This is a genomic window from Campylobacter sp. CFSAN093233 (assembly GCF_011068165.1).
Taxonomy (GTDB): domain Bacteria; phylum Campylobacterota; class Campylobacteria; order Campylobacterales; family Campylobacteraceae; genus Campylobacter_D; species Campylobacter_D jejuni.
The window spans coordinates 1-88807 of sequence record NZ_JAAMWY010000003.1 but is presented as its reverse complement, the minus strand read 5'-3'; the positions used below and the strand labels follow the sequence as shown (position 1 = coordinate 88807).

General features: G+C 29.8%; 96 protein-coding genes, 1 tRNA gene and 3 pseudogenes. 38 read left to right on the top strand and 62 right to left on the bottom strand.

Annotated elements, in window-relative coordinates; genetic code table 11:
- Nucleotides 1-145: 145 nt before the first annotated feature.
- Entirely contained in the window at nucleotides 146-1927 is a 1782-nt protein-coding gene (locus FBF15_RS02045; RefSeq protein ID WP_002924327.1) for a PhoX family phosphatase, read from the top strand.
- A 37-nt stretch (nucleotides 1928-1964) separates the two neighbouring features.
- On the opposite strand, the gene trxB is transcribed toward FBF15_RS02045, so the two are convergent.
- From trxB to mqnP, 19 genes are all read right to left on the bottom strand, one after another.
- A complete protein-coding gene (gene trxB / locus FBF15_RS02040) occupies nucleotides 1965-2903 on the bottom strand; it encodes a thioredoxin-disulfide reductase (protein WP_002851648.1) in 939 nt (312 codons plus the stop codon).
- A 133-nt stretch (nucleotides 2904-3036) separates the two neighbouring features.
- A complete protein-coding gene (gene trxA / locus FBF15_RS02035) occupies nucleotides 3037-3351 on the bottom strand; it encodes a thioredoxin (protein ID WP_002778629.1) in 315 nt (104 codons plus the stop codon).
- A gap of 56 nt (nucleotides 3352-3407) precedes the next feature.
- Nucleotides 3408-3746: a YraN family protein gene (locus FBF15_RS02030; RefSeq protein WP_002854371.1), complete on the bottom strand. Its 339-nt coding sequence runs from the start codon at nucleotides 3744-3746 to the stop codon at nucleotides 3408-3410.
- A complete protein-coding gene (locus FBF15_RS02025; protein WP_052804018.1) occupies nucleotides 3746-4993 on the bottom strand; it encodes a homoserine dehydrogenase in 1248 nt (415 codons plus the stop codon). Before FBF15_RS02025 ends, FBF15_RS02030 begins: the two co-directional genes overlap by 1 nt.
- Before the next feature lie 3 nt (nucleotides 4994-4996).
- Nucleotides 4997-6199 carry an LL-diaminopimelate aminotransferase gene (locus FBF15_RS02020; protein ID WP_002869755.1) on the bottom strand — a complete coding sequence of 401 codons (1203 nt, stop codon included), beginning with the start codon at nucleotides 6197-6199 and terminating at the stop codon, nucleotides 4997-4999.
- Nucleotides 6200-6210: 11 nt separating this feature from the next.
- Nucleotides 6211-7017, bottom strand: coding sequence for a hypothetical protein (locus FBF15_RS02015; protein ID WP_002873411.1), 807 nt, complete (start codon nucleotides 7015-7017; stop codon nucleotides 6211-6213).
- Nucleotides 7011-7949, bottom strand: a complete 939-nt coding sequence (locus FBF15_RS02010; protein WP_002854357.1) for a membrane protein — start codon at nucleotides 7947-7949, stop codon at nucleotides 7011-7013. The genes FBF15_RS02015 and FBF15_RS02010 overlap by 7 nt, the downstream gene beginning before the upstream one ends.
- Nucleotides 7942-8625 carry a 23S rRNA (guanosine(2251)-2'-O)-methyltransferase RlmB gene (gene rlmB / locus FBF15_RS02005; RefSeq protein WP_002869758.1) on the bottom strand — a complete coding sequence of 228 codons (684 nt, stop codon included), beginning with the start codon at nucleotides 8623-8625 and terminating at the stop codon, nucleotides 7942-7944. Before rlmB ends, FBF15_RS02010 begins: the two co-directional genes overlap by 8 nt.
- 13 nt (nucleotides 8626-8638) lie before the next feature.
- On the bottom strand, nucleotides 8639-9463 hold the full coding sequence (gene rsmI / locus FBF15_RS02000; RefSeq protein ID WP_002869759.1) for a 16S rRNA (cytidine(1402)-2'-O)-methyltransferase: 825 nt from the start codon (nucleotides 9461-9463) through the stop codon (nucleotides 8639-8641).
- Between the two features lie 2 nt (nucleotides 9464-9465).
- Nucleotides 9466-9666, bottom strand: a complete 201-nt coding sequence (gene rpmE / locus FBF15_RS01995) for a 50S ribosomal protein L31 (protein WP_002851603.1) — start codon at nucleotides 9664-9666, stop codon at nucleotides 9466-9468.
- A 78-nt stretch (nucleotides 9667-9744) separates the two neighbouring features.
- Nucleotides 9745-10401 carry a 16S rRNA (uracil(1498)-N(3))-methyltransferase gene (locus tag FBF15_RS01990; RefSeq protein WP_002851903.1) on the bottom strand — a complete coding sequence of 219 codons (657 nt, stop codon included), beginning with the start codon at nucleotides 10399-10401 and terminating at the stop codon, nucleotides 9745-9747.
- A gap of 1 nt (nucleotide 10402) precedes the next feature.
- Complete coding sequence (locus tag FBF15_RS01985) at nucleotides 10403-10810, bottom strand: membrane protein (protein ID WP_002851635.1); 408 nt, start codon at nucleotides 10808-10810, stop codon at nucleotides 10403-10405.
- Entirely contained in the window at nucleotides 10810-11235 is a 426-nt protein-coding gene (locus tag FBF15_RS01980; protein ID WP_002867930.1) for a cytochrome c, read from the bottom strand. Before FBF15_RS01980 ends, FBF15_RS01985 begins: the two co-directional genes overlap by 1 nt.
- Nucleotides 11235-11816 (bottom strand): 6-carboxytetrahydropterin synthase, encoded by a 582-nt coding sequence (locus FBF15_RS01975; RefSeq protein WP_002851757.1) that lies wholly within the window; start codon nucleotides 11814-11816, stop codon nucleotides 11235-11237. The genes FBF15_RS01980 and FBF15_RS01975 overlap by 1 nt, the downstream gene beginning before the upstream one ends.
- Entirely contained in the window at nucleotides 11813-12556 is a 744-nt protein-coding gene (locus tag FBF15_RS01970; protein WP_038816901.1) for a 7-carboxy-7-deazaguanine synthase QueE, read from the bottom strand. The genes FBF15_RS01975 and FBF15_RS01970 overlap by 4 nt, the downstream gene beginning before the upstream one ends.
- A gap of 2 nt (nucleotides 12557-12558) precedes the next feature.
- Complete coding sequence (gene moaA / locus FBF15_RS01965; protein ID WP_002909592.1) at nucleotides 12559-13521, bottom strand: GTP 3',8-cyclase MoaA; 963 nt, start codon at nucleotides 13519-13521, stop codon at nucleotides 12559-12561.
- A 12-nt stretch (nucleotides 13522-13533) separates the two neighbouring features.
- A complete protein-coding gene (locus FBF15_RS01960) occupies nucleotides 13534-14049 on the bottom strand; it encodes a hypothetical protein (protein WP_002851715.1) in 516 nt (171 codons plus the stop codon).
- The gene (locus FBF15_RS01955) at nucleotides 14046-14543 is read right to left on the bottom strand and encodes a hypothetical protein (RefSeq protein WP_002851641.1); all 498 of its coding nucleotides are present in this window, start codon (nucleotides 14541-14543) and stop codon (nucleotides 14046-14048) included. The genes FBF15_RS01960 and FBF15_RS01955 overlap by 4 nt, the downstream gene beginning before the upstream one ends.
- Nucleotides 14534-15418, bottom strand: coding sequence for a menaquinone biosynthesis prenyltransferase MqnP (gene mqnP / locus FBF15_RS01950; RefSeq protein WP_002859371.1), 885 nt, complete (start codon nucleotides 15416-15418; stop codon nucleotides 14534-14536). Before mqnP ends, FBF15_RS01955 begins: the two co-directional genes overlap by 10 nt.
- A 70-nt stretch (nucleotides 15419-15488) precedes the next feature.
- Between mqnP and miaA the strand changes: the two genes are divergently transcribed.
- On the top strand, nucleotides 15489-16358 hold the full coding sequence (miaA, locus tag FBF15_RS01945; protein ID WP_038813992.1) for a tRNA (adenosine(37)-N6)-dimethylallyltransferase MiaA: 870 nt from the start codon (nucleotides 15489-15491) through the stop codon (nucleotides 16356-16358).
- Here the strand turns inward: miaA and FBF15_RS01940 are convergent.
- A complete protein-coding gene (locus FBF15_RS01940; RefSeq protein WP_002867928.1) occupies nucleotides 16344-16907 on the bottom strand; it encodes a manganese efflux pump MntP family protein in 564 nt (187 codons plus the stop codon). The genes miaA and FBF15_RS01940 overlap by 15 nt on opposite strands.
- A 147-nt stretch (nucleotides 16908-17054) precedes the next feature.
- On the opposite strand from FBF15_RS01940, the gene FBF15_RS01935 reads away from it, so the two are divergent.
- Nucleotides 17055-17129, top strand: a tRNA-Glu gene (locus tag FBF15_RS01935).
- A gap of 135 nt (nucleotides 17130-17264) precedes the next feature.
- On the opposite strand, the gene FBF15_RS01930 is transcribed toward FBF15_RS01935, so the two are convergent.
- The gene (locus FBF15_RS01930) at nucleotides 17265-17447 is read right to left on the bottom strand and encodes a hypothetical protein (protein WP_002888234.1); all 183 of its coding nucleotides are present in this window, start codon (nucleotides 17445-17447) and stop codon (nucleotides 17265-17267) included.
- A gap of 267 nt (nucleotides 17448-17714) precedes the next feature.
- On the opposite strand from FBF15_RS01930, the gene sodB reads away from it, so the two are divergent.
- Nucleotides 17715-18377 carry a superoxide dismutase [Fe] gene (gene sodB, locus FBF15_RS01925; RefSeq protein WP_002909587.1) on the top strand — a complete coding sequence of 221 codons (663 nt, stop codon included), beginning with the start codon at nucleotides 17715-17717 and terminating at the stop codon, nucleotides 18375-18377.
- A 27-nt stretch (nucleotides 18378-18404) separates the two neighbouring features.
- On the opposite strand, the gene FBF15_RS01920 is transcribed toward sodB, so the two are convergent.
- Genes FBF15_RS01920 through FBF15_RS01900 form a run of 5 tightly spaced genes read right to left on the bottom strand, consistent with a single transcriptional unit; the run spans nucleotide 18405 to nucleotide 23285 of the window.
- Complete coding sequence (locus tag FBF15_RS01920; RefSeq protein WP_038814101.1) at nucleotides 18405-19610, bottom strand: saccharopine dehydrogenase family protein; 1206 nt, start codon at nucleotides 19608-19610, stop codon at nucleotides 18405-18407.
- Between the two features lie 35 nt (nucleotides 19611-19645).
- A complete protein-coding gene (locus tag FBF15_RS01915; RefSeq protein ID WP_072227273.1) occupies nucleotides 19646-20554 on the bottom strand; it encodes an ABC transporter ATP-binding protein in 909 nt (302 codons plus the stop codon).
- Nucleotides 20538-22154: an iron ABC transporter permease gene (locus FBF15_RS01910; protein WP_052773711.1), complete on the bottom strand. Its 1617-nt coding sequence runs from the start codon at nucleotides 22152-22154 to the stop codon at nucleotides 20538-20540. Before FBF15_RS01910 ends, FBF15_RS01915 begins: the two co-directional genes overlap by 17 nt.
- Nucleotides 22154-23158 (bottom strand): Fe(3+) ABC transporter substrate-binding protein, encoded by a 1005-nt coding sequence (locus FBF15_RS01905; RefSeq protein WP_052773712.1) that lies wholly within the window; start codon nucleotides 23156-23158, stop codon nucleotides 22154-22156. The genes FBF15_RS01910 and FBF15_RS01905 overlap by 1 nt, the downstream gene beginning before the upstream one ends.
- A gap of 10 nt (nucleotides 23159-23168) precedes the next feature.
- Nucleotides 23169-23285 (bottom strand): hypothetical protein, encoded by a 117-nt coding sequence (locus FBF15_RS01900; protein ID WP_002860993.1) that lies wholly within the window; start codon nucleotides 23283-23285, stop codon nucleotides 23169-23171.
- A 222-nt stretch (nucleotides 23286-23507) separates the two neighbouring features.
- Between FBF15_RS01900 and FBF15_RS01895 the strand changes: the two genes are divergently transcribed.
- The 7 genes from FBF15_RS01895 (at nucleotide 23508) to FBF15_RS01865 (ending at nucleotide 31249) form a co-directional block, all read left to right on the top strand.
- The gene (locus FBF15_RS01895) at nucleotides 23508-24359 is read left to right on the top strand and encodes a ChaN family lipoprotein (protein ID WP_038816574.1); all 852 of its coding nucleotides are present in this window, start codon (nucleotides 23508-23510) and stop codon (nucleotides 24357-24359) included.
- Nucleotides 24356-26623: a TonB-dependent receptor gene (locus tag FBF15_RS01890; RefSeq protein ID WP_038816573.1), complete on the top strand. Its 2268-nt coding sequence runs from the start codon at nucleotides 24356-24358 to the stop codon at nucleotides 26621-26623. Before FBF15_RS01895 ends, FBF15_RS01890 begins: the two co-directional genes overlap by 4 nt.
- A gap of 11 nt (nucleotides 26624-26634) precedes the next feature.
- Nucleotides 26635-27396, top strand: coding sequence for a MotA/TolQ/ExbB proton channel family protein (locus tag FBF15_RS01885; RefSeq protein WP_074485617.1), 762 nt, complete (start codon nucleotides 26635-26637; stop codon nucleotides 27394-27396).
- Nucleotides 27383-27793: a biopolymer transporter ExbD gene (locus FBF15_RS01880; protein WP_002851714.1), complete on the top strand. Its 411-nt coding sequence runs from the start codon at nucleotides 27383-27385 to the stop codon at nucleotides 27791-27793. Before FBF15_RS01885 ends, FBF15_RS01880 begins: the two co-directional genes overlap by 14 nt.
- Nucleotide 27794: 1 nt before the next feature.
- On the top strand, nucleotides 27795-28541 hold the full coding sequence (locus FBF15_RS01875; RefSeq protein WP_038813922.1) for an energy transducer TonB: 747 nt from the start codon (nucleotides 27795-27797) through the stop codon (nucleotides 28539-28541).
- Nucleotides 28542-28586: 45 nt separating this feature from the next.
- Nucleotides 28587-29792, top strand: a complete 1206-nt coding sequence (locus FBF15_RS01870; RefSeq protein WP_071616380.1) for a putative transporter — start codon at nucleotides 28587-28589, stop codon at nucleotides 29790-29792.
- Between the two features lie 98 nt (nucleotides 29793-29890).
- On the top strand, nucleotides 29891-31249 hold the full coding sequence (locus FBF15_RS01865; RefSeq protein ID WP_002869507.1) for a hemolysin family protein: 1359 nt from the start codon (nucleotides 29891-29893) through the stop codon (nucleotides 31247-31249).
- A 13-nt stretch (nucleotides 31250-31262) separates the two neighbouring features.
- On the opposite strand, the gene FBF15_RS01860 is transcribed toward FBF15_RS01865, so the two are convergent.
- The 10 genes from FBF15_RS01860 to tig all read right to left on the bottom strand — a co-directional run bounded on the left by FBF15_RS01860 (nucleotide 31263) and on the right by tig (nucleotide 40044).
- The gene (locus FBF15_RS01860) at nucleotides 31263-32447 is read right to left on the bottom strand and encodes a metallophosphoesterase (RefSeq protein ID WP_038813923.1); all 1185 of its coding nucleotides are present in this window, start codon (nucleotides 32445-32447) and stop codon (nucleotides 31263-31265) included.
- Between the two features lie 9 nt (nucleotides 32448-32456).
- Nucleotides 32457-32666 carry an alkylphosphonate utilization protein gene (locus tag FBF15_RS01855; protein WP_002851709.1) on the bottom strand — a complete coding sequence of 70 codons (210 nt, stop codon included), beginning with the start codon at nucleotides 32664-32666 and terminating at the stop codon, nucleotides 32457-32459.
- Nucleotides 32659-33378 carry a TerC family protein gene (locus FBF15_RS01850; RefSeq protein WP_002851673.1) on the bottom strand — a complete coding sequence of 240 codons (720 nt, stop codon included), beginning with the start codon at nucleotides 33376-33378 and terminating at the stop codon, nucleotides 32659-32661. Before FBF15_RS01850 ends, FBF15_RS01855 begins: the two co-directional genes overlap by 8 nt.
- A 71-nt stretch (nucleotides 33379-33449) precedes the next feature.
- Complete coding sequence (purN, locus tag FBF15_RS01845) at nucleotides 33450-34016, bottom strand: phosphoribosylglycinamide formyltransferase (protein ID WP_165434540.1); 567 nt, start codon at nucleotides 34014-34016, stop codon at nucleotides 33450-33452.
- Nucleotides 34007-35377 carry a bifunctional ADP-dependent NAD(P)H-hydrate dehydratase/NAD(P)H-hydrate epimerase gene (locus FBF15_RS01840; RefSeq protein ID WP_004307574.1) on the bottom strand — a complete coding sequence of 457 codons (1371 nt, stop codon included), beginning with the start codon at nucleotides 35375-35377 and terminating at the stop codon, nucleotides 34007-34009. Before FBF15_RS01840 ends, purN begins: the two co-directional genes overlap by 10 nt.
- Nucleotides 35361-36059 carry an NYN domain-containing protein gene (locus FBF15_RS01835; RefSeq protein ID WP_002826913.1) on the bottom strand — a complete coding sequence of 233 codons (699 nt, stop codon included), beginning with the start codon at nucleotides 36057-36059 and terminating at the stop codon, nucleotides 35361-35363. The genes FBF15_RS01840 and FBF15_RS01835 overlap by 17 nt, the downstream gene beginning before the upstream one ends.
- A 1-nt stretch (nucleotide 36060) precedes the next feature.
- On the bottom strand, nucleotides 36061-37566 hold the full coding sequence (locus FBF15_RS01830) for a YifB family Mg chelatase-like AAA ATPase (RefSeq protein ID WP_165434539.1): 1506 nt from the start codon (nucleotides 37564-37566) through the stop codon (nucleotides 36061-36063).
- Nucleotides 37563-38090, bottom strand: coding sequence for a peptide deformylase (def, locus tag FBF15_RS01825; RefSeq protein ID WP_002917788.1), 528 nt, complete (start codon nucleotides 38088-38090; stop codon nucleotides 37563-37565). Before def ends, FBF15_RS01830 begins: the two co-directional genes overlap by 4 nt.
- A gap of 35 nt (nucleotides 38091-38125) precedes the next feature.
- Entirely contained in the window at nucleotides 38126-38710 is a 585-nt protein-coding gene (clpP, locus tag FBF15_RS01820; protein ID WP_002806309.1) for an ATP-dependent Clp endopeptidase proteolytic subunit ClpP, read from the bottom strand.
- A complete protein-coding gene (gene tig / locus FBF15_RS01815; RefSeq protein ID WP_002851938.1) occupies nucleotides 38710-40044 on the bottom strand; it encodes a trigger factor in 1335 nt (444 codons plus the stop codon). The genes clpP and tig overlap by 1 nt, the downstream gene beginning before the upstream one ends.
- A gap of 143 nt (nucleotides 40045-40187) precedes the next feature.
- Between tig and folE the strand changes: the two genes are divergently transcribed.
- Nucleotides 40188-40760, top strand: a complete 573-nt coding sequence (folE, locus tag FBF15_RS01810) for a GTP cyclohydrolase I FolE (RefSeq protein ID WP_002826917.1) — start codon at nucleotides 40188-40190, stop codon at nucleotides 40758-40760.
- Entirely contained in the window at nucleotides 40760-42145 is a 1386-nt protein-coding gene (gene fliI / locus FBF15_RS01805; RefSeq protein WP_002900770.1) for a flagellar protein export ATPase FliI, read from the top strand. The genes folE and fliI overlap by 1 nt, the downstream gene beginning before the upstream one ends.
- Before the next feature lie 2 nt (nucleotides 42146-42147).
- Here the strand turns inward: fliI and purF are convergent, their stop codons facing one another.
- The 7 genes from purF to FBF15_RS01770 all read right to left on the bottom strand — a co-directional run bounded on the left by purF (nucleotide 42148) and on the right by FBF15_RS01770 (nucleotide 48064).
- Nucleotides 42148-43485: an amidophosphoribosyltransferase gene (gene purF / locus FBF15_RS01800; protein WP_002857257.1), complete on the bottom strand. Its 1338-nt coding sequence runs from the start codon at nucleotides 43483-43485 to the stop codon at nucleotides 42148-42150.
- Nucleotide 43486: 1 nt separating this feature from the next.
- A complete protein-coding gene (gene dapB, locus FBF15_RS01795) occupies nucleotides 43487-44215 on the bottom strand; it encodes a 4-hydroxy-tetrahydrodipicolinate reductase (protein ID WP_002860637.1) in 729 nt (242 codons plus the stop codon).
- 62 nt (nucleotides 44216-44277) lie between these two features.
- On the bottom strand, nucleotides 44278-45459 hold the full coding sequence (locus tag FBF15_RS01790; protein WP_002860636.1) for an AAA family ATPase: 1182 nt from the start codon (nucleotides 45457-45459) through the stop codon (nucleotides 44278-44280).
- Nucleotides 45459-46586, bottom strand: coding sequence for a hypothetical protein (locus FBF15_RS01785; protein ID WP_002869065.1), 1128 nt, complete (start codon nucleotides 46584-46586; stop codon nucleotides 45459-45461). Before FBF15_RS01785 ends, FBF15_RS01790 begins: the two co-directional genes overlap by 1 nt.
- Nucleotides 46587-46720: 134 nt before the next feature.
- Nucleotides 46721-47068 carry a hypothetical protein gene (locus tag FBF15_RS01780; RefSeq protein ID WP_002867117.1) on the bottom strand — a complete coding sequence of 116 codons (348 nt, stop codon included), beginning with the start codon at nucleotides 47066-47068 and terminating at the stop codon, nucleotides 46721-46723.
- A gap of 98 nt (nucleotides 47069-47166) precedes the next feature.
- Nucleotides 47167-47739, bottom strand: coding sequence for a YiiX/YebB-like N1pC/P60 family cysteine hydrolase (locus FBF15_RS01775; RefSeq protein WP_002825721.1), 573 nt, complete (start codon nucleotides 47737-47739; stop codon nucleotides 47167-47169).
- Between the two features lies 1 nt (nucleotide 47740).
- Nucleotides 47741-48064, bottom strand: coding sequence for a DUF4878 domain-containing protein (locus tag FBF15_RS01770; protein ID WP_002854421.1), 324 nt, complete (start codon nucleotides 48062-48064; stop codon nucleotides 47741-47743).
- Nucleotides 48065-48307: 243 nt separating this feature from the next.
- On the opposite strand from FBF15_RS01770, the gene FBF15_RS01765 reads away from it, so the two are divergent.
- The 11 genes and pseudogenes from FBF15_RS01765 to FBF15_RS01685 all read left to right on the top strand — a co-directional run bounded on the left by FBF15_RS01765 (nucleotide 48308) and on the right by FBF15_RS01685 (nucleotide 63402).
- The gene (locus tag FBF15_RS01765; protein WP_002854418.1) at nucleotides 48308-49654 is read left to right on the top strand and encodes an SLC13 family permease; all 1347 of its coding nucleotides are present in this window, start codon (nucleotides 48308-48310) and stop codon (nucleotides 49652-49654) included.
- 182 nt (nucleotides 49655-49836) lie between these two features.
- Complete coding sequence (locus tag FBF15_RS01760; protein ID WP_087696188.1) at nucleotides 49837-51834, top strand: oligopeptide transporter, OPT family; 1998 nt, start codon at nucleotides 49837-49839, stop codon at nucleotides 51832-51834.
- Nucleotides 51835-51907: 73 nt separating this feature from the next.
- Nucleotides 51908-52711: an undecaprenyl-diphosphate phosphatase gene (locus FBF15_RS01755; RefSeq protein ID WP_032592228.1), complete on the top strand. Its 804-nt coding sequence runs from the start codon at nucleotides 51908-51910 to the stop codon at nucleotides 52709-52711.
- Nucleotides 52712-52842: 131 nt separating this feature from the next.
- Nucleotides 52843-54651, top strand: a complete 1809-nt coding sequence (gene thrS, locus FBF15_RS01750) for a threonine--tRNA ligase (protein WP_002898796.1) — start codon at nucleotides 52843-52845, stop codon at nucleotides 54649-54651.
- Nucleotides 54648-55166 carry a translation initiation factor IF-3 gene (gene infC, locus FBF15_RS01745; RefSeq protein ID WP_002851726.1) on the top strand — a complete coding sequence of 173 codons (519 nt, stop codon included), beginning with the start codon at nucleotides 54648-54650 and terminating at the stop codon, nucleotides 55164-55166. The genes thrS and infC overlap by 4 nt, the downstream gene beginning before the upstream one ends.
- A 38-nt stretch (nucleotides 55167-55204) precedes the next feature.
- Complete coding sequence (locus tag FBF15_RS01740) at nucleotides 55205-56296, top strand: DNA adenine methylase (RefSeq protein WP_002874903.1); 1092 nt, start codon at nucleotides 55205-55207, stop codon at nucleotides 56294-56296.
- Between the two features lie 41 nt (nucleotides 56297-56337).
- Nucleotides 56338-59790, top strand: a pseudogene (locus FBF15_RS09405) (S6 family peptidase).
- Between the two features lie 87 nt (nucleotides 59791-59877).
- Nucleotides 59878-60906, top strand: coding sequence for an N-acetyl-gamma-glutamyl-phosphate reductase (argC, locus tag FBF15_RS01700; protein ID WP_002872933.1), 1029 nt, complete (start codon nucleotides 59878-59880; stop codon nucleotides 60904-60906).
- A 9-nt stretch (nucleotides 60907-60915) separates the two neighbouring features.
- Nucleotides 60916-61362, top strand: a complete 447-nt coding sequence (locus FBF15_RS01695) for an N-acetyltransferase (RefSeq protein WP_002860626.1) — start codon at nucleotides 60916-60918, stop codon at nucleotides 61360-61362.
- A 3-nt stretch (nucleotides 61363-61365) separates the two neighbouring features.
- Complete coding sequence (gene argB, locus FBF15_RS01690) at nucleotides 61366-62211, top strand: acetylglutamate kinase (RefSeq protein ID WP_074485626.1); 846 nt, start codon at nucleotides 61366-61368, stop codon at nucleotides 62209-62211.
- Nucleotides 62212-62214: 3 nt separating this feature from the next.
- A complete protein-coding gene (locus tag FBF15_RS01685; RefSeq protein ID WP_074485628.1) occupies nucleotides 62215-63402 on the top strand; it encodes an aspartate aminotransferase family protein in 1188 nt (395 codons plus the stop codon).
- An 18-nt stretch (nucleotides 63403-63420) separates the two neighbouring features.
- Here the strand turns inward: FBF15_RS01685 and FBF15_RS01680 are convergent, their stop codons facing one another.
- Nucleotides 63421-64050 carry a protein-L-isoaspartate(D-aspartate) O-methyltransferase gene (locus FBF15_RS01680; RefSeq protein WP_002851780.1) on the bottom strand — a complete coding sequence of 210 codons (630 nt, stop codon included), beginning with the start codon at nucleotides 64048-64050 and terminating at the stop codon, nucleotides 63421-63423.
- A gap of 88 nt (nucleotides 64051-64138) precedes the next feature.
- Here FBF15_RS01680 and FBF15_RS01675 point away from each other — a divergent pair, with 88 nt between their 5' ends.
- Nucleotides 64139-64687, top strand: a complete 549-nt coding sequence (locus FBF15_RS01675) for a gamma carbonic anhydrase family protein (protein ID WP_002872936.1) — start codon at nucleotides 64139-64141, stop codon at nucleotides 64685-64687.
- On the opposite strand, the gene FBF15_RS01670 is transcribed toward FBF15_RS01675, so the two are convergent.
- The 7 genes from FBF15_RS01670 to FBF15_RS01640 all read right to left on the bottom strand — a co-directional run bounded on the left by FBF15_RS01670 (nucleotide 64656) and on the right by FBF15_RS01640 (nucleotide 69817).
- On the bottom strand, nucleotides 64656-66029 hold the full coding sequence (locus tag FBF15_RS01670; protein ID WP_165434538.1) for a nicotinate phosphoribosyltransferase: 1374 nt from the start codon (nucleotides 66027-66029) through the stop codon (nucleotides 64656-64658). The genes FBF15_RS01675 and FBF15_RS01670 overlap by 32 nt on opposite strands.
- The gene (locus FBF15_RS01665) at nucleotides 66016-67038 is read right to left on the bottom strand and encodes a ribonucleotide-diphosphate reductase subunit beta (RefSeq protein WP_002851758.1); all 1023 of its coding nucleotides are present in this window, start codon (nucleotides 67036-67038) and stop codon (nucleotides 66016-66018) included. Before FBF15_RS01665 ends, FBF15_RS01670 begins: the two co-directional genes overlap by 14 nt.
- Before the next feature lie 13 nt (nucleotides 67039-67051).
- Entirely contained in the window at nucleotides 67052-67462 is a 411-nt protein-coding gene (locus FBF15_RS01660) for an RDD family protein (protein ID WP_002872938.1), read from the bottom strand.
- Nucleotides 67463-68071 (bottom strand): orotate phosphoribosyltransferase, encoded by a 609-nt coding sequence (gene pyrE, locus FBF15_RS01655; RefSeq protein WP_002857434.1) that lies wholly within the window; start codon nucleotides 68069-68071, stop codon nucleotides 67463-67465.
- Nucleotides 68072-68073: 2 nt separating this feature from the next.
- Entirely contained in the window at nucleotides 68074-68637 is a 564-nt protein-coding gene (gene frr, locus FBF15_RS01650) for a ribosome recycling factor (protein ID WP_079254734.1), read from the bottom strand.
- Between the two features lie 9 nt (nucleotides 68638-68646).
- Complete coding sequence (secG, locus tag FBF15_RS01645) at nucleotides 68647-69018, bottom strand: preprotein translocase subunit SecG (RefSeq protein ID WP_002882283.1); 372 nt, start codon at nucleotides 69016-69018, stop codon at nucleotides 68647-68649.
- 103 nt (nucleotides 69019-69121) lie between these two features.
- The gene (locus tag FBF15_RS01640) at nucleotides 69122-69817 is read right to left on the bottom strand and encodes a Bax inhibitor-1/YccA family protein (RefSeq protein ID WP_002882284.1); all 696 of its coding nucleotides are present in this window, start codon (nucleotides 69815-69817) and stop codon (nucleotides 69122-69124) included.
- Between the two features lie 160 nt (nucleotides 69818-69977).
- Here FBF15_RS01640 and FBF15_RS01635 point away from each other — a divergent pair, with 160 nt between their 5' ends.
- Entirely contained in the window at nucleotides 69978-70613 is a 636-nt protein-coding gene (locus FBF15_RS01635) for a carbonic anhydrase (RefSeq protein ID WP_002859401.1), read from the top strand.
- Nucleotides 70610-72493, top strand: coding sequence for a mechanosensitive ion channel family protein (locus FBF15_RS01630; RefSeq protein WP_002859402.1), 1884 nt, complete (start codon nucleotides 70610-70612; stop codon nucleotides 72491-72493). The genes FBF15_RS01635 and FBF15_RS01630 overlap by 4 nt, the downstream gene beginning before the upstream one ends.
- Nucleotides 72494-72515: 22 nt before the next feature.
- Here the strand turns inward: FBF15_RS01630 and FBF15_RS01625 are convergent, their stop codons facing one another.
- The 4 genes from FBF15_RS01625 to FBF15_RS01610 all read right to left on the bottom strand — a co-directional run bounded on the left by FBF15_RS01625 (nucleotide 72516) and on the right by FBF15_RS01610 (nucleotide 76560).
- The gene (locus tag FBF15_RS01625; RefSeq protein WP_002840050.1) at nucleotides 72516-73487 is read right to left on the bottom strand and encodes an iron-sulfur cluster assembly scaffold protein NifU; all 972 of its coding nucleotides are present in this window, start codon (nucleotides 73485-73487) and stop codon (nucleotides 72516-72518) included.
- Nucleotides 73488-73496: 9 nt separating this feature from the next.
- Nucleotides 73497-74678 (bottom strand): NifS family cysteine desulfurase, encoded by a 1182-nt coding sequence (locus FBF15_RS01620; RefSeq protein ID WP_002869262.1) that lies wholly within the window; start codon nucleotides 74676-74678, stop codon nucleotides 73497-73499.
- A gap of 177 nt (nucleotides 74679-74855) precedes the next feature.
- Nucleotides 74856-75257, bottom strand: a complete 402-nt coding sequence (locus FBF15_RS01615; RefSeq protein WP_002854195.1) for a bacteriohemerythrin — start codon at nucleotides 75255-75257, stop codon at nucleotides 74856-74858.
- 136 nt (nucleotides 75258-75393) lie between these two features.
- Nucleotides 75394-76560, bottom strand: coding sequence for a hypothetical protein (locus FBF15_RS01610; RefSeq protein WP_002860616.1), 1167 nt, complete (start codon nucleotides 76558-76560; stop codon nucleotides 75394-75396).
- Nucleotides 76561-76718: 158 nt separating this feature from the next.
- Here FBF15_RS01610 and rpmI point away from each other — a divergent pair, with 158 nt between their 5' ends.
- Together rpmI and rplT are read left to right on the top strand one after the other, a co-directional pair.
- On the top strand, nucleotides 76719-76910 hold the full coding sequence (gene rpmI, locus FBF15_RS01605) for a 50S ribosomal protein L35 (RefSeq protein WP_002777995.1): 192 nt from the start codon (nucleotides 76719-76721) through the stop codon (nucleotides 76908-76910).
- Nucleotides 76911-77003: 93 nt separating this feature from the next.
- Nucleotides 77004-77357, top strand: coding sequence for a 50S ribosomal protein L20 (gene rplT, locus FBF15_RS01600; protein WP_002851731.1), 354 nt, complete (start codon nucleotides 77004-77006; stop codon nucleotides 77355-77357).
- A 200-nt stretch (nucleotides 77358-77557) separates the two neighbouring features.
- Here rplT and FBF15_RS09400 read toward each other — a convergent pair whose 3' ends face one another.
- Nucleotides 77558-77950 carry an FIST C-terminal domain-containing protein gene (locus FBF15_RS09400; RefSeq protein WP_002860615.1) on the bottom strand — a complete coding sequence of 131 codons (393 nt, stop codon included), beginning with the start codon at nucleotides 77948-77950 and terminating at the stop codon, nucleotides 77558-77560.
- Nucleotides 77926-78491, bottom strand: a pseudogene (locus FBF15_RS09395) (FIST N-terminal domain-containing protein). The gene FBF15_RS09400 and the pseudogene FBF15_RS09395 overlap by 25 nt, the downstream one beginning before the upstream one ends.
- Nucleotides 78492-78973: 482 nt before the next feature.
- On the opposite strand from FBF15_RS09395, the gene cheP reads away from it, so the two are divergent.
- Nucleotides 78974-79831: a cheVAW transcriptional regulator CheP gene (gene cheP, locus FBF15_RS01590; RefSeq protein WP_002898818.1), complete on the top strand. Its 858-nt coding sequence runs from the start codon at nucleotides 78974-78976 to the stop codon at nucleotides 79829-79831.
- 27 nt (nucleotides 79832-79858) lie between these two features.
- Nucleotides 79859-80338, top strand: a complete 480-nt coding sequence (gene cheQ, locus FBF15_RS01585; protein ID WP_002854628.1) for a cheVAW transcriptional regulator CheQ — start codon at nucleotides 79859-79861, stop codon at nucleotides 80336-80338.
- Here the strand turns inward: cheQ and FBF15_RS01580 are convergent.
- Complete coding sequence (locus FBF15_RS01580) at nucleotides 80307-81617, bottom strand: MFS transporter (RefSeq protein ID WP_052773713.1); 1311 nt, start codon at nucleotides 81615-81617, stop codon at nucleotides 80307-80309. The two genes, cheQ and FBF15_RS01580, sit on opposite strands and share 32 nt — an antisense overlap.
- On the bottom strand, nucleotides 81601-81777 hold the full coding sequence (locus FBF15_RS01575; protein ID WP_002865818.1) for a highly acidic protein: 177 nt from the start codon (nucleotides 81775-81777) through the stop codon (nucleotides 81601-81603). The genes FBF15_RS01580 and FBF15_RS01575 overlap by 17 nt, the downstream gene beginning before the upstream one ends.
- A gap of 92 nt (nucleotides 81778-81869) precedes the next feature.
- On the opposite strand from FBF15_RS01575, the gene moaC reads away from it, so the two are divergent.
- Genes moaC through FBF15_RS01560 form a run of 3 tightly spaced genes read left to right on the top strand, consistent with a single transcriptional unit; the run spans nucleotide 81870 to nucleotide 83734 of the window.
- On the top strand, nucleotides 81870-82343 hold the full coding sequence (gene moaC / locus FBF15_RS01570; protein ID WP_002900009.1) for a cyclic pyranopterin monophosphate synthase MoaC: 474 nt from the start codon (nucleotides 81870-81872) through the stop codon (nucleotides 82341-82343).
- On the top strand, nucleotides 82321-82584 hold the full coding sequence (locus FBF15_RS01565) for a DUF493 family protein (RefSeq protein WP_002867797.1): 264 nt from the start codon (nucleotides 82321-82323) through the stop codon (nucleotides 82582-82584). The genes moaC and FBF15_RS01565 overlap by 23 nt, the downstream gene beginning before the upstream one ends.
- On the top strand, nucleotides 82574-83734 hold the full coding sequence (locus FBF15_RS01560; RefSeq protein ID WP_002859413.1) for a hypothetical protein: 1161 nt from the start codon (nucleotides 82574-82576) through the stop codon (nucleotides 83732-83734). Before FBF15_RS01565 ends, FBF15_RS01560 begins: the two co-directional genes overlap by 11 nt.
- Before the next feature lie 18 nt (nucleotides 83735-83752).
- On the opposite strand, the gene FBF15_RS01555 is transcribed toward FBF15_RS01560, so the two are convergent.
- On the bottom strand, nucleotides 83753-84511 hold the full coding sequence (locus FBF15_RS01555) for an exodeoxyribonuclease III (protein ID WP_002867799.1): 759 nt from the start codon (nucleotides 84509-84511) through the stop codon (nucleotides 83753-83755).
- 117 nt (nucleotides 84512-84628) lie between these two features.
- Here FBF15_RS01555 and eptC point away from each other — a divergent pair, with 117 nt between their 5' ends.
- Genes eptC through pyrC form a run of 4 tightly spaced genes read left to right on the top strand, consistent with a single transcriptional unit; the run spans nucleotide 84629 to nucleotide 87760 of the window.
- A complete protein-coding gene (eptC, locus tag FBF15_RS01550) occupies nucleotides 84629-86167 on the top strand; it encodes a lipid A/FlgG phosphoethanolamine transferase EptC (RefSeq protein ID WP_002900011.1) in 1539 nt (512 codons plus the stop codon).
- Complete coding sequence (locus FBF15_RS01545) at nucleotides 86164-86520, top strand: diacylglycerol kinase (protein ID WP_002859416.1); 357 nt, start codon at nucleotides 86164-86166, stop codon at nucleotides 86518-86520. Before eptC ends, FBF15_RS01545 begins: the two co-directional genes overlap by 4 nt.
- On the top strand, nucleotides 86517-86744 hold the full coding sequence (locus FBF15_RS01540; RefSeq protein WP_002870142.1) for a replication/maintenance protein RepL: 228 nt from the start codon (nucleotides 86517-86519) through the stop codon (nucleotides 86742-86744). Before FBF15_RS01545 ends, FBF15_RS01540 begins: the two co-directional genes overlap by 4 nt.
- An 8-nt stretch (nucleotides 86745-86752) precedes the next feature.
- A complete protein-coding gene (gene pyrC / locus FBF15_RS01535) occupies nucleotides 86753-87760 on the top strand; it encodes a dihydroorotase (protein ID WP_002873617.1) in 1008 nt (335 codons plus the stop codon).
- A 31-nt stretch (nucleotides 87761-87791) separates the two neighbouring features.
- Here the strand turns inward: pyrC and FBF15_RS01530 are convergent.
- A pseudogene (locus tag FBF15_RS01530) lies at nucleotides 87792-88006 on the bottom strand (hypothetical protein).
- 55 nt (nucleotides 88007-88061) lie between these two features.
- On the bottom strand, nucleotides 88062-88778 hold the full coding sequence (locus tag FBF15_RS01525) for a class I SAM-dependent methyltransferase (protein WP_002900013.1): 717 nt from the start codon (nucleotides 88776-88778) through the stop codon (nucleotides 88062-88064).
- Between the last annotated feature and the right edge of the window lie 29 nt (nucleotides 88779-88807).

The window sequence follows — 88807 nt, the reverse complement described above, 5'->3', positions numbered from 1 at the left end:
AAAGGTTTTAATTAATCATTTATACCTAGTAAAAAACTAGGTATAAATTTTTCCTTCAATTTAAATTTTTCATCAAAGTTTCTAAAAAGTTTCCAAATATTTTTATACTTCCATTGTTTTAAATTTCAATATGGGGTAAAAACAAATGGAAAGAAGATTGTTTTTAAAAGGTTCAGCTTTAGGTTCTATGGTGGCTTTTTTTGCAAGTTCAAATTTAAGTGCTGTTATGCTTAAGGATAAGGATTTGTTAGGTTTTAAAGCTGTTAGTGCAAGCACACAAGATAAAGTTATAGTACCGCAAGGTTATGAAGCAAAGGTTTTAATTTCTTGGGGTGATCCACTTTTTAGTAAAGCAAAACCTTATGATGAAAATAAAATCATCGATATGAATGCAATTAAAAATGCTCATTTGGTTTTTGGAGATAACGATGATGGTATGAGTTTTTTTCCACTTTCAAAAAACAGAGGAATTTTAGCCGTTAATAATGAATATATAAATCCTGAAATCATGTTTAATCATCATGGTAAAAATTTAAGCAAAGAAGATATTTTATATGAGCAAGCCAGTGTGGGTGTGAGTATCTTAGAAATCGAAAAAAAGGGTGATGATTGGACTGTGGTTTTAGACTCTAAGTATAATCGCAGAATCGATGCAAACACTAAAATGCAAGTAAGTGGAGCAGCTAAAAAAGAAGTTTTAAAAAATGAAAAATTTGTTCATGGAACTTTTGCAAATTGTGCAAATGGACAAACACCTTGGGGAACTTATATCACCTGTGAAGAAAATTTTGACGATTTTTTTGGAAGTTCAGATGAAAATCTAGAATTTAATGACGCCTTTAAGCGCTATGGATTTAACAAAACTAGTCTTTATGGATGGGAAAAATTTGATGAAAGATTCGATTTAGCTAAAAATATCAATGAAGCCAATCGTTTTGGTTGGATAGTGGAAATCAATCCTTTTGATGCAAAAAGCACACCTGTTAAAAGAACTTCTTTAGGGCGTTTTAAACATGAAAACGCAGAAATTATCGTAGAAAAAGATGGTTCTGTTATAGTTTATATGGGTGATGATGAGATGAATGAATTTATTTATAAATTTGTTAGCAAACATAAATACAAAAAAGGTGCTGATACAAGTAAAATTTTAGATGAAGGTATTTTGTATGTAGGACAGTTTAATGGCAAGGTGGGAGATTTTAAAGGACAGGGAAAATGGATAGCTTTAGAATATGGCAAAAACAGCTTAGATGAAAAAAATGGTTTTAAGTCTCAAGCTCAAGTACTCATCAATACGCGTCTTGCTGCAAGCATTGTAGGTGCAACTCCTATGGATAGATGTGAATGGATAGCAAGCCATAAACAAAGTGGTTCTAAAGAGGTATTTGCAACACTAACGAACAATAAAAATCGCCAAGAACCTAATGCAGCAAATCCAAGGACTAAAAATGTTTATGGACAAATTTTAAAATGGATGCCAAAAAATTCTCATAAAGACGATGATTTTACTTGGGAAATTTTTGCTCTTGCTGGAAATCCTGATAACCAACAAGGCTTATATAAAGGCTCAAATAATATTACAAGTGAAAATAAATTCAATTCTCCTGATGGACTTAAATTTGATAGAGATGGAAGACTTTGGATACAAACAGATGGATCTTATTCTAATAAAGATGAATACGAAGGTATGGGAAATAACTGCATGCTAGCAGCAAATCCAAAAACAGGGGAAATCAGACGCTTTTTAACAGGGCCTATTGCTTGTGAATTAACAGGGATTGCTTTTAGTGAGGATTATACTACAATGTTTGTAGGCATACAACATCCAGGAGAAGGTTTGAAAGGTAGTACTTTTCCTTATGGAAAAACACCAAGATCGAGTGTAATAATGATAAGAAAACTTGATGGTGGAGTGATAGGAAGCTAAATAAAAATAAAGTTGCTTTTAGCAACTTTATAAAATCTTAATGCAAGCTTTCTATATAAGCCATAGCACTTAATGCAGCTACAGCTCCATCACCTGCAGCACAAATAACTTGCTTAGGCGCATCTTTTCTAAGGTCCCCTGCGGCAAAAAGTCCAGCAACGCTAGTTTGCATTTTAAGATCAACACTTACTTGCCCACCTTCTTCCATATTGCATAAAAACTTACTATCGTCTTGTTTTAAAATTTCATTTCTTACGTTAAGACCAACAAAAGTAAAAATTCCTGGAACATTTAAATCTCTAATACTACCATCTTTTAATTTTACTTTTACTCCAGCAACACCCATTTTATCGCCATATACTTCATCTACACTTGCGCTAGTAATGAGTTCTATTTTTTCGTTTTTCTTAACTTTTTCTACTGTAGATGGAGCTGCTCTAAACTCATCTCTGCGGTGGATAAGATAAATCTTAGAACAAATATTTGCTAGATATAAAGCTTCTTCTAAAGCCGTATCTCCACCACCTAAAACTGCAACTTCTTTATTTTTATAAAAAAATCCATCACAAGTTGCACAAGTGCTTACACCTTTTCCAAAAAATTCATCTTCGCCCTTAAAACCTGCTTTTTTTGGAGCTGAGCCTGTACAAACTATCACAGCTTTAGCAAGTTCTGTTTTACCACCTTCTAATTTGATGGTAAAACTTCCATCACTATTTTTTAAAATTTGTTCTACTCCAACCATTTCATGTTTTAAACCAAAACGCATGCATTGTTCACTCCAAGGAGCCATAAAAGAAATTCCATCCATAACTTGGGCTACACCTGGATAATTTTCTATCTCAGAACTTGAGGTAATTTGTCCACCAGGCATACCTTTTTCAAACATTACTACATTTTTAAGTCCACCTCTAGTTGCATAAAGTCCGGCACTAAGTCCAGCAGGACCTCCACCTATGATTGCTACATCTAACATTTATATTTCCTTTATATTGAATTTTATTATTAATAATGATATAAAAATTATTCTTAATAGTAGTTAATAAAAATTATTATTTAGTATAAATTTGAAATTTTTAAGAAGAAGGCTAGTTATACTAGCCTTTAGTTTATAGTAAAGAGTTTAATTTATCGCTAATTGCTTGTTTAGATTGTGCACCAACTAGTTGATCTACAACTTCACCATTTTTAAAGAAAATAAGCGTAGGAATAGAGCGAACACCAAATTCAGCTGCTAAATCACCTTGTTCATCTGTATTTACTTTGCAAATTTTAGCTTTACCATCGAAGTCATTTGCAAGTTCATCAATAACTGGAGCAAGCATTCTACAAGGTCCGCACCATGGAGCCCAAAAATCAACTAAAGCTACACCTTCTTTTGCTTGAGCAAAATTATCACTTGTTAATTCAATATATTTTCCCATAATTTTTCCTTTCTTTAATTTTTGTCTAATTGTATTTTATTTTTTTAAATATCAGCTTAAAAACTTATATTTTCGCAAAATTGTATCACATCATTTTTAATGCAAATCAGATCAATCTGAAAATCCGATGAAATTCCATTTTTAAGATGATAAAATTCTATAGTTTTTAAAATTTTTTCAAGTTTTTTTCTATCCAAACGCTCGGAAACTTCATAATCATCTTGAGTAAATTTAACCTCTATAAAATGTAAAATTTCATCTTTTTTGGCTATTATATCGATTTCTCCAAATTTAGAATAGAAATTTCTTTTTAAAATTTCAAAGCCCTGTTTTTTTAAAAATTTACAAGCCTTATCTTCACCTAAAATTCCATCTAAATAAGCTTTTAAACCCATTATTCTATACGCATCATAAAAGGTTTGGTTTTTATAAAATCTTGTTTGCGTAAAATTTCAAGCAAATTTTGTATGCTTTTTTCATAAGTTAAATGCGTAGTAAAAAACAAAGTACTGTAATTTTCATCATTTTTTTTAGGTTTTTGTAAGAAACTATCGATAGAAATATTATTTTCACTCATCAATTGTGTGATTTTAGATAAAACCCCTATTTTATCTTCAACTTTCACCCTTAAATAATATTTTGTATAAATTTCATCTTTGCTTAAAAGCTCGTATTCTAAAGTGTTCACAAAACCAAGCATTGGTGCTTTTACCTGATCTCTTGCTATATCCATAAGATCTGAAATCACAGCACTTGCAGTGGCCTCTCCTCCTGCTCCTGCTCCATAATACAAACTTTCACCCAACAAATCTCCATTAATGCTTATAGCATTCATCACTCCATCAACTTTTGCAAGCATTTTTTCTTTATCTATCATAGTAGGATGCACCCTTAATTCTACTTTATTTTCACGCACCTTAGCTATACCTAAAAGTTTTATGGTAAATTCAAACTCATTAGCAAAATACATATCTTCAGGTGCAATTTCACTAATACCCTCGATCAAAATATCTTCAGGTTTAGCTTTAAGATTATAAGCGATACTTGATAAAACAAGCAGTTTATGTGCTGCATCTCGCCCTTCTATGTCAAAAGTTGGATCAGCCTCTGCATAACCTAAATTTTGAGCTATTTGCAAAGCTTGTTTAAAACTCATATTTTTTTGACTCATAGAACTTAAAATATAATTACTCGTACCATTTAAAATCCCTTTTATAGCCAAAATATTATTTGCACTTAAACCTTCTTTTAAAACCTTGATAATAGGAATTCCTCCAGCCACACTTGCTTCATAACCAAAAGCTAAATTTTTAGCCAAATTTTCAAGTTCATAACGATGATAAGCAAGCATAGCTTTATTTGCAGTAACAACAGCTTTTTTCTTTTTTAAAATTTCACTCACTATTTTAAAAGCTTCATCCACCCCACCCATTAATTCTACAAAAACATCTACATCAGCATTTAAAATTTCTGCAACGCTATGAGTAATTGGAATTAAAGCATTTTTTTTAGGACTTCTAGCAAGAGCGATCACAGGAGTTATGCTTTGCCCACATCTTGCACGAATAAGTTTATCATTTTCTAAAAGAAATTTAACCACCGCACTTCCAACAGTGCCATAACCAAGAATCGCTACTTTCATAACTTATTCTTTTAAATATTTTTTGATATTGCGTGCAGCTTGGCGTATGCGATTTTCATTTTCAATTAAAGCAATTCTTACATACTCATCACCTGCTTCGCCAAAACCTACCCCAGGACTTACTGCAACACTGGCACGCTGTAAAAGTTGCTTTGAAAATTCTAAACTTTTTAAATGTCTTTTGCTTTCAGGGAGTTTTGCCCAAACAAACATACTTGCTCTTGGTTTTTGAAGTTTCCAGCCTGCATTTTCAAAAGCTTCAAGTAAAATGTGCATTCTTTTATCATAAGTTGCACGGATTTCATCCACACAAGTTTGATCTCCATCTAAAGCTATGGTAGCTGCTACTTGAATAGGTGTGTACATACCATAATCAAACCAAGATTTTATTTTTTTAAGCGCACTGACTAAGCGTTTATTTCCTACTACAAAACCCACACGCCAGCCTGCCATATTGTAAGATTTTGAAAGAGTGTAAGTTTCTACCGCTACATCTTTTGCGCCTTCAATTTCCAAAATAGAAGGAGTTTTATAGTCATCATAAGTTAAATCTGCATAAGCAATATCTGAAATAATATAAAATCTTTCTTTTTTTGCCGTTGTTATCAATCTTTCATAAAAACTTTTCTCACAAGTTACTGTTGTTGGATTATGCGGGAAATTAACAACGATATATTTTGGACGCGGGATGCTTTCATTTAAAGTTTTATGTAAATTTTCAAAAAATTGATTTTCATCAAGCTCAAATTTTTCATTATAAGCTAAAGGCATTTTTGCTACATTACCTCCTGCTATAATAAAAGCTTGAGTATGTATAGGATAAGCAGGAGTTGGCACAATAGCAACATCTCCAGGATTTATAATCGCTCTTGCAAGATTTACAAAACCCTCTTTTGAACCCATGGTAGCTACAACTTCATTTTCAGGATCTAAATTGACATTATATTTTCTTTTATACCAATTACAAATTGCTAAGCGAAGTTTATAAATCCCCATGGATGTAGAATATCCCGAGGTTTTATCTTTGTTAGCACTTTCACAAAGTTTATCTATAATGTGTTGTGGAGTTTTACCATCAGGATTTCCCATTGAAAAGTCGATGATGTCCTCTCCAGCACGTCTTGCTGCCATTTTTATCGCATTTACCTCTGCGAAAACATAATTTGGAAGTCTTTCTATGGTATTAAAACGGATTTCATCAAACATTTCTTAATCCTTTATTTTTTAAGTGTGATTTTTAAACCCCTGCGTATATTATCTAAACTATACATATCGCTTACAATAGCATATATAGCACCATTTGGAATAAGTTCTGAAAAATGATTATTTTTATTTTCGCTTTTTACTGCTTTAATTAGATTCAGATTTTTATCTAAAAAGAAGATTTTAGGAAACCAATTGTCTAAATCATTTGCATCAATAATCAAATTTGTAGCATTTTTTAAATCAAGCACATAGTCTTTAAGGGGTTTTTCTAATGATTTTGGAGTATTTAAATTAACATTTGTATTGGTTTTTAATACAGCATTGGAAAAATTTAAATCATATTCATAGTCATATGCTCCAATGCGCTTAATATTATCTATATAGACAGAATTTTCTTTTAAGAGATTGTAAAGCGTTCCAGGATCTAAAACATATTGAGATTCTACTTGTATGGTATAGTCAATATTTCCTTCTCTTAAAATCAAATCTGTAGGGATAAAATATATATATCCGGCATCTGTTAAAACATCGGATAAAATTTTAAAAAACATAACTTCATCAGCTTTTGCTTTAAAATTTAGTTTTAGACTTTGAGGATTTGATAGTGTTAAGGCAATTAAAGAATTGGTTTTTAATATTTGAGATATTTTTGCAATATCACAATTTCCATTATTATCTATGTAAGAATTATTTGAGAATAATAATTCTAGTTGAGAATTTTTACTAGGATTGTTTACTAAATTTTTTGCTAATTCAAGACTTGAGATTGCAAAAGATATATTAACCCAAAAAGTAAGAATAATAATTTTTTTTACCATTCTTTACCTTTATTTAATTTTACAAATTCAGCAGCTGAAATACTGGTAATTTTTCCATCTTTAATCAAGAAACGTTTTGAAATTCCTACAGGAAATTTTTGTTCTTTATTTTCTTGATCAAACATTGTTAAAGCTGCAGCCCCTGTTAAAATTAACTGATCTTTATCTAAAGAAATATTAAAATCTTTTTCTTTAACAAAGCTTGTTTTTTTAAGGCTTTTTAAATCTATCAAACCTATCCAAATCTTGGTAGAGGTTTTAAAATGTGCTTCTTTTAAAGAATCAGTTTTTAGTGTATTTGTGTCTTCTTGGATTTGGGTATTTTTTTCTTCATCGAGTAGAGTTGTGTTATTTTCACTGATATTATTTTCTATGCTTATGTTTTTATCATTTTCTTGTAATGAGGTGTTTTGGCTTGGTAAAACGCTCTCTGTTTGATTTGTTTCTTGTGCTTTATTGTTGTCTATAACAACAACATTGTTTCCACTTAAAGATTTTAAATTTTCTTGTGCTTGTCCTATTATGTCTATAACCGTTGCACTAGTATTATTTTGTTCATCTTTGAAAAAAGTTTTAAGTGTATCAAAATAATAAATTCCACTTCCTATAATCACTAAAACAATAAGAACAATCAAAAAAGGCCAAGCGTTAGAGGATTTTTGACTATAAGCATCTAGTTTTGGGGTTATCATTTTTGATTTTGTTTGTGGAGTAGGATTGTTTTCGTTAAGATAAGCTTCATACTCTTCGTTAAAATCACTAAAGTCGAGTTCGTATTCTCTGCTTAAAATTTTAACAAAACCTTTAACATTAAAACGACTTAAAACAGCAAAATTCTTTTCTACTAAAGCTTCAAGAAAATCAAGTTCAATTTGCGTTTTTGCTGCAACTTCTTTTAAATTTAATTCTTGTATTTTTTTCCAATTAAGCATTTAACATCCTATCACAAAGTATTGCAAAAGCAGCGCTGACATTAAGACTATCAAAATTATTTTTCATCGCAATGCCCACACATTCATCGCACTTTTTTATAATTTTAGAGCTTAAACCAAAACCCTCACTACCCAAAACTAAAACTTTTTTACCATTGCTTATTTTTACACTGTGAATTTCTTTTCCCGAGCCATCACTCGCATAAAAATAAAAACCTACTTGTTTTAGTTCATTTATTACACTTAAAGCATCGTTGCTTATCACAATAGGTAAATCAAGAGCCGCTCCGCTGCTTGTGCGAATTACTCCTTCCATGGCTAATTTTTCACCAATAAAAATTAAAGCCCCAACCCCTAAAGCATAAGCTGTACGCGTGATAGCCCCTATATTTCCTACATCGCTAATTCCATAAAGCATAACAATAAAATCATTTTTTTTGATCTCATTTAAATTCGCAAAAGAACTTTCTTTAATATCTAGCAAAAAACCTTGATGATTTCCACCTTTCGCATAAGCTTGAGCAGTTTTAAAATCAAGTTTTTTGATTTTAAAACCAGATTTTGCGATTTTGGAAAAAGTAATTTTATCACATTCTTTTGCTAAATAAAGCTCATTGATACAGTCTTTATGATATTCTAAAATATAAAAAAATATTTGCTTCCCATAAACTATCATATTAAAATTTTACCTAATCTTGACTTAAAAGCAGTTTTTGATAAATTTCTTTTGCATTTTTTCCATTGATCTTTGATAATAATTTTGCTTTTGCTTTTAAAGACAGCTCTAAATCCATAATATCTTTTTCACAAAGAGTATTTTGCAAAAAATTTTGCTCTTTTGATTGCAGTACTACAACCCATTCACCGTTTAAATTAGACTTTTTTAAAATTTCAGAAAGCTCTTTAGCATTGCCTTTAAATTTTTTTTCAAATTTTTTACTGATTTCTTTAATCAAAAAAATTTCTCTTTGGCTGTCTAGAATCATAATCTGTTCTACTAAAGATAAAATACGCTTGGGGGATTCGTAAATAATACTTGGATAAGGAAAGTTTAAAATTTTTTCTATATCTTTTTGTCTTTCTTTGCCTTTATTTGCTAAAAAACCAATAAAGATAAATTCTTTTTGACAAAATGCTGAGCTTACAAGAGCAACTAAGGCTGCATTTGCACCTGGTAAAATTTCATAGGTGATATTATTTTCTTGTGCAAATTCTACCAAAGCCTTGCCAGGATCACTAATCCCTGGCATTCCTGCATCGCTTAAATAAGCTACATTTTTTTCAAATATCTTTAAATCAATACTTGCTAAAACTTCTTTTTCATTATGGGAGTGTAAGGCTATAAATTTAGAAATATGTATATCAGTGTGAAATTTGGTATTTAATAACGAAATCAAAGACTTACTTACTCTTGTATCTTCGCAAAACACAAGATCGCAAGTCTTTAAAAGTTCTAAGGCTCTAAAAGAAATATCGCTTAAATTTCCTATGGGAGTAGGAATAAAATAAAGCATAATTATTGCATTGCGTATTTTTTCTTAAATTTCTCTACACGACCTGCAGCATCTACAATTTTTTCACTGCCTGTAAAAAAAGGATGGCAATTTGAACAAATATCTACTCTTAATTCTGCTTTGTTTGACTTTGTTGTAAAAGTATTTCCACAAGCACAACTTACTTTGCATTCTACATATTCTGGGTGAATTTCTTTTTTCATTAGTTTTCCTTAAAAATTAAAACAATAAGCCGTGATTATAAATTATTTAACATAAAAAAGAGATTAATTTAAGAAAAGTTAAAGCAAAATTTTTGAAGCTATAGCTATAATAGCTGTTTGACTTTTTAGAATATTAGAGCTTTTAAGAGAGATTTTCCGGTTAAACAATAATCTCTCATCATTGTTAAATCCACCTTCAGGACCTATAAAATATAATTCTTTTTCATCGAAATGACTTTGTTGTTCTCCTTGAAAATCAACCATAATTGCATTTGGAAATTTTTGAACAAATTCTTGAGTGCTTTGGTGGATAATTAAATCCATTTTAGTATTTCTACCGCATTGTTCACAAGAAGAAATAATGATTTTTTCAAATCTTTCTAAATCGATTTTAAAATTTCTTTGTGAAAAATTTGTAAAAACCAAATGTAACTTTTTTACTCCAAGTTCATTTAAGAAAGGTAGAGTTTTTTCTAAAATTTTAATATCTATAATGGCTAAGGCTAAGTTTAATTCACTTTGTTTTATATTTTGTGATTTTTTGTTTAAAAATTTTAAAGTGCAAGAATTTCTTGTTAAATTTGTGATTGTATAGTTGTAAAGAAAATTATCTTGTAAATTTCTAAGATTTAGCTCCGAATTTTCCTTTACTCTTCTTACTTTTAAATGGTTAAAGTTTTCACCTTGAAGTTGTATAAACTCTTCTCCAGCTTGCTTGTTATACAAAAATTGCATTTTATAGATATCTTTCTATTAAAAAAGGCAAAAACAATAAAAAAATTTCAAAAGGTAAAATCAAACAACTAATCCATCTAAAAGTGGCATATTTTCTAAATCTTCTTGCTTTTTTAAAACAAACAAAGTGAAAAATTGCTAAGGCAAAAATTAAGATCCAAGAAAAAATCATTACCCAGATATTGACATTCATTTGAAATTGTTTCATTGCTGATAACAAACAACCTGTAAAAATAATCAAAGCTAAAAATAAATAATAAATTGGTAAAAATAATCGTATTCTGCGAATAAAAATGAATTCGGTTTTAAAATTTCCTTGTGTTAGTATAAGATAAAAAAGCATTAAAAAACCGCTCGCATAAAGACTATAAAGATGTAAAGCTAAAAAGAATTCGTAACTTTGATCCATTATTTTCCTTTGTTTATAAAATCAGCTAAATTTTGAATTTGTTCATCACTTAAAAAACTATGGTTTTTATCTTTTATCGTTTTTATTTTTTGTATAAAAATTTTATTGCTCAAGGTTTTAATGGCCGTGCTGTTTTTAGGTTTTAATTCCCCTTTTTCTCCATGACAAGTGGCGCATTTTTGTTTATATAAAGAGTTGATAATACTAGGATTGACTTCATGTTCATCATCTGAACTTTGTGCTTCATCATCTACAGGTAAAGGCAGGTTGGAGTCACTTAATTCTGTTTTTTCATCGTTTTGTTCTATTTGGACTACTTCTTGATCTGTATTTTGAGTCTTAGAAATATTTTTTTCATCATTAGAACAGGCAGATAAAACTAATAAAAAAAAACTTAAGGCAATTAAAATTTTAGCTTTTTGCATTAAATCTCCTTTGGATTTATAAAAATTTCTTCATTTTTTAATTTGTTATAAAAATCTATATCATTCCATTCTACTTTAATGCCATTGGAAAATTCTATGTCTTGAAGTGAAATTTTTGGCATTAGCTCACTATAGGCATCTTCTCTAAAACCTTGTGCATAGCCTGTTCTTGTTTCATGAACAATGATACTTTGTAAAGTCACTCCTTGTTCTCCATTTACCATTTTTGTTTGTTTTAATAAAGCATCTATAAGTATGAAAAATACACGACAAAAATTTTCAGCACTTACATTAACAGGCAGGCAAATCCAACGACTTGAATATTTTTTCATTTCTTCTAAATATTTTGCGTCATCATATTTAAAAAGAGTGATAGCATGATCAAAACTATCAATAATTTGGCGTATATAGGTTTTTAAAAGTCCAAAATCATAGACCATTCCAGCATTATCTAAATATTTGCTTTCAAGTAAAACTTCAACTTTGTAAGAATGTCCATGAATGCTACTTTTGCAACGCTTAGAAGAACAAAATCTAACAATGTGTGCGTTTTCAAATTCAAATAATTTTCTTATAATCATACACCCTCTTTATCGTTCCAAAGACGAATATGAATTCTATCAGAATAATTATAACCATTCTTAATACAAAATTCAGCAATTTTTTGAGCATTTTTTTTAAGGTTTTGCTCATTTTCACCCATAGGCATACAAAAAATTTGATTTGGAGCTTCTTTTAGAATTTCATTGATTTCTAAAAATGAATTATCAAGAGTATTGGCATCTAAAACAAATTTATAAAAACTATCTTTTGCGTAATTTTTAAATGCTTTTAAAGCTTTAAAATTTAATCGTTTATCTTTTTTTATCCCACTATTTTGGAGTTTAACGCTTAAAGCAAAAATACATTCTTTGTAAAAAGGATATCTATCAAAATCAATTTCTATGCTTCCATTGCTTTCAAAGTGTATTTCGAATTTATTTTTTAATAACATTTGGATAAATTCTATAAATTCAGGATTTTCATAATGGATTAATGGTTCTCCACCTGTGATAACAACTATAGGATTAAGGTCTTGTTTTAATTTTATCACTCTTTTTAAAAGTTCATTAGCATTTAAAGTTTCATAACTTTCTTTAAAATCTTTTGTGAAAACAGCTCTTATCGTGTCACATCCAATGAGAGTTTTATCGTTTTTTGATATTTTTACATTAAAACCTAAACAGTTGAAATTACAACCAGCAAAACGCATAAAAATAGCTAATTTTCCATTATATTTACCTTCTCCTTGAATGCTTAAGAAACTTTCAACAAGTTGCAAAATTAACCTCCAGTTTGATAAAAAGCACGAGATGAGGTTTCATTATCAACAACACTCCATTTATTTTTTTCTGGTTTATTTCTTAATACTTCTTGTAATATTTCTACAGCGGCTTTAATATCACCTTTTCGAACCGCTTCTTTTATGCTTAATGCTTCATCAAAATAAAGACAAGGTATTAACAAGCCTTCAGCACTTAAGCGTATGCGATTGCAAGAATCGCAAAATTCATGGCTATGAGGATCTATAATTCCAAATTCATAATCATCTGCCTTGTAAATACTCACAGGTGCTTTTTCATCTTTTTTTATAAGTTGAATTTGATATTTTTGACTCAAAATTTGTATAATTTCATCTCTTTTTAATCCTTGTAATTTACCATAAGCATGAGTATTTTCCATAAATTCTATAAAGCGAATTTGAGCTTTTTTTGATTTTGCAAATTCCAAAAGAGATATCAGTTCATCATCGTTTAAATTTTTAAGAGCTACAGTATTAAGTTTTACTTTCAAATCTAGATTTAAAACTTCATCAATTCCAGATAAAACACTATCTAATATATCTTTTTGCGCAAGAGTTTTTGCTTTTTTGTGATCTAGGGTATCAAGTGAAATATTAAGTCGTTTAAGTCCAGCATTTTTTAGGTCTTTAGCAAAGTCTTTTAGTAAAAATCCATTTGTAGTTATAGCAAGGTCAATATCGCTTTTATAATCGTTAATCATTTTTATAAAAATACTTAAATCTTTTCTTAATAAAGGTTCCCCACCTGTTATACGGATTTTTTCAATTCCTTCGTCTATAGCTGCTTTAACAAATAAAAAAAGTTCTTCGAAGCTTAATAAATTTTCTTTTGGCTGATAATCGAAAGGAATTTTTGGCATACAATAAAGGCAGCGAAAGTTACATCTTTGTGTAACTGAAATTCTAAGATAATTTATCTTTCTACCGAATTGATCTATAAGCATTTATTTTCCATTCTATTTTATTAATTTCTTAAATTTTAAGACAAGTTCTACATTTCCAGTGCCAATGCGTAAATCTTTAGCGATTTGTTCTATGCTTTTTCCTTCTTTGAAAAGATTTTCTATTTTTTGTTCTTCTGTATCGTAATTTGGTGTAAGTTTAGCCATGCTTTGTGCTTTTTGTTCCAAATTTAAAAGACGATTTTGTTGTTCATTTTGAAAATCTTCTATGATATGTTCCATAGTTTTTAGTGTTCTTAAAACAGGAGTGATTTTTGAACTGATTTGTTTATCAAGTTCAATCATAATTTCTTCTTTTAAAAGAGAGGTTTTATAGTCTTCATCCTCTTCGCTATCATCTTTAACTCCTAATTCTTTACGAAAATAATGAAGTTCTTTGGTAATATCTTCTATCACATTTTGAAGTTTTGCTATTTTTGCATTATTTTCTCTTTCTTTGATATTCATGTAGGCTAGCATTGCAATTAAAAGCACAATTATAAAAACTAAATAAAGTACATCATCACTCATTCTTGGCCTTTCTTATTTCTTATCATATTTCTTTGGATTTCAACAACAAAAGCATCAAAAGCCATTTTGTCTTCAGGCTTAATTTTGATAATTTTTGCCAATGTTTGACTTTGAGCTTTGATAAAAATAGCTATTTTTTGATTATTTAAATCAAATCTTAAATAATATTCTTTATCTTCTTCTAAAATAGTATCCAAAAAATTTAGATACTCAAAATTTAAAGATTCTATTACCCCTTTTTGCTTAAGTGGTATAAGTTCTTTATTTTTATCTAAAGAATTTTCAAGCCTTAAAATATCTTCTTTTAGACTTAAAAGAAGATCAAAAATAATTTTTTCACCCTCGTCAAAATCAATGCGTAAAGCAAGTTTTTTCCATTTTAAAATTTGAGAAATTGCTCCAAGTTTTAGGTATTCTCCAAGAAAACGGTTATTTTCTATTTCACAACATTCTAAATGAGCTTCAAATCCTGCTTTAAAAAGTGCTAATTCCATAATAAATCAATCCAAATAAAAATAAAAAAGATAATACTTAAATAACCATTTAGAGTAAAAAATGCTCTATCAATATGAGCAAAATTCTTGTGAACAATTTTATGTTCCAAGGCTAAAATAATACCGCTTATAATTACCCCAATAAGTGCTATTTTTCCAAGTGCTACACCCCAAACTTCCCACACAAAAAGAAGCCAAAATAATACCGCTAAAATATGGCAAAAAGCTGATATAAATAAAGTAGCCTTTGAACCAAATTTAGCAGGAATAGAGTGAAGTCCTATTTTTTTATCATACTCCATATCTTGTAAAGAATAAAGCAGATCAAACCCAGCTGTCCAAAAAGTTACACCTAAACATAAAATAACGCTATAAATGTGAATTTCACCCATAATTATAACACTTCCTGCAATAGGCGCAAGTCCTAAACAAAATCCTAAAACTAAATGTGCTAAAGAACTAAAGCGCTTAAAAGCTGAATAAATAGCCAATACCAAAAGCACAGGAAAAGACAAATAAAAGGCCAAAGTATTAATAAAATAAGAACATGATATAAAAATAAGTGCATTAATAATGATAAAAATCCATACGCTTTTTCTACCTATTTTTCCACTGACATTAGGGCGATTTGCACAACGAGGATTATCCTTATCTATATCTTCATCCATTAAACGATTTGTAGCCATGGCAAAATTTCTTGCACTTACCGCACAAATAATGCCTAAAATCAACGCCTTAAAACCAAACCAAGCAGTGTCATTTGCAAGTTTTGATGCTACAATCATAGAGGAAAATAAAAAAGGCAAAGCAAAAATAGAATGCTTAAATACTACAAGTTCTAAAATATCTTTAAATTTTATCCAGAATGTGTTCATTTTTCTACTTTAAAATATTTTTTGCTATGATTTTACTAAAATTTTTATAAATTTTAGGATAAATATTAAAATGTTTTTTGAAATAGCATTAATAGGAACAACCGCGAGTGGAAAAACATACATAGCCAATACTTTAGCAAGAGAATTTAATGCTGTTGTTTTAAGTCTTGATAGTCTTTGTGTTTATAAAGAGATTAATATAGCAAGTGCCAAGCCTTCACAAGATGATCTTGCGAGTATAAAATACTTTGGGGTAAATTTATTGAGCGTGAATGAACATTTTAATGTTGAGTTATTCATAAGAGAATATCAAAAAGCAAAAGAATTTGCTTTAGCTAGAAATTTACCTCTAATTATAGTAGGTGGAACTGGATTTTATTTAAAAACTATGATAGATGGTTTAAGTGAAAAAACCTTAGAGTCAAAGAGTTCTTTAAATAACGATGAAATTTATGCTCTTTTATTAAATATTGATCCAAACTATAAAATAGAAAAAAATGATACTTATAGATTAAAAAAATGGCTGGGTATTTATGAACAAACAAGAGAAATTCCTAGTGAATTTTTAAAAAGAACACAAAAAACTGGGGTGCTTAAAGATATAGAAATTTATGAGCTTGCGTGGGATAAAGAAATTTTAAAAAAACGTATTCAAACTAGAACAAAAGAAATGCTTGATAATGGACTTTTAGATGAAGCAAAAATTCTTTTTTCTAAATTTGATTATAAACTTAAAGCATTAAATTCTATAGGTTTGAAAGAGTGTAAAGAATATTTAGATGGAGAAATTTCCTTTAAAGAGCTTGAAAATTTAATCACGATACATACTACACAACTTGCCAAAAGACAAAGAACTTTTAATAAAAAATTTCAAAGTAAAGCCTTGGAATTTGATAAAGCTTTAGCTACTTTAAGAATGAAATTTTCAATCGAAAAATAAATGTTCTATTAGAATTTTTACTCCTAGTATAATTAAAACCAATCCGCCTAAAAGTTCAGCTTTATTTTTAAGATAAATTCCAAATTTATTCCCTATTTTTAGAGCAATGATACATAAAATGAAGGTGATAATACCTATTAAAAATATAGCTAATAATAGATTTATATTTAAAAATGCAAAACTCACACCAACTGCTAGTGCATCGATACTCGTAGCAATTGCTAAAGCTAGCATGGTTTTAAAGCCAAATTGATTGGCATTACTATCGCAATTTTCATTTTCCAATGACTCTTTGATCATTTTTAATCCTATTAAAGAAAGTAAAATAAAAGCTATCCAATGATCAATACTCGCAATAAAAGATGCAAAAGTTATGCCTATAAAATAACCAATAGTTGGCATCAAAGCTTGAAATCCACCAAAATAAATTCCAACAATAAGATAATGTTTTAAATGTAGTTTTTTAACACTAAAACCTTTGCATAGTGATACAGCAAAAGCATCCATTCCTAAAGCACAGGATAAAAAAATAAGACTATAAAAATCCATAATAAATCCTAAAATTTTATAAAAAATTGAAGATGAAATTATAATTAAACAAAGATAAAAATCACATAATTTTGATATATTTAATTAAATTTTAAGAAATAAATATATATAATTCAATTTCATTTTTATTTTTTACTCCTTAAAAGTGGCCCATTCGTCTAGCGGTTAGGACATCGCCCTTTCACGGCGGTAACACGAGTTCGAGTCTCGTATGGGTCACCACTTTTTAATTTTTCTTTTAAAATAACAATTTTTTCATTTTTTCTATTGAAATTTAATAAATATTAATAATTTATTTTGTAGAATACGAATAGCTTTTGATATAAGTCTATTATAGACTTATATCAAGGCTGGGCATTATTGAGCTGGTGTTTGCTCTTTTGTTTTTTTGTGAGTTTTAGCTTCATGTTTTTTATCAGCTTTAGCTTTTGAATGATGAGCTTTTGTATGTGTTTGATTTACATCGCTTGGAGTATCAGCTGCAAAAACATTAGCTGCGAAAGCACCTAGTAATGCTGAGATTAGTACAACTTTTTTCATATTTTCCTCCTTATGAATAATTTTTAGTTGCAAATTAATTGTAATTATTAAAAATCAACAAATAGATATTTTTTGTAAAAATATTTCAAAAAAATATAATTTTTTATATATATTTAAATTATTATTAAAATATATTATAAATGTATCTTATTTTATTTAGGTTAAATAAATAGAAATTTTACCCACTAAGCTTTTAAGATATTTTTACTCTTTTTAATATTATTATGGTAATATTTTCAATATCAAACTAAAAATAAAGGAGAAATTATGTTTGAATTAAGAAAATTACCTTATGATACCAATGCTTTTGGTGATTTTTTGAGTGCTGAAACTTTTAGCTATCATCATGGAAAACATCACAATACTTATGTTACAAATCTAAATAATCTTATTAAAGATACTGAATTTGCAGGTAAAGATCTTGTAAGTATTATCAAAACTTCAAATGGGGGCGTATTTAATAACGCAGCTCAAGTTTATAATCATGATTTTTATTTTGATTGCATTAAGCCAAGTACAGGCTGTGGCTGTGGCGGTTCATGTCAAAGTATAGATGCTAATTTACAAGTGGCACTAGAAAAAGAATTTGGATCTTTAGAAAATTTCAAAGCTGAATTCATCAAAGGTGCTACAGGAGTTTTTGGTTCAGGATGGTTTTGGTTAGTTTATAATACTAAAAATCAAAAACTAGAATTTGTAGGTACTTCAAACGCAGCTACACCAATTACTGAAGATAAAGTTCCTTTACTTGTTGTAGATGTTTGGGAACATGCTTATTATGTAGATCATCGTAATGCACGCCCTGCTTATTTAGAAAAATTCTATGCTCATATTAACTGGGAATTTGTTGCAAAAGCTTACGAATGGGCTTTAAAAGAAGGCATGGGATCAGTTAGCTTTTATGCAAATGAACTTCACCCTGTAAAATAATTTAAAGGCATCAAAACGATGCCTTTTTTACTCTCCTAAGCTTGGAGTCATTTCGATAATCTTCCAAGGAAGTCCTTGAGAATTCAGCTCTTCCATAAAAGGCTTAGCGTCAAATTCTTCCATATTAAACACGCCTTTTCCTTGCCAAATTCCTTTAGCGATTAATTTCGTACCTATCATAGCAGGAACACCTGTAGTATAGCTCACAGCTTGCGCGCCAGTTTCTTTGTAACATTCTTCATGATTGCAAACATTATAAATATAAACTTGTTTGTCTTTTCCATCTTTTTTACCACGAATCACACAACCTATATTGGTATAACCTTTAGTGCGTGGTCCTAAACTTGCAGGATCAGGAAGCAAGGTTTTTAAAAATTCTATAGGAATGATTTCTTTACCTTGGTGTATCACAGGTTTAATCCCTAGCATTCCAACATTTTCAAGACATTTCATGTGAGTTAAATAACTTTGTCCAAAAGTCATAAAAAAGCGTATTTTTTTTAAACCTTTGATATTTTTTACCAAGCTTTCAAGTTCTTCATGATAAAGCAAATAGCTATCTTTCACTCCTACTTCTGGATAATCCCACTCCATTTTTATTTCCATAGGCTGCGTTTCTATCCACTTGCCATTTTCCCAATAACGCCCTTTAGCAGAAACCTCACGCAGATTGATTTCAGGGTTAAAATTCGTCGCAAAAGCATAGCCATGATCACCTGCATTGCAATCTAAAATATCTATATAAGAAATTTCATCAAATAAATTTTGCTGTGCATAAGCACAAAAAACATTAGTTACACCAGGATCAAATCCACTTCCTAAAAGTCCTAAAATTCCTGCTTGTTTAAACTTATCATTTCTCGCCCATTGCTCTTTGTATTCAAATTTAGCTAAATCAGGATGTTCATAATTTGCCGTATCTATATAATCAATCCCTGCTTTTATACAAGCATCCATTAAACTCAAATCTTGATAAGGCAAAGCAACATTGAGTAAAATTTGCGCTCCTGTTTTCTTGATAAGTTCTACAACCGCATTGCTATCATCAGCATCAATTTGCGCTGTTTCAATTTGAACCCCTAAACGCTCTTTGATAAAAGTAGCGATTTCATCACATTTGCTTTTTGTTCTACTAGCTAAAGTGATTTTGCTAAAAGTATCAGAATTCATTGCGCATTTTACAGTAGCCACACGACTTACTCCACCTGCGCCTATGATTAAAAGATTTTTCATGAAATTTGTCCTTAAAAGATTTTTAGGAATTTTAACTAAAAATTGATAATATCAAAATTTATTTTTTCTTCTAAGTTATAATTTGAGCTTAATAACATAAAAAATTCTATATTTTTATATCTTAACTTAAGTCTATAAAAAGCCCCTAAAAATTCTTTTTGTAAAATTTTAGCCTCAAAGCGATTTCCTATTTTAAGTTCTGCATAACCAAAAATATAATTTTTTGAAGCTATCCAAGCAAAAAATTCATCTTCTAAATCAAGTTTTTCTTCTATGATATTTAAATCAGGTAAAATTTGCGCACTTTTAAAATCGGGCTTAAAATAAAGCTCTTTAGGATTTGCATGAGCTAAAATTTTTCCTTTTTCTAAAAAAGCGATTTGATCAGACATACAATAAGCATCTTCAATATCATGAGTTACCATAATAGCCGTAATGCCTTGATTTTCTATCATTTTTTTCAATTCTCTTCTTAAATCCTGTTTTAAATTTTGATCCAAATTAGAAAAAGGTTCATCTAAAAGCAAAAGCTGACATCCTCTTGCTATAGCTCTAGCAAAAGCCACTCTTTGCGCTTGCCCTCCTGAAATTTCATCGATTTTTTTATATCTTAAATCTTCAATTTCAAAAGTTTTAAGCAAATGATTTAAAATTTGATTTTTATCTTTTTTATCGTAAAGTGCAAAAAGTATGTTTTTCTCAACATTTAAATGAGGAAATAAAGCATAATTTTGAAACATCAAAGCCACTTCACCTTTGCAAGAAAACAAATCATAAGAACTAGCTTGTTCAAGCTTAGCAATAATCCTTAAAAGCGTGCTTTTTCCACTTCCACTACCTCCTAAAATGCTTAAAAATTCTCCTTCTTTGACATGAAGATTGATATTTTCTAAAGCTTGTATTTTTTCAAAATTTTTAGATAAATTTTTAATTTCTAACATCATCTTTCCTTGTGATTTTATCCATCCAAACAACAACCATTAAAGAAAGAAAAACGATAAACAAGGAAGGCAAAGCTGCATCATAAATTCTTTCATCACTTGCAAACCAGAAAGCTTTAACACTTAAAGTTTCAAAGCCAAAAGGCGCTAAAATTCTACTTAAAGGAAGTTCTTTAATCGTATCAATAAAAACAATAATAAAAGCCAAAAATAAAAAATGTTTCATTAAAGGTGTGTGAATTTTAAAAAATAAAATAAAATAACTCGCTCTTAAATTTAAACTTGCCTCATCAATATTTAGATGAATTTTACTATATCCTCCTTCTAAAGAATAAATTGCACTCGCTAAAAAACGAATTATATAAGCAAAAACAAGAACAAGTAAAGAATTTCCCAATAAACTCATGTGAAAAAATTTATCCAAAAATACAAAAAGCACTATAATGCTAATCCCTAAAGCAGCAGCAGGTATAGAATAACCCAAAGAACTTATTTTTAAAATAAATAAATTAAAAAAATGATTTTTAACTATCCTAGAGCTAAACATCAAAAAATAAGCTAAAAAAGTGGTAATTAAAGCAGTGATTAAAGCTAAGATTATAGTTTGAAAACTGATAATATAAAATTGCGATTCAAAAAGCTTATGATCTTTTAGCCCCCAATAAACTAGCCAAATAAAAGGTAAAATAAAACCTACAAAAGCAATCATAAAACAATAAATACAGGATAGAATTTGTTTAATAGGATTTAATTTTCTTTTTTTGATAAAAAGAGCTAAATTTTGATTAAAACTATAATGATGTTTATTTTTATAATAATAATCCACATACATAATCAAAAATACAAAAAGCATTAAAATACCCGATAAAACACTAGAAGAATAAGAATCATTCAAATCATACCAGAGTTTAAAAATTCCAGCCGAAAAAGTATCCACTCCCAAATAAGCACTTGCACCATAATCACTCAAAGTTTCCATTAAAACCAATAAAGCTCCAGAAAAAATGGCAGGTCTTGCACTCAAAAGTGCCACGCGTGTAAAAATTCTAAATTCAGAATATTTCATGATTTTAGCTACTTCATAAGCCTCTTTAGCTTCACTTTTAAAAGCTGTTTTAGCAAATAAATAAATATAAGGATATAAAGAAATAGCCAAAACAAAAATAACACCATAATGATTGAAAAAATCCATCCTAAAGCCAAAATTTTCGTGAAAAAATCCTTGAAAATCCATAATTCCCACATAAACAAAGGCTAAAATATAAGCAGGTATGGCTAAGGGTAAAATGAGTAATTTTTCTAAAATTTTACAGAAATAAAAATCATAATTTGCGATCAAATAAGCAGAACTTACACCCAAAATCAAGCTTAAACACAATACTCCCACGCTAATTATAAAAGTATCTTTGATGAATTTTAAAAATAAATAATCAAAAAAATGACTCAAATTTTCTTTAATAGATGAAAATTGGGTTAAATTACTTGTATTAAAATTTTGAAATAAAATATAAAAAAGTTCAGCAAAAATACCAAAAATAGGCAAAGCAAGAAAAAGGGCAAGTAAAATTGCCCCGAGTTTATAGTATTTTAAGGTTTTATACATTATCTAAAACCGATTTCATCGTAAATTTTAACCGCTTCTTTAATATTTTCTGCTATCTTACTCACAGGGATTTGATCTTCTTTGAAAGTTCCAAAATCTTTTACCGTTTGGCTTAATTCTACATCATTTCTTATAGGAAATTCATAATTACTATCAGTAAGAATTTTTTGAATTTCAGGACTTAACATAAATTCCATAAATTTTTTAGCCGCATCTTGATTTTTACTTGATTTTGTCATAGCAATACCGCTAATGTTAATATGCGTTCCTCTATTGTCTTGATTAGGAAAAATAATACCCAAAGAATTGCCCACTTCTACATCTTTTGGATTTTTAGAATTCTTTAAAAGCCCTATATAATAAGTATTCATAACTGCAAATTTAGCTTCGCCTGCAAATACTTGTCTGGCTTGATCTCTATCTCCACCCTTTGGATTTGTCGCAAGATTTTCAAGCACACCTTTAGCCCATGCTTTAGCCTCTTTATTTCCATCATTAGCTATAATAGATGCTAAAAGAGTTTTGCTATAAGGAGCTGTAGCACTTCTCATAACAATTTCTCCTTTAAATTCAGCTTTTGCTAAATCTTCATAATTTTTCATTTTGCTAATATCGATATTTGCGTTTTTGTTGTAAGCAATAATTCTTGCTCTTTTTGTAATCGCAAACCACTCTTTATCTTTATCTCTTAAATGAGCAGGTATAAATTCTTCTAAATATTTTGATGAAACAGGGGATAAAAGTCCTAAATTTTTAGCTTCTGTAAGATTTGAAATATCAGCTGTGATGAAAATATCAGCAGGGGAATTACTTCCTTCAAGAGAAAGTCTTTTAATAAGTTCTGAAGCTTTAGCTTGAGTATGATTGACCTTAATACCTGTTTTTTCTTCGAATTTTTTTATGATTTCAAAATCAGCATCATAATGTCTTGCTGAGTAAATATTAAGCTCACTAGCACCTAAAAATGAAAAAGCCGTTAAAAACATAAGAAAGATTTTTTTCATATTTTATCCTTTATTGAGAATTATACTCGGTTTTATTAAGATCTTTAAAATCGGTATGAGAATGTTCAGAGCAAGCAAAAGCAAAGCCAAAGCACAGTAAAAATAAAATTATTTTTTTCATAGGCATTAATTCCTTTTTATATATTTTGATAAGAAATATTAATATTAAAAAGTAAATATAAAGTAACTTAATAATTTTATAACTGATAAATATTTTCATTTTATTATAATAAATTTTGATAATAATTATAAATAATTAAATTTTAATATAAATATTTAAGAGTATTTTTATATATAAAATATTAATATTCAATATCAAAAATAAACCACTAAGAAAGTAACAATAATAATGAAATTTTATACTATTTTAAGCATTCTATTTATAAGCTTTATGTTGAGCGCTTGTGCTGTTTTGCAAAAATCATCTCCACTTCAAGAAAATAAAGATTTTTATATACTTGATACGCATACTCAAAAAAAGATTTCTTTTGAAGATATGATTTTAGAATTGCTAAAAGCAGATGTGATACTGCTTGGCGAAAAACACGATGAGGTTAAACATAAGATAAGTCAAGTTATGATTTTTAATGCCTTAGAAGGAAATTTAAGTTCTCAAAATATAAACTTTGATGTAGCTTTAGAAATGTTAGCAAGCACAGAGCAAAATCACTTAGATAAAGCTTTTAAAAATAAAAAAACCATTAAAGCCAATGAACTTACTAATGCATTAAATTGGGATAAGGTCTGGAAATGGAAAGATTATGAGCAATTTGTCAATGTGGTTTTTTATTCAAAGTCAAAAATATTGGGTGTAAATCTTTCACGCTCAGAAATTACAAGTATTTATAATGGGGCTCAGCCCTTAAAGGGTTATGTTTCAACCACAAATGAAGTAAAAAAACAACTTTTTGACATTATATCCTTAAGCCATAAGCTAAATCCTGAAGAAAATAAAGAATTACTAGATAAATTGGTGGAAATTCAACAATTCAAAGACAGGCGTATGGCTGATGTATTGGTTCATCATGTAAATAAAGTTTTATTGCTAGCTGGAAGCTATCATACAAGTAAAAAAATAGGAATTCCTTTACATATACAAGATTTTAAAAGCAGTAAAAAAATAGTTGTAGTGAATTTAAGCTATGGAGAAATAGATTTAAAAGACAGTGATTATGTTTTGATTTATAAGGGGGAGGAATGAAAAAATTAAGTTTATTTTGTGCTGTAGGTTTATGTTTTGCTAGTTTTGCTTTTTCTGAAGAATTAGAATTTGATAGTCTTGAAATTTCAGGTTCAAAAATCAAAAACGATGAAAAACCTTTTGTAACTTCTGGAGCAACAAGCACAAGAGAGGGTATAGGTTCAGATACACAAAGTATAGATTCTATAGTGCGTAGTATACCTGGAACCTACACAAACACAGATCAAGCTCAAGGTACAGTTCAAGTAAATATTCGTGGTATGAGTGGTTTTGGGCGTGTTAATACCATGATTGACGGTGTTACTCAAACTTTTTATGGTAGTGCATCAGATGATCCAGCTAGATTTCATTCACAAACGGGAACTTCAGCTTTTGGAGCTGTTATTGATACAAATTTCTTAATCGGAGTTGATGTTACAAGGGGAACTTTTGAAGGAGTAGGTGGAGCAAATGCCTTGATGGGATCAGCAAATTTTAAGACCATAGGTATAAATGATATTGTACATGATGGCAATATCTTTGGATTTTTAGGACGATTTTCTTATGGAAGCAATGGAATCGGACCAAGTTATATGAGTGCAGTGGCTGGAAAGACTGAACTTGAAAATAATGGATATGTGGGCGCGCTTTTTGGTTATAGCGCAAAGAGAATTACTCAAAATTACACTGTAGGCGGGGGTGGCAAGATAGGTAGTAGTATGGTTGATACTGATGGAGATGGTATAGCTGATACCAATATCGCTCCTTTTGATCCAGATTTTTTAACCCAAAAACCAAACTCTCAACTTTTTAAACTCGAATATGTCCCAAATTCTTTTACAAACACTATATTTTCTTATCGTAGATATCAAAACGAACTTGCCGGTAGAAAAATACACAATGACAATTATCAACTTGATTTTTGGCACAACCCTAATGAGTGGCTTAATGTAAATACGCTTATTGCCTACAATCAAGGCATACAAACCTATGGATCAAAATCTACTTTTGCGGCAAACGATGCCATAGCTAACACAAAGGCAAAAAATACTGCCACTACTTTTGATATAAGTGATACTTTAGAGGGTGAATGGCATGGATTTAATCTAAACACACGCTTTGGAGCAAATATTTTGCTTAATGATTATAAAAATACCTTAAATACATCAATTCAAGGAGTAAATTCTATACCTTTTCAGCCTCGTGGAAAACAAAATCTTTTTACTTATTATCTTGATAATAGTCTAAATTATGGTATCTTTACACTTGATACTAATGTGAATCTTTTAGATTGGAATATCAAAGGACACAGACCTGCTTGCGATGAAGTAAATTTTATGTGTTTTCCAAAAGCGGCGACAGATATAGATAAAAATGGACTTCGCCTGAATGCTTCTGTCATGCTTTCAGCTGCCATACACGAGCTTTTTACACCCTTTGTAAGTTTTGCGAGAACAAATAGAGCCCCTAATGTGCAAGAAATGTTTTTCTCAAATAACGAAGGCAATGGTATCAATCCTTTCTTAAAACCAGAACAAGCCAATACTTGGCAAATAGGTTTTAATTCTTTTAAACATGGACTTTTAAAAGATGATGATCGCTTTGGTTTTAAAGCCGTGTATTATCATACAAAAATAAAAGATTATATTTATAATGAACAATTTTATCTTGAAGATCCAAGTAAAATTCCTCCAAGCTCGCAATTTTATATGCACTTAAATTCAGCTGATGATACTATATTTAAGGGTGTGGAGTTAGAATTAAGCTATGACTTGGGTTTTGCTTATGCTAAAGCTATGTATTCAAGACAAGATACAAGTTCGACTATTTCTCAAACTTCAGGACCTCTTCTTGGCTCTTTTTCGGCAAGTAAAATCATGGAGCTTCCAAAAGATTATGCAAATGTAGAGCTTGGCTTTAGACTAAATGACAAAATAAGCTTTGGTGGTATAGCAAAATACACAGGCAAAGCAAAAAGGGTAAATCCAAATACAGATGATTGGAATAAGGATCCAAACAATCCTTATTATCCTAAACCAACCACACAAGACTTACCAAAAATTCCTATTATAGTAGATTTATATTGGAATATAGAATGGTTTAAAAACCTCACAATGAGAGCAGAGGTGCAAAATTTATTTGATAAAAACTACATGGATGCCTTAAATGCTTATAATTCCTTAGATAATCAGCTTCAATATAATGGAGCAGGTGATCCTATCTATCTTTTTAGCAATTCTGCTCGCGGTCGTACTTTTATAGTAAGTTTTGAATATAAATATTAAGGAATATACAAATGTTAAAAAAAATGTTTTTATTTTGTTTTTTATTGTTAAATTTAAATGCAGAAGTAAATGCAACAGATACAAATTTATCTTTTGATTCTCCCAAGATAGAAACCGAAGCACCTAAAATAGAGTTTTCTCTTTCTAGTCTTTATCAAAATGCTGATGAGGTGGTAAAAGGTGTTATTTATATATTGGTTTTATTTTCCATTTTAGCATGGACAGTTTTTATTTCTAAGCTTATGCAATTTTATTTTATGAAGAAAAATCTAGACTTGTCTATACAAAAGATAAAAGAATTAAAAAATCTCAATGAATTAGATCAGACAAAGGATTTTGCAGGTGTTTTATCTTTAGAAATTCAAGATGAGCTTGAAAAAAGTGAATATAAAAATGATCATATAAAAGAGCGCATAGAATTGCGTTTGCAAAATACCATCTCAAAGCAAATCACAGCAAGTAAAAATGGCTTGAGCTTGCTTGCGAGTATAGGTGCTAGCGCACCTTTTATAGGGCTTTTTGGAACAGTTTGGGGAATTATGAATGCTTTTATAGGTATAGCAAATCTTGGCAATGCTTCTTTGGCAGTCGTTGCGCCTGGTATAGCTGAAGCCTTGTTTGCTACAGCTTTTGGCTTGATAGCTGCTATCCCTGCGGTGCTTTTTTATAATTATCTTACAAGAAAAAATTTAAAACTTATGCACCATTTAGATGAGCTTGCAAATTTTGTCTATATACTTTTTCATAGGAGTTATTTTAATGATAAAAACTGAAATGGCTCACAAAGAAGAGGAGTTAAGTGAGATCAATATAACTCCTTTTATAGATATTATGCTTGTATTATTGATTGTTTTTATGGCTGTTACTCCTCTTATCACAAGTTCTATCAAAATAGAATTACCCAAGAGTTCGCAGCAAGCAGAGGATAAGCTTAAAAATCCCATCATACTTTATTTAAATACTGATAATACTTTGGCTATTAATGATGATAAATTAAGCCTAGAAAATCTTTCAAGTGCTTTAGATATAAAAACCAAAGGCAATAAAGAAGAAATTATTTATTTTCATATCGATAAAAGTGTAAAGTATGAAGATATTATGCAAGTAATGCAAAAATTAAAAGAGAATGGCTATGGAAAAATAGCTCTTTCAAGTAAAAAGATGGATTAGTATGAAGTCTAGTGTGATTTTTGGGTTTGTGTTAAGTTTGATATTGCATACTTTAGTATTAATGTTTTCCCTTTTTTCTTTTTATATTCAAGAAAAATCAAGTGGTGTTGATTTTAAACAAGGAGCGGAATTTACTTCCATTATGATGGTATCAGAGCCTCCTATCGGGGAATTAAAAGAAGTTTCGATTGATCAAAAAAAGAGTAATTCTCAAGATAAAAACAAAAAACAAGACGAAAGAATAAGTCTTAATTCTCAAGATAAAAATGCTGTATTAAAAGTTCAAAAAAAGATTGAAAAGCAAGATGAAAACCAAGCTCAAAAAGAAATAGCTAATGCAAGTGAAAATTCAAAATTTAAAAATGAATCGCTCAGTGCTCCGCTACAAAGTAATGAAGATAAAACACAAACTATAGTAAGTGGCAATGCCAAAGAACAAGTTAAAAGCTATCAAGCTTTGCTTATGGCTCATTTGACTAAATTTAAAAAATATCCTCAAGAAGCGATAATGCAAAAACAAGAAGGCGTTGTAAGAATTCGCGTAAGCATTGATGAAAGCGGAAATGTCTTAAGCAAAGAGCTTAAAAAATCTTGCCCTTATGCAGCGCTTAATGATGAAGCTTTAAGTTTATTTAAAAGAGCTTCTCCATTGCCAAAACCGCCTAAAGAAATGTTAAAAAATGGTGATAAAATCAGTTTTGTTATGCCTATTGATTACAATATTAAAGACTATTTAGGTAAAAAATAAACTTTTCATTAAAAAAAGTTTATTAGAATTTTTATTTTAAAGGTGATGATTATGTTCTCTTCGTTTTTTAAAAGTAAAAAATGGGCTTTATGGGCTTATTTGGGACTTTTTTTACTGTTATTTTTCTTATATATACAAACAAGCTTAAATGTTGCGATCAATTCATGGTATAGTGATTTTTACAATGTTTTACAAAAGCCAAAAATAGAACTTTTGGATTCTAATTCTACGCAAAAAATAGAAGAAAATCTTGAAAATAATGCCACTTTAATCCAAGAGGCTAATCAAAGAGCTGAGCAAAATTTCCAAAAAGCTAATTTTATCAATAAAGGCGCATTGTATTATTATCAAAATTTATTAGAATATTTTTTCAACTCTAGGGCTATGATTGAAAAGCCAAATTATTCAGCAAGTGATTTTTATGCTTTGATTTTAGTTTTTTTGGCTATTGCTATTCCTTATGTTTTAATCGCTACAATTAATATCTATTTTGCTAGCGTCTATGCTTTTAAGTGGCGTGAGGCTATGACTTTTTCTTATTTAAAATTTTGGAAAAATAAAGATGATAATATAGAAGGAAGTTCGCAAAGAATTCAAGAAGATACTTATAATTTTTCTAAAATCGTAGAGAGTTTAGGACTTAGTTTTATAAAAGCTTTGATGACCCTTGTAGCATTTATTCCGATTTTATGGAGTTTAAGTGATGTTGTGAGTAAAGCTTTATTTGCAAATTTAAGCGAAAATTCTTTTTTTTATTTTTTAAAAAACATTGATGGTTTGCTTGTTTATATTGCACTTTTGATTTCTTTAGGAGGCTTGGTTGTGTCATGGTTTGTAGGTATTAAGCTTCCTGGACTTGAATATAACAATCAAAAAGCTGAAGCAGCTTTTAGAAAAGAGCTTGTTTATGCTGAGGATAATCGCAAAGAATACGCTAAAAATGAGACTATGATAGAGCTTTTTACAGGGCTTAAATTTAACTATAAAAGACTTTTTTTACATTATGGATATTTTAATATTTGGCTCATTTTATTTGAGCAAATGATAGTTATAGTGCCATTTTTAATCATGGCACCAGGGCTTTTTGCTGGAGCTATAGGACTTGGTATTGTAATGCAGATTAATAATGCATTTGATCAAGTGCGAAGCTCTTTTAGTGTTTTTATCACAAACTGGACAACTATCACTCAACTTAGAAGTATATATAAGCGTTTAAAAGAATTTGAGAAAAATATTTCTTATAAGTCTTAGTTTTTTCTTATAAAATGCAAGAAAAAATTCAAATATTAAATTTACTTTTAATTGTGTATAATAAGGTTTAATAATATTTTATTTCTTAAGGAGCTTCATTGGACCCCAGTCAGGTTTTGGATTTAAACCAAACTTCTACAGCATCTTTTGATGCAGGATATTCTATGCTTATGGTTGTTGTTGCACTTGCTCTAGTGTTTTTAAATGGTTTTTTTGTTTTGTCTGAATTTAGTATTGTTAAAGTACGTCGTTCCAAGCTTGAAGAGATGGTAAAAGAAAAAAAAGCTGGTGCCAAGAAAGCTTTGGAGGTTACTTCAAGGCTTGATACGTATCTTAGTGCTTGTCAATTAGGAATTACTTTAAGTTCTCTAGCTCTTGGTTGGATAGGTGAGCCTGCTATTGCAAAAATGCTAGAAATTCCGCTTATTAATCTTGGTTTTAGCACTGTTATTATCCATACTATAGCTTTCATTATTGCTTTTAGCATTATTACTCTTTTACATGTGGTTTTAGGAGAACTTGTGCCAAAAAGTATAGCTATTGCAGTTGCAGATAAAGCGGTTTTATTTATAGCTAGACCGCTTCATTGGTTTTGGATGCTCTTTTTGCCTTGTATTAAAATTTTCGATTTTTTAGCAGCTATAAGTTTGAAACTTTTTGGAATAAAACCTGCTAAAGAAAGCGAGCTAACTCATAGCGAAGAAGAAATTAAAATCATAGCAAGTGAGAGTCAAAAAGGTGGAGTTTTAGATGAATTTGAAACAGAGATCATACGCAATGCTGTTGATTTTTCAGATACTGTTGCTAAAGAGATTATGACTCCTAGAAAAGATATGATTTGTCTAAATAAACAAAAAAGTTACGAAGAAAATATGCAAATCATTTGTGAGCATAAACATACTCGCTTTCCTTATATTGATGGTTCTAAAGATACTATTTTAGGTATGATACACATACGAGATATAATACAAAATGAATTAAACCATAAAAGTCAAAATTTAGATACTTTTGTTAAACCTTTGATTTTGGTTCCTGAAAATATCAGCATTTCAAAAGTACTTGTAATGATGAATAAAGAACGCTCTCATACTGCATTAGTAGTTGATGAGTATGGTGGAACTGCTGGAATTTTAACCATGGAAGATATTATGGAAGAAATTATTGGCGAAATTAAAAGCGAGCATGAAGAAGACAGCTATAAAAAACTTGCTGAAAATATCTATGAATTTCAAGGACGATGCGATATAGAAACTGTTGAAGAAATGCTTGTAATAAACTATGATGAGGATTTAGAACAAGTTACTATAGGTGGTTATGTATTTAATCTTTTAGGACGCTTGCCTATGGTAGGAGATCGCATTGAAGATGAACTTTGTTACTATGAAGTTAAAAAAATGGATGGGAATTCTATAGAGCGTGTTAAGGTGGTTAAAAAAACAAATAAAGATGAAGAATAAGCCTCTTTAGGCTTTATTTCTTTTTGTAAATTTGGTTTTTAATTTCTATACACTCAAAACCTTTTTCATCTAGTGTAACTACGCGTAAATATCCATCATCATCTATTTTACCCTCGCATAAAAATACTCTTTTGGCTATTTTCATAGGAAGTTTTTCTTTATTTCTGTGTCCAAAGATTTGATAAAGATTGTCCGAGGTGAAATTACAAAATTGATTTGCTACTTTTTGACTGTCTTCATATCCACCTACACCATAAATAAAGTCATGGCTTGGTATAAAACTTATTTTTTCAGGTTTGGAGGGTATAAAATTTACTCCTCCATGTGAACAAAATATGAATTTATTTTGGAATTTGTAGTATAAACATTCTTTTAGATGAGGATAGAGTTTTCTAGCATCTCTTGGAGTAAGTTTTTCTTTTCTAAAATCCTTTAAAGTATTTTCATTAAATTCTTTGGAATTTGACAATTCTCCATTAGCCCATTTTATAAGATGTCTTTCGTGATTTCCTTCTAATAAGCATACGTTTTCTTTTTCGCAAATTTTTAAAAGAAATTTTATTACTTTGCCATTTTCTATACCTCTGTTGATATAATCTCCCAAAAATATATAAAATTCATCTTCTTTGATTGTTTTAATGTATTCTTTTAAAACACTATAGCAACCTTGTAAATCTCCTATATGATGAATTTTTTTGTATTTGCTTAAATTTGGCATTTGGTAAAGACATTTTTTCCAGTCTCTTGAGTCTAAAATTGGGTATTTTTTTGGATTTTTTTTGAGCAAATCTTGAGTTTTTTCCAAAAGAGCATAAGGAATGATATATCCATTTTTTTTAGCTTCTAAAAGATTTTTTTCTTGACATTGTTTTAAAGAGCTATCAAAAACAATAACATATATTTTATAGCGATATTGTTTAGCTAAGTCTTTATAAATTTTTAATGTTTCGTTGTAAGCGTTTATGATGCTAAACTCACCTTTTTGCATACGCATTTCTAGAAGTTTGAGTAAAATTTTACTCAAATCTTCATCATTTTTAACATTTAAAATTTTATATTCACTGACTATATTTTTAACGCTTCCTGATAAAAGACGCAAAGCATTTAAATCAAGTGTATAATTTTGAAGTTTATTATTTTTGATAAATTCTTCTTGTCCTGCGTAATAATTCCCTCTTAAAACAAGTAAGATTCGCACATTCTTTGCCTAGATTTTCTTTAAAAATTCAGTTTTTAAAACAATAACGCCAAATTTATCTACTCTAGCCTCAATTTCACCTTCTTTAGAAGTGAGCTTAATATTTTTTATAGTAGTTCCACGTTTTAAAGTTGTACTTGCACCTTTAACCTTAAGATCTTTTATTACACTCACGCTATCACCTGTGTTAAGTTCTATTCCATTAGCGTCTTTAGCCATTTTTTTCCTTTCTTTGATCTAAAATATTTAAAATTTGCACCACTAAAGCAAAAGCCATAGCGGTATAAATATATGCCTTATCAATATGAATATCAAAACTTTCAGCAACTAAAACTACGCCTATTAGCACCAAAAAAGCTAAGGCTAAAATTTTAATGCTTGGATATTTTTCAACAAAATCTGCTATAGGTTTAGAAGCAAAAAGCATCACAGCTACTGCGATAATAACAGCGATAATCATGATGGTTACATCTTGAGCAATTCCTACTGCGGTAATAACACTATCAAGCGAAAACACTATGTCAATCACAGCAATTTCAGCTACAACTATCCAAAGTTTATTGCTTGCTTTAAAATGACTTTGACTTTCTTCTTGATGAGAAATTTGCTCTTTAATTTCTTTAATAGACTTTACAATCAAGAAAAGCCCACCTAGTAAAAGAACTAGATCTCTTCCTGAAATTTCATTGCCCAATACACTAAACAAAGGTGTTACAAGTTTCATCACCCAAAAAAGAGATAAAAGAAGTAAAATTCTTGTAATCATTGCAAAAGCTAAACCTAAGATACGTCCTTTATCACGATGTTCAGGGGGTAGTTTGCTTACTAAAATAGCTAAAAAAATGATATTATCTATCCCTAGTACAATTTCAAGAGCACTTAAAGTAGCTAAAGTAATCCAAGCATCAATACTAAATATCCATTCAAACATAAATTTCCTTGAAAATTTTAAAATTTTTTAAAGCGATATTTTATAGTTTTAAAGCAAATACCTTTAATTCTTTAAGAAAAAATTTCAATCACACTTAAGGGTAAAATTTCATGTTCTAGACTATGAATTTTTTCTTCAAATTCTTCAAAACTCAAATTTCTTTTTTCAAAAGCTTTTTGAGCTATAATCATTCCACCATCAAGTTCTTCACTGACCCAATGCACACTGACTCCAGCCACTTTCATATCACTTTCATAACTTTCTTTAATCGCATGTGCTCCTTTAAAAAGGGGTAATAAAGAAGGATGAAGGTTAATTGCCTTAATATTTTTTGTAAAAACAGGACTTAAAATTCTCATAAAACCTGCTAATACAGTAAGATTTGCTCCACTTTCTTTGATTTTTTGTACCAAAATCGTATCAAATTTTTCACGAGTATTATAAGCCTTATGATCAACAATTACAGTATCAAGACCAAATTTTTTTGCCCTTTGTATACCAAAAGCATCTTTTTTATTGCAAAGGCAAAGTACTACTTCATAGGTATTTTCCCCTATGGTTTTTTTATGAAGTTTTTCTAAAATATTTTCTAAATTACTTCCATTTCCACTAAAAAGTACAGCTAATTTTACAAGCATTTTAATCCTTTGATAAGTTTTAAAGCGTCAAAGCTATTTTTATTAAATTTATATTTTTTTGCAACAAGTCCATGAGCTAAAGTAGCATTTTTTGCTGCTTCTAAAGCGCTAAAACCAAAACCTAAATGTGCAGCAATCATTCCACTTAAAACATCTCCACTCCCACCTTTAGCTAAGGCTTGATTTCCTAAATTTACAACAAATAATTTTTCTTTTTGCACAATAATAGGATTTGCTCCTTTTAAAACAAGAACACAATCATAATTTTGCGAAAATTTTCTAGCATAGAAAAAGCGATTTTTTTGCAATGTTTCTATATCTAAATCCTCATCAAAGCACATTTTATAAAGTTTTATAAATTCTTTTGGATGAGGGGTTATAACAACATCTTTTCTGTTTAAATACCAAAGCAAAGCTTCACTTAAAAAGCAGTTTGCATCCAAGATCAAAGGAGTGTTTTGCAAAATTTCATCTTTTAGAAAATCCAAATTTTCAAGCCCCATACCTAAAGCAATAGCACTTGCATTATTTTCAATTTTTTCTTTTAACATCAAAAGAGGCGAGAAGCTTTTTTGCGCTACTAAAGAAACAAGACCTGCTCCAAAATTTAAGGCTCCAAGTCCTGCTAAAGTTCCAGCGCTTGCATTGGCAACTATATAAATATGGCCAAAATTTCCTTTATTGGCGTTGATTTTTCTATCTATAGTTTTTAAATCTTTTTTTTCAAGCAAAAAAGCTTGAGAATTAGAGTAAAATTTCTTAGAGCTAATGCCTAAATTGGCTATTTTAATCCTTCCTACAAATTCCTTAGCAAAATCTTCAAATAAAATTTCCTTTAAAACTCCCATACAAAGTGTAATATCAGCTTTAAAACAAGGATAAAATCCCAAATTTGTAGGTATATCACAAGCTATTTTTAAAGCCTTACTTTGATTAACTTTTTGAATAATTAAACTTGTTTTTTCATCTAAACAACGATTTGAACCTGTACCTAAAATACAATCAATGATAATATGAAATTTTTTAAAATTAGGCTCCTTTTGACAAAATTTAAAAGCATAATTTTGTAAAATTTGCTCTTGTTTTTTAAAAAGCGTATTTTCTTTAAAGCCTATTTTATAAGCTTTAGCGTGTTTTAAATTTCTTAAAGCCACCAAGCCATCTGAAGCGTTGTTACCCCCGCCTAATAAAAAAAGTATTTTTACTTTTCTAATCTTGCGTTGAATGCGAATTTTTTTAGCTTCTTTTTTAATTAGCTTGGCTAAATTTAATCCCGCATTTTCCATTAAAATAAGCTCATCTAAGCCTTTATTTATAGCATTTTGTTCTAAAATTTTTATATTATCAATAATAGCTTTCATAATCTTTTTTCACCAAAAAATATATATTTTTTTCTCTTTCTTCTTCAAATTTTTTCATTTTGGGTAAAAATTTCTGGATCAAAGCACGAAAATTCTTAAAACCATAATTTTGCGGATGAAAATCCGAGTATTTGCGGTTCATATTAGTACGGATTTGTGCGTATTCGGCACGCCCTTTTTCATCGATAAGTTGTTCGGTGATATTGATTAAAGCTCTTAAATAATCCTTACTTAAAATATCTTCTTTTTTACTCTCATCTTTATCTAAATAAAAAAATTCACTAAAGGCATTTACATAAGATTTTATAGACTTTTCAAGCCCCATTCCTATAACTTGTTTTTTATTTTCTCTTAATTTTTGAATGAGTGAAGTATAATCACTATCGCTTGAAACAATAACAAAAATATCTATATTTTTTTCATAAAATATGGACATAATTTCAGTGATTAAATACATATCGCTTGAGTTTTTGTTGGCTGCAAAATTAAATTGTTGCATAGCGATTAAAGAATATTCAGCAATTTGCTCTCTCCAACCTTGTATATTTTTTTGGGTCCAATCCCCATAAATGCGTTTAATGATAACCTCTCCGTAATCTGAAGCGATATCAAAAATACTTTTAGCGTATTTTGCAGGGATATTTTCTGCATCTATAAAGATAGCTATACTTTTATTTTCCATTTTAATTCCTTGCTCTAAAGCTTAAAGCTTCTAAAATATGGGTTTTGCTAATATTAAGACTTTGTTCTAAATCCGCTATACTTCTTGAAACTTTTAAAATTTTATTAAGCGATCGCAAAGAAAGATTATAACGTGAAATTGCTAAATCTAGCGTATCTTTGGCATCTTTTTCCAATACACAAAAACGACTTAAATCTTCATCTTTTAATTTCCCATTAAATTCTTTTTGCCCCCGTTTTTTACTAAAAATAAAAGCTTGTAAAATTTTTTCACTCATTTCTTTAGAACTTATACTCGTTTTATCATCCTTGCTGATCTCATCCATAGCTACATAAAGATCAATCCTATCCATAATAGGAGCTGAAATGTGATTTTTGTATTTTTTAATCTCATTTTCACTACAAACACAAGAAAGATTTTTGGAGAATAAATTTCCACAAGGACAAGGATTTTGGGCAGCTATAAAGCTAAATTTTGTTTCATAAGTGATTTTAGAATTTACTCTTGAAATATGAATTTTATGATCCTCTAAAGGTTCTCTTAAACTCTCTATGATTTGCTTGTTAAAATGTGGAAATTCATCAAAAAACAATACTCCACCATTTGCAAGTGCGACTTCTCCAATTCTAGCATTTTTTGTTCCTCCGCCAAAAATACTTGCTCTTGTAGAAGTATGATGAGGATGACGAAAAGCACGAATTTTAGTAAATTCACAATCTTTTGAATCTAAAGACATATAAGCATTTTGCATTAAAATTTCATTTAAACTTTGAGGAGGCATGATATAAACAAGGCGTTTAGCACACATACTTTTACCACTTCCTGGACTTCCTTCAAATAAGATATTATGCATACCTAAAGCAGCTATCATACAAGCTCTTTTGGCTTTTTCCTGCCCTTTGATGTCTTTAAAATCAAGTTTAAAATCCATATTTTGTAAAAAAATTTCATTTTCTATTTGTAAAGGGTTTGCAAATAAAGGATGATTGTGAGAAAAACGAAAATTTTCATAATTTTTTTCTTTAAAAAACTCTATTGCTTCATTTAAATTTTCAAGTCCATAAACCTCTAAATTTGGTATCATGGAAGCTTTTTGTGCTATACTTTTTGGAACAATGATCTTAGCTTTTTTAATTTTAGCAGAGAGAAACAAAAGCAAAGAAAAAAGCTCATTTGTGCTTTTAATACTTCCATCAAGTCCTAATTCTCCTACTACAAAAAAGTCATCTAATTCTTCATTTTGCAAAAGGATTAATAAAGCGATAGCCAAATCAAAATGCGATCCCTTTTTTGGGATGCCTGAAGGACTAAGATTGATAGTGATTTTTTTAGCAGGAAAAGCAAAATCACAACTTAAAAGTGTGGCTTTGATGCGTTCGACACTTTCCTTAATCGCTGTACTTGCAAGCCCTACTATGCTTAAATTTGGCAAACCTCTTGTAAAAGTGGATTCTACCTCTATAATGTCTAAGCCTTCATGAAAGCTTATGCACTTTAGTTTTTTCATTTCTCTTTTTTATGATTTTTCTTTTTTTTCTTAAATTCTTTATCGAATTTTTGACGCTTAGTAAAGGAAATTTTTTCTATAAATAAATGTCCATTTAAATGATCATTTTCGTGTTGAATAGCCACAGCTAAAAAACCTTTTGCTTCAAGTTCTTTAAATTCTCCAAAGCGATCTTGATATTTAAGCAAGATATGATTATAGCGTTTCACTTCTTCAAAAAAATCTGGCACACTCAAACACCCTTCTGTGCAAGTGATCATTTCTTCATCTAAAGGAATAATTTCAGGATTGATAATCTCTAGCAAATCTTCTTTTTTTTGTTCATCGTTTTCATCAAAAATATTTACAAGTAAAACACGCAAAGGAATATCCACTTGAATAGCTGCTAAACCTACTCCATTACTTGCTATCATAGTTTCATACATATCATCAAGCAAGGTGTGAAGTTCTGTATCAAATTTATTTACAATTTCAGAGTTTAAAAAAAGTCTAGGATTGGGATAGGTGATAATTTTTCTAACCATTAAAAAACCTTTGTTTTAAATGATCTCCAAAGAAATCATTTAAAACTTTTTTCCAAAACCTTATCAATCAGCCCATATTCTTTAGCTTCTTGTGCTGACATGAAAAAATCTCTTTCTGTATCTTTTGCTATTTTTGCAACTTTTTGCTTAGTATTTTTTGCCAAAATATCATTAAGTATAGTTTTGAGTCTTAAAATTTCTTTGGCTTGAATTTCAATATCTGTGGCTTGACCTCTAGCTCCACCTAAAGGTTGATGAATCATAATACGTGAATTAGGCAAAGCAAAACGTTTTCCTTCTGCGCCACAACTAAGCAAAAATGCTCCCATAGAAGCAGCTTGTCCTATACAAATCGTACAAACATCAGGTTTGATATAGTTCATAGTATCATAAATACTAAAACCACTTGTAATTACACCACCTGGAGAATTGATATAAAGATAAATATCTTTTGTAGGATCTTCAGCTTCTAAAAAAAGAAGTTGTGCTACGATAGAAGCGGCAAGTTCATCATGAATTTCACCACTTAGCATAATAATTCTATCTTTTAAAAGGCGTGAATAAATGTCATAACTTCTTTCACCACGACTAGATTTTTCAATAACATAAGGAATAAACATTATTTATCTTCTTTCTCTTTTTTGCTCACTTTTTCCGATTTTTCTGTTTTTGGTATAAAAATATCATTAAAAAGTTTTTCTTCAATTAAAGCCATTTTCACAGCAGGCAAAGCTCCTTGTTTTTTATAGTTTTCTAAATGCTCTTTTGGATTCATACCATAGCGATATGCTTCAAAATAAATCGCTTGAATCAATTCTTGATCATTTACTTCAATCTTACGCAATTTTGCAAGTTCATCAATGATAAAAGTAAGTTTTACACTTTTTTGTGCTTCTTCTTTAAAAGAATCACGTTTTTCTTGATATTTTTCTTTACTTGCTTTAAGCTCTTCAATTTCTTTTTCGCTAAAAGTATTAAAAGCCGCACGCATCTGCATATCAGTTTCTTGTTCTACTATGCCTTTAGGTAAATCAAAATTATATTTTTCAATCAAAGCATCTGCAAATTTGCCTTTTAATTCATCATTTACAAGTTTGAAAAGTTTTTCATTTTTGATTTGCTCTTTTAATTTTTCATCTAAAACTTCAACACTAGCTTTTTCTTCTCCTGGTAAAAGTTTTTTAAGCATTTCATCATCAAGTTCTGGAATTTTAAGCTCTTGAATTTCATGTAGTTTTACTTTAAATACTGCATCTTTACCCGCTAAATGCGCTGCGCCGTATTCTTTAGGGAAAGTTACTTTGATATCTTTTTCTTCACCTATTTTCATTCCCACCATACCATCTTCAAAACCTGGAATAAATTGCTTAGAACCAATTTCTAAAACATAATTTTCAGCTTTACCACCTTCAAAAGCTTTATCATCTACAAAACCTTCAAAATCAAATTTTGCAAAATCACCTTCTTTTAAAGCTCTTTTTGTTTTTATAGCTTCAGGAGTAGCAAAACGCTTTAAAAGTTCATCTTTTTTCTCATCAATTTCTTTTTTACTTACTTTTGGAGTTTGATATTCAGGGATGAGTTTTTCATAACCCTCAAGTTTGATTTCAGGTTTAAAAGAAAGTATTAATTCAGCAATAATTTCTCCATCTTTACGATCAAATTTTTCAAAATATGGCTCACCTACAAGCTCTTTATTTTCTTTTTTAAGTTCTTGTAAAGCGCTATTTACAGCGGATTTAAAAAGATTTTGTTCTGCATCTTGAGTGAGCTCTCTTTCATATCTTTTAAGTACGGCACTTACAGGAACTTTTCCTGGTCTAAACCCATCCATTTTTACACTTTTAGAAGCTTTTTTTGCTAAATTTTCTACTTCACTTTTGATCATTCCTGAAGGAATTTTTACACTAGCAGTCGCATTAACAGAATCTAGTTGCTTTGCCTTTACTTCCATAGTTTTTTCCTTATAAAATAAAATTTGCCTTCAATGATAGCAAATTTTTCCTTATTACTTGCATAAAATTTTAAAGTAATTTATGATAAAATTGCAATATTACATTAATTATTAAAATATAAAAAATATTTTTGGAGAAAAATTTGCAAAAAAAATTTGAAGATTGTGTTAAAACCATACTTGGAATTATAGGAGAAAATCCAAATCGTGAAGGGCTTATTAAAACACCAAATCGTGTTTTTAAAGCTTATGAATTTCTTACTAGTGGTTATACGCAAAATGTCAAAGACATTTTAAATGATGCTTTATTTGAAAGCTCTAATAATGAAATGGTTTTGGTGCGTGATATAGAATTTTATAGTCTTTGCGAACATCATCTTTTACCTTTTTTTGGGCGTGCTCATGTAGCCTATATCCCTAATAAAAAAGTAGTAGGTTTAAGCAAAATTCCACGCCTTGTAGAAGTATTTGCAAGAAGACTTCAAATTCAAGAACAACTTACTGAACAAATCGCACAAGCTTTAATGGAAAATGTTGATGCAAAAGGTGTGGGTGTAGTCATAGAAGCAAGACATATGTGTGTTGAAATGCGTGGAATACAAAAAGCTAATTCCACCACTACAACTTCAGCTTTACGTGGAATTTTCTTAAAAAATGAAAAAACCAGAGAGGAATTTTTTTCTCTCATAAACTCTGCTAAACAGGTAAGATTTTAATGAATCTTGAAAAACTACGCTCCAAACTTGGTAAAGAAAATTTAAGTGCTATCTTTGGAGAGATTACAAAAATTTCTGCTACGAGTATAGAAATTCGTGGGCTTAAAACAGGGGTTGGAGATATAGTGAAGCTAGTTTCCAATGAAAATGAAAATTTAAACACTCTAGCTATGGTCGTAGAAATCAAGGAACAATTTAGCTATTTAAGCCCTTTTTCTTTTATAGAAGGTTTCAAAATAGGCGATCGTGCTTTCATAAGTGATGCAGGTATGCAAATAGGCGTTAGCGATGAACTTTTAGGCAGAGTAGTAGATCCTTTTATGCGCCCAAAAGATGGTAAAGGAGCTATAGAAGTAACCAAATATATGCCTATAATGCGTGCACCTATTGATGCCATGAAAAGAGGGCTTATAGAAGAAGTTTTTCCCGTGGGTGTTAAAACCATAGACGCGCTTTTAACTTGTGGTGTAGGACAAAAACTTGGTATTTTTGCAGGAAGTGGGGTAGGAAAATCCACTCTTATGGGAATGATAGTTAAAAATTCCAAAGCTCCTATAAAAGTAGTGGCACTCATAGGAGAAAGGGGGCGTGAAATTCCTGAATTTATACAAAAAAATTTAGGCGGAAAGCTCGATGATACAGTGATTATTGTTGCTACAAGTGATGATAGTGCTTTGATGCGTAAATACGGTGCTTTTTGCGCAATGAGTGTGGCAGAATACTTTAAAGAACAGGGCAAAGATGTACTTTTTATCATGGATAGTGTAACGCGTTTTGCTATGGCACAAAGAGAAATTGGACTAGCTCTTGGAGAGCCTCCTACAACCAAAGGTTATCCGCCAAGTGTTTTAAGTCTTTTGCCTCAACTCATGGAAAGAACCGGTAAAGAAGAAGGTAAAGGCACTATAACAGCCTTTTTTACCGTTTTAGTGGATGGTGATGATATGAGCGATCCAATCGCCGATCAAAGTCGTTCTATCTTAGATGGACACATTGTTTTAAGTCGTGAATTAACAGACTTTGGAATTTATCCTCCTATTAATATACAAAACTCTGCTTCAAGGGTGATGAGTGACATTATAAGTCCTGAACATAAACTTTGGGCAAGAAAATTTAAGCGTTTAAACTCGCTTTTAAAAGAAAATGAAGTATTGCTTCGCATCGGTGCTTATCAGAAAGGAAGTGATAAAGAACTTGATGAAGCTATTTCTAAAAAAGAATTTATGCAAAAATTCTTAGGACAAAATCCTGAAGAAAGCTTCGAATTTAATCAAACTTTAGAGCTTTTAAGTCAAATTGATGCACCAAATACTCCTTTGCTACCAACTCAAAATATAAATGTAGGAAGTGCAAGTGCAACCTTGCCTAATCCTAATTTAAAATAAAATTATTTAATAAAATAATCTCCATCAAAACTGATTAAAGAATATTTTCTTTCATCGCCTATGCTTTGAGTTAGCTCTTCTATGCTTAAAAAACTTAGCGTATCAGCTTCTACATATTCACGCACTTCTTCAGCATTTTTATTTGCGCTGATAAGTTCTTCAAAAGTTGGAGTATCTATACCATAAGTATCAGGAAATTTGATCTCAGGACAAGCTATGGCAAGATGGATTTTACTCGCTCCTGCAGCACGAAGTAAGGAAATTATTTTTTTAGAAGTAGTGCCACGCACCAAGCTATCATCAATGACTACAATTTCTTTGCCTTCTAAAACTTTACGCATAGGATTAAGCTTTAATTTTACTTTTAAATTTCTAAGCTCTTGAGTTGGCTCTATAAAAGTTCTTCCTACATAATGATTTCTTACTATTGCCATTTCAAGAGGGATTTGTAAATATTGAGCAAAACCTATAGCTGCACTTACTCCACTATCTGGCACAGGCACGACAAAGTCTGCTTTATAAGCAAATTTTTTAGCTAAAGCTTCGCCCATTTTTTTACGCACTTCATACACGCTTTTACCTTCTACTATGCTATCAGGTCTAGCAAAATAAATGTATTCAAAAGCGCAAATTCTAGGAGTTTGAGAAAAAAGTTCTATGCTTTCAAATTTATCATTTCCCTGAGTAAAAATAAGCATTTCCCCTGGTTTAACATCACGAATAAATTCAGCCTCTATAAGATCAAAAGCACAAGTTTCACTAGCAACTATATAGCCTCCATCTTTTAAACGCCCTAAAGACAAAGGACGCACCCCATGAGGATCTCTTACAATATAAAGCTTATCTTTGCTTGCTAAAACAAAACAATAAGCTCCTATACATTCTTTTAAACTCTCAATAAATCTATCTTTTAGACTTTCTTGCTTACTTCTTGCGATAAGATGAACAACATTTTCTGTGTCCATATTGGTTTGAAAAATAGCCCCATCTTGAATAAGTCTTGATCTTACTTCTTCTTTATTGACTAAATTTCCATTATGCGCTAAAGCAATATCACCTAAAACCGAAGTGGCTGCTATGGGTTGGGCATCGTTTAAACTTGAATTTCCTGCTGTAGAATAGCGATTATGCCCTATGGCGATTTCACCTTCTAAAGTTTTTAAATTATCGGGATTAAAAATTTGACTCACTTCACCTTTAGCTTTAATAGTCTTAATATTTTTACCATTACTCACACTAATACCACTTGCCTCTTGCCCACGGTGTTGCATAGCAAAAAGCGCATAATACGCATAAGTACTAGCATTTTTTGAATTAATAACTCCTACAACTGCACACATTTTAAATTCCTAAAAAATCATTGATTGAATACATTTTTGCTTCTTGCTTACTAAGCCAAATAGCGATTTTAATCGCACCTTTAGCAAAAGTCGCCCTTGAAGTAGCGGTATGATTAAGTTCTAAAAATTCTCCATCTTCATAAAAACCTACTGTATGACGTCCTACTATATCGCCACCCCTTAAACTCATCACGGCAATCTCATCTTTGCTTCTTTCACCTATAATGCCATCTCTTCCACTTACTCTTACTTTTTCAAGTTCTAAATTTCTAGCTTTTGCTACACTTTGAGCTAAAGTCATAGCTGTACCACTTGGTGCATCTTTTTTATGGCGATGATGCATTTCTAAAATTTCTATATCAAAATTTCTTAGCATTTGACTGGCTTTACTAGCAAGATAGTTTAAAACCGCAACACCTAAAGACATATTGGTCGCATAAAAAATCGGCATCACTTCACTAGCACTTTGCATCAAATGTAAAATTTTCTCATCAAGCCCTGTTGTACCTATTACCAAAGGTTTAGGTATAGTTCTTGCATAATTTAAAAGCTCATGAGTTCCACTTGGGGAAGAAAAATCAATAATCACATCGCTTTTTTCAAAAAGCTCTCCTAAATTTCCACCCTTATCATAAAGTATCGAAATTTGTGCTTGTGTTTCGCTTTTTAAACATTCTTCAATCTGTTTTCCCATTCGTCCTTTAGCGCCATAAATTCCTATTTTAATCATCTTTTTCCTTGAAAATAAAATATTGATTTTAGCATTTATTTTGTAAATTTTAAATAATAAAATTAAGCTTTATGGTTTTTTAATTTATATAAATTATCTAACAATTTTGCTTCTTCTCCTAAGCCCTTGCTATGATAAAATTTTAAATTTTTACTAAGATATTTTTGTTCTACCCAGCCACCAAAATCATGTGGATAAAGATAGTTTTGTTTTTCTTGATGATTGTTGTTAAGATAATTAGGTATTTCTAAAGCTTCATTATTTTTTACATAGTTTAAAGCTTCATTGATAGCTTTGTAGCTTGCATTAGATTTGATTGTGCTTGCTAAATAAACTACGCATTGGGCTAGGATAATTCTTGCTTCAGGATAACCTATATTTTTAACAGCCTCTAGAGTCGAAACCGCTAAATTTAAAGCATTTGGATCGGCATTTCCGATATCTTCACTTGAAAAAATCACCAAACGCCTAGCGATAAAATCCGCACTTTCTCCTGCATCAATAAGTCTTGCAAGATAATAAATAGCTGCATCAACGTCACTTCCGCGTAAACTTTTTATCATTGCACTTGCTAAAATATAATGTGTATCTTTTGAGCTAACACCTTCACTATTTATGGTGTTGCGAAGTTTTTTAAGATTTTCAAGACTGATATGTTTTTCATTTAAAACCAAGACAAATTCAAGCAAATTTAGCATAGCTCTTGCATCAGCACTTTTCAGTAGAAAATCTTTAGCTTCTTTATCAATACTAAATTTCATTTTTTCTTGTACACGCAAGAGTAAAGTTTCAAGTTCCTTTACCCCTAAAGATTTAAATTCAAAAAGCATGGAACGACTTCTTATACCAGAACTTAGAACAAAATAGGGATTTTCAGTGCTTGCGCCGATTAAAATTAAACGGTAATTTTCCATAGGAATTAAAAGCATTTCTTGTTGGGTTTTGCTAAGGCGGTGAATTTCATCAATAAAAATTAAAGGCTTATAAAGACTATTTTTATAATTATCTAAAATTTTTCTTAGTTCTTCGAGTTTAAAATTTCCTCCATCAAATTCATAAAAATCTAAGCCAAATTCTTTGGCTACAACTCTAGCAAAAGTTGTTTTTCCAGAACCTGCCGTTCCAAAAAAAATACTATGAGGAAGTTTTTGTAAAGCAGTAAATTTTTTGAAAATTTCTATAAGCTCATATTGTCCTAAAATATCATCAAAATTTTCAGGGCGAAAGGTCAAAGCTAGGCTCATTAATTTAAATCCATATTTGAAAATTCACTACCATTAATTTTTAGTTGAGGATTGGCTAAGCTATCATAAGATAAATTTAGAAAAAAGTTATTATTTTCTTTTAAAAAATATTGATTTAAACCTCCATAATCTTTTGTCCAAGGAAAAATTTCATCAGGCTCATCTGAACTGATAACTTGTAATTTTGCTTGATAAGAGTTGTTAATATTTAAATTGCCTTGTAGACTGATATTTTGTTTATTTTTTTCAAGAATTAAATTTTGTATTTCTAGATCAAGATTTTTTTGAATAAAATGAGAGATATTGAAATTTGAGTTAAGAAATTTATTTATGGTTATATTAAATTTTGTTTTGTCAAAATTTAAATTCTGACCCAATAAAGATTTAAGATCAATATCAATTTCATTGGATTTTCCTTGTATGTTTAAGTTTATTGTTGAATTTTCTTCATTAAAATTTACTAGATTTTTGCTATAAAAAGAATTGATTTTATTGTTATCTAACACAAGATAATCAAAGTTGATTTGTTGTTGGCTTTTGCTAAATAAATTTAATTCATAAAATTGTACAGGATTGTTAAAAAATTGTTCGTAATTTAAATTTTGCAACACAAATTTAGTATAAAATTGAGAAAAATTAATCATATCAAAATGTATTTTAATGTTTTTAATTTCTAAATTTTTATTCATTAAAGCTTCAATATATCCGCCGTTTATGATGGTATCTCCACCTTCATTGCTTAAATTTATATCTTTAATATTTAGAAATATTTTAGAGTTGTTATCGTGTAATTTGAGAGTAAAAGTTCCTAATTTATTGTTTTTTAACACTTTATCTAAAAAATCAAAAGGATTTGTAAAATTTCCTTTTATAATTTTATTTAAGAAAAAATAATTATTAAATTTAAGGTTGATTTTGGTTGAAAGCTGTGTATGAGAGTGATTTAAAGTAAAACTTCCTTTAGAGGTTAAAAAACCTTTTTTGAAGTAAATATCTGTAATTGTATAATCAGGATTGCTGTTTTTAATAAATTTATTAAATAAAAGTTCGTTAGTGTATCCTATATAAAATATATGAATAATAAAACCTAATATAAAACAAAAAACAATAAAAATCCATTTTTTCATTATTTGCCTTAGATGAAAATATAAGTGTTATTTTATAAATTGCTTGTTAAAAAAGAGTTTAAATTTTTATTTAAGAGTAATGAAGTAGTTTGCCGAAGAATGATTTTTATAAATCCCTTGTTAAGGGATTTATATTAATAAGCTTTTTTATAACATTGAATTTCAATTTTTCTAGCTACTGGAATAGCCTGAGTATTTGGTGTAGCAGGTATTCCATAAGAAATTTTACTTTCTAAAAAATTTCCAACCTGTAAATCTTTAAAAGTTCCATCTTTATCTGTTCCAAAAATACCACAATCATCCATTTCTATTTCGGTATTTGGTAGAACTTTTATAGCCATTTGTCCGCCATAAATAGAGTCAATAAGCAAGGTTTTATTGTTATCATAAATTTGTGCAATAGTACCTTCAAGTTTTAGACTATCTGCAAAAAGCATTGAGCTAGCTAAAAGTGCTGATGCGAATAAAATACTTTTTTTCATAATTATTTCTCCTTAATGTAAAGTGATGACATTATAAAATTTTTAAGTGAAGTGAATGTGAAATTAAAAATTTTTGACTTTCATAAAATTAATACGCTTTAATTATTTTCAAAAAAAGCTTGTGGAAAAAGATATAAACCTTCATTAAAAGGAGCTTTGATTAGAGTATATTGAAGATGAAATGGGGTAATGGAGTTAATAGATTGTTCTAAAAAAGTAGTGCAGTAAAAAGCATCTTTATCTGTACTTATGATAAATTTTCTGCCTAAATGTTCCAAAGCTTTAGCAACTATTTTTTGTTTGGTTTTTTCATCAAATTTTAATCTTTTAATAGCAATTTTATGACTCAGTTTTAAAAAATCATCCATAGAGCTTAAGATAACTTGGTTTTTAGCATTTTTGTCATCATCTGTTGTAGCATGTATGAGTATAGTTGGAGAAGTTTTAACTACCATAGCGATATGAGAATAAGGGCTTTGACTTAAATTTTCTATTAAAAAACTTTCACTTCCTATTCCTGCACGAAAGACAAGATCACCTATTTCAAGAAAAGGTAGATAGGGTTTTTTGATGATTTGATTTGAAGGATTGGAATTTATAAAGAAACCCAAAATTCCAATCAATAAAAATAAAATTAAGAAAAAATATAAAATTTTATTTAAGTAAAACAAGCTATTTTCTATCTTTTTTAGCAAGAAAAACATTGCTGCTTTGATTATTATCATTGTTAAATAACACTAAAACTCTGATTTTAGCAGAATCTTTATTGATTGTTTTTTCTTCAATTTGAATATTTTTAACACCACCCATTCTTTTTGCTTTGGCTGCATTTTCAGCAACAACTTGAGTGATTTTATCACTAACAAATGTTTTTTCTTCATCGCTTTTAGCTTCGCTAAGATCAATGTAACTCATAACAGATTTAGTATTACCACTGTAAAGATCTTTTGTAAAATTTTTAGCTAAATCTTCAGGATTTGAAGAACCGCAAGCCACTAAAAAAAGGCAACTAAAGCCAAGAAAGAAAGTTTAAAAAATTTCATTTTTTTCTTTTGATAGTATAAATTAAAATATTCATAATTATAGCAAAATAATTCAAAATTATTTTTTTATTCTTGTTTATAATGGTTACATTAGAAAATATATTTTTTTAAAAAAGCTATAAATTTAAACACATATAAGTTGGAGTTAAAATATCCTATTTTATTATCGAATAAAAATGATACAAAAGGATAGGATATGGAAATTTTTTTAGCTTTATTGGGTTTTTTCTCGTTAGGATTGATAGTTTGGCTTTTGCTAAAAGATTATACTACTCCAGCACTAGCTTTTATAAGTGTAAGTATTAGTGTAGCTTGTATTTTACTTATTCTTGAACGGCTTGGTTTTGGCGTGGGTGTAGCTTTAGGGGTTAAAGGAGGTGTTTTTGATATTAAAACATTGGTTGTTTTTATTAAAGATGGAGTCAAAAGCGTAACGGATACGGCAGCTTTGTTTGTTTTTTCTATACTCTTTTTTAGTGTTTTAAATGCAAGTGGTTTTTTTACTAAAATTTTAAATGCATTTTTATCAAAAATGAAAGCTAATATATATCAAGTTTGCATTCTTACTGTTTTTATTGCTGCTGCTGTACATTTAGATGGTTCGGGTGCTTCTACTTTTCTTATTGTAATACCTGCATTATTACCTATTTATGAGCGTTTAAGTATAAGAAAGACTTCAATGTTATTGATTATTACTTCAGCTATGGGGGTTATGAATGTTATTCCTTGGGGTGGTCCTACTTTAAGAGCGGCTACTAATATAGGAATGGATGCAAATTTGCTTTGGCACCATATTATACCTATTCAGATTGTAGGTTTAGTATTATCCCTTCTTTTGGCAATTTGGATTGCTAAGATAGAAATAAAAAGAGGCGCAGGCGCAGGTAACTTGTCGGGAATAAAATTAAATATAGAAAAAAGCGAGCACCATAATGAAAAATGGTTTTGGTTAAATTTGCTTGTAACTATTGGGGTTATTGGGCTTTTAATTAGTGGTATTATTCCTAGTTATATTTGCTTTATGATAGGGCTTGTAATAATTTTACCGCTTAATTATCCTAATTTAAAAATAGCTAAAAAAGTTTTAGATCGTGCAAGTGCTGGTGCAATGCTTATGTATATTACTTTAATTGGTGCTGGGATATTAATAGGCGTATTTGATAAAAGTGGTATTATGGAGAAAATGGGTGTTTTGATTTTAAATTTCGTTCCAGATTATTTAGGTACTTATATTCCTTTAATGGTAGGGATATTGGCTGTTCCAATGGCAATTATTTTTTGTACGGATTCTTATTTTTATGGAGTGATGCCTATAGTTTTGAGTGTAACTAAGGCTTTTGGTGCTGAACCTTTGACTATAGCTATTATCATGGTGATAGCAAGAAATTGTGCGACATTTATTTCTCCTGTTGTGCCTGCAACTTTGCTAGGTTGTGGTTTAGCAGAGGTTAATATTAGAGATCATATCAAAAGAAGCTTTTTTTATATATGGGGTATAAGTATTATTTGCTTGATTTTTGCTGAGGTAGCTGGGATAATATAATTAAAATAAAAGAACTTTTGATTTTTCAATGATTAGCTCATTGTTTTATGATATTTTTGAGTCAAAAATTTATAAAAATATAAGCGTTTTTTTGTATTATTTTATTTTACTTTAGAGAAAAATTATAAATTTAAACTTATAAGAATATTTTTTAAGTTGAAGGTAAATTTTAAAACGGAGAAATGATGTACAAAAAACAAAATTTACCAGAACTTACCTTAAGGGGTTTGATTTTGGGAAGTATTTTAACTATTATTTTTACAGCTTCAAATGTATATTTGGGGTTAAAAGTGGGACTTACTTTTTCATCATCAATTCCAGCTGTGGTCATCTCCATGGCGGTTTTGAGTCTTTTTAAGACTTCAAATATTTTAGAAAATAATATGGTTCAAACTCAAGCTTCAGCAGCAGGAACTTTATCATCAGTTATTTTTGTTATCCCAGGGCTTTTTATGTGTGGGTATTGGAGTGAATTTCCACTTTGGCAAACTTTTATGATATGTCTTTGTGGTGGCGGACTTGGAGTGCTTTTTACTATACCATTAAGAAGGACTATGGTGGTTGAAAGCAAGCTTGCTTATCCTGAAGGTAGAGCTGCAGCTGAAATTTTAAAAGTAGCCAATAAAGATCAGAGTAGTAAAAAAGGAAAACAAGGCATTAAAGAAATAGCATTAGGCTCTTTTATAGCTGCTATTTTTAGTTTGTTAAGCAATGGTTTTAAACTCGCTGCAAGTGAGAGTAATTTTGCTTTTATTTGGAATAAAATGGCTTTTGGTTTTTCTATGGGATATTCTTTGGCACTTTTAGGGGCAGGTTACTTAGTTGGTTTAGCAGGTGCTATAGCTCTTTTTGTAGGTATGTTTTTAGCTTGGGGTATTTTTACTCCCTATCTTTCAAATTTTGAATTCGATAGTGCAAAAAATGCCGTAGATTTAGCTTCTAGCGTATGGAGTTCTAAAGTAAGGCTTATAGGAACAGGAGCTATTGCTATAGCAGCGCTTTGGACTTTAATAGAACTTTTAAAACCCGTTATTAAAGGTATTAAAGAAATTGTTAAAAATGTTAAAATTACTAATCAAGAAAAAAATGAAAGAACAAATATAGACCTTTCTTTAAAAAGTATTTTTATACTTTTTGTTTTAATGGTTGTGGGTTTATTTATTACTTTTTATAGTTTTGTTGAAGATGCTAACTTAAGTATTTATTATCAAATGCTATTTTCATTTGTTGGAACTTTAGTTTCTGTTTTAATAGGTTTTTTTGTTGCAGCAGCTTGCGGATATATGGCAGGACTTGTAGGATCTTCTTCTAGTCCTATTTCTGGAATCGGACTTATTGGTGTTATTATTTCTTCTATTGTTTTTTTGGTTTTAGGTGTGGAACTTTTTCAAGATCCTATGCTTTCTAAATTTGCAGTAGCATTAGCTATTTTTACTACTAGTGTTATTTTAGCTACAGCTGCTATTTCGAATGATAATTTACAAGATTTAAAGACAGGACATTTAGTCGGAGCTACTCCTTGGAAACAACAAGTTGCTTTACTTGTAGGCTGTGTTTTTGGTGCTTTGGCTATAGTTCCTGTTTTAAATTTGCTTTATCAAGCCTATGGTTTTGTCGGAGCAATGCCAAGAGAAGGTATGGATGCTTCATCAGCTTTAGCAGCACCGCAAGCAAATTTAATGAGCACTATCGCCCAAGGAATTTTTCATCACAATATAGAGTGGGGTTATATGGCTTTTGGTGTATTTGTAGGAATTTTAATGATTATTATAGATAAAATTTTAAGAAGAACACAGAAAATGTCTTTGCCGCCTTTAGCTGTTGGAATAGGTATTTACCTTCCCCCTGCTGTAAATATACCTTTAGTTATAGGCGGAATTTTAAAATATATTGTAATGCAACACTTGACTAAAAAATATGCAAAAAATTCTCATAAAGAAGAAAAACTTGCAAGTTGTGAGCAAAGAGGCACGCTTTTTGCTTCAGGACTTATAGTGGGTGAAAGTATTTTTGGGGTAATTATCGCAGGAATTACTGTATTTTCAGTAAGTATGGGTGGTAGTGAAAATCCTTTAGCTTTAAATTTAGCAAATTTTCATGATAGCGAGCTTTTCGCACTTATCTTTTTTGTGGGAGTTGTATTATATTTCATTAAGCGTATTGTTAAAAAAGATGCTTAATTTTTGGGGTTAAAACCCCATTTAATCCATTCTGATATAATTTTTCTTTTGCAATTATCATTCAAGGATTAAAATGGAAAATTTATATGCTTTAATACTTGGAATTATAGAAGGTCTGACTGAGTTTTTACCTGTTTCTTCAACAGGACATATGATTTTAGGTACGACTATTTTAGGTATCGATATAGATGAGTTTTGGAAAAGCTTTTTGATTATCATCCAGCTTGGTTCTATTTTGGCGGTCATTTTTGTATTTTGGCGTAAATTGTTTCAAGGGCTTGATATTTGGTTAAAACTTGCAGTTGGATTTTTTCCTACCGGAGTTATAGGGCTTTTTGTGGCAAAATACTTAAATGCTTTATTTAATGGTTGGGTTGTGGTTGGAATGCTCATTTTTGGCGGTGTTGTGTTTATTCTTATAGAACTTGCACATAAAAATAAACAATATCGTATCAATTCTTTAGAAGAAATAAGTTTTAAACAAGCTTTTTGCATAGGTATTTTTCAATCTTTAGCCATGATTCCTGGTACTTCAAGAAGTGGAGCAAGTATTATTGGTGGACTTTTGCTAGGATTTAATAGAAAAGTTGCGGCTGAGTTTAGTTTTTTGCTTGCCATTCCAACGATGATTATCGCTACAGCTTATAGCATTTATAAAGAGCCTGAGCTTCTTAGCAATGCAAATTCTTTAATTCCTTTAGGCATAGGTTTTATCACTGCTTTTATTGTTGCAGTTTTAGTTATAAAATTTTTCTTAAAATTTATTTCTAAATTCGACTTTATCCCTTTTGGAATTTATCGTATTATTTTGGGATTTGTTTTCTTTTATTTGTATTATAGTGGGATTTTAAATGCTGGAAGTGAATTTAAGCTATAAATAAATATTAAATTTATTCTAAGATTTTTTTTAAAAATAAGCTGAATTTCAAAAATAATTAAGTCTTAGAAAGTTAAAATTAGAACTTTATAAACACTCACAGGGTAAGTGAGCGACAAAGGGTTAAAAATATGGAAAAAGAAGTTATTGCGTATTTGGACAATGAGACGATAATTGACTCTCAAAGTGTGAAAAATACAAATTTAAAAGAAATTTATTTTGATAATTCTAAAGAAAGTTTAGAAGTGATACGCCATTCTTGTGCGCATTTGATGGCACAGGCGATTAAGAGCTTGTATCCTGAGGCTAAATTTTTCGTTGGTCCTGTTATAGAAGATGGATTTTATTATGATTTTCGTGTAGAAAGTAAGATTGGCGAAGAAGATTTAGTAAAAATTGAAAAAAAGATGAAAGAACTTGCTGAAGCAAAGATTGAAATTTCAAAATATGAAATCACAAAAAACGAAGCTTTGGCTAAATTTCAAAATGATGATTTAAAACAAGAAGTTTTATTGCGTATTCCTGATGGAGCTGTAAGTATTTATAAACAAGGTGAATTTGAAGATTTGTGTCGTGGTCCTCATGTGCCAAATACGAAATTTTTACGCTTTTTTAAACTCACTCGTGTTGCAGGAGCGTATTTGGGTGGCGATGAAAAAAGAGAAATGCTTACTCGAATTTATGGGACTGCTTTTGCAGATAAGGAAAGTTTAAAAGAGTATTTAACCATTATTGAAGAAGCTAAAAAACGCGATCATAGAAAGCTTGGAACAGAGCTTAAACTTTTTACTTTTGATGATGAGATCGGAGGAGGCCTTCCTATCTGGTTAAGTAATGGTGCAAGACTTAGATCTAAACTTGAACATATGCTTTATAAAATTCATCGTTTGCGTGGTTATGAGCCTGTGCGTGGGCCTGAGCTTTTAAAAGCAGATGCATGGAAAATCAGTGGGCATTATGCAAACTATAAAGAAAATATGTATTTTACACAAATTGATGAACAAGAGTATGGTATTAAGCCTATGAACTGTGTGGGACATATTAAAATTTATCAAAGTGATGTAAGAAGCTATCGTGATTTGCCTTTGAAATTTTTTGAATACGGCGTAGTGCATCGTCATGAAAAAAGTGGGGTTTTGCACGGACTTTTTAGAGTGAGAGAATTCACTCAAGATGATGCACATATTTTTTGTATGCCAAGTCAGATTAAAGAGCAGGTTTTAGAAATTTTAGCTTTTGTGGATAATTTGATGAAATTATTTGATTTTAGCTATGAAATGGAAATTTCAACTAAACCTGAAAAAGCCATAGGTGATGATGAAATTTGGGAAATAGCGACTAAGGCTTTAAAAGAAGCTTTAGATGAACAAGGTTTAAAATACGGTATTGATGAAGGTGGCGGGGCTTTTTATGGGCCAAAGATTGATATTAAAATCACCGATGCTTTAAAAAGAAAGTGGCAATGTGGAACCATACAAGTAGATTTTAACCTGCCAAGTCGTTTTAAACTTGAATACACTGATAGTGATAATGAAAAAAAACAACCTGTAATGTTGCATCGTGCGATTTTAGGTTCTTTTGAAAGATTTATAGGAATTTTAACCGAGCATTGTGCGGGTGAGTTTCCGTTTTTTATCGCACCAACTGCGGTGGGTATAGTGCCAATAGGCGAAGCACATATTGCTTACGCAAAAGAAATTCAAAAAGAATTATTAGAGCTTAATATCGATAGCGAGGTGTATGAAAAAAATGAGAGCTTAAGTAAAAAAATTCGTATCGCTGAAAAGCAAAAATTACCTATGATTTTAGTTTTAGGCGATGATGAGGTGGCAAAGCGTAGCGTTGCTTTAAGAGATAGAAGAGCTAAAGAACAAAAAAATCTTAGCTTGGACGAATTTATTAAATTAGTTAAGGAGAAAATGAGTGAGGTACACTTTTGAGTAAAGAAAAAGAAGTATTGCTCAATGAAGAAATAAGAGCGGATGAAATCAGATGTGTTGGCGATGATGGCAAAGTTTATGGTATTATCAGTAGTGATGAAGCTTTAGAAATTGCAAATCGTTTAGGACTTGATCTTGTAATGATAGCTGCAGATGCTAAGCCACCTGTTTGCAAGATCATGGACTATGGTAAATTCCGTTATCAACAAGAGAAAAAACAAAAAGAAGCAAAGAAAAAACAAAAAGTGATTGATATAAAAGAAATCAAACTTTCTGTAAAAATTGCTCAAAATGATATTAATTACAAGGTAAAACATGCTTTAGAATTTTTAGAACAAGGTAAGCATGTGAGATTTCGTGTGTTCTTAAAAGGACGTGAAATGGCAACTCCTGAAGCAGGTGTAGCTTTGCTTGAAAAAATTTGGACTATGATAGAAAATGAAGCTAATCGTGACAAAGAGCCAAATTTTGAAGGTCGTTATGTAAATATGCTTGTAACTCCAAAAAAAGCTTAATCCACTTTTGTGGATAAGGCTTTTAAAGGTTTTAAATTTTGAAAGAAAATCCTTCTTTTTTAAAAGAGCAAATTATAACTTATCTTGGAAATAAAAGAGCACTTTTAAGTTTTTTAAATAATGGCTTTAAGGTAGCTAAAAAAGAACTTGGTAAAGATAAATTTAGTTTTTGTGATATATTTAGTGGCTCAGGTGTTGTAAGTCGTTTTGCAAAAGCACACTCAAATTATATTTTAGCCAATGATTTAGAAGATTATTCAAAACTCATCAATGAGTGTTATCTTGCTAATAAAGACAAAGATTTACTTCAAAATATAAAAAAGTATTATAAAAATTTAATCCAAAATTTAGATTTTCAAAAAGGTTTTATCAGTGAGCTTTATGCTCCAAAAGATGATGATGATATTAAAAAAAATGAAAGGGTTTTTTATACTTTTAAAAATGCTTTATATCTTGATACTATAAGGCAAAAAATCGAAAATGAAATTCCAAAAGAATTGAGGCATTTCTTTATAGCTCCTTTGATTTATGAAGCCAGTGTTCATTCAAATACTAGCGGAGTTTTTAAAGGTTTTTATAAGGGTAAGGATGGCATCGGAAAATTTGGTGGCGAAGGACAAAATGCACTTAAACGCATTAAAGGAGAAATAGAGCTTAAAATGCCTATTTTTTCAAATTTTTCTTGTGAATTTGAAGTGATGCAAAAGGATGCAAACATACTTGCAAAAGAACTTGATTTTTTTGATGTAGTGTATCTTGACCCCCCTTATAATCAGCACCCTTATAGTTCTAATTATTTTATGCTAAATTTAATTGCAAATTATAAAAAACCTGAAGAAATTTCTAAAATCAGTGGCATTCCAAAGGATTGGAACCGCAGTACTTTTAATAAGTCAAAATTTGCCCAAGATGCTTTATTTGAACTTATTAATGATTTAAAAGCAAGAGTGATTTTACTTTCTTATAATTGTGAAGGTTTTGTAAAAAAAGAAATTTTTTTAAAGCGCTTAAGCACTCTTGGAAAATGCCGGATTTTAGAGCAAAAATATAATACTTTTAGAGCTTCTCGCAATCTTAAAAATCGCAACATCCATCTTCATGAGCAACTTTATATTTTAGTTAAAAATTAGTTTTTCGTGCTAAAATTGCACTTAAAAATGAGGAGGGATTTATGAAACTAAAATTATCTTTTTGTGCATTAATGGCATTTGGTTTTTCTAACTATCTTTTTGCTTCAGCTATTGATCCAAAGTTATTTTCAAGAATATCTTGATTTTGCCAGTAATAAAGGCAAATTTCAAGTAGGTCAAATTGGCTTTTAAATTTTAGCAAAAAATCCTAGTCAAAATATCTCTTTTAATGTGCCTATGATTGATTTTTCTACTTCAAATCGTGGAGGAAAATTCCAAGGAGAATTTACCAATATAGGACAATCTTATATAGTCAGCGCTTCTCATATGAGTACAAGTTTAAATACTGGGAAGTAAATAAAGGCTATGTGAAACAAGGTAGTGTTTTACACTTTGGAGGGGTAGCAAATAGAATCGTAAGCTCAAGTGATAATTTTACTTATAAAAAAGAAAATGTGGATTTTGCTGTTTTAAAAATGAGTAAGATTAGTCTCAATAAAAGTGCAAATTTGAGTAAAGATTTAAATCTTATTGAAAAAAATTCTGGCGATGGTGGAGATATTTATGAATACAAGGATCCATTTTGGGATAGTTGTCAAAGTGGAAAATGTGATTATTCAAAAGGTAAAGGCAAGCTTTTTGATAGTTCGCGTTATGAGTACTTTGCAAGAGAGGGAAGTGGTATTGTAGCTTTAGGTTTTGAAGATACAAATAAAGTACCCATTAAGATTTTTGATTCTAATGAAATCAATTTAGGAGGTTTTGTCAGTTTAACTCCTAAAAATACTGAAGATAAGCGTTTTAAGTTGCAATTTCTTAATTATACCAATGATAAAAGAAATTCTTTTACAAGTTCTTTAATATCCTGGGATTCTGGAAGTGGAGTGTTTATGATAAGATGGATAAAAATGGTATTTAGTGGGTGTGGTAAGTACGAGTAATTGTAATGTCCATTTTACTATGGATATACTTGTTTACAGGTTGATTATGCTTTGATCAATCAAGTAAAGATCAATGAATTTTAAAATGCTCATAAAGTAGCCATAGGATCTGGAACTTATACACTTAGTAGCGATGGTTTGGTGAAAGATGGTAAAAAAATAGAAAATGTAAGTTTGATTTCTAAGACTAATGTGGGTTATGTAAGCTATAAAAATTCTTTTGATGATAAAAATAATTGTGATAAGAGAATTGAAGAAATGCAAAATAGCAAGGATTTGTATTTTTCTCAAAATGGAAGTATAAATTTAAATAGCGATGTGGATTTAGGCGCTAGTGTTTTAAATTTGATAAAAATTCAAATTGGCAAATAACAGGCGATAAATGGCTTATACATGGCGGAATTTATGCTGATAAGGGTTCAAGGTAGAATATAATGTTAAAACCAAAAAAGATGATTTTCTTTATAAAATGGGTGAAGGAGAGCTTGTTGTCAAAAGTCAAAGTGTGGATACAGGACTTAGAATGGGTGAGGACCAAGGTAAGTCTTGAGGGTGAAGGTTGAAGTTTTGGCGAAATTTATATGAATGGTGGAACTTTGGATCTATCGGGCTTAACATTAAAATTTGATCAAATTAAAGCTAACTCTAATAATGTTTTTATCACAAGCTCTAAAGCAGGGGCAAATTTAAATTTAGAAAACAAGCAAAATTATCTTTATCATGGCAATATTTTTCAGATGAGGCCATAACAATTAGTGCTAATACAGATAAAGCTTTGATTTTTGATGGTAATATTTACAATAAAGAAGGTGTTTTTAGGACAGAAAATGCCAAGTTAAATTTTCAAGGACATGCTAGAATACACGCTTATGTAAGCAAAGAACAAGCTAAAAAACTTCAAGAACATGGTTTAAGTGCTTTAACTAAGCCTGTAAGTTTTACACAAGAAGATTGGGAAGATAGGGTTTTTGTTTTAAAAGAGCTTAATTTAGAAAAAAAGCGAGTTTTATTTAGGGCGTAATGTAAGCTTAAAAGTAGAAAACCTTAATGCTAAAAATTCCAAAATAGAGCTTGGAAGTAAAAATTTGTGGATCGATGAAAAAGATGGGGAAAATATTATTGATAAGACTGATGATTATTCTTATGGAGATGTTGTATAAACAGGAGTTGGCAAAGAAATGGCTTTTGAGCAAAAGCTTTAAAATACCCAAAATGCTAAGATAGAAAAGGTTTATTTTAGTGTAAATTTAAATCTTGATCATTCTGATGTTACTTTGCAAAACACATTTTTTAGTGGTAATATCAAAGGTATCAATGATACGCAAAAAAAATCTTGCGATTAAAGATTCTTTGCTTGAGTCTCATATATAAATGAGCAATCTTCAAGTAGAAAAAAGTGCTATTTATAGGAAAGTTGATGCAAAAAAATTAAGTGCAAATAATACAATATTTAAAATCAATGCGGATTTTGAAAATTCTAAAGCAGATTATATTAATTCTAAGGAAAGCACACAAGGAGTAAATAATACTTTAGTATTAATTTTTCTTAATAATCCTAGTAAAAAGCGGGTTTAAATATCTTACTAGCTCATTTAAAAGATGAAAATAAACATTTAACAAAGGAATTTTTTACTATGCCAAATGTGAGCAAGGTTTTAGTACGTATACCCCAAATGTTGTTTTTTCTCATAATGAAGAAAATTTTGCCCAGAGTGGAATTTAGAAAAAATTGATTCTAAGATTAAAGATGAATATTTTTTTACTAATGATAATACTCAAGCTATTGTAAAAACTAAATCTATACTTGCTCAAGCTATTTTAGGCTCCATGATAGGAGTGGGATAATATGCATAAAAGAATGGGGGAATTACGCAATAATCCTTATGAAAGTGGTGTATGGTTAAGAACTTTTGGATGGGGTACGAGTGATGAGTATAATAGTGGAAAATACTTTGAAATTCAAAGCGGACATGATAAATTAAACGAGTATTCGAATTTCGAGCTTTACAGTGGAGTAAGGTTTTTATAGTGATTTTGTTTTAGATATATTTATTATCAAAATGAAATAAATGCAAATTTTATTCCAGGAAATCAAGGTAGATTAGATGATAATGATGGTTCGCATAATATTATCTTAAGTGCTGAGTTAGGTTATAGAAAAGCTTATGATAAATTTTATCTTGAGCCGAGTTTGGAATTTATCAGTGGTTATGTAGGAGCTATGGATCTAAAAGGAGATATTGCTAGTTTAAAACGATTTTCTTATATTCCTTTAGTCGTAAAAACAGCATTTTTTATAGGAAGTCAAAATTAAAATTTAAATTTTAGAACAGGACTTGGTTTGTATGCGGATCCGATTAAAGCAGGAGATCAAATCTTGGAGGATCAAGCAAGTCAGAGAAGATATGAAGGAAAAAAGATCAAAGAATGTTTATAAATTTAGGAAATGATTATAAGCTTAACGATAAAACACGCTTTAGTTTTGAATTTGAAAAGACATTTTTTGGCGATTTAAATGTAGATTGGAGTGCAAATGCTAATTTTAAGATATAGTTTTTAAATAAAAAATAATTTAAAAATTGTATTTTTATTTTAAGCTTTTTTGTTTATAATGCTTACTTTTACATTTAAAGGATAAAGATGAAAATAAAAGTTGGGATTTTAGGAGCGAGTGGTTATGCGGGAAATGAACTTGTTCGCATTTTGCTTAATCATCCCAAGGTTGAAATTTCTTATTTAGGTTCGAGTTCTAGCACGGGACAAAATTATCAAGATCTTTATCCGAATACCCCTTTAAATTTATGTTTTGAAAATAAAAATTTAGATGAACTTGAGCTTGATCTTTTGTTTTTGGCTACTCCGCATGAATTTAGTGCTAAGCTTTTAAATAAGAATTTGTTAAAAAAGATGAAAATCATTGATTTAAGTGCGGATTTTCGTCTTAAAAATCCTAAAGATTACGAGCTTTGGTATAAATTCACTCATCCTAATCAAGAGCTTTTGCAAAATGCAGTTTATGGACTTTGCGAGCTTTATAAAGAAGAGATAAAAAAAGCAAGTTTGGTGGCAAATCCAGGTTGCTATACCACCTGTTCTATCTTAAGTCTTTATCCGCTTTTTAAAGAAAAGATTATTGATTTTAACTCAGTTATTATTGATGCAAAAAGTGGAGTAAGTGGAGCAGGAAGAAGTGCAAAGGTGGAAAATCTTTTTTGTGAAGTTAATGAAAATATCAAAGCTTATAATTTAGCTTCGCACCGCCATACTCCTGAAATTGAAGAGCATTTAAGCTATGCGGCCAAAGAGAAAATCACTCTACAATTTACCCCTCATCTTGTGCCTATGCAAAGAGGAATTTTAATCAGTGCTTATGCAAATTTAAAAGAGGACTTGCAAGAACAAGATATACGCGATATTTATACAAAATACTATCAAAACAATAAATTCATAAGGCTTTTACCGCCGCAGTCGCTTCCGCAGACTCGGTGGGTTAAATCAAGCAATTTTGCGGATATAAATTTTAGTATAGATCAACGTACAAAGCGTGTTATTGTGCTTGGTGCTATTGATAATTTAATCAAAGGTGCAGCAGGACAAGCTGTTCAAAATATGAATTTAATGTTTGATTTTGATGAAGATGAAGGACTTAAATTCTTTGCAAATTTGTAAAGGATAAAAATGTTAATACGAGCTATGCAAAAAAGCGATTATGAAGCCGTTTATAAGCTTTGGTGTGAGATAAAAGGCTTTGGGATAAGAAGCATTGATGATAGCAAAGAAAATATAGAAAATTTTTTAGATAGAAACCCAAATCTTAGCGTTGTAGCAGTGATTGATGAAGAAATTGTAGGAAGCATACTTTGCGGGCATGATGGACGCACAGGGGGATTTTATCATGTATGTGTGCATAAAGATCATAGAAAAAAGGGTATAGCACACGAGATGACTAAATTTTGTCTTGAGGCCTTAAAAGCTCAAAAGATTAATAAAATCGCCTTAATCGCTTTTAAAAACAATGATTTAGGCAATGAGTTTTGGAAACATTATGGTTTTACTTTAAGAGAGGATGCGAATTATTACGATCTTTCTTTAAATGAGTATAATCAAACCAGCTTTAATGCTTAAGGAATGATCATGCAAAAATATTTAGAAAAAGCTAATGTCTTAATCGAAGCTTTGCCTTATATACGCAAATTTAATTCCAAGATTATACTTATAAAATATGGTGGATCAGCTATGGAAAATGAGGAGCTAAAGCATTGTGTGATGCAAGATATAGCTCTTTTAAAACTTGTGGGTTTAAATCCTATCATTGTACATGGTGGAGGAAAAGATATTTCTGCTATGTGTGAAAGATTGGGCGTAAAGAGTGAGTTTAAAAACGGTCTTAGGGTTAGTGATAAAGCCACTACTGAAGTAGCCAGTATGGTTTTAAATCATATCAATAAAAATTTAGTCCATAGTTTGCAAAATTTAGGAGTTAAAGCCATAGGGCTTTGTGGTAAAGATGGCGCGCTTTTAGAATGTGTGAAAAAAGATGAAAATTTAGCTTTTGTTGGCACGATACAAAAGGTAAATTCGAAAATTTTAGAAGAGCTTTTGGAAAAAGATTTTTTACCTATCATTGCTCCTATTGGCATGGATGAGAATTTTAATACTTATAATATCAACGCTGATGACGCAGCTTGTGCGATCGCTAAGGCTTTAAGGGTTGAAAAACTTGCTTTTTTAACTGATACTGCAGGGCTTTATGAGGATTTTAATGATAAAAATTCTTTAATTTCTAAAATCAGCCTTGAACAGGCTAAAATTTTAGCTCCTAAAATAGAAGGTGGTATGCATGTAAAATTAAAATCTTGCATTGATGCTTGTGAAAATGGAGTCAAAAAGGTACATATTTTAGATGGGCGTGTGAAACATTCTTTGTTGCTTGAGTTTTTTACCGATGAAGGTATAGGCACTTTGGTGGGTTAAAGGATGAAAATGGATTATAAAGAACAAAGTCATATTATCCCTACCTATAAGCGTTTTGATATAGTTTTAGAAAAAGGGCAGGGGGTTTATCTTTTTGACGATAAGGCTAAAAAATATCTTGATTTTTCAAGTGGCATAGGTGTTTGTGCTTTAGGATATAATCATGCTAAATTTAATGCCAAAATCAAAGCGCAAGTGGATAAGCTTTTGCATACTAGCAATTTATATTATAATGAAAATATAGCTGCTGCAGCTAAAAATTTAGCCAAAGCTAGTGCTTTAGAGCGTGTTTTTTTTACAAATTCTGGTACAGAAAGTATAGAAGGAGCGATGAAAACAGCTAGAAAATACGCCTTTAACAAAGGCATTAAGAGTGGACAATTTATCGCTTTTAAGCATTCTTTTCATGGGCGTACTTTAGGGGCTTTATCGCTTACTGCTAATGAAAAATATCAAAAGCCTTTTAAGCCTTTAATTTCAGGGGTTAAATTTGCAAAATATAATGATATTTCAAGCGTTGAAAAACTGGTAAATGAAAAAACTTGTGCCATTATCTTAGAAAGCGTGCAAGGAGAAGGTGGGATAAATCCTGCAAATAAAGATTTTTACAAAGCCTTAAGAAAGCTTTGCGATGAAAAAGATATATTATTAATCGCTGATGAAATTCAATGTGGTATGGGTAGAAGTGGAAAATTTTTTGCCTATGAGCACGCACAAATTTTGCCTGATATCATGACTTCAGCGAAGGCCTTGGGTTGTGGGCTTAGTGTGGGTGCTTTTGTAATAAATCAAAAGGTAGCAAGCAATTCTTTAGAAGCGGGCGATCATGGTAGCACTTATGGGGGAAATCCTTTGGTTTGTGCAGGAGTGAATACAGTTTTTGAAATTTTTAAAGAAGAAAAAATTTTAGAAAATGTCAATAAACTCACGCCTTATTTAGAGCAAAGTTTAGATGAGTTGATCAAAGAATTTGATTTTTGTAAAAAACGCAAAGGTTTAGGGTTTATGCAAGGGCTGAGTCTTGATAAAAGTGTAAAAGTATTCAAGGTCATTCAAAAATGCCAAGAAAATGCACTTTTACTGATAAGTTGTGGAGAGAATGATTTGAGATTTTTACCTCCTTTAATTTTGCAAAAAGAACATATTGATGAAATGAGCGAAAAGTTAAGAAAGGCTCTAAAGAGTTTTTAATAAATTTTGTAAAAAAGTTTATTCTTTTCCATCTACTATAGGCACAAATAAACATTCTTCTAAAATTTCTTTTTGTAAATTTGTGCCATTTTTTCTAAGGCGTGTGATGAATTGTTTGCCATTGTGTAAAATAGGAGCGACTAAAATCCCGTCATCGCTTAATTGATCGAGTAAAATTTCAGGAATTTGTGTCGCATAAGCAGAAAATAAAATCCTATCATAAGGAGCATAATTTTTCCAGCCATTTTGCCCATCATCAAATTTTACATTGATATTAAAAAGTTCTAATTCTCTGAAAGTTTGAGCGGCTTTTTTGGCTAAATTTTCTATGCGTTCTATGGTAAAAACACGCCTTATGACTTTGCTTAAAATCGCAGCTTGATAGCCACTTCCACAACCTATCTCTAAAATACTATCAGCATTTTTAAAATCTAAGGCCATAGTCATTTTAGCTACAGTTAAAGGTGAACTAATCCATTGAGAATTTGCCAAAGGCAAAGCATCAAGGCGATAAGCATGGGCTTTTAAAGGAGAAAAAATTTCACGCGGAATTTGACAAAAAGCATTAAAAAGTTCTTCATTGATAAAAACTTTTTGTGCAATTTCTTCAGCCATATTTTGACATCTTTTTTGTTCAAATGCGTTCATTACTTCTCCTATAAATTTAAATAAAAATTGTAACTAAAAAAGTTGAAATAGAGTTAAACTTAGCTATACTTAAATAAAAAGGAAAAAAATGCTTATAAAATTTAAAAATCATAGTCCCAAACTAGGTCAAAATGTTTTTGTTGCAGAGGGCGCTAAAATCATAGGAGAAATAGAAATAGGAGATGAAAGTGGTATTTGGTTTAATTGTGTTTTAAGAGCCGATGTTAATTTTATAAAAATTGGCAAAAGAACCAATATTCAAGATCTTAGCACGGTGCATGTTTGGCATAGGGAATTTGATGAAAAAGGAAAGTTAAAAGACGCTGGTTTTCCTACGATAATAGGAGATGATGTAACCATAGGACATAATTGCGTTATCCATGCTTGTGTGATAAAAAATCGTGTTTTAATCGGAATGAATGCTGTTATCATGGACAATGCTTTGATAGAAGAAGATAGCATAGTGGGTGCTGGAAGCGTTGTAACAAAGGGTAAAAAATTTCCGCCACGCTCTTTGATACTTGGAAATCCTGCAAAATTTGTGCGTGAATTAAACGATGAAGAAATAAGCTTTCTAAAACAATCCGCTTTAAATTATGTGGATTTTAAAAACGAGTTTTTAAAAGATCTTCAGTGATATTTTGAAGTTTAGGTGAGAGTTTTACTTCAAATTTCACAAAACGATCAAGATCTAAAAAACTCTCATCGAGTTTTGAAATTTGCTCTTTTGTATAATCTTGAATAGTATTTAAAGATGACTTTTTAAGAAGTCTTTTTTCTTTGTAGACTAATTCTAAAAGTTCTTTGCGTTCTAAATTTTCATCTTGATTTGGGTTTTCGTCAAAAACATAAAGCTCATCAAAAAGGATTTTTTGCGTGTTTTTATCATAAACCCTAAAAAGCTTTTTAAAATGAGGTAGGGTTGATTTTTCGTTATTTTCGCTGATTTTGATTTTAGGTTTTATGCCTTGATCTTCTAAGGCTGCGAGTTTATAAACGCAACTAAAAATAGGGTCACTTGAAGCAGTGATCAATCTTTCACCTACACCAAAGATATCAATAGGTGCATTTTGTTCTTTGAGTTTTTTAATACTCCATTCATCAAGGGCGTTAGAAACTATGATTTTACATTTTTGAAGTCCTGCTTGATCAAGTTTTTGTCTGATTTTCAAACTCAACTTAAGTAAATTTCCAGAATCTATTCTCACACCGCCTTCTTGGATACCAAATTCTTTAAAAACTTTAATCGCATTTTTAAGTCCGCTATTTAGACAATCATAAGTATCAATCAAAAAAACAGGATTTTTTGGATAAATTTTCACATAAGCTTTAAAAGCTTCAAGTTCATTTTCAAACATTTGCACCCAAGAATGTGCCATAGTTCCATTGATAGGGATATTATAAATTTTTCCTGCTAAAGTACAAGCACTTCCTATGCAACCTCCTATAAAAGCTGCTCTTGCTCCTTTTAAGGCTGCTTCACTTCCTTGTGCTCTGCGTGAACCAAATTCTAAAATTTTACTGTCTTTAGCTGCACGCACGATACGATTGGTTTTGGTAGCAATAAGGCTTTGGTGGTTTAAACTTAAAAGTAAAAAAGTTTCTAAAAGCTGTGCTTCTATGGTTGTAGCTTTAATACATAGCAAAGGTTCGTTTGGAAAAATCACTTCTCCTTCACGCATAGCATAAATTTCACCCTTAAATTTAAAGTTAGCTAAAAAATCTAAAAATTCTGTATCAAAAATACCTTGTTTTCTTAAAAATTCTATATCTTCTGCATCAAAACTCAAATTTTCAACAAAGTCTAAAATATCTTCAAGACCTGCAAAAATAGCAAAAGATCCTGAATCTGGAATTTTTCTAAAAAATATATCAAAATAACAAATTTGATCTTTTTTATTGTTTTTGAAATAGCCTTGAGACATTGTAAATTCATAAAAATCACAAAGCAAGGCTAAAGAAGTTTTAGAAGTCATCAAAGCTTATACTACCCTTAGAATAATTCGTTACTTTACTTTCAAAGAAATTGCTCTTTTGATCGTTAAATTTTGAAAAATCATCTACCCATTTAATAGGATGTTTTGCATTGTATAACTTATCTAAATTGATCGCGCTTAATCTTTGATCTACAAGATAATGGATATATTCTTCTATGATATCATCAGTAAAGCCCATGATTTGATTTTGAGTGATGTATTTACCCCATTTGATCTCAAGATCTCCAGCTTTTTTAAACATATCATAAATTTTATTGATATTTTCATCATGGAACAAATCAGGTCTTTCTTTGCGTACTGAATTGATCATATTTTGAAATAATAAAAGATGTGTGATTTCATCTCTTTGGATAAAGCGGATCATTTGTGCTGAACCTAGCATTTTTCCTGCACGTGCAAGTGCGTAAATGGCAGTAAAACCACTATAAAAATATACTCCTTCTAAAATTTGATTTGCCACCATAGCCAAAAGAAGTTTATTATCATCTACATCGCCTGCTAATTCTTCATAAATGCTTGAAATAAAGTCATTTTTTTCACGCAAAGTTTCATCATGCTTTTCCATTTCATAAATCAAATCTGTATTATCGCAAATCGCTTCTACCATAACAGCGTAAGATTTTGAATGGTTTGCCTCTTCATAAGCTTGGCGTGCTAAAACTGCATTGATTTCAGGAGCTGTGATGTAAGGGTTGATATTGTCTGCTAAATTATTGGTTTGAAAACTATCCATAGAAATAAGCTGACTCCAAACCAAATCATACATTCTTTTTTCACCTGCAGTTAAATTACAGCGATAATCAAGTGCATCTTTAGTTGTATCCACTTCTTTTGGAAACCAAGTATTTGCCTCCATTAAATCCCAAAGTTTTAAAGCCCAAGTATATTTTGCCTTAGTAAAATTTAAAATTCCATGTGGGTTACCATCAAAAACTTTACGATCTCCTAAGGTTTCGTTTGAACTTGGATTGTAAATTCTTTTTCTTTGCATTTTTAACCTTTCTTTATGCTTTAGTAGCTATACAACTTTGAGTTAAAATATCGTGTAAATTTAAACGATCTTTTCTTACAAAACTGACAAATAAACCAAAGAGTAAGCCAAAACTTATAATAAATATCACATATCTTAGTAAAATTCTAAGAAAACTTAGTTTCTTTCCCGTTTTTATATCAATAAGATATAAATCATATGCTTTAAGACCTGGGCTTTGTGCCTTTTTTGTTAAAAAAATAGCTTGAATCAAACCAAATAAAAAAGTACATAAAGTTGTGATAAAATGGTTGTTTAAAAAAGATTCTTTAGAGCCTAATAGAAAATAAAATAAATACAAAATAGGAACATAAATAAGAAAAATATCTATAAGCAAAGCTCTAAATCTTAGCCATCTAGAGCTAATTTTTGCTTTAGTTTTCATTTAATTTCCACGGCTTCCTGGTTTTATAGCTTTACTCCCTTTTTTACAAAGTGGACAATTTGTTTCATCATAAATTTCAAATTCAAAATTTCCTAGAGTAAAGAGTGGTAAATTTTCAGGTAATTTCGCATTATCTTTTCTTGGAGATTTTAAATTTTCTACTGCACAAAAACCACGATTTGCCAATGCTGCAAAACCTACAACAATGCCACCTAAACTTTCAATGATTTTTGCACTCTCTAAAGCACTACCACCTGTAGTAATGATATCTTCACAAATTATAAATTTTTCACCCTTTTTCACCTCAAAACCACGTCTTAAAGTCATTTCTTTATTTACTCTTTCAGTGAAGATAAAACGTTTACTACAAGCTCTCGCAAGCTCATAACCTGCTAAAATTCCACCTAAAGCAGGAGAACAAATGCTATCAAATTCTATCTTATAGCTTGCAATAATCTTTGCAAGTTCGTCACAAAGTTTTGCTGCTAATTTTGGATTCTCTAAAACTTTTGCACTTTGAAGATAAAATTGCGAATGTTTACCTGAACTTAGTAAAAAATGGTCTTCTAAATAAGCACCACAATCTTTATAAATTTGCCCTAAATTCATCGTTAAACCTTTAAAAGTTCACTTTCTTTACTTTTTACACTCTCATCAATTTTTATTGTGTAGGCGTCGGTAAGTTTTTGCACTTCATCATAAGCTTTTTTTGCTTCATCTTCGCTTATTGCCTTATCTTTTTCTAGTTTTTTAACTGCATCGTTGGCATCTTTGCGTATATTTCTTATAGAAACTTTTGCCTTTTCACCCATAGCTTTAGCTTGCTTTACGTTTTCTTCTCTTTGCTCTCTAGTCATCGGAGGGAAAAATAATTTTACACTTTCGCCGTCATTGTTTGGATTTACACCGATATTTGCAGCTGCAATAGCACTTTCTATGGTTTTTAGTAAAGGTTTTTCCCAAGGAGTGATGCTAATAGTTGAAGCATCGCTTGCTAAAACAGTTGCTACTTGATTTAAAGGAGTTTGAGTTCCGTAATAATCCACTGTAATATGATCTAAAATATGGGTATTAACTTTTCCAGTTCTTAAAGTGGTGAAGTCTTTTTTTAAGGCTTCTAAAGATTTTTCACTTTGGGTTTTTTGTTTGTTAAAAATTTCACTTAGCATTATCATTTCCTTTAATTATTTACTTGAATTAACATCGCTTGGAAGTTGTGCTGCACTTGGAGCGATAGAATTTGTGTTTGGGGTAGCAGGCACAATAGGAGCGCTTGGAATAGTAGTGTTGTTGTTTTCTACTTTAATTTTCTCTGCTAGTGAGTCCTTGCTAGCTTTATTGTATAAATAACCAAGACCAATAGTATTTGCAATAAGTAAAATTCCCATGACAAAGGTAAATTTTGCCAAAAATCCAGCCGGTCCTTTGGCACCAAATAAACTTTCATTGCTTCCACTATAAGCTCCAAGTCCTATACTTGAACTTTTTTGAAGTAAAACTGCTATACAAATAACTACAACGATGATAAATTGTAAAATGATTAAAAGAGTGATCATTGAAAATTCCTAAAAGTTAATTTTTAAATGATTATTTTAACTAAATAAAACTTGAAAAGTTTTGAAACTTGAAAAGTTTTTGTGAGAAAAATCCCACAAAAACTTATCTGCTATTGAAGCTTCTTAAGATATTAAGTAAAGATACGAAAAGATTAACAAAATCAAGATAAAGTGCTACTGCACCTTCGATTGGAGTTTCATAATTTCCGCGGATAATATTTTGCGTATCATAAAGAATGTAAAATGAAAATAATATTGCAGCTACTGCTGAAATAGCTAGATTAACTATACTGCTTTGGAAGAAAAGGTTTAGTAAAGATGCTGCTACAATAACGATTAATACTATAAATAAAGCTTTGCCTATAACAGTAAAATCTTTTTTTGTATTCATAGCAAATACGCTAAGTCCTGCAAAAGCAACTGTTGTTAAAGCAAAAGCTTGAGCGATGATAATTCCTCCAGCTGGTAGAGCTAAAACTGAAATAAGCAAAGGTGTAAGTGTTAAACCTGAGCAGAAAGTAAAACCAAAAAGTAAAACAAGATTTAATGGAGCTTCTCTTTTTTTCCATTGCAAAGCAAATAAAAGTCCGATTTCAACAGCAAAAAGGATCCAAAAAGTTACTTGTGATTGTATAAAAAATGATGCTAAAGCAAAAATTCCTACATACGCACCTACTGTTGCAGCTAATAATGAAGCAGCAAAAAGTTGATAAGTTTGTTTAATAAAAATACTTAATTCGCTTGAGCGTGTATTTTCAAATTCTTTTGATCTTGAGTAGTCTCTATCATAAAGACTCATAAAATTCTCCTTGCAAAATTGTTAGATTTTTTAAAATCTTGAGCGAAATCTAACATATTAGACTAAATAAAAAGTTAATTTATATAATATCTTTATGATTAAATGAAATCTTTGCTGAAATTTTGTTATAATTTTAAGATTTTAGTTTCAGGTTGGTTTTATGGAAAATCTTATTAGTGGTGCGATTAAGTTTATGCAAGAAGACTTTAAGGAGCATGAAGAACTTTTTGAAAGTCTAAAAAATAAGCAAAATCCCCATACTCTTTTTATAGGTTGTTCTGATTCTAGAGTAATTCCAAATTTGATCACCAATACGGGTCCAGGTGAGCTTTTTGTAATACGAAATATTGCAAATATAGTTCCACCTTATCGCATTGGGGAAGATTACTTAGCGACAACTTCAGCAATAGAGTATGCTTTAAATTCATTGCATATTAAAAATATCGTCGTTTGTGGCCATAGTAATTGTGGAGGTTGCAATGCTCTTTATTATTCTGATGAAGAGTTAAATAAAATTCCTAATGTGAAAAAATGGCTTACTATGTTAGATCCGATAAAAAAAGATGTAATGATTTTTGCAAGAGACGATTTGGCTATGCGTTCATGGCTTACAGAAAAATTAAATTTAGTAAATTCTTTGCAAAATATACTTACTTATCCAGGCGTGCAAGAAGCTTTAGATGAAGGAAAAATAGAAGTACATGCTTGGTATTATATTATAGAGACAGGTGAAATTTATGAGTATGATTTTAAAGCAAAAATTTTTACTTTAATACAGGATAGGAAAGTTCAATGAAGAAAATTATTTTTAGTTTATGTTTTTTTATTTTATACCTTGGAGCACAAGAATTTAAATTTATTGATGCGAATATTAGTAAAGAGGATGAAGGAATTTATGCTTTAGTTGAAAAATATGTTGATCTTAACAATCAAATTAAAGAATTTAAGAAAAACAATGATGAAAATTCAAGCACTTTTAATGGTATTTTAAGTGAATTTGAAAAAGACAAAAAGACTATTTTAGCAAAAATACCCGATATGATAGTAGGACAAAAGATTAATGAAGAGGCAGTGGCTAGATTTTTAAAAGCAAAAGAAAAATTACTAGATGTTCAAAAAAAGAATATTAATAAGCCTTATATTTATACAGATGCCACTCTTAATCTAGTTTATTTTAATATTGTGGAAAGTTTTTATTCTTCTTTGTTTGAAGTGGAAAAACTTTTTAAAAATACAGCAAGCAGTGAAGATTTGATTGCTACTGTTGATAAGGCAATGGAAAATTTACAAAATTCTTCTAATGTTAATTTAGATAGTTTTAAAAGCAAAATTACAAATTCAGAAGAATTAGAAAAAATTACCCTAAAAGAAAGATATATCAGTAATGCTGTAGATTCTTATTCTGAAATTCTTAAGTATTTACGCTCAAATGCAGATTTGCTTGAAAGTAATTATATTTTTTCATTACTCGAGCTTCAAGTTTGGATAGATCGTATAAATGAGGCAATTGGGGTAAGTTTTGTTAATATCGGAAAAATAGTAATTTCTGCTCTGGTTTTAGTATTTTTTATATCTTTAAGACGTTTTTTTGCAAATATAGTATATTTTTTCCTTGTTCAGTTTTTTTATAGAAATAAAAATGATGTAGATGATATTAAAGTCATTTTTATTGAGAATATTAAAAAACCCGTAGGCTTCTTGTTGATTGTCTATGCTATTTCTCTTTGTCTTACTATAGCAACTTATCCTGCACCTTTGAGTGTAAATTTAAGTAATTTTTTTCATATAGTTTATGCAGTTTTAATTGCATGGCTTATTTTAAGAATGCTTGATGGTTATGGCGTGGTATTGGTTTCTAAACTTGCTCAAAAAAGTGGAAAAAAAGAAGTTGTAAATTTAATTATTAAAATTTTATATTTTGTCATTATTATTATAGCCTTATTATATATTCTTGCTCAACTTGGTTTTAATATTTCGGCTATTATTGCATCTTTGGGAATTGGTGGTTTAGCTGTTGCTTTAGCGGCGAAAGATATCATTGCAAATTTCTTTGCTTCTATACTCTTACTTTTTGATAATAGCTTTAATCAAGGAGATTGGGTAGAGGTTTCAGGCATAGAAGGAACCGTGGTTGAAACAGGACTTAGAAAAACTACTATTAGAACTTTTGATAATTGTCTTGTATTTTTACCAAATTCAACTATTATGGGAGCTAATATCAAAAATTGGAGCAAAAGACGCATGGGTCGCCATGTTAGAATGTATTTGGGTGTTGGTTATGATGCTACTCCTGAAAAACTAGAACAATGTGTAAAAGATCTAAGAGAATTTTTGCATACAAGTGATTTAGTAGCTCACGATGAGGATAGCGCATTAAAATATGGCGATCATACAACAAAATATCGTCAAAATCTTGTATCTATTAATGATTTAGAAGGCTATAAAAATGCTTGTTATGTGGCTTTAAGTGAATTTGCAGATAGTAGTATTAATATAGAGCTTTATTTTTATATCAAAGAAATAGGTGGAAAAGATTTTAGAGAAGCTAGACAAAGTTTAATGCTTGAGTTTATGCGTATAATTGAAAAAAATGGTTTAACCTTTGCTTTCCCAAGTCGTAGTATTTATATAGAAAATTTACCACCCCTTGATTTGCAAGCAAAAGCTATAAAATAGCAAGATTTTATCTTGCTATTTTTTAAACCGGCATAACGCGTATATTTGGACTTAATTCTTCTTGTAAAATTGTTTCAATAGCATAAAGTGTTGCACCACTTCCACTAGAACAACCACTACAAGCACCAAGATAACGAATATAAACATCAATTGCTGCACCTTCAGCCTTTTGTATATCAATCACTTCCAAATCTCCACCATCATTATGAAGCATAGGGCGAATTTCAGCATCTAAAACACTTTCAACTGCTTTTAATTGTCCCACTACGGTCATTTCATCAAAAGCTACATCACTTTTCATTGTATTTTTGAGTTTTTCTCTATCTATTTCAGCTCTAGTTTCAGCTAAAATATCTACAAGGTAATAATCTCTTTTTTCATGTCCGCCTGGTTTGATACAGGATTTACAAAAAGCACCCGCTTTAGTGTATTGTGTGATTTCTTCTACGCTATGCAAATCATTAAGTTTAATCACTTCTTTAATAGTTCCAAGACTTACCCTAGCGCACTCGCAAACTATAATTTGATCTTCAAAATCTTCAGGACTTATGCCTTTATAATGCGCTGCTGCTTGTTTGATTACATCATAAGCCATAACCGAACAGTGCATTTTTTGAGGTGGAACAGCTGGAGTTTCTGGATTATCACGCATAGCAAATTCCACATCTAAATTTGTGATTTTTACTGCTTCATCTACAGTTTTTCCTATACAAAGATCCACCATAGTATCACTACTTGCTATAGCTGTACCACAACCAAAACTTTTAAATTTTGCATCGATAATTTTATCAGTTTTTTCATCTACAAGCCAAAAAAGTCTTACCGCATCGCCGCAACTTTCTGCGCCAAAATCAGCTACGATCAATTTTGCATTGCGTGCTTTAGCATCTTCTTCACTAAATTCTCCCATATGTTGAGGATTATTCATTCTATCTTGAACTTTTTGTGAATACTCATCCCAAATGGATCCACCAATTAAACTATTTTTTCCCATTTTTCATCCTTATTTGTAATTATTTGGATTATAAGCATAAGTACAAGAAATTGCTCTTAATCTCTGTGTTGCATTTTTAATTTGTTTTGCTGCATAATCAATTTCTTCTTCAGTGTTAAAACGTGACAAAGAAAGCCTTAAAGCTGTATGCGCTAAATCATGCTCCGCACCGATAGCTTCCATAATAGGATTGCTTTCTAAAGCTTCACTTGCACAGGCTGAGCCCGTACTTGCAGCTATACCATTTTTATTTAAATCCCAAAGCATTGCTTCGCCTTCAACTCCTTTAATACTTGCTAAGATTGTATTAGGCACACGGTGTTCTCTTTTTCCAACCACTGTTGTATCAGGCAAGGCTAAAATTTGATCTTCTAGTTTATCTCTTAAACGGCGTATATGAGAATCTTCAAAATCAAGCATAGTATTTGCAATACGCAAAGCCTCGCCCATAGCCACTATATAAGGTACATTTAAAGTCCCGCTTCTACGACCACCCATGTGTTCTCCACCGTGTAAAAGTGGAGTAAGCTTAAGTCCTTTTTTTATAAAAAGTCCACCCACACCCTTTGGTCCATGAAATTTATGTGCCGAAAATGAAGCAAAATCAACTCCTACTTGAGTTAAATTAACCTTTATTTTACCTACTGCTTGAGTAGCATCTGTATGAAAAAGAGCACCAAATTCATGCGCAAGTTCTGCCATCGCTTTAATATCAAAAATCATACCTGTTTCATTATTTGCCCACATAACACTTACAAGTGCTGTTTTATCGCTAATCACTTTACGCAAATCTTCTACAGTAGAAACTCCTTCTTCATTTACAGGAAGTTCTATGACTTTTACTCCAAGACTTTTTAAAAAATAAGCAGCAGCAGTAACAGCAGGGTGTTCTACACTAGAAATAATCACTTCATTGCGTTCTTTATCTAAAATATAATCAAAATACACACCCTTAAGCACCCAGTTAATGCTTTCTGTCGCACAGGAGGTTACAATTATGTCATCTAGGTCATTTGCTCCAAGTCCTGCATAAAGTTTATCCAAAGCTTCTCTTAAGGCAGGATGTGTTGCGCTACCATATTGATGAAGGCTATTTGGATTTCCATACATATCCTTTAAAAAAGGTAGCATCAACTCATAAGCATTAGGATCAAGCATTGTCGTTGCGTTGTTATCTAAATATACTTTCACTTTAAAATCCTTAATTTATCCTTAATTTTAATTAGGATATTTTTTATCTTTATTTGAAAACGGATAATAACAAAAATTTATAAAAATTAGGTTAAAAATTATAACAAAAATAAAATGCTAAAGTAAAATTTTAAAGTGAAATATTTTGTGAATTTTATATAGCAAAAATGAGAAATACTATTTCTTAAATTTTTCTTCGTAATACTTTACTATCTTTGAATCTTCTTTGGCTGTATGTTTAAAGATAAAATCTTGAACAACGAGATTTAATTTTTCGGTCATTATATTTACAAATTTAGCTTCACTGATAATAATTTCTTCAATTTCTAAGATAATTTTTCTATGAATTCTTGTATGATGGTTGATATAAGGATATTCTATTTTTCTCATAAAGGCTTCTTCATCTGAAAAATGTCTATTGATCATTATCAACAACTCTCTTAAGACAATTTTTAATTCTTTTGTTCCAACATGACATTGGTTCATTAAAGAGAGTTTTTTAGAAATTTCAAAAAGTTCTTTATGTTGATGATCTAAAAGATCATTATTCATTGAAATAATTTTTTCATTATAAATCATGGTTTTGAGTACTTTTATATTTATATTTTTCGAGAGCGGATTATAATGCTATAATACTTAAAATTTTATTAATTAATTATATAAAAATTATTATTATTAAAGTATTTATAATTTATATATTTTTTAAAAAATTATTTTAAACCATCACAGACATATAAGAGTTTAAAATTTTATTTATATTTGCTTGTTTTTGACGACGATCTAAAAAATTTTCTATAGAGCTAGAACGTAGTTGATTTGCTTCTTCTAATCTTTGCGTATCTTGACTTTGGTTTTGATATTGTTTTTTAAGAGCATCAAAATCATTGCGATTTTGATCGATATAAATTTGAAATATTGAACTTGAATTTGCAAATTCTCTTAAATCCATATCTTTTTGGTAGTTAATATATTGTTGAAAAAATACAGATAGTTTATCTTGAGTACTTGTTTTTTTATCTACGCCATTCACATAAAGATAAAGATCAAAACTCATCTTTTTTTCATTTTCTTTTTTGATGTAATCTTCTATATCTGTTTCGCCCTTGAGAATTTTTTGTAAATTTTGATGAGAGCTTAGTTCTAAAGTGGCAGGTTTCATAAAAAAGTTAAATTCTTTTTCGTTTTGAGTTTTTATATCATGGTAGATAAAATTCATTAAAAGACCAGATTTTGATACTTCTGCATTTTTAGTTAAATAAGGTTTTAAAATTTCATTAGAAGAAGTGTTTTCTATGGCTTTATCAAAGTGAAAATTAGTTATTTTATTATCTAACATTAAAGTATTTAAATTTGTGATATTACTTAATGCCAAATCAATTTCTTCTTGATTGTTGTAAATTCTTGAAATTTGGCCTAAAAATTCTCCATTATCTGTTGAAAAACCTGATGATAGTTTTGAAATAAGATCGCGACTTAAATAAGCATTATCATCTTGTAAAAATTCTGAATTTATAGATTTTAATGAACTATGATAGCTATTTAAAAGATAAGGTAGATCAATTTTATTGTAGTTTAAATTTTCATCTTGTTTTGCGAGTTCTTTCGCTATGCTTCTAACGCTTTTAATGTTGATATCATAAGATTCTGGTATATTTGCAATTTTATTTAAATCTTTATCAAAAAAACCTTCTTCATTGATTCTAAATCCAAATTCACTAGCATAAGTGATATTATTAAAAATATAACTTAATTGTTCTAAGCTATTTTCATTTCCTTTTTGATCTAAGGCTTTGCTATCTTTAATCAAATTTAGAGCAGAGCTATTCTGCAAAGGATTAGATAAGGTTAAATTTTGATATGGATTTGCCGAATTTATAGTCATTTTAAATCTTTCCAAAATATTGCTGATTTTTTTATAAGCAAAATGCGTGCCAAGTTTTTTAAAAATTAAATTCAGTCAAAAATTAGAAAAAATTTGATAGTATTTATCTTTTCTTTTAAAGTTTGAAAAATAAAAATTTATCTAAATAAGGAAAGCGTATGCCAAAGATGAAAAGCGTTAAAAGCGCAGTTAAACGCTTCAAAGTAGGTAAAAATAAAATCAAAAGAGGCTCAGCTTTTAGAAGTCATATTTTGACTAAAAAACCTGCAAAAAGAATGCGTGATCTTCGCACAGCTAAATATGTGCATAGCACAAATGTAAAAGCTGTTGAAAAAATGCTAGGAATTTAAGTTTTTGACTAAAAGTCATTCAAACTCCCCTCTGAGATAAAATTTCAAGGGCAAGCTCCAAATTTGGACGCCACTTTATGAAAGGAAATAAAAATGGCAAGAGTAAAAACAGGTGTTGTTAGACGCCGCAGACATAAAAAAGTTTTAAAATTAGCGCGTGGTTTTTATAGTGGACGACGCAAACATTTTAGAAAAGCAAAAGAACAACTAGAAAGAAGTCTAGTCTATGCTTATCGTGATAGACGCCGTAAAAAAAGAGACTTCCGCCGTCTTTGGATTGTGCGTATCAATGCTGCTTGCAGACTCAATGATTTAAGTTATTCAAGATTTATCAATGGTCTTAAAAAAGCAGGTATTGAACTTGATAGAAAAATTCTGGCAGATTTAGCTATGAATGATGCTGCTGCTTTTGCAAAAATTGCAGAGGCTGCAAAAAAAGCACTTTAATTTTTTAGTGTAAGAATTTCAAGATTTTTGATTCTTGAAATTCTTAATTTTTTAGTATTAATTTAATTTAGCTAGAACATCTTCATAACATTTGAGTTGATTTAAGATTATTTTATTAATCTCATTTGTCATTTCTAGTTTTTGACCTTTTATATTAAGATAATAGTATTTAAAATCACTGTATTTTTGTATGAAAGTTTTTAAATATCTAGGTTTGAAATCATTAAAATTTTCAACTTCATAAAAAATATTGCCACTAAACTTTTTGCAATTCCCGCTCCATAAATTTCTCCAAAACTAGAAAAACCAACTATGGGAAAATTATTAAAATGGATTTGATTTAAATGTTCTTTGTTGTGAAGTCTTCTTAAGATACAATCATTAAAAATTGCTCCTAGTGGTTTTGGTTTATTAAGAGAAAATTTTTCATAATCTTTTTTTATAGCTTCAATAAAATTTGTTTTTTTAAGCAAGCTTAATTCCTGAGCGCTTTCTATATCACAATAACTAAATAATGTTTTATTTGGGTTGATTTTCATAGGGGAAATAAGATAGTCTTCTCCAATTTTTAAAGCAAAAGTATATTCTTGCATTTTATTTTTAAGTTCTTCAAAAGTACAGTTAAAATAATTACATAAAACTTCAACCGCGTTGATGGATTGAAAGGTTTTTTATTAATAAATTCGCGTACGGTTTTATCATATAAGCTTACATCAAGTATGGTAAAGGTAATGTTGCTTTGAGGATTGAAATTTTGAGACTTCATTAAATTAAAACGGTATTTAGGTTTAAATTGAACATGTATGCTTAAAGCTTGATTTTTAATATTTCTCCGTTATAAAATATAAATGCTCCGCTAAAGTCCATGTTTCCGCTAGACCCACCCCCTACTAAAGCACAAGGATAGGGGTTGTGTTTGTACAAAAGTTCTAAAAGAGAACTTTCGCTTTGACTTAAACCATCATAAATTAAATAATGCAAAGTATTTATGCAGTGTGCTTCAAAAGGTATATTTATAAATAAAACTTCTTTTTCTATCAGTTTTTTTCTTTCTGTATAATCTTTTATATCACTAAAAAGCTTGATTTTATTTGTGCAAAGATTTTCTATCATATCTTCACTAAAAAGTATCAAGCTTATTCCTTGGACATTTTGTTTATAAGGACTGTTTTCAATGTTTGAGTTAGAATCAAGGTTGCATAATAAATCAGTAGCACTGCTTAAGATGATATCACATTGCTCATTTATAGAATTTTGAATCTTATTTCCTATGATCGCTAGATTAAGTTGATTGACACAAAGCCTATAATTAATTTTGGCTTGATGTTTATTTTTTTTAATTTTTCTTCAAGTTCATTTTATTGAAGATATGGAGCTTCTAAAACTTTTTTACTTCTTCTTTTTTTTGTTGAGCTTTTATTTTTAAAATTAAAAAAACATCAATTTAACTCCATTAAAACTATTTTTTAATTACTAGTTAACTAAATCAAGACACCATAAATTCGGCATTTATTTGTAATTTTTATTATACCTTAAGTCGTAAAAAATGCAATAAGTAAATTAAAATTTAGATATAATTGCAAATTATAATAATATTAATTAAGGATAAATTAAATATGATTGGAGATATGAATGAGCTTTTATTAAAAAGCGTTGAAGTATTGCCACCTTTACCTGATACTGTAAGTAAGTTAAGAAAATATGTGAGCGAGGCTAATTCAAATATAGAAACTATGAAAGTTGCTGAAATCATTTCAAGCGATCCGTTGATGATGGCTAAGCTTTTGCAATTAGCAAATTCTCCTTATTATGGTTTTACAAGAGAAATTACAACCATAAATCAAGTGATTACTTTATTAGGCGTTGGTAATATCATCAATATAGTTATGGCTGACTCCATTAGAGATAATTTTAAAATAGACGTTTCACCTTATGGTTTAAATACTCAAAATTTTTTAAAAACGTGCAATGAAGAGGCAACTTTTATCGTAAATTGGCTTAATGATGAAGATAAAAAACTTTCTCATCTTTTAGTTCCTTGTGCAATGCTTTTAAGGCTTGGTATTGTTATTTTTTCAAATTTTCTTATACAAAATCATAAGGATAAGGATTTTTTAGCTTTTTTAAATAAAAATGAAAATCTTGCTTTAGCGGAGAATGAATTTTTAGGCGTAGATCATATTTCTTTCTTGGGATTTTTGTTACATCGTTGGAATTTTGATGATGTTTTGATTGAAAGTATATGTTTTGTTCGCACTCCTCATGCTGCTCGCGAAAAAGTGAAAAAATCCGCTTATGCTTTAGCAATAACAGATCATCTTTTTGCTCCGCATGATGGCTCTTCTCCATTTAACGCAAAAGCTGCAGTTGCTTTACTTAAAGAGGCAAAAACTCAAGGAATTAATTTTGATTTAAACAATCTTTTATCTAAGCTTCCTAACAAAGCTAAGGAAAATTTAAACAAAGAAGATTAAAGAGCCTTTTTAAGGCTCTAAATTGTAGTGATGAAAAGTTTAATCTTACCTCCTAATGAATTTTTAGATCACTATATTTTAAACGCTGAATTTCATCGTTTTGCTGGAATTTCAAAAAATGCTTATAAATTTTGGAAAAATGTAGAAATAGGTAGATATCAAGGAACAAGAATTATATTTTTGCATAGAAATTGCATTTTAGAAAAACATCAGCAAGCTTTAAGGCAATGTAGTGGTTTAAATGGTTTTGTATTGGCAAGTGCTTTTTGTTCTTTTACTGGATTAGCTCCCTCTCATTTAGTGGAAAAAAATAATTCTTCTATTTATAAACTTTTAGAGCTTAAGGAGATTTGCGGGATTAAATTTGTTAATTTAAAAAAATTTTATGATTTTTTAGGGCTAAATTATCATCAGCATATTTATATAGAAAAATGCCATTTTTTTAGCCCAGCTCCTTTTGAAAAGCGTATTAAAATCACTGAGAGTATGTGCGTTGGGTATTATTAAGATAAGAAAAAATAAATGCACATAGCAAAGCTATAATAGCCAAAAAGAAAACATAAAGTCCCAAAGAAAAACGCCAAAAATTACTTAAATTATTTAAGGCAAAACTATGCAAGAAAAAAGCAAGTTGCGGAGTTAAACCTCCAGCTATAGCATAAGCAATATTATATGAAAAAGAAAGTCCTGAAAATTTAATTTTTGCATCAAATACTTCACTCATTATTAAAGGGCAAAAATTCATCACTCCGCTAAAAAAACATACAAGTAAATATAAGCAAGCTACTAGGTTAAAATCAGCATTTTGTCTATATAAAGTATTAAAATAAAGCAAGCTTGCAATTCCAAAAAAAACACTAAAAAATACACAAGATTTGATAATGCTTATTTTATCCGCTAAAATTCCACTTATAATACACCCTAGGCAAATAAGTAAAATTCCACCTATTTGAAGATAGGTTTGTATAGAAGTATTAATTTGAAGTATTTTTGCCATATAACTAGGCATAAGCAAAATCATTACAACAATACAACCTGTCAAAACCCAAGTAATCATCATAGAAAGAACAATTCCCATTTTAGCTTTTTTAAACACTTCTTTTAAAGGAAATTTTTCTAAAGCCTTGTCTTTTTTCATTTGTTCAAAAACAGGAGTTTCTCTTAAAAATTTTCTCAAATAAGCAGAAATAATCCCAAAAATTCCACCTAAAAAGAATGGAATTCTCCAAGCCCATTCATGAAGTTCTTCTTGGGTATAAATTTTATTCATAATTAAAAAAACTAAACTACCTAATAAAATTCCACCTACAACCGAAGCGGTTAAAATTCCCAAATAAGTTCTTTTTTGACCTTGTGGTGCGTGTTCGTATACAAAAACCCAAGCTCCAGGGAGTTCCCCGCCTATAGCTATACCTTGACAAATGCGTATAAAAACTAAAAATACAATGCAAAGAAAACCTATGCTTTCATAATTTGGAATAAAAGCTAGAGTAAAAGTTGGAATAACCATTAACAAAATACTAATCATAAACATTCTTTTACGTCCAAATTTATCTCCAAAATGTGCCAGTATCACACCCCCTAAGGGACGCGCTAAATATCCAGCTGCAAATATTCCATAAGTATTAAACATTTGCCAAAAACTACTTAAATCTTTTGGAAAAAAGTTTGTTGAAATATAATTTGCAAAAAATACAAAAATAATAAAATCATAAAATTCTAAAGTTCCACCTAATGATGAAAGTCCTAAAACTTTTATATCTTTTTGGTTAAGGGTTTTGTTCATTCTTAATCTCCATCTCATAAAAATCATCATCATTGTTATCATCATCGTATTCATAATCATCATCATCATAATTATAATTTTTATGGTGATTTTGTGTATATTCTTCATCTTCATTCTCATAATCATCGTAATTTAAATCTTCTTCATCTTCATAAGCCATTGTTTTCTCCTTAAATAAAAATACAAAGCTTATTTTATCTTAAATTTGTTTGGTTTTGCTATAATTTTTATAATTTTTTAAAAGGTGAATTTATGAAATTAAGTCATTTAGATGAAAAAAATCATCCTAAAATGGTAGATGTAAGCGATAAAAATATTACTTCAAGAATAGCCACAGCTAGTGGTATGATATATATGAGTCAAGAAGCTTTTGATGTAATTAAAAACAATACCGCAAAAAAAGGTCCTGTTCTTCAAACAGCTATTATTGCGGCTATAATGGGGGCTAAAAAAACAAGTGAAATTATTCCTATGTGCCATCCTTTGATGCTTTCTAAGATTGAAACAGATATTGTGGAATTTGTTAAAGAATGTGCATTTAAGCTTATTGTAACAGTTAAGTGTGAAGGTAAAACAGGAGTTGAAATGGAAGCTTTAAGTGGAGTTAGTATAGGACTTTTAACTATATATGATATGATCAAGGCTATAGATAAATCAATGAGAATTATGGATATAGTGCTTGAAAGCAAAGAAGGAGGTAAAAGTGGTAAATTTGTGCGATCTTAAAAAAGAACCTCAGATCAATTATCCTACTTTTTGGGATTATAAGGTGATTTTTGAGGTGCATATTAAGGCAAGTGAAATTTTTGAAGAAATTTTAGGTCAAAGAGAATATAAATTTGAACATTCGAATTCAAGTGCGAGTGGAAAATATCAAAGTTATTTGTTAAATGTTTATGTTGATAGCAAAAAAGATCGTTTGGATATATTTGATAAATTAAAAGCTAAAGCAAAATTTGTACTTTAAGAAAGAAGGAAAAATGAAAAATACTTTAATTATTTTTGAAAATTCTTTATCAAATCTCGGTAAAGATGAAGCAAGTGATTTACTTGAAGACTTGAGTTTTAATCTTGCGTATAAGCAAATTTCACATAATCCTCATGAAACAAAAAAAGTTTTAAATTCTCTTTTGGTTGAATTTTTAACTATTTTGAAAAAACTTGATTTTTTTGATGATGAAAATGTTACAAAGGTTATCAAAGCTTTGGTTAAGGCGAGTATTGTAGATGCTCAAAATTCACTTTATGGGTATATTAGCGAAGCTGAATTATTAAACAAACAGATTGAAAATCAAAAGAATTTGATTAAAAATCAAATCAGCGATAATTTTTTTGAATTCGAGAATATTTTACAAGAATGTTCTTTTTGTGATGAATTTAGTGGCGGTTTAAATGATGCTATTTTATTTGATATAGAAATGCTTGGAATTTTAAAAGAAACCGCTGAAAGTGCTTTTTTAACTACATTAGAAAAGGCTGAAGATATAGAACTTACAAGTAGTGAAATAGCTAAAAATCTTGTATATAATGCCATTTGTGAAGCTCATTTTGAAAAAGAAAGAATTTTAAAAATTTCAAGTATTATTTTAAATACCGCTTTTGAAATAGCTAATGAATCTATGGCTTATGCAAAAGATCTTTGTTTAGGCGTGATTAAAGGCACAAGGGATGGTATTGTTTTGGCAATGGAAAAATTTAAAGCTTCATTAACTTATGCAAATTTTGAAGAAGATGTTAGTTTAAAAAGCAAAGAACTAATAGGTATAGAAGATGATTTTATTGCTCTTTTAAAAAAAGAGATTCAATTACAAAATGATCCTTGTAAGAGTATAGTTGAGAATTTGCTAGAACATGAACTTGATAATCTTTTTGCTAAATTTAGACGTCTTGCAGGTGAAAGCAGAGAGCAACTAATATTAGTTTTAAATGATATTAAGAAAAATCCAAAGATTAATGATTTTAACAAACTTACTCAAAGAAAATTAAATCGTTTTAAACAAGAAATTTTTGAATTAGAAAAAATTGCTAGTGAAAAATACAAAGATTTAAATTCCAAAAAAGCTAAAAAGCTCGGTGTAAGACTTTGGGAAAAAGCAAAAAAATTCGTTAAAAAATAATATCCCATTTTTGGGATATTAAATATCTATTTCTATACCTACAGGTGCGTGATCAGAGCCAAAAATATCATCTCTTATGAAAGCGTTTTTAAGTTTATCTTTTAAACCCTTTGAAATGAAAAAATAATCAATCCTCCAGCCTACATTTCTTTCTCTTGCTTTCATTCTATAGCTCCACCACGAGTATTTTTCTTTGATTTCACCATTAATTTCTCTAAAAGTATCTATAAAACCAAGCTTTAGCAAATCATCAATCCAAGCTCTTTCTATAGGTAAAAAACCTGAAGTGTTGGCATTGGCTTTTGGATGAGTAAGATCGATTTCTTTATGAGCGGTATTGACATCACCGCAAATGATAATTTCAAATCCATCCTTTAAAAGTTTATCCAAATACACTAAAAAATCTGCATAAAATTTCATCTTAAAATTTAAACGCTCTTCATCTTTTTGACCATTTGGAAAATAGATATTAAAAAGTGCAATATTTTTAAAGCGGTGTTCTAAAACCCTACCTTCTTCATCATCAAAAAATTCGCATTTTTTTACTTCGCTATTAAAATTACAAAGACTCATTACCCCAGAATACCCCGCTCTTTTAGCAGAATTAAAATACATGTGTTTAAAAGGATATTCATAAATTTTTTTAGGAAATTTATCTTCATGTGCTTTGATTTCTTGAAAACCTATAAAATCAATTTGTTCTTGTGCTATCCAATCAAGTGCATTTTTATCACAAATAGCTCTTAAGCCATTGACATTCCATGAAAGTAGTTTCATTATTTTCCTTAAAATTTTCATTAAAAGTGTAAATCATAACATAAAAAGATTTAAAACTACAATCCATTTAAAAAAATTCAATAAAATTAAAAGCTTAAATTTGGAGGTGGGATTTATATGCTTAGATTAACTTGGCTTCAGTTTACTTTTTTTAATTCTTTGATGATTGTATTGTTGAATTTTAATTTATTTTATTTTGTGTATGAAAAAAATACACAAAACTGGTTTATAACTTTTGTTTTTATTGTGGCCTATTTTGCCCTTGTTCACGTGATTTGCTCTTTGCTTTTTATAAAGTTTTTTACTAAATTTTTTTCTATATTATTTATAATATCATCTTTTTTAAGTGTTTACTTTATTAGTTTTTATGGGGTGCTTATAGATTCTGATATGATACAAAATGTTGTTCAAACAGATATCAAAGAAGTAAAAGATTTGTTAAATTTAAAATTAATCTTATTTGTTGTTTTGGCTTTATTGTTGGTTTTTTATGTTGTTAAAGTAAAAATTGATTATTATGGTAGTTTTAAATCCCATCTAAAAATTAAAATTATCAATATAATATCAGGTTTGATTGTTGTTTGTGCGGTTTTAATCCCTTTAAGTAAAACTTTCTTGCCTTTTTTTAGAAACTATAATGAAATAAGAATGTATAATACCCCTTTTTATCAAATTTATGCCGTATATCGCTATTATGTTCGTTTTGTAAAAGCTAAGCCAGAATTTAAAACTATAGCTAATGATGCTTATAGAGAAAACAATCACACTAAAAAACTTTTAGTTTTGGTAGTGGGTGAAACCGCTAGAGCGGCAAATTACTCTTTGGGTGGATATGCTAAAAATGATACCAATTTTTATACCAAAAAAGATAATGTAGTGTTTTTTGATAATTTTTCATCATGTGGAACAGCAACAGCGGTAAGTTTACCTTGTATGTTTTCTATTTCTAAGCGTGAAAATTATTCAAGTTCAGAATTTCAAGAAAATGCGATGGATGTGCTTTATAAAACAGGTGTAGATACTGCATGGTTTGATAATAATTCTGGTGGTTGTAAAGGGGTTTGTGATAGATTAGCTTATAAGCAAAAGCTTTCTAGTGATTTGGATGAAAATTTACTCGCTCCTTTTAAAGAAAAATTAAATCATTTAAGTGATCAAAATATAATAGTTCTTCATTTGCAAGGTTCTCATGGGCCAACTTATTATAAACGCTATCCAAGTGAATTTAAAAAATTCACTCCAACTTGTGATACTAATGAGCTTTCAAAATGTGATAGCGAGGCTTTGATCAATACTTATGACAATACTTTACTTTATACAGATTATCTTTTAAGTGAGATTATAAAACTATTAAAAGAGCAAAAAAGCTATGAAAGTTCTTTGTTTTATCTTTCAGATCATGGTGAAAGTTTGGGTGAAAATGATATTTATCTTCATGGTATGCCTTATGCTATAGCGCCAAGTTATCAAACCCGTATTCCTGCTATTTTTTGGAGCAATGATGAAAAATTAATGAATTTAGCTAAAGAGCATAAAGGTTTAAAACTTTCTCAAGATAATCTTTTTAGTACTCTTTTAGGATATTTTGATGTAAAAACAAGTGTTTATGAGCCAGAATATGATTTATTAAATCCTAAACTTAAGGCAAATCCATGAAGCCTAAATATCATTTTTTAAATAATGCAAGATATGCTTTAGAAGGGATTTTTGCTTTATTTAAAAATGAAATGGCGTTTAGAATTGAACTTTGTATTATTATCCCTGCGATAGTTTTTAGTTTTTTCTTAAAAGTTAGTTTTTTGGAGCATTTATTATTGGTAAGTGTTTTAATGCTTATTTTAATTATAGAGGCTTTAAATTCGGCTATTGAAGCTTGTGTTGATTTGATTACAAATGAATGGCATGAAAAGGCAAAAATTGCTAAAGATTGTGCGAGTACGGCAGTGTTTTTTAGTGTGCTTTTAGCTCTTTTTGTTTGGAGTTTTATTTTATATAGCATTTACTTATGAAATTTGAAAAATTAATACAAGAAATTTTGGGAAAAAAGCGTTTTGAATTGTTAAAATTTTTATGCGAAAATGCCGATGAAAATGGTTTTATTATGATTAAAATCAGTGAGCTTGAAGAAAAATTAAACCAAAGCAAGCCCACTATCATCGCTACTTTTAAATTTTTAGAAGAAAAAAAGCTTTTTAAGCGTCTTAAAAATGGATTTTATCAGCTAAAAATATAGGAGATAAAATGAAACTTAAAAATCCTTTAGATATGCATTTGCATTTAAGAGATAATCAAATGTTAGAACTTATTGCACCTTTGAGTGCAAGAGATTTTTGTGCAGCTGTGATTATGCCAAATTTAATCCCTCCACTTTGCAATTTAGAAGATCTAAAAGCTTATAAAATGCGTATCATTAAGGCTTGTAAAGATGAAAATTTCACTCCTTTAATGACACTTTTTTTTGAAAATTATGATGAGAAATTTCTTTACAGTGCTAAAGATGAAATTTTTGGCATTAAGCTTTATCCAGCAGGAATTACAACAAATTCAAATGGCGGAGTTTCAAGTTTTGATATAGAGTATTTAAAACCTACTTTAGAGGCTATGAGTGATTTAAATATTCCTTTGCTAGTGCATGGAGAAACCAATGATTTTGTAATGGACAGGGAAAGTAATTTTGCTAAAATTTATGAAAAATTAGCCAAACATTTTCCACGACTTAAGATTGTTATGGAGCATATTACCACTAAAACTTTATGTGAACTTTTAAAAGATTATGAAAATTTATACGCGACAATCACTTTACATCATTTAATCATCACTTTAGATGATGTTATCGGAGGTAAAATGAATCCTCATCTTTTTTGTAAGCCTATAGCCAAGCGTTACGAAGATAAAGAAGCCCTTTGCGAACTTGCTTTTAGTGGTTATGAAAAAGTTATGTTTGGAAGTGATAGTGCGCCTCACCCAAGAGATACTAAAGAGTGTTGTGGTTGTGCCGCAGGTGTATTTAGCGCCCCAGTGATTTTACCTGTGTTGGCTGAATTATTTAGGCAAAATAGTTCTGAAGAAAATTTGCAAAAATTTTTAAGCGATAATGCTTGTAAAATTTATGATTTAAAATTTAAAGAAGATAAAATTTTAACTTTAGAAGAAAAAGAATGGCAAGTGCCAAATGTTTATGAAGATAAATACAATCAAGTCGTGCCTTATATGGCTGGAGAAATTTTAAAATTTCAATTAAAACATTGATTTCCCACCTTAAAGGTGGAAAATTTAAGCTTTATTTACAAGAGCATCTCTGATATCTATAACAAGATAGATTACAAAAAAACTTAAAAATAAAGCAATAAAACTGACTATCAGCGATAATAAACCAGCTAAAAATCCAATGCTAAACATCATAAAAAGAGAATAAAGCAAAGCTACAACAAAACTTATCGCTGCAATTGCATCAAGAATCAAGCGTCCAAATTTGATGATTAAATTTTTAACCATTAAAAACTCCTTTGAAATAATGAGTGAAATTGTAATAAATATCAGCTTAATATTTTTATAAGTTATTTATAATTAAAAGTTTTATTTTAGATTCTATAGTTTCAATAATATCATTTTCAACAAAAGAACTTACAGCTTCTTTAGAAGTTGTGATTTTGTTCATGCTTAAATGCCATAGAGCATTTTCTATAGCCTCTTCTTTTGTTCTTTGGACTTTGCGTGTTTCATCAAAAACAATCTTATGAAAAAATATATTTTTTTCTAGTAAATAATTTTCTAAATCTTTTTTATAAAAACCTTTAAATTCAGTATTAAAATATTTAAAAATCGGATCTAAAAAATCACTTTTTCTATAATCAGCCCAACCAAGATAAATTTTTATTTTGGCTAGATTTAAGAAATTTGTATAATCTTTTTCATTTTGTAAAGCAGGAGACATACTTAAAAAGGCTAAGTCAAATTTTGCGTTATTATTTTTATAAAAGCTTTCAAAGTCTAAATTCAGGGTTTTTAAATTTGATATGGTATGAGTTTTTGCATCTTCTTGTAAAATTTCAAGCATAGTATTTGCACTATCTAGGGCTAAAATTTCTTTAGCTTCTTTAGCTAAGTGTAAAGTCCAAACCCCAGTTCCACATCCTATATCTATAATACTTTTATCTTGAAAGGAAATCTTTAAATTTTGTAAATATTCAAAAGTTTGCTTTTGTATGGTGTTTAAAGTGTTTTGATATCTTGCGTAAGTTTTGGCCTTTTTATCCCATAAATTCATATATTTTCCTTTATAAAATATACAAAATC

What these genes read in the sequence shown, in the direction of transcription:
- FBF15_RS02045 (WP_002924327.1), top strand. Translation starts at nt 146, where the DNA reads ATGGAAAGAAGATTGTTTTTAAAAGGTTCAGCTTTAGGTTCTATGGTG.
- trxB (WP_002851648.1), bottom strand. Translation starts at nt 2,903, where the DNA reads ATGTTAGATGTAGCAATCATAGGTGGAGGTCCTGCTGGACTTAGTGCC.
- trxA (WP_002778629.1), bottom strand. Translation starts at nt 3,351, where the DNA reads ATGGGAAAATATATTGAATTAACAAGTGATAATTTTGCTCAAGCAAAA.
- FBF15_RS02030 (WP_002854371.1), bottom strand. Translation starts at nt 3,746, where the DNA reads ATGGGTTTAAAAGCTTATTTAGATGGAATTTTAGGTGAAGATAAGGCT.
- FBF15_RS02025 (WP_052804018.1), bottom strand. Translation starts at nt 4,993, where the DNA reads ATGAAAGTAGCGATTCTTGGTTATGGCACTGTTGGAAGTGCGGTGGTT.
- FBF15_RS02020 (WP_002869755.1), bottom strand. Translation starts at nt 6,199, where the DNA reads ATGTTTGATGAAATCCGTTTTAATACCATAGAAAGACTTCCAAATTAT.
- FBF15_RS02015 (WP_002873411.1), bottom strand. Translation starts at nt 7,017, where the DNA reads ATGGTAAAAAAAATTATTATTCTTACTTTTTGGGTTAATATATCTTTT.
- FBF15_RS02010 (WP_002854357.1), bottom strand. Translation starts at nt 7,949, where the DNA reads ATGCTTAATTGGAAAAAAATACAAGAATTAAATTTAAAAGAAGTTGCA.
- rlmB (WP_002869758.1), bottom strand. Translation starts at nt 8,625, where the DNA reads ATGATAGTTTATGGGAAGCAAATATTTTTTTATATTTTAGAATATCAT.
- rsmI (WP_002869759.1), bottom strand. Translation starts at nt 9,463, where the DNA reads ATGCTTTATTTTATTCCTACTCCCATAGGAAATTTAAGCGATATTTCT.
- rpmE (WP_002851603.1), bottom strand. Translation starts at nt 9,666, where the DNA reads ATGAAAAAAGAAATTCACCCAGAATATGTAGAATGCAAAGTAAGTTGT.
- FBF15_RS01990 (WP_002851903.1), bottom strand. Translation starts at nt 10,401, where the DNA reads ATGCAATTTTTGTATAACAAGCAAGCTGGAGAAGAGTTTATACAACTT.
- FBF15_RS01985 (WP_002851635.1), bottom strand. Translation starts at nt 10,810, where the DNA reads ATGGATCAAAGTTACGAATTCTTTTTAGCTTTACATCTTTATAGTCTT.
- FBF15_RS01980 (WP_002867930.1), bottom strand. Translation starts at nt 11,235, where the DNA reads ATGCAAAAAGCTAAAATTTTAATTGCCTTAAGTTTTTTTTTATTAGTT.
- FBF15_RS01975 (WP_002851757.1), bottom strand. Translation starts at nt 11,816, where the DNA reads ATGATTATAAGAAAATTATTTGAATTTGAAAACGCACACATTGTTAGA.
- moaA (WP_002909592.1), bottom strand. Translation starts at nt 13,521, where the DNA reads ATGCTTATAGATCAATTCGGTAGAAAGATAAATTATCTTAGAATTTCA.
- FBF15_RS01960 (WP_002851715.1), bottom strand. Translation starts at nt 14,049, where the DNA reads ATGAGTGATGATGTACTTTATTTAGTTTTTATAATTGTGCTTTTAATT.
- FBF15_RS01955 (WP_002851641.1), bottom strand. Translation starts at nt 14,543, where the DNA reads ATGGAATTAGCACTTTTTAAAGCAGGATTTGAAGCTCATTTAGAATGT.
- mqnP (WP_002859371.1), bottom strand. Translation starts at nt 15,418, where the DNA reads ATGAACACATTCTGGATAAAATTTAAAGATATTTTAGAACTTGTAGTA.
- miaA (WP_038813992.1), top strand. Translation starts at nt 15,489, where the DNA reads ATGTTTTTTGAAATAGCATTAATAGGAACAACCGCGAGTGGAAAAACA.
- FBF15_RS01940 (WP_002867928.1), bottom strand. Translation starts at nt 16,907, where the DNA reads ATGGATTTTTATAGTCTTATTTTTTTATCCTGTGCTTTAGGAATGGAT.
- FBF15_RS01930 (WP_002888234.1), bottom strand. Translation starts at nt 17,447, where the DNA reads ATGAAAAAAGTTGTACTAATCTCAGCATTACTAGGTGCTTTCGCAGCT.
- sodB (WP_002909587.1), top strand. Translation starts at nt 17,715, where the DNA reads ATGTTTGAATTAAGAAAATTACCTTATGATACCAATGCTTTTGGTGAT.
- FBF15_RS01920 (WP_038814101.1), bottom strand. Translation starts at nt 19,610, where the DNA reads ATGAAAAATCTTTTAATCATAGGCGCAGGTGGAGTAAGTCGTGTGGCT.
- FBF15_RS01915 (WP_072227273.1), bottom strand. Translation starts at nt 20,554, where the DNA reads ATGATGTTAGAAATTAAAAATTTATCTAAAAATTTTGAAAAAATACAA.
- FBF15_RS01910 (WP_052773711.1), bottom strand. Translation starts at nt 22,154, where the DNA reads ATGTATAAAACCTTAAAATACTATAAACTCGGGGCAATTTTACTTGCC.
- FBF15_RS01905 (WP_052773712.1), bottom strand. Translation starts at nt 23,158, where the DNA reads ATGAAAAAAATCTTTCTTATGTTTTTAACGGCTTTTTCATTTTTAGGT.
- FBF15_RS01900 (WP_002860993.1), bottom strand. Translation starts at nt 23,285, where the DNA reads ATGCCTATGAAAAAAATAATTTTATTTTTACTGTGCTTTGGCTTTGCT.
- FBF15_RS01895 (WP_038816574.1), top strand. Translation starts at nt 23,508, where the DNA reads ATGAAATTTTATACTATTTTAAGCATTCTATTTATAAGCTTTATGTTG.
- FBF15_RS01890 (WP_038816573.1), top strand. Translation starts at nt 24,356, where the DNA reads ATGAAAAAATTAAGTTTATTTTGTGCTGTAGGTTTATGTTTTGCTAGT.
- FBF15_RS01885 (WP_074485617.1), top strand. Translation starts at nt 26,635, where the DNA reads ATGTTAAAAAAAATGTTTTTATTTTGTTTTTTATTGTTAAATTTAAAT.
- FBF15_RS01880 (WP_002851714.1), top strand. Translation starts at nt 27,383, where the DNA reads ATGATAAAAACTGAAATGGCTCACAAAGAAGAGGAGTTAAGTGAGATC.
- FBF15_RS01875 (WP_038813922.1), top strand. Translation starts at nt 27,795, where the DNA reads ATGAAGTCTAGTGTGATTTTTGGGTTTGTGTTAAGTTTGATATTGCAT.
- FBF15_RS01870 (WP_071616380.1), top strand. Translation starts at nt 28,587, where the DNA reads ATGATTATGTTCTCTTCGTTTTTTAAAAGTAAAAAATGGGCTTTATGG.
- FBF15_RS01855 (WP_002851709.1), bottom strand. Translation starts at nt 32,666, where the DNA reads ATGGCTAAAGACGCTAATGGAATAGAACTTAACACAGGTGATAGCGTG.
- FBF15_RS01850 (WP_002851673.1), bottom strand. Translation starts at nt 33,378, where the DNA reads ATGTTTGAATGGATATTTAGTATTGATGCTTGGATTACTTTAGCTACT.
- purN (WP_165434540.1), bottom strand. Translation starts at nt 34,016, where the DNA reads ATGCTTGTAAAATTAGCTGTACTTTTTAGTGGAAATGGAAGTAATTTA.
- FBF15_RS01840 (WP_004307574.1), bottom strand. Translation starts at nt 35,377, where the DNA reads ATGAAAGCTATTATTGATAATATAAAAATTTTAGAACAAAATGCTATA.
- FBF15_RS01835 (WP_002826913.1), bottom strand. Translation starts at nt 36,059, where the DNA reads ATGGAAAATAAAAGTATAGCTATCTTTATAGATGCAGAAAATATCCCT.
- FBF15_RS01830 (WP_165434539.1), bottom strand. Translation starts at nt 37,566, where the DNA reads ATGAAAAAACTAAAGTGCATAAGCTTTCATGAAGGCTTAGACATTATA.
- def (WP_002917788.1), bottom strand. Translation starts at nt 38,090, where the DNA reads ATGGTTAGAAAAATTATCACCTATCCCAATCCTAGACTTTTTTTAAAC.
- clpP (WP_002806309.1), bottom strand. Translation starts at nt 38,710, where the DNA reads ATGTTTATTCCTTATGTTATTGAAAAATCTAGTCGTGGTGAAAGAAGT.
- tig (WP_002851938.1), bottom strand. Translation starts at nt 40,044, where the DNA reads ATGGAAGTAAAGGCAAAGCAACTAGATTCTGTTAATGCGACTGCTAGT.
- fliI (WP_002900770.1), top strand. Translation starts at nt 40,760, where the DNA reads ATGAATCTTGAAAAACTACGCTCCAAACTTGGTAAAGAAAATTTAAGT.
- purF (WP_002857257.1), bottom strand. Translation starts at nt 43,485, where the DNA reads ATGTGTGCAGTTGTAGGAGTTATTAATTCAAAAAATGCTAGTACTTAT.
- dapB (WP_002860637.1), bottom strand. Translation starts at nt 44,215, where the DNA reads ATGATTAAAATAGGAATTTATGGCGCTAAAGGACGAATGGGAAAACAG.
- FBF15_RS01790 (WP_002860636.1), bottom strand. Translation starts at nt 45,459, where the DNA reads ATGAGCCTAGCTTTGACCTTTCGCCCTGAAAATTTTGATGATATTTTA.
- FBF15_RS01785 (WP_002869065.1), bottom strand. Translation starts at nt 46,586, where the DNA reads ATGAAAAAATGGATTTTTATTGTTTTTTGTTTTATATTAGGTTTTATT.
- FBF15_RS01780 (WP_002867117.1), bottom strand. Translation starts at nt 47,068, where the DNA reads ATGAAAAAAAGTATTTTATTCGCATCAGCACTTTTAGCTAGCTCAATG.
- FBF15_RS01765 (WP_002854418.1), top strand. Translation starts at nt 48,308, where the DNA reads ATGGAAATTTTTTTAGCTTTATTGGGTTTTTTCTCGTTAGGATTGATA.
- FBF15_RS01760 (WP_087696188.1), top strand. Translation starts at nt 49,837, where the DNA reads ATGATGTACAAAAAACAAAATTTACCAGAACTTACCTTAAGGGGTTTG.
- FBF15_RS01755 (WP_032592228.1), top strand. Translation starts at nt 51,908, where the DNA reads ATGGAAAATTTATATGCTTTAATACTTGGAATTATAGAAGGTCTGACT.
- thrS (WP_002898796.1), top strand. Translation starts at nt 52,843, where the DNA reads ATGGAAAAAGAAGTTATTGCGTATTTGGACAATGAGACGATAATTGAC.
- argC (WP_002872933.1), top strand. Translation starts at nt 59,878, where the DNA reads ATGAAAATAAAAGTTGGGATTTTAGGAGCGAGTGGTTATGCGGGAAAT.
- FBF15_RS01695 (WP_002860626.1), top strand. Translation starts at nt 60,916, where the DNA reads ATGTTAATACGAGCTATGCAAAAAAGCGATTATGAAGCCGTTTATAAG.
- argB (WP_074485626.1), top strand. Translation starts at nt 61,366, where the DNA reads ATGATCATGCAAAAATATTTAGAAAAAGCTAATGTCTTAATCGAAGCT.
- FBF15_RS01685 (WP_074485628.1), top strand. Translation starts at nt 62,215, where the DNA reads ATGAAAATGGATTATAAAGAACAAAGTCATATTATCCCTACCTATAAG.
- FBF15_RS01680 (WP_002851780.1), bottom strand. Translation starts at nt 64,050, where the DNA reads ATGAACGCATTTGAACAAAAAAGATGTCAAAATATGGCTGAAGAAATT.
- FBF15_RS01675 (WP_002872936.1), top strand. Translation starts at nt 64,139, where the DNA reads ATGCTTATAAAATTTAAAAATCATAGTCCCAAACTAGGTCAAAATGTT.
- FBF15_RS01665 (WP_002851758.1), bottom strand. Translation starts at nt 67,038, where the DNA reads ATGCAAAGAAAAAGAATTTACAATCCAAGTTCAAACGAAACCTTAGGA.
- FBF15_RS01660 (WP_002872938.1), bottom strand. Translation starts at nt 67,462, where the DNA reads ATGAAAACTAAAGCAAAAATTAGCTCTAGATGGCTAAGATTTAGAGCT.
- pyrE (WP_002857434.1), bottom strand. Translation starts at nt 68,071, where the DNA reads ATGAATTTAGGGCAAATTTATAAAGATTGTGGTGCTTATTTAGAAGAC.
- frr (WP_079254734.1), bottom strand. Translation starts at nt 68,637, where the DNA reads ATGATAATGCTAAGTGAAATTTTTAACAAACAAAAAACCCAAAGTGAA.
- secG (WP_002882283.1), bottom strand. Translation starts at nt 69,018, where the DNA reads ATGATCACTCTTTTAATCATTTTACAATTTATCATCGTTGTAGTTATT.
- FBF15_RS01640 (WP_002882284.1), bottom strand. Translation starts at nt 69,817, where the DNA reads ATGAGTCTTTATGATAGAGACTACTCAAGATCAAAAGAATTTGAAAAT.
- FBF15_RS01635 (WP_002859401.1), top strand. Translation starts at nt 69,978, where the DNA reads ATGGAAAATCTTATTAGTGGTGCGATTAAGTTTATGCAAGAAGACTTT.
- FBF15_RS01630 (WP_002859402.1), top strand. Translation starts at nt 70,610, where the DNA reads ATGAAGAAAATTATTTTTAGTTTATGTTTTTTTATTTTATACCTTGGA.
- FBF15_RS01625 (WP_002840050.1), bottom strand. Translation starts at nt 73,487, where the DNA reads ATGGGAAAAAATAGTTTAATTGGTGGATCCATTTGGGATGAGTATTCA.
- FBF15_RS01615 (WP_002854195.1), bottom strand. Translation starts at nt 75,257, where the DNA reads ATGATTTATAATGAAAAAATTATTTCAATGAATAATGATCTTTTAGAT.
- FBF15_RS01610 (WP_002860616.1), bottom strand. Translation starts at nt 76,560, where the DNA reads ATGACTATAAATTCGGCAAATCCATATCAAAATTTAACCTTATCTAAT.
- rpmI (WP_002777995.1), top strand. Translation starts at nt 76,719, where the DNA reads ATGCCAAAGATGAAAAGCGTTAAAAGCGCAGTTAAACGCTTCAAAGTA.
- rplT (WP_002851731.1), top strand. Translation starts at nt 77,004, where the DNA reads ATGGCAAGAGTAAAAACAGGTGTTGTTAGACGCCGCAGACATAAAAAA.
- FBF15_RS09400 (WP_002860615.1), bottom strand. Translation starts at nt 77,950, where the DNA reads ATGCAAGAATATACTTTTGCTTTAAAAATTGGAGAAGACTATCTTATT.
- cheP (WP_002898818.1), top strand. Translation starts at nt 78,974, where the DNA reads ATGATTGGAGATATGAATGAGCTTTTATTAAAAAGCGTTGAAGTATTG.
- FBF15_RS01580 (WP_052773713.1), bottom strand. Translation starts at nt 81,617, where the DNA reads ATGAACAAAACCCTTAACCAAAAAGATATAAAAGTTTTAGGACTTTCA.
- FBF15_RS01575 (WP_002865818.1), bottom strand. Translation starts at nt 81,777, where the DNA reads ATGGCTTATGAAGATGAAGAAGATTTAAATTACGATGATTATGAGAAT.
- moaC (WP_002900009.1), top strand. Translation starts at nt 81,870, where the DNA reads ATGAAATTAAGTCATTTAGATGAAAAAAATCATCCTAAAATGGTAGAT.
- FBF15_RS01555 (WP_002867799.1), bottom strand. Translation starts at nt 84,511, where the DNA reads ATGAAACTACTTTCATGGAATGTCAATGGCTTAAGAGCTATTTGTGAT.
- eptC (WP_002900011.1), top strand. Translation starts at nt 84,629, where the DNA reads ATGCTTAGATTAACTTGGCTTCAGTTTACTTTTTTTAATTCTTTGATG.
- FBF15_RS01545 (WP_002859416.1), top strand. Translation starts at nt 86,164, where the DNA reads ATGAAGCCTAAATATCATTTTTTAAATAATGCAAGATATGCTTTAGAA.
- FBF15_RS01540 (WP_002870142.1), top strand. Translation starts at nt 86,517, where the DNA reads ATGAAATTTGAAAAATTAATACAAGAAATTTTGGGAAAAAAGCGTTTT.
- pyrC (WP_002873617.1), top strand. Translation starts at nt 86,753, where the DNA reads ATGAAACTTAAAAATCCTTTAGATATGCATTTGCATTTAAGAGATAAT.
- FBF15_RS01525 (WP_002900013.1), bottom strand. Translation starts at nt 88,778, where the DNA reads ATGAATTTATGGGATAAAAAGGCCAAAACTTACGCAAGATATCAAAAC.